This is a genomic window from Plantibacter sp. MMLR14_011, assembly GCF_001865025.1.
In the GTDB taxonomy this organism is placed as follows: domain Bacteria; phylum Actinomycetota; class Actinomycetes; order Actinomycetales; family Microbacteriaceae; genus Plantibacter; species Plantibacter flavus_A.
Genome location: NZ_MJGW01000017.1, coordinates 57,180 through 169,544, shown reverse-complemented (window position 1 = coordinate 169,544; position 112,365 = coordinate 57,180). Strand labels below are relative to the sequence as shown.

General features: G+C 69.3%; 98 protein-coding genes, 5 tRNA genes and 1 riboswitch. Of the genes, 64 read left to right on the top strand and 39 right to left on the bottom strand.

The window, feature by feature from the left end; translation table 11 throughout:
* Window positions 1–41: 41 nt before the first annotated feature.
* On the bottom strand, window positions 42–2,264 hold the full coding sequence (gene glgB / locus BIU99_RS09170) for a 1,4-alpha-glucan branching protein GlgB (protein WP_071260871.1): 2,223 nt from the start codon (window positions 2,262–2,264) through the stop codon (window positions 42–44).
* A 65-nt stretch (window positions 2,265–2,329) separates the two neighbouring features.
* Entirely contained in the window at window positions 2,330–4,384 is a 2,055-nt protein-coding gene (locus BIU99_RS09165; RefSeq protein WP_083397272.1) for an alpha-1,4-glucan--maltose-1-phosphate maltosyltransferase, read from the bottom strand.
* Between the two features lie 149 nt (window positions 4,385–4,533).
* On the opposite strand from BIU99_RS09165, the gene glgP reads away from it, so the two are divergent.
* Window positions 4,534–7,107 carry an alpha-glucan family phosphorylase gene (gene glgP, locus BIU99_RS09160; RefSeq protein WP_064295113.1) on the top strand — a complete coding sequence of 858 codons (2,574 nt, stop codon included), beginning with the start codon at window positions 4,534–4,536 and terminating at the stop codon, window positions 7,105–7,107.
* A 57-nt stretch (window positions 7,108–7,164) separates the two neighbouring features.
* Here the strand turns inward: glgP and ybaK are convergent, their stop codons facing one another.
* On the bottom strand, window positions 7,165–7,656 hold the full coding sequence (gene ybaK / locus BIU99_RS09155; protein ID WP_071260869.1) for a Cys-tRNA(Pro) deacylase: 492 nt from the start codon (window positions 7,654–7,656) through the stop codon (window positions 7,165–7,167).
* Between the two features lie 2 nt (window positions 7,657–7,658).
* Window positions 7,659–9,701: a glycogen debranching protein GlgX gene (gene glgX, locus BIU99_RS09150; protein WP_071260868.1), complete on the bottom strand. Its 2,043-nt coding sequence runs from the start codon at window positions 9,699–9,701 to the stop codon at window positions 7,659–7,661.
* A gap of 68 nt (window positions 9,702–9,769) precedes the next feature.
* Between glgX and BIU99_RS09145 the strand changes: the two genes are divergently transcribed.
* Window positions 9,770–10,993 carry a cysteine desulfurase family protein gene (locus BIU99_RS09145; protein ID WP_064295116.1) on the top strand — a complete coding sequence of 408 codons (1,224 nt, stop codon included), beginning with the start codon at window positions 9,770–9,772 and terminating at the stop codon, window positions 10,991–10,993.
* 60 nt (window positions 10,994–11,053) lie between these two features.
* Window positions 11,054–12,172, top strand: a complete 1,119-nt coding sequence (gene mnmA, locus BIU99_RS09140; RefSeq protein WP_231884327.1) for a tRNA 2-thiouridine(34) synthase MnmA — start codon at window positions 11,054–11,056, stop codon at window positions 12,170–12,172.
* Window positions 12,173–12,231: 59 nt separating this feature from the next.
* Here the strand turns inward: mnmA and BIU99_RS09135 are convergent, their stop codons facing one another.
* Complete coding sequence (locus tag BIU99_RS09135; RefSeq protein WP_064295118.1) at window positions 12,232–13,710, bottom strand: sugar porter family MFS transporter; 1,479 nt, start codon at window positions 13,708–13,710, stop codon at window positions 12,232–12,234.
* Between the two features lie 151 nt (window positions 13,711–13,861).
* Between BIU99_RS09135 and ligA the strand changes: the two genes are divergently transcribed.
* On the top strand, window positions 13,862–16,189 hold the full coding sequence (gene ligA / locus BIU99_RS09130; RefSeq protein WP_139205391.1) for an NAD-dependent DNA ligase LigA: 2,328 nt from the start codon (window positions 13,862–13,864) through the stop codon (window positions 16,187–16,189).
* Between the two features lie 2 nt (window positions 16,190–16,191).
* Here the strand turns inward: ligA and BIU99_RS09125 are convergent, their stop codons facing one another.
* Window positions 16,192–17,913, bottom strand: coding sequence for a long-chain-fatty-acid--CoA ligase (locus BIU99_RS09125; RefSeq protein WP_071260867.1), 1,722 nt, complete (start codon window positions 17,911–17,913; stop codon window positions 16,192–16,194).
* Between the two features lie 90 nt (window positions 17,914–18,003).
* Between BIU99_RS09125 and gatC the strand changes: the two genes are divergently transcribed.
* The 4 genes from gatC (at window position 18,004) to BIU99_RS09105 (ending at window position 22,026) form a co-directional block, all read left to right on the top strand.
* The gene (gatC, locus tag BIU99_RS09120) at window positions 18,004–18,303 is read left to right on the top strand and encodes an Asp-tRNA(Asn)/Glu-tRNA(Gln) amidotransferase subunit GatC (RefSeq protein ID WP_064295120.1); all 300 of its coding nucleotides are present in this window, start codon (window positions 18,004–18,006) and stop codon (window positions 18,301–18,303) included.
* Complete coding sequence (gene gatA, locus BIU99_RS09115; RefSeq protein WP_071260866.1) at window positions 18,300–19,811, top strand: Asp-tRNA(Asn)/Glu-tRNA(Gln) amidotransferase subunit GatA; 1,512 nt, start codon at window positions 18,300–18,302, stop codon at window positions 19,809–19,811. The genes gatC and gatA overlap by 4 nt, the downstream gene beginning before the upstream one ends.
* A gap of 3 nt (window positions 19,812–19,814) precedes the next feature.
* Window positions 19,815–21,314 (top strand): Asp-tRNA(Asn)/Glu-tRNA(Gln) amidotransferase subunit GatB, encoded by a 1,500-nt coding sequence (gene gatB, locus BIU99_RS09110; RefSeq protein ID WP_071260865.1) that lies wholly within the window; start codon window positions 19,815–19,817, stop codon window positions 21,312–21,314.
* Between the two features lie 115 nt (window positions 21,315–21,429).
* Window positions 21,430–22,026, top strand: a complete 597-nt coding sequence (locus tag BIU99_RS09105; protein ID WP_064295123.1) for a hypothetical protein — start codon at window positions 21,430–21,432, stop codon at window positions 22,024–22,026.
* Here the strand turns inward: BIU99_RS09105 and BIU99_RS09100 are convergent.
* Window positions 21,997–23,322, bottom strand: coding sequence for an acyltransferase (locus BIU99_RS09100; protein WP_071260864.1), 1,326 nt, complete (start codon window positions 23,320–23,322; stop codon window positions 21,997–21,999). The genes BIU99_RS09105 and BIU99_RS09100 overlap by 30 nt on opposite strands.
* Window positions 23,323–23,404: 82 nt before the next feature.
* On the opposite strand from BIU99_RS09100, the gene dinB reads away from it, so the two are divergent.
* The 6 genes from dinB (at window position 23,405) to BIU99_RS09070 (ending at window position 28,711) form a co-directional block, all read left to right on the top strand.
* The gene (gene dinB, locus BIU99_RS09095; RefSeq protein WP_071260863.1) at window positions 23,405–24,703 is read left to right on the top strand and encodes a DNA polymerase IV; all 1,299 of its coding nucleotides are present in this window, start codon (window positions 23,405–23,407) and stop codon (window positions 24,701–24,703) included.
* Between the two features lie 9 nt (window positions 24,704–24,712).
* Window positions 24,713–25,042 carry a hypothetical protein gene (locus BIU99_RS09090; protein ID WP_064295126.1) on the top strand — a complete coding sequence of 110 codons (330 nt, stop codon included), beginning with the start codon at window positions 24,713–24,715 and terminating at the stop codon, window positions 25,040–25,042.
* A gap of 50 nt (window positions 25,043–25,092) precedes the next feature.
* Window positions 25,093–25,201: riboswitch (TPP riboswitch) on the top strand.
* 75 nt (window positions 25,202–25,276) lie between these two features.
* A complete protein-coding gene (locus BIU99_RS20255; RefSeq protein ID WP_064295127.1) occupies window positions 25,277–25,867 on the top strand; it encodes an ECF transporter S component in 591 nt (196 codons plus the stop codon).
* 2 nt (window positions 25,868–25,869) lie between these two features.
* On the top strand, window positions 25,870–27,345 hold the full coding sequence (locus tag BIU99_RS09080) for an ABC transporter ATP-binding protein (protein ID WP_254773599.1): 1,476 nt from the start codon (window positions 25,870–25,872) through the stop codon (window positions 27,343–27,345).
* Window positions 27,342–28,142, top strand: a complete 801-nt coding sequence (locus tag BIU99_RS09075) for an energy-coupling factor transporter transmembrane protein EcfT (RefSeq protein WP_064295129.1) — start codon at window positions 27,342–27,344, stop codon at window positions 28,140–28,142. The genes BIU99_RS09080 and BIU99_RS09075 overlap by 4 nt, the downstream gene beginning before the upstream one ends.
* Before the next feature lie 104 nt (window positions 28,143–28,246).
* Window positions 28,247–28,711 carry a hypothetical protein gene (locus tag BIU99_RS09070; protein WP_175484371.1) on the top strand — a complete coding sequence of 155 codons (465 nt, stop codon included), beginning with the start codon at window positions 28,247–28,249 and terminating at the stop codon, window positions 28,709–28,711.
* A gap of 108 nt (window positions 28,712–28,819) precedes the next feature.
* On the opposite strand, the gene BIU99_RS09065 is transcribed toward BIU99_RS09070, so the two are convergent.
* Both BIU99_RS09065 and BIU99_RS09060 read right to left on the bottom strand, forming a co-directional pair.
* A tRNA-Arg gene (locus BIU99_RS09065) sits at window positions 28,820–28,892 on the bottom strand.
* A gap of 30 nt (window positions 28,893–28,922) precedes the next feature.
* Entirely contained in the window at window positions 28,923–29,147 is a 225-nt protein-coding gene (locus BIU99_RS09060; RefSeq protein WP_064295131.1) for an SCO4848 family membrane protein, read from the bottom strand.
* 52 nt (window positions 29,148–29,199) lie between these two features.
* Here BIU99_RS09060 and orn point away from each other — a divergent pair, with 52 nt between their 5' ends.
* The 4 genes from orn (at window position 29,200) to nadE (ending at window position 31,265) form a co-directional block, all read left to right on the top strand.
* Window positions 29,200–29,820: an oligoribonuclease gene (gene orn, locus BIU99_RS09055; RefSeq protein WP_064295132.1), complete on the top strand. Its 621-nt coding sequence runs from the start codon at window positions 29,200–29,202 to the stop codon at window positions 29,818–29,820.
* A 50-nt stretch (window positions 29,821–29,870) separates the two neighbouring features.
* Window positions 29,871–29,946, top strand: a tRNA-His gene (locus BIU99_RS09050).
* A 55-nt stretch (window positions 29,947–30,001) separates the two neighbouring features.
* Window positions 30,002–30,352: a metallopeptidase family protein gene (locus BIU99_RS09045; RefSeq protein WP_064295133.1), complete on the top strand. Its 351-nt coding sequence runs from the start codon at window positions 30,002–30,004 to the stop codon at window positions 30,350–30,352.
* A 91-nt stretch (window positions 30,353–30,443) separates the two neighbouring features.
* The gene (gene nadE / locus BIU99_RS09040; protein WP_071260860.1) at window positions 30,444–31,265 is read left to right on the top strand and encodes an ammonia-dependent NAD(+) synthetase; all 822 of its coding nucleotides are present in this window, start codon (window positions 30,444–30,446) and stop codon (window positions 31,263–31,265) included.
* A 69-nt stretch (window positions 31,266–31,334) separates the two neighbouring features.
* Here nadE and BIU99_RS09035 read toward each other — a convergent pair whose 3' ends face one another.
* Together BIU99_RS09035 and BIU99_RS09030 are read right to left on the bottom strand one after the other, a co-directional pair.
* A complete protein-coding gene (locus BIU99_RS09035) occupies window positions 31,335–31,997 on the bottom strand; it encodes a hypothetical protein (protein WP_064295135.1) in 663 nt (220 codons plus the stop codon).
* A 133-nt stretch (window positions 31,998–32,130) separates the two neighbouring features.
* On the bottom strand, window positions 32,131–32,331 hold the full coding sequence (locus BIU99_RS09030) for a hypothetical protein (protein ID WP_064295136.1): 201 nt from the start codon (window positions 32,329–32,331) through the stop codon (window positions 32,131–32,133).
* Between the two features lie 282 nt (window positions 32,332–32,613).
* Here BIU99_RS09030 and BIU99_RS09025 point away from each other — a divergent pair, with 282 nt between their 5' ends.
* From BIU99_RS09025 to BIU99_RS09005, 5 genes are all read left to right on the top strand, one after another.
* A complete protein-coding gene (locus tag BIU99_RS09025) occupies window positions 32,614–33,066 on the top strand; it encodes a single-stranded DNA-binding protein (protein WP_071261213.1) in 453 nt (150 codons plus the stop codon).
* 22 nt (window positions 33,067–33,088) lie between these two features.
* Entirely contained in the window at window positions 33,089–33,613 is a 525-nt protein-coding gene (locus BIU99_RS09020; protein ID WP_231884329.1) for a hypothetical protein, read from the top strand.
* 105 nt (window positions 33,614–33,718) lie between these two features.
* Window positions 33,719–35,164: an amino acid permease gene (locus BIU99_RS09015; RefSeq protein ID WP_083397270.1), complete on the top strand. Its 1,446-nt coding sequence runs from the start codon at window positions 33,719–33,721 to the stop codon at window positions 35,162–35,164.
* 13 nt (window positions 35,165–35,177) lie between these two features.
* Window positions 35,178–36,860: an energy-dependent translational throttle protein EttA gene (gene ettA / locus BIU99_RS09010; protein ID WP_064295137.1), complete on the top strand. Its 1,683-nt coding sequence runs from the start codon at window positions 35,178–35,180 to the stop codon at window positions 36,858–36,860.
* A gap of 87 nt (window positions 36,861–36,947) precedes the next feature.
* Window positions 36,948–37,421 carry a thioesterase family protein gene (locus BIU99_RS09005; protein WP_064295138.1) on the top strand — a complete coding sequence of 158 codons (474 nt, stop codon included), beginning with the start codon at window positions 36,948–36,950 and terminating at the stop codon, window positions 37,419–37,421.
* 10 nt (window positions 37,422–37,431) lie between these two features.
* Here the strand turns inward: BIU99_RS09005 and BIU99_RS09000 are convergent, their stop codons facing one another.
* Window positions 37,432–38,304: an acyl-CoA thioesterase II gene (locus BIU99_RS09000; RefSeq protein ID WP_071260859.1), complete on the bottom strand. Its 873-nt coding sequence runs from the start codon at window positions 38,302–38,304 to the stop codon at window positions 37,432–37,434.
* A gap of 126 nt (window positions 38,305–38,430) precedes the next feature.
* Between BIU99_RS09000 and BIU99_RS08995 the strand changes: the two genes are divergently transcribed.
* Window positions 38,431–39,111, top strand: a complete 681-nt coding sequence (locus BIU99_RS08995) for a hypothetical protein (protein ID WP_071260857.1) — start codon at window positions 38,431–38,433, stop codon at window positions 39,109–39,111.
* A 3-nt stretch (window positions 39,112–39,114) separates the two neighbouring features.
* On the opposite strand, the gene BIU99_RS08990 is transcribed toward BIU99_RS08995, so the two are convergent.
* From BIU99_RS08990 to pepN, 6 genes are all read right to left on the bottom strand, one after another.
* Window positions 39,115–40,797, bottom strand: coding sequence for an FAD-binding dehydrogenase (locus tag BIU99_RS08990; RefSeq protein ID WP_064295141.1), 1,683 nt, complete (start codon window positions 40,795–40,797; stop codon window positions 39,115–39,117).
* 55 nt (window positions 40,798–40,852) lie between these two features.
* Window positions 40,853–41,257: a globin gene (locus tag BIU99_RS08985; protein WP_071260856.1), complete on the bottom strand. Its 405-nt coding sequence runs from the start codon at window positions 41,255–41,257 to the stop codon at window positions 40,853–40,855.
* Window positions 41,258–41,277: 20 nt separating this feature from the next.
* Window positions 41,278–42,285: a mechanosensitive ion channel family protein gene (locus BIU99_RS08980; RefSeq protein ID WP_071260855.1), complete on the bottom strand. Its 1,008-nt coding sequence runs from the start codon at window positions 42,283–42,285 to the stop codon at window positions 41,278–41,280.
* 81 nt (window positions 42,286–42,366) lie between these two features.
* Window positions 42,367–43,041 carry a response regulator transcription factor gene (locus tag BIU99_RS08975; RefSeq protein ID WP_064295144.1) on the bottom strand — a complete coding sequence of 225 codons (675 nt, stop codon included), beginning with the start codon at window positions 43,039–43,041 and terminating at the stop codon, window positions 42,367–42,369.
* Complete coding sequence (locus BIU99_RS08970) at window positions 43,038–44,327, bottom strand: sensor histidine kinase (protein ID WP_139205390.1); 1,290 nt, start codon at window positions 44,325–44,327, stop codon at window positions 43,038–43,040. Before BIU99_RS08970 ends, BIU99_RS08975 begins: the two co-directional genes overlap by 4 nt.
* Before the next feature lie 144 nt (window positions 44,328–44,471).
* Entirely contained in the window at window positions 44,472–47,015 is a 2,544-nt protein-coding gene (pepN, locus tag BIU99_RS08965; RefSeq protein ID WP_071260854.1) for an aminopeptidase N, read from the bottom strand.
* Window positions 47,016–47,157: 142 nt separating this feature from the next.
* On the opposite strand from pepN, the gene BIU99_RS08960 reads away from it, so the two are divergent.
* The 6 genes from BIU99_RS08960 to BIU99_RS08935 all read left to right on the top strand — a co-directional run bounded on the left by BIU99_RS08960 (window position 47,158) and on the right by BIU99_RS08935 (window position 53,126).
* Window positions 47,158–47,781: a DsbA family protein gene (locus BIU99_RS08960; RefSeq protein ID WP_064295146.1), complete on the top strand. Its 624-nt coding sequence runs from the start codon at window positions 47,158–47,160 to the stop codon at window positions 47,779–47,781.
* Window positions 47,782–47,816: 35 nt separating this feature from the next.
* Window positions 47,817–48,305 carry a ribose-5-phosphate isomerase gene (locus tag BIU99_RS08955; protein ID WP_064295147.1) on the top strand — a complete coding sequence of 163 codons (489 nt, stop codon included), beginning with the start codon at window positions 47,817–47,819 and terminating at the stop codon, window positions 48,303–48,305.
* Window positions 48,306–48,367: 62 nt separating this feature from the next.
* A complete protein-coding gene (locus BIU99_RS08950; protein ID WP_064295148.1) occupies window positions 48,368–49,369 on the top strand; it encodes an Fpg/Nei family DNA glycosylase in 1,002 nt (333 codons plus the stop codon).
* Between the two features lie 37 nt (window positions 49,370–49,406).
* Window positions 49,407–50,960, top strand: a complete 1,554-nt coding sequence (locus tag BIU99_RS08945; RefSeq protein WP_083397268.1) for an amidohydrolase — start codon at window positions 49,407–49,409, stop codon at window positions 50,958–50,960.
* A 110-nt stretch (window positions 50,961–51,070) separates the two neighbouring features.
* A complete protein-coding gene (locus tag BIU99_RS08940; RefSeq protein ID WP_083397267.1) occupies window positions 51,071–52,444 on the top strand; it encodes a sensor domain-containing protein in 1,374 nt (457 codons plus the stop codon).
* Window positions 52,445–52,448: 4 nt separating this feature from the next.
* Window positions 52,449–53,126 (top strand): response regulator transcription factor, encoded by a 678-nt coding sequence (locus BIU99_RS08935; protein ID WP_256374745.1) that lies wholly within the window; start codon window positions 52,449–52,451, stop codon window positions 53,124–53,126.
* A gap of 74 nt (window positions 53,127–53,200) precedes the next feature.
* Here BIU99_RS08935 and BIU99_RS08930 read toward each other — a convergent pair whose 3' ends face one another.
* Window positions 53,201–53,689 (bottom strand): Dps family protein, encoded by a 489-nt coding sequence (locus tag BIU99_RS08930; RefSeq protein WP_064295149.1) that lies wholly within the window; start codon window positions 53,687–53,689, stop codon window positions 53,201–53,203.
* A 215-nt stretch (window positions 53,690–53,904) separates the two neighbouring features.
* Here BIU99_RS08930 and BIU99_RS08925 point away from each other — a divergent pair, with 215 nt between their 5' ends.
* Window positions 53,905–54,441 carry a gamma carbonic anhydrase family protein gene (locus tag BIU99_RS08925; protein ID WP_071260853.1) on the top strand — a complete coding sequence of 179 codons (537 nt, stop codon included), beginning with the start codon at window positions 53,905–53,907 and terminating at the stop codon, window positions 54,439–54,441.
* On the opposite strand, the gene BIU99_RS08920 is transcribed toward BIU99_RS08925, so the two are convergent.
* The gene (locus tag BIU99_RS08920) at window positions 54,438–54,629 is read right to left on the bottom strand and encodes a hypothetical protein (RefSeq protein WP_064295151.1); all 192 of its coding nucleotides are present in this window, start codon (window positions 54,627–54,629) and stop codon (window positions 54,438–54,440) included. The two genes, BIU99_RS08925 and BIU99_RS08920, sit on opposite strands and share 4 nt — an antisense overlap.
* Window positions 54,630–54,976: 347 nt before the next feature.
* On the opposite strand from BIU99_RS08920, the gene BIU99_RS08910 reads away from it, so the two are divergent.
* Window positions 54,977–56,248 carry an HNH endonuclease signature motif containing protein gene (locus BIU99_RS08910; RefSeq protein WP_071260851.1) on the top strand — a complete coding sequence of 424 codons (1,272 nt, stop codon included), beginning with the start codon at window positions 54,977–54,979 and terminating at the stop codon, window positions 56,246–56,248.
* A gap of 197 nt (window positions 56,249–56,445) precedes the next feature.
* On the opposite strand, the gene BIU99_RS08905 is transcribed toward BIU99_RS08910, so the two are convergent.
* A tRNA-Gly gene (locus BIU99_RS08905) sits at window positions 56,446–56,516 on the bottom strand.
* A 193-nt stretch (window positions 56,517–56,709) separates the two neighbouring features.
* On the opposite strand from BIU99_RS08905, the gene BIU99_RS08900 reads away from it, so the two are divergent.
* The 6 genes from BIU99_RS08900 to clpX all read left to right on the top strand — a co-directional run bounded on the left by BIU99_RS08900 (window position 56,710) and on the right by clpX (window position 61,723).
* Window positions 56,710–56,783, top strand: a tRNA-Pro gene (locus BIU99_RS08900).
* Between the two features lie 55 nt (window positions 56,784–56,838).
* On the top strand, window positions 56,839–58,305 hold the full coding sequence (tig, locus tag BIU99_RS08895) for a trigger factor (RefSeq protein WP_071260850.1): 1,467 nt from the start codon (window positions 56,839–56,841) through the stop codon (window positions 58,303–58,305).
* An 85-nt stretch (window positions 58,306–58,390) separates the two neighbouring features.
* Window positions 58,391–58,897 carry a tetratricopeptide repeat protein gene (locus BIU99_RS08890; RefSeq protein WP_071261203.1) on the top strand — a complete coding sequence of 169 codons (507 nt, stop codon included), beginning with the start codon at window positions 58,391–58,393 and terminating at the stop codon, window positions 58,895–58,897.
* A gap of 144 nt (window positions 58,898–59,041) precedes the next feature.
* Window positions 59,042–59,635, top strand: a complete 594-nt coding sequence (locus tag BIU99_RS08885; RefSeq protein ID WP_056006680.1) for an ATP-dependent Clp protease proteolytic subunit — start codon at window positions 59,042–59,044, stop codon at window positions 59,633–59,635.
* Window positions 59,636–59,665: 30 nt separating this feature from the next.
* Window positions 59,666–60,334, top strand: a complete 669-nt coding sequence (locus tag BIU99_RS08880; RefSeq protein WP_071260849.1) for an ATP-dependent Clp protease proteolytic subunit — start codon at window positions 59,666–59,668, stop codon at window positions 60,332–60,334.
* Between the two features lie 111 nt (window positions 60,335–60,445).
* Window positions 60,446–61,723 carry an ATP-dependent Clp protease ATP-binding subunit ClpX gene (gene clpX / locus BIU99_RS08875; RefSeq protein ID WP_064295154.1) on the top strand — a complete coding sequence of 426 codons (1,278 nt, stop codon included), beginning with the start codon at window positions 60,446–60,448 and terminating at the stop codon, window positions 61,721–61,723.
* A gap of 72 nt (window positions 61,724–61,795) precedes the next feature.
* Here clpX and BIU99_RS08870 read toward each other — a convergent pair whose 3' ends face one another.
* From BIU99_RS08870 to valS, 4 genes are read right to left on the bottom strand one after another with little or no spacing between them, the layout of a single operon-like run.
* Window positions 61,796–63,829 (bottom strand): M3 family metallopeptidase, encoded by a 2,034-nt coding sequence (locus BIU99_RS08870; RefSeq protein WP_071260848.1) that lies wholly within the window; start codon window positions 63,827–63,829, stop codon window positions 61,796–61,798.
* Between the two features lie 33 nt (window positions 63,830–63,862).
* Window positions 63,863–64,129: a hypothetical protein gene (locus tag BIU99_RS08865; protein ID WP_071260847.1), complete on the bottom strand. Its 267-nt coding sequence runs from the start codon at window positions 64,127–64,129 to the stop codon at window positions 63,863–63,865.
* A complete protein-coding gene (locus tag BIU99_RS08860; protein ID WP_064295157.1) occupies window positions 64,129–64,575 on the bottom strand; it encodes a GNAT family N-acetyltransferase in 447 nt (148 codons plus the stop codon). The genes BIU99_RS08865 and BIU99_RS08860 overlap by 1 nt, the downstream gene beginning before the upstream one ends.
* Window positions 64,572–67,169, bottom strand: coding sequence for a valine--tRNA ligase (valS, locus tag BIU99_RS08855; RefSeq protein ID WP_071260845.1), 2,598 nt, complete (start codon window positions 67,167–67,169; stop codon window positions 64,572–64,574). The genes BIU99_RS08860 and valS overlap by 4 nt, the downstream gene beginning before the upstream one ends.
* Window positions 67,170–67,301: 132 nt before the next feature.
* Here valS and BIU99_RS08850 point away from each other — a divergent pair, with 132 nt between their 5' ends.
* On the top strand, window positions 67,302–69,506 hold the full coding sequence (locus BIU99_RS08850; RefSeq protein WP_071260843.1) for an acyltransferase family protein: 2,205 nt from the start codon (window positions 67,302–67,304) through the stop codon (window positions 69,504–69,506).
* On the opposite strand, the gene BIU99_RS08845 is transcribed toward BIU99_RS08850, so the two are convergent.
* Genes BIU99_RS08845 through BIU99_RS08830 form a run of 4 tightly spaced genes read right to left on the bottom strand, consistent with a single transcriptional unit; the run spans window position 69,486 to window position 74,624 of the window.
* Window positions 69,486–71,159: an ABC transporter ATP-binding protein gene (locus BIU99_RS08845; protein ID WP_071260841.1), complete on the bottom strand. Its 1,674-nt coding sequence runs from the start codon at window positions 71,157–71,159 to the stop codon at window positions 69,486–69,488. The genes BIU99_RS08850 and BIU99_RS08845 overlap by 21 nt on opposite strands.
* Window positions 71,156–72,034, bottom strand: a complete 879-nt coding sequence (locus tag BIU99_RS08840) for an ABC transporter permease (RefSeq protein ID WP_071260839.1) — start codon at window positions 72,032–72,034, stop codon at window positions 71,156–71,158. The genes BIU99_RS08845 and BIU99_RS08840 overlap by 4 nt, the downstream gene beginning before the upstream one ends.
* Complete coding sequence (locus BIU99_RS08835; RefSeq protein WP_079002315.1) at window positions 72,031–73,008, bottom strand: ABC transporter permease; 978 nt, start codon at window positions 73,006–73,008, stop codon at window positions 72,031–72,033. The genes BIU99_RS08840 and BIU99_RS08835 overlap by 4 nt, the downstream gene beginning before the upstream one ends.
* Entirely contained in the window at window positions 73,005–74,624 is a 1,620-nt protein-coding gene (locus tag BIU99_RS08830) for an ABC transporter substrate-binding protein (RefSeq protein ID WP_071260837.1), read from the bottom strand. Before BIU99_RS08830 ends, BIU99_RS08835 begins: the two co-directional genes overlap by 4 nt.
* A gap of 208 nt (window positions 74,625–74,832) precedes the next feature.
* Here BIU99_RS08830 and BIU99_RS08825 point away from each other — a divergent pair, with 208 nt between their 5' ends.
* From BIU99_RS08825 to ndk, 5 genes are all read left to right on the top strand, one after another.
* The gene (locus BIU99_RS08825; protein WP_071260836.1) at window positions 74,833–75,483 is read left to right on the top strand and encodes a TetR/AcrR family transcriptional regulator; all 651 of its coding nucleotides are present in this window, start codon (window positions 74,833–74,835) and stop codon (window positions 75,481–75,483) included.
* Between the two features lie 240 nt (window positions 75,484–75,723).
* Window positions 75,724–79,092, top strand: a complete 3,369-nt coding sequence (ileS, locus tag BIU99_RS08820; protein WP_071260835.1) for an isoleucine--tRNA ligase — start codon at window positions 75,724–75,726, stop codon at window positions 79,090–79,092.
* Window positions 79,082–80,461 carry a folylpolyglutamate synthase/dihydrofolate synthase family protein gene (locus BIU99_RS08815; RefSeq protein ID WP_064295601.1) on the top strand — a complete coding sequence of 460 codons (1,380 nt, stop codon included), beginning with the start codon at window positions 79,082–79,084 and terminating at the stop codon, window positions 80,459–80,461. Before ileS ends, BIU99_RS08815 begins: the two co-directional genes overlap by 11 nt.
* Window positions 80,458–80,832, top strand: a complete 375-nt coding sequence (locus tag BIU99_RS08810; protein ID WP_064295611.1) for a DUF4233 domain-containing protein — start codon at window positions 80,458–80,460, stop codon at window positions 80,830–80,832. The genes BIU99_RS08815 and BIU99_RS08810 overlap by 4 nt, the downstream gene beginning before the upstream one ends.
* A 2-nt stretch (window positions 80,833–80,834) precedes the next feature.
* Window positions 80,835–81,251, top strand: a complete 417-nt coding sequence (gene ndk / locus BIU99_RS08805; protein WP_064295600.1) for a nucleoside-diphosphate kinase — start codon at window positions 80,835–80,837, stop codon at window positions 81,249–81,251.
* Between the two features lie 87 nt (window positions 81,252–81,338).
* Here the strand turns inward: ndk and BIU99_RS08800 are convergent, their stop codons facing one another.
* Window positions 81,339–81,938 carry a vitamin K epoxide reductase family protein gene (locus BIU99_RS08800; RefSeq protein ID WP_064295599.1) on the bottom strand — a complete coding sequence of 200 codons (600 nt, stop codon included), beginning with the start codon at window positions 81,936–81,938 and terminating at the stop codon, window positions 81,339–81,341.
* A 312-nt stretch (window positions 81,939–82,250) separates the two neighbouring features.
* On the opposite strand from BIU99_RS08800, the gene BIU99_RS08795 reads away from it, so the two are divergent.
* Window positions 82,251–84,665 carry an Rne/Rng family ribonuclease gene (locus tag BIU99_RS08795; protein WP_254773598.1) on the top strand — a complete coding sequence of 805 codons (2,415 nt, stop codon included), beginning with the start codon at window positions 82,251–82,253 and terminating at the stop codon, window positions 84,663–84,665.
* Window positions 84,666–84,675: 10 nt separating this feature from the next.
* On the opposite strand, the gene BIU99_RS08790 is transcribed toward BIU99_RS08795, so the two are convergent.
* Window positions 84,676–84,966 (bottom strand): DUF4031 domain-containing protein, encoded by a 291-nt coding sequence (locus tag BIU99_RS08790; protein ID WP_071260834.1) that lies wholly within the window; start codon window positions 84,964–84,966, stop codon window positions 84,676–84,678.
* 335 nt (window positions 84,967–85,301) lie between these two features.
* On the opposite strand from BIU99_RS08790, the gene rplU reads away from it, so the two are divergent.
* From rplU to BIU99_RS08740, 10 genes are all read left to right on the top strand, one after another.
* Window positions 85,302–85,610, top strand: a complete 309-nt coding sequence (gene rplU, locus BIU99_RS08785) for a 50S ribosomal protein L21 (RefSeq protein WP_079002324.1) — start codon at window positions 85,302–85,304, stop codon at window positions 85,608–85,610.
* A gap of 20 nt (window positions 85,611–85,630) precedes the next feature.
* On the top strand, window positions 85,631–85,888 hold the full coding sequence (rpmA, locus tag BIU99_RS08780) for a 50S ribosomal protein L27 (protein WP_056006626.1): 258 nt from the start codon (window positions 85,631–85,633) through the stop codon (window positions 85,886–85,888).
* Window positions 85,889–85,979: 91 nt separating this feature from the next.
* Window positions 85,980–87,554, top strand: coding sequence for a GTPase ObgE (gene obgE, locus BIU99_RS08775; RefSeq protein ID WP_071260832.1), 1,575 nt, complete (start codon window positions 85,980–85,982; stop codon window positions 87,552–87,554).
* The gene (gene proB / locus BIU99_RS08770) at window positions 87,551–88,330 is read left to right on the top strand and encodes a glutamate 5-kinase (RefSeq protein ID WP_071260830.1); all 780 of its coding nucleotides are present in this window, start codon (window positions 87,551–87,553) and stop codon (window positions 88,328–88,330) included. The genes obgE and proB overlap by 4 nt, the downstream gene beginning before the upstream one ends.
* Before the next feature lie 42 nt (window positions 88,331–88,372).
* Window positions 88,373–89,641 (top strand): glutamate-5-semialdehyde dehydrogenase, encoded by a 1,269-nt coding sequence (locus BIU99_RS08765; RefSeq protein ID WP_064295594.1) that lies wholly within the window; start codon window positions 88,373–88,375, stop codon window positions 89,639–89,641.
* A gap of 49 nt (window positions 89,642–89,690) precedes the next feature.
* Window positions 89,691–89,900, top strand: a complete 210-nt coding sequence (locus tag BIU99_RS08760) for a hypothetical protein (RefSeq protein WP_064295593.1) — start codon at window positions 89,691–89,693, stop codon at window positions 89,898–89,900.
* A 10-nt stretch (window positions 89,901–89,910) separates the two neighbouring features.
* Window positions 89,911–90,528 (top strand): nicotinate-nucleotide adenylyltransferase, encoded by a 618-nt coding sequence (gene nadD / locus BIU99_RS08755; RefSeq protein ID WP_255376693.1) that lies wholly within the window; start codon window positions 89,911–89,913, stop codon window positions 90,526–90,528.
* Complete coding sequence (locus BIU99_RS08750; protein ID WP_139205389.1) at window positions 90,525–91,817, top strand: hypothetical protein; 1,293 nt, start codon at window positions 90,525–90,527, stop codon at window positions 91,815–91,817. Before nadD ends, BIU99_RS08750 begins: the two co-directional genes overlap by 4 nt.
* 55 nt (window positions 91,818–91,872) lie before the next feature.
* Window positions 91,873–92,250, top strand: coding sequence for a ribosome silencing factor (gene rsfS / locus BIU99_RS08745; protein WP_064295591.1), 378 nt, complete (start codon window positions 91,873–91,875; stop codon window positions 92,248–92,250).
* Between the two features lie 107 nt (window positions 92,251–92,357).
* Window positions 92,358–92,430: transfer RNA gene (locus tag BIU99_RS08740), tRNA-Ala, on the top strand.
* 86 nt (window positions 92,431–92,516) lie between these two features.
* On the opposite strand, the gene BIU99_RS08735 is transcribed toward BIU99_RS08740, so the two are convergent.
* Window positions 92,517–93,344, bottom strand: a complete 828-nt coding sequence (locus BIU99_RS08735; protein WP_064295590.1) for an aldo/keto reductase — start codon at window positions 93,342–93,344, stop codon at window positions 92,517–92,519.
* Window positions 93,345–93,506: 162 nt separating this feature from the next.
* Here BIU99_RS08735 and BIU99_RS08730 point away from each other — a divergent pair, with 162 nt between their 5' ends.
* The gene (locus BIU99_RS08730; RefSeq protein ID WP_064295589.1) at window positions 93,507–94,997 is read left to right on the top strand and encodes a DHA2 family efflux MFS transporter permease subunit; all 1,491 of its coding nucleotides are present in this window, start codon (window positions 93,507–93,509) and stop codon (window positions 94,995–94,997) included.
* A gap of 21 nt (window positions 94,998–95,018) precedes the next feature.
* On the opposite strand, the gene BIU99_RS08725 is transcribed toward BIU99_RS08730, so the two are convergent.
* The 3 genes from BIU99_RS08725 to BIU99_RS08715 are packed head-to-tail and all read right to left on the bottom strand — an operon-like array spanning window position 95,019 to window position 98,016.
* Window positions 95,019–96,176, bottom strand: coding sequence for an NAD(P)/FAD-dependent oxidoreductase (locus tag BIU99_RS08725; RefSeq protein ID WP_071260826.1), 1,158 nt, complete (start codon window positions 96,174–96,176; stop codon window positions 95,019–95,021).
* The gene (locus BIU99_RS08720; RefSeq protein WP_064295587.1) at window positions 96,173–96,889 is read right to left on the bottom strand and encodes a methyltransferase domain-containing protein; all 717 of its coding nucleotides are present in this window, start codon (window positions 96,887–96,889) and stop codon (window positions 96,173–96,175) included. The genes BIU99_RS08725 and BIU99_RS08720 overlap by 4 nt, the downstream gene beginning before the upstream one ends.
* Window positions 96,889–98,016, bottom strand: a complete 1,128-nt coding sequence (locus BIU99_RS08715; protein ID WP_071260824.1) for a type III polyketide synthase — start codon at window positions 98,014–98,016, stop codon at window positions 96,889–96,891. Before BIU99_RS08715 ends, BIU99_RS08720 begins: the two co-directional genes overlap by 1 nt.
* Before the next feature lie 55 nt (window positions 98,017–98,071).
* Here BIU99_RS08715 and BIU99_RS08710 point away from each other — a divergent pair, with 55 nt between their 5' ends.
* Complete coding sequence (locus tag BIU99_RS08710; RefSeq protein ID WP_064295585.1) at window positions 98,072–98,929, top strand: UbiA family prenyltransferase; 858 nt, start codon at window positions 98,072–98,074, stop codon at window positions 98,927–98,929.
* Window positions 98,930–98,938: 9 nt separating this feature from the next.
* On the opposite strand, the gene BIU99_RS08705 is transcribed toward BIU99_RS08710, so the two are convergent.
* Window positions 98,939–100,108, bottom strand: coding sequence for a lytic transglycosylase domain-containing protein (locus BIU99_RS08705; protein ID WP_064295584.1), 1,170 nt, complete (start codon window positions 100,106–100,108; stop codon window positions 98,939–98,941).
* Window positions 100,109–100,224: 116 nt separating this feature from the next.
* On the opposite strand from BIU99_RS08705, the gene BIU99_RS08700 reads away from it, so the two are divergent.
* A complete protein-coding gene (locus tag BIU99_RS08700) occupies window positions 100,225–101,397 on the top strand; it encodes a glycoside hydrolase family 3 N-terminal domain-containing protein (protein WP_071260822.1) in 1,173 nt (390 codons plus the stop codon).
* Window positions 101,398–101,501: 104 nt separating this feature from the next.
* Window positions 101,502–102,056: a YceI family protein gene (locus BIU99_RS08695; protein WP_064295582.1), complete on the top strand. Its 555-nt coding sequence runs from the start codon at window positions 101,502–101,504 to the stop codon at window positions 102,054–102,056.
* Window positions 102,057–102,118: 62 nt separating this feature from the next.
* On the opposite strand, the gene BIU99_RS08690 is transcribed toward BIU99_RS08695, so the two are convergent.
* The 3 genes from BIU99_RS08690 to BIU99_RS08680 form a co-directional block, all read right to left on the bottom strand.
* Entirely contained in the window at window positions 102,119–103,159 is a 1,041-nt protein-coding gene (locus tag BIU99_RS08690; protein ID WP_064295581.1) for an aromatic acid exporter family protein, read from the bottom strand.
* Between the two features lie 8 nt (window positions 103,160–103,167).
* Window positions 103,168–104,133 (bottom strand): App1 family protein, encoded by a 966-nt coding sequence (locus BIU99_RS08685; protein WP_079003898.1) that lies wholly within the window; start codon window positions 104,131–104,133, stop codon window positions 103,168–103,170.
* Window positions 104,134–104,266: 133 nt separating this feature from the next.
* The gene (locus BIU99_RS08680) at window positions 104,267–104,947 is read right to left on the bottom strand and encodes a DedA family protein (RefSeq protein ID WP_064295579.1); all 681 of its coding nucleotides are present in this window, start codon (window positions 104,945–104,947) and stop codon (window positions 104,267–104,269) included.
* A 201-nt stretch (window positions 104,948–105,148) separates the two neighbouring features.
* On the opposite strand from BIU99_RS08680, the gene BIU99_RS08675 reads away from it, so the two are divergent.
* Genes BIU99_RS08675 through BIU99_RS08655 form a run of 5 tightly spaced genes read left to right on the top strand, consistent with a single transcriptional unit; the run spans window position 105,149 to window position 112,315 of the window.
* The gene (locus tag BIU99_RS08675; RefSeq protein ID WP_064295610.1) at window positions 105,149–106,570 is read left to right on the top strand and encodes a cytochrome ubiquinol oxidase subunit I; all 1,422 of its coding nucleotides are present in this window, start codon (window positions 105,149–105,151) and stop codon (window positions 106,568–106,570) included.
* A 9-nt stretch (window positions 106,571–106,579) separates the two neighbouring features.
* Window positions 106,580–107,584 (top strand): cytochrome d ubiquinol oxidase subunit II, encoded by a 1,005-nt coding sequence (gene cydB, locus BIU99_RS08670; protein WP_064295578.1) that lies wholly within the window; start codon window positions 106,580–106,582, stop codon window positions 107,582–107,584.
* A 9-nt stretch (window positions 107,585–107,593) separates the two neighbouring features.
* Complete coding sequence (gene cydD, locus BIU99_RS08665; RefSeq protein WP_071260820.1) at window positions 107,594–109,300, top strand: thiol reductant ABC exporter subunit CydD; 1,707 nt, start codon at window positions 107,594–107,596, stop codon at window positions 109,298–109,300.
* A complete protein-coding gene (gene cydC, locus BIU99_RS08660) occupies window positions 109,293–110,963 on the top strand; it encodes a thiol reductant ABC exporter subunit CydC (protein ID WP_064295576.1) in 1,671 nt (556 codons plus the stop codon). Before cydD ends, cydC begins: the two co-directional genes overlap by 8 nt.
* A complete protein-coding gene (locus BIU99_RS08655) occupies window positions 110,963–112,315 on the top strand; it encodes an anthranilate synthase component I family protein (protein WP_071260818.1) in 1,353 nt (450 codons plus the stop codon). Before cydC ends, BIU99_RS08655 begins: the two co-directional genes overlap by 1 nt.
* The last annotated feature ends 50 nt before the right edge of the window (window positions 112,316–112,365 follow it).

Below are 112,365 nucleotides of genomic sequence, written 5' to 3'. Positions count from 1 at the left end.
GGCGGGCCTTCGTCGTGCATCCGGGTGCTGCGGAAGCCTGATCAGCCGACGTGCTTGAGCCAGATCATGCCGAGCGGGGGGAGCGTGAGCTCGGCGGAAGCCGGGCGTCCTGCCCACGGTGACGCCGACGCCTCGATCGATCCGTAGTTGCCCACGCCGGATCCGCCGTACTCCACGGCGTCGGTGTTGAGGAGTTCCTCCCACCGACCGGCGCGAGGCAGACCGACCCGGTACGGGCCGACGGGGGCGCCGGAGAAGTTGACCAGTGCGGCGATCACGTTGCCGTCGTCGTCCCAGCGCAGGAATGAGAGCACGCTGTTCTGCGCGTCCCCGGCGTCGAGCCATTCGAAGCCGGCGGCGTCGTGGTCCAGGGCCCAGAGCGCCGGGTGCTCCGTGTACACGGCGTTGAGTCGGGACACGAGGCCGAGCAGCGCCCGGTGGCTCGGCTGGTCCAGGATCCACCAGTCGAGACCGCGTTCCTCAGACCATTCGGAGGGCTGACCGAACTCTTGGCCCATGAAGAGCAACTGCTTGCCGGGGTGGGCCCACATGAACGCGAGGTAGGCGCGCATGTTCGCGAGTTGCTGCCAGTGGTCACCGGGCATCTTCGCGAGGAGGGAGCCTTTGCCGTGGACGACCTCGTCGTGGCTGATCGGCAGGAGGAAGCTCTCGCTGAAGGCGTAGACCATCGAGAAGGTGATCTCGCCGTGGTGATGTGACCGGTAGAGCGGGTCGTGCTCGATGTACTGGAGCGAGTCGTGCATCCAGCCCATGTTCCACTTCAGACCGAACCCGAGACCGCCCGCGCTCGTCGGCGCCGTGACGCCGGGCCAACTCGTCGACTCCTCGGCGATCATGACGATCCCGGGGTTCCGCCGGTAGGCCGTCGCGTTCGCCTCCTGGAGGAGACTGATCGCTTCGAGGTTCTCGCGCCCGCCGTGGACGTTCGGCAGCCACTCGCCGTCCTTCCGCGAATAGTCGAGGTACAGCATCGAGGCGACGGCGTCGACGCGCAGGCCGTCGACGTGGAACTCCTCAAGCCAGTAGAGGGCGTTGGCCACCAGGAAGTTCTTGACCTGGGGCTGCCCGAAGTCGAAGACGAGGGTGCCCCAGTCCGGCTGTTCGCCACGTCGCGGGTCGGGGTGCTCGTAGAGGGGCTGACCGTCGAAGTTCGCGAGGGCCCACTCGTCCTTGGGGAAGTGGCCGGGCACCCAGTCCATGAGGACGCCGATCCCCGCGCCGTGGAGACGGTCGATCAGGTACTTGAGGTCGTCGCTCGAACCGAAGCGGCTCGTCGGCGCGTAGTAGCCGGTGACCTGGTAGCCCCAGGAGCCGCCGAAGGGGTGCTCGGCGAGCGGCATGAACTCGACGTGCGTGTAGCCGAGCTCCGCGATGTACTCGATGAGCTGGTCCGCGAGGTCCCGGTAGCCGAGCCCGGGACGCCACGAGCCGACGTGGAGCTCGTAGACGCTCATGGGTCCGTTGTGCGGATCACTCGCGGCTCGCCGATCGAGCCACGCCTCGTCGGTCCAGCGGTAGTCGCTGACACCGGTCACGGATGCGGTGGCGGGGGAGCGCTCGGTGAACCGGGCCATCGGGTCGGACCGACGGACCCAGTCGCCGCGCTGGGTCAGGATCTCGAAGCGGTACAGCTCGCCGGCGCCGATGGTGGGGATGAACAGCTCCCAGACACCCGTCGCACCCATGTTGCGCATGGCGTGCGCGGTGCCGTCCCAGGAGTTGAGGTCGCCGATGACCCGGACCGCGCGTGCGTGGGGTGCCCAGACGGAGAACGCGGTGCCGGCGACCGACTCGGTGACCCCACGCAGCTCGGTGACGTGTGCGCCGAGGGCGTCCCAGAGTCGTTCGTGGCGACCCTCGCCGATGAGGTGCAGGTCGAGTTCGCCGATCGACGGCGCGAACCGGTACGGGTCGTCGGCGTTCCAGATCGATCCGTCGCTGTAGCGGGCGTCGAGCGTGTAGTCGATGATGCCGTCGACGTGGAAGCCCTGCCAGATGCCGGCGCGGACGTGCGCGAGCTCGACGCGCGCACCGTTGGCGAGCACCGCCGTCACCTGCTCTGCCAGCGGGCGTCTGGCGCGGACGACCACGAGGGGGTCGCTCACCCCGCCGAGGTCGACCAGGTGCTGGCCGAGGATCTCGTGCGGATCGTGGTAGCGGCCCTCCGCGACGGCGTCGAGGATCCAGTCCTCGACGGAGGGGAGCGGGAGCTCCCGGGGCGCCGGTGTGGCGTCGACCGGCATCGGTGCGGCTCGACGGCCGGAGCGCTTCGGTGCAGCGGCTCCGTCTGGGGTCACAGGGCTGGTCGTCATGGTCGGATCCTCACGCTCAGGATGTGCACGGGCTCGGTGAAGGCGTCGAGGCGCACGAAGTTGCTGTCGGACCAGATCCACTCGGCTCCCGTGACGAGGTCGGTGACGTCGAAGCTGCCGCCCGGGACACCACCGAACACGGTCTGGTCGAGGTGCACCATGGTCTGTCGGACCGAGTGCGGATCGAGGTTGGCGACGACGAGCAGGGTGTCGTGCTCACCGGTCCCGGTGAACCGCTGGTCGAGATGCTTACTGAAGACGAGGATCTGGTCGTCGTCGCTCCAGTGGAAGCTGATGTTGCGCAACTGCCGGAGGGCGGGATGCGCACGCCGGATCCGGTTGAGCAGGGTGAGGTACGGCGACAGCGAGGTGCCGGCGGCTTCCGCAGCGGCCCAGTCCCGCGGACGGTACTCGAACTTCTCGCTGTCGATGTTCTCCTCGGCACCGGGACGGGCGACGTTCTCGATGAGCTCGTACCCGGCGTAGACCCCCCACGTCGGAGCGGCGGTCGCGGCGATCGCCGCACGCACCTTGTACGCCGCCCGGCCACCGAACTGGAGGTACTCGGTGAGGATGTCCGGCGTGTTGACGAACAGATTGGGCCGGAGGAAGTCGGCGGTCTCGGTCGCCGCCGCACCGAGGAACTCCTCGAGCTCCTCCTTCGTGTTGCGCCAGGTGAAGTAGGTGTAGCTCTGCTGGAACCCGACCTTCGCCAGACCCTGCAGCAGGGCCGGACGGGTGAAGGCCTCCGCGAGGAACACGACGTCGGGGTCCGTCCGGTTGACGGTCGCGAGCAACCACTCCCAGAAGTCGAGCGGCTTGGTGTGGGGGTTGTCGACGCGGAAGATGCGGACGCCGAGCGAGATCCAGTGGCGGACGATGCGCAACACCTCGGCCCGGATGCCCTCGGGGTCGTTGTCGAAGTTGACCGGGTAGATGTCCTGGTACTTCTTCGGCGGGTTCTCGGCGTACGCGATCGTGCCGTCGGGGAGGGTCGTGAACCACTCGGGGTGCTCGGTCACCCAGGGGTGGTCCGGCGACGCTTGCAGGGCGAGATCGAGGGCGACCTCCAGACCGACCTTCTTCGCCTGGCGGACGAAGGCGACGAAGTCCTTCTCCGTGCCGAGGTCGGGATGGATCGCGTCATGACCGCCCGCGGCACCACCGATCGCCCAGGGGGAGCCCGGGTCGTGCTCGCCGGGTGTGAGGGTGTTGTTCGGTCCCTTGCGGAACGTCACGCCGATGGGGTGGATTGGCGGCAGGTAGAGGACGTCGAACCCCATCGCGGCGACGGCCGGCAACCGACCGGCTGCGCTGCGGAAAGTGCCCGACGTCCAGGAGCCGTCCGGGTTCCGCTCGGCACCCTCCGACCGCGGGAAGAACTCGTACCAGGAACCGACGCCGGCCCGGGTGCGCTCGACGCGGACCACGCGCTCGTCGCTCGTGCTCGCGAGACCGGCGAACGGCCGACGGTCGGCGATGGCCAGGAGTTCTGGATCGTCGAGCACCGCGAACCGGGCTTCCGGCTCGGCCTCGGTGTCGCGGAGGAGCTTGGCGGCGGCGGTGAGGAAGCGGCGGTCCTTCGCCGGGCGGAGCTTGTCCGTAGCGGCGCGCTCGAGGAGTTCGGCGCCGATGAGGTACATGAGCTCGACGTCGACACCGGCCTCGATCTTGACCCGGGCGTTGTGCTCCCAGGTCGCGAACTCGTCGGCGAAGGCGCGGACCTGGTACCGCCAGGGGCCCTCCGTCGCGAGTTGGACCTCGACCTCGAATCGGTCCGTGCCCGGGGCGCCGGGGGACATCCGATGCGCGACCGTCTTCCCGCGCGGGTCGGTCAACAGGAGCTCGACGCCGATGAGGTCGTGCCCTTCGCGGAACGCGGTCGCGCCGAACGGCACCACCTCGCCCGAGAACGCCTTGGCCGGCCAACGGCCACCTTCGACCGAGGGCGTCGGATCCAGGATCGGGATGCGCCCGATGCTCGGGGACAGCGTGAGCGACACCGGTCCGGCGTCGTCGACGGTGGAGGACTGCGGTACTGACTTCGGCATAGTGCGTTCCATCTCCTTCGGTGCCACTGGTCCGACCGTACCGCGAAACGACCACCGATGAAGGGGCGCGCGGGGTGTCGCGCGTCATGCTAAGGCCTCGGGCGCGGCCGTGTCCTGAGCGGCCGCTGCGGTTGCCATAGAGTGAGCGCGTGAAGGCTATCCGCAGGTTTACCGTCCGCGCGCTCATCCCCGAGTCCCTGACCTCGCTCACGGCCCTCGCTGCGAACCTGCGGTGGTCGTGGCACGAGCCGACGCAGCGCCTGTTCGACGAGATCGCACCGGACGTCTGGCGCGAGTCCGACCACGATCCGATCAGCGGCCTCGGACTCGTGACACCGGAGCGACTGGCGGAACTCGCCGCCGATGCGGACTTCGTCGGCCGCGCCGACGCCTTGCACGCCGACCTCCGCCGGTACCTGGAGGAGCCGCGGTGGTACCAGGGTCTTCCGGACCCGAAACCGCAGACGATCGCCTACTTCTCGCCCGAGTTCGGTATCGCCGCGGCCCTGCCGCAGTATTCGGGCGGACTCGGCATCCTCGCCGGCGACCACCTGAAGAGCGCGTCCGACCTGGGGGTGCCGCTCGTCGGCGTGGGCCTCCTCTACCGCTCCGGATACTTCGCGCAGTCGATCACGAACGACGGCTGGCAGCAGGAGTCCTATCCCGTGCAGGACCCCGACGGACTCCCGGTCACGGTGCTCCGGGAGCCGGACGGGACACCGGTCACCGTCACCCTGGCGCTCCCGGACGACCGGAGCCTGTCGGCACGGGTCTGGATCGCCGAGGTCGGTCGGGTGCCACTGCTGCTGCTCGACACGGACATCCCGGAGAACGTCGCCGACCTGCGCGGCGTGACGGACCGGTTGTACGGCGGTGGCGGCGAGCACCGCCTCCTGCAGGAACTCCTCCTCGGCATCGGCGGCGTCCGAGCGATCAAGCAGTGGAGCGAGCTCACGGACCACGCGCTGCCGCAGGTCTACCACTCCAACGAAGGCCATGCCGGTTTCCTGGGACTCGAGCGGATCAGCGACCTCGTCGGCAACGGGCTCTCCTTCGACGAGGCGCTGCAGCTCGTGCGGGGCGGGACCGTCTTCACGACGCACACCCCCGTTCCGGCCGGGATCGACCGGTTCGACCGCGAGGTGATCACGCGGTACTTCAGCGGTGACCTGCTCCCGGGCGTCGCCGCACAGGACGCCCTCGCACTCGGCGACGAGACGGCGAACGGCGGCTCGGCCGACGTCTTCAACCTGGCGATCATGGGCCTGCGTCTGGCGCAGCGCGCGAACGGCGTCAGTCGGTTGCACGGTGAGGTGAGCCGCGCGATGTTCCGAGGGCTCTGGCCCGGCTTCGACGTCTCGGACGTGCCGATCACGTCCATCACGAACGGCGTCCACGCCCCGAGCTGGACGGATCCGTCGCTCGTCGACCTCGCCGTGGACCGGTGGGGGACGACCGACACGAGTCGGGCGGACTGGTCCGATCCGTCGCTCCCGGACGCCGAGCTCTGGTCGCGCAAGCACGGGATGCGGGAGCGCCTCGTCGCCGACGTGCGGCGCCGGATCGCCGACGGGTATCGGACCCAGAACCCGCAAGCGGTGCTCCCGTCCTGGATCGACGAACTGCTCGACCCCGAGGTGTTGACGATCGGGTTCGCCCGGCGGGTGCCGAGCTACAAGCGGCTCACCCTCATGCTGCGCGATCCCGACCGACTGCGCGCGATCCTGCTCCACCCCGAACGGCCCGTCCAGATCGTCGTCGCGGGCAAGGCACACCCGGCGGACGACGACGGCAAGCGGCTCATCCAGCGCCTCGTACAGTTCGCCCAGGATCCCGAGCTCCGATCGCGCATCGTCTTCCTACCGGACTACGGCATCGGGATGGCCAAGACGCTCTACCCCGGCTGTGACGTGTGGTTGAACAACCCGCTGCGTCCCCTCGAGGCCTGCGGGACCTCCGGTATGAAGGCCGCACTCAACGGAGCACTGAACCTGTCGATCCTCGACGGATGGTGGAACGAGTACGCGGACGGCGAGAACGGTTGGGTCATCCCGTCGGCGGACGGGGCGGCGGACGACGAGGAACGCGACGCCCTCGAGGCCACGGCACTGTACGAGATCCTCGAGCACCAGCTGGTACCGCGGTTCTACGAGCGCGAGGACGACGGGCTGCCGCAGCGCTGGATGCAGATGGTGCGACACACGATCTCGACGCTGTCCGAACCGCTCAGCGCCGACCGCATGGTCCGCGAGTACACGGAGCGCATGTACCTCCCGGCGGCGGCGATGGAGCGCGAGCTGAACGCGTCCGATCAGCAGCGGGCACGCGAGCTGGCAGCCTACAAGCAGCGGGTGCGCGAGGCCTGGCCACAGCTGGCGGTCGCCCATGTCGAGAGCGGCGGTGTCGACGCGGTCCCGCAGGTCGGTGACGTGCTGCGGCTGCGCGCCTACGTCCAACTGGGATCGCTGTCACCCGAGGACGTGACCGTCGAGGTGGTCTACGGGGTGCCCGGTGCCGGGGGTGAACTGCTCGACATCCGGACGCAGCCGCTCGAGCAGCAGCAGTCCCCGTCGACGAGTCGGCCGGAGCACACACTCGAGTACGCCGGGACGCTTCCCCTCGATCGGGCCGGCGGGTTCGGGTACACGGTGCGCATCGTGCCGAGACACGAGCTGCTCCTCACCCCCGCGGAACTCGGGCTCGTCGCCGTGGCGGACCAGTAGGGCGATCTCTCCCGACGCGCCGGTACGACCCCCGGACCGGCGCGCCGAGGGATCCGACTATCTGGCGATCCGCGCGACGACGGCGGACACGGCCGATCCGAGGTCTGATGGGGCGAGTTCGAGGTCGAACCCGCGCCGACCACCCGAGACCAACACCGTCTCGTGCTCGAAGGCGCTCTCGTCGAGCACCGTCGGGAGCGTGGTGCGTTGCCCGATCGGGCTGATGCCGCCGACCACGTAGCCCGTCTTGCGCTCGGCGACGGCGGGGTCCGCCATCGTCGCCCGCTTCCCGCCGAGGGCCGTCGCGAGCGCCTTGAGGTCGAGTTGGTCGGTGACCGGGACGATCGCGACGACGAGCGACCCGTCCACCTCCGCCAGCAGGGTCTTGAGCACCCTGGGCGGGTCGACCCCGAGCGCTGCGGCTGCTTCGAGCCCGAAGGCCGTCACCGACGGATCGTGTCGGTAGGAGCGCGGGGTGAACGGGATGCCCAGCGAGGTCAACGTCACCGTCGCCGGGGTGCCACCGCCCTCGGCCCTCCGTTTCGCCATCGTCAGACGGCTCGGAAGAGCTGCATCGACGTGGCCGAGACCGGGACCGTCTGGCCGGGGACGAACTGCTCCTCCTCGGACGTCGGTGCGTCGTCTGCGGAGTTCCAGATGCGCACGAACGCGGTCACGCCCTCGTGCTGGGGCAAGGTGACCTCGACCGGCTGCTCGACGCCGTGCACGATGAGCAGCACGCGGTCGAGCTCCTCGGACTCCGGCGTGCTCGTCGAGAAGAACTGCAACGTCCGGTTCCGTGGACTCGTCCAGTCCTCGGTGCTCATGGTCCCGCCAGACGCGTCGAACCAGTCCATGACGCTCGCGCCGGGCACCGTCGTCCCGGCGGCGGCGAAATGCTCCGGTCGGAGGGCGGGGTGTTCGCGGCGCAGTTCGAGGAGCCGGCGGCTGTGTGCGAGCAACTGGTCCTGCCAGGGCTCCCTCGTCCACCCGACCCACGTCAGTTCGGAGTCGTGACAGTAGGCGTTGTTGTTGCCGCGCTGACTCCGCCCGAACTCGTCGCCAGCCGTGAGCATCGGGACACCCGCCGACAGCAGGAGCGTGCCGAGCAGGTTCCGCATCGCCTTGCGACGAGCGGCGAGGATCGCGGGGTCGTCCGTCGGGCCCTCGGCACCGTGGTTGAAGGAACGGTTGTTGTCCGTCCCGTCGCGGTTGGATTCGCCGTTCCCGACGTTGTGCTTGACGTCGTACGAGACGAGGTCGGCCAGGGTGAACCCGTCGTGGGCCGTGATGAAGTTGACGGAGGCCAGCGGACCGCGCTCAGCGGAGAAGGTGTTGCTCGATCCGGCCAGACGGGTCGCGAACCCACCGATCCCGACAGGGGCGTCCGCGCGTCTCGCGTAGTCGATGTCGGAGAGCCAGAAGTTGCGGACGCGATCCCGGTACCGGTCGTTCCACTCGTGCCACCCGGCGGGGAAGTGCCCCGTCTGCCAGCCGCCCATCCCGACGTCCCAGGGCTCGGCGATCATCTTCGCGTCGACGAGCGACGGGTCGTGGACGATCGCCTCGAGCAGGGGGTGGTCGGGCGTGAACTCGACCGCCTCGTTCCGACCGAGCGTCGCAGCGAGGTCGAACCGGAAGCCGTCGATCTGCACCTCGTCCGCCCAGTACCGCAACGAGTCGAGCACGAGCTGTTGGGGGACCGGGTGGCCGAAGCCCACGGTGTTGCCGCAGCCCGTCACGTCGATGTAGGCGCCGGTGGCGTCCTGACGGTAGTAGGTCGCGTTGTCGATGCCGCGGAAGCTCGTGCGGGGGCCGCCGGGCCCCTCTTCGGCGGTGTGGTTGTAGACGACGTCGAGGATGACCTCGAGGCCGGCCTCGTGCAGCAGCTTCACCATGCCCTTGAACTCGCGGAGGACCTCGTCCGCGCCTCCCGCCTGCGCCGTCTTCGTCGCGTAGGAGGCGTGTGGACTGAAGAAGTTCTGGGTGTTGTAGCCCCAGTAGTTGACGAGGCCCTGCTTGATGAGACGCTGCTCAGAGGTGAACGCGTGCACCGGAAGCAGTTCGACGCTCGTCACCCCGAGGTCGTGCAGATGCGCGATCATCGCGGGGTGGGCGAGGCCCGCGTACGTGCCCCGCAGCTCCTCCGGCACGTCGGGGTGCAGCTTGCTCAGCCCCTTGACGTGCGCCTCGTACACGACGGTCCGGTCGAGCGGGACACGGGGTTTCTGCACACCGCCCCAGTCGAACGCGTCGTCGACGACGACGGACCGCCACTGCTCTGCCGACACCCGGGCGAGGCCGCGGGCGTAGGGGTCGAGCAGCAGGAGGCTCGGGTCGAAGGCGTTGTTCGGCGAGGACGGCCCGGAGGCGCGGACCGCATAGCGTCGGCCGAGCACCAGCTCCTCGGAACTCCCACTCCAGACACCGTCGTCGTCGCGGGTCATCTCGACCGAGTGGGTGATCCAGTTCAGATCCTTGTCGTCGAAGATCACGAGTTCGAGGGCATCCGCATGCTCGGACCACACACGGAGCTCACCACCGGACGGGCCGAGGCGGACGCCGAGATCGTGGAAGGGGTCACCAGCGTTCATGGGTTCTACAGTAGTGAGTGCGGGAGTGCGCGAAGATCCGCGGACAACGCGGCGAGGGGAGGAGCGGCATGGTGGTGTACCTGGACCACGCCGCGACGACCCCGGTGCGATCCGAGGTGATCGAGGCCTACGCGTCCGCGATGGCGACCGTCGGCAACCCGGCCTCCATCCACGGCCCCGGGCAACAGGCCCGCCGCCTCCTCGAAGAGGCACGTGAGCGGGTCGCGGCGACCCTCGGATGCGACCCCATCGAACTCGTCTTCACCTCCGGCGGCACCGAATCCATCAACCTCGCCCTCAAGGGTCTCTACTGGCACCGCCAGCAGGATCGACGCCGCGCCGCCGTGCTCGCACCCGCGGGGGAGCACCACGCCACGCTCGACACCGTCGAGTGGCTCGAGCGCCACGAGGGTGCATCCCCGCTCTGGATCCCGCTCGACGACCTCGGCCGGGTCTCACTCGACACGGCGGCCGCGCACTTCGCCGACCACGGCCCCGACATCGCCGTGGCGACGGCGCTCTGGGCGAACAACGAGGTCGGCACCATCCAGCCCGTCGTCCGGCTGGCGGCGCTCGCCGCAGCGTCCGAGGTGCCGTTCCACCTGGACGCGGTCTCGGCCTACGGACACCTCCCCATCGACCTCGCCGACCTTCGCGCCGCATCCGGATCCGTCGGTGCCGGTGGTCTCGTCGCGCTCAGCGTCTCCGCGCACAAGATCGGTGGTCCCGTGGGGATCGGAGCCCTGGTCGTGAGTCGCGCAGCCGTGGTCGAGCCCTTGCAGCACGGTGGCGGACAGCAACGCGGACTCCGCTCCGGCACGCAGGACGTCGCGGCAGCCGTCGGATTCGCCGTCGCCGCAGAGCTCATGGCGCTCGAGCGGACCGCGGAACAGGAGCGTCTCAGCGCCTTGCGCGACCGACTCGTGGCCGGCGTGCGGGCGACCGTTCCGGAGGCCGAGCTGACGGGTGATCCCAGCGAGCGACTCGCGTCGAACGCGAACTTCGTGTTCCCCGGCGCACAGGGGGACTCGATGCTCTTCCTGCTCGACCTCGCAGGGGTGGCGGTCTCGACGGGTTCCGCCTGCCAGGCCGGCGTCCCGGAACCGTCGCATGTCCTGCTCGCGATGGGACGCCCGGAGACCGAGGCCCGATCGGTCCTCCGGATCACGCTGGGCCGGACGACGACCGAGGGCGACGTGGACGACTTCCTCCAGGCGCTGCCGCGCGCGTACGCGCAGGCGAGTCGGGCCGGTTCCGCCGACCGCGACACGGCACTGGGCGCTCGTCCCTGAGCAGCCCTCCCGTCGCTGCTTGCGGGTGGCCGTCCGGCGGCTGGCGCATAGACTTGCCCGGTGAAAGTTCTGGCAGCGATGAGTGGCGGAGTCGACTCCGCCGTGGCAGCGGCACGCGCCGTCGACGCGGGCCATGAGGTGGTCGGCGTCCACCTGGCGCTCAGCCGGATGCCGGGTACGCTCCGGACCGGCAGTCGCGGGTGCTGCACCATCGAGGACTCGATGGACGCCCAGCGTGCGGCGAACCTGATCGGCATCCCGTACTACGTGTGGGACTTCTCGGAGCGCTTCAAGCTCGACGTGGTCGACGACTTCATCGCCGAGTACCGCGCCGGCCGGACCCCGAACCCGTGTATGCGATGCAACGAGAAGATCAAGTTCGCCGCATTGCTCGAGAAGGCGCTCGACCTCGGGTTCGACGCGGTCGTGACCGGCCATTACGCCACGATCGTCACGAGCCCCGAGGGTGATCGAGAACTGCACCGGGCGAGTGCCTGGGCGAAGGACCAGTCGTACGTCCTGGGCGTGCTCACCGCCGAACAGCTCGCGCACTCGATGTTCCCGCTCGGGGCGACGCCGTCGAAGGCCGAGGTCCGTGCCGAGGCCGCTGAGCGCGGCTTCACGGTGGCGAACAAGCCCGACAGCCACGACATCTGCTTCATCCCCGACGGCGACACGAAGGGCTGGCTGGGGGAGCGGGTCGGTACCGAGACCGGCCAGGTCCTCGACCGCGACGGAGCCGTCGTCGGTTCGCACGAGGGTGCCCACGCGTTCACCGTCGGCCAGCGCAAGGGCCTGCACCTCGGCGTGCCGGCGCCGGACGGACGTCCCCGCTTCGTCCTCGAGGTGCGTCCGAAGGACAACACGGTCGTCGTCGGGCCGAAGGAGGCGCTCGCCATCGGCGAGATCGCCGGCTCGCGCTTCACCTGGGCTGGGAGGGCTCCGGAGGTCGGTGCCGAACCGATCCCGTGCGACGTCCAGATCCGTGCGCACGCGGACCCGGTCCCCGCCGCGCTGACGCTCGTCGGTGGTGAACTCGTCGTCCACCCGGAGACGCCGCTCGACGGCGTCGCTCCCGGACAGACCGCCGTGCTGTACAGCGGGACGCGCGTCCTCGGTCAGTTCACGATCGACCGCACCGTCAGCGCGGTACCCGTCGGAGCCGCCGCCTCCGCCTGACGACCCCGGAACGACGGAACGCCCGACGAGCCAGGCTCGTCGGGCGTTCCGCGTCGGTCTCAGGATCGGGACGGTGCGCCCGCCTTGGACTTCTTGGGCTTCTTGACGAAGAGGGTCTCCGCCTCCTCGAGCGTCAGGCCGTTCGTCTCAGGGATCTTCGCGAGGACGAAGACGAACGAGAGGAGCGCGAACAGCGCGTACATGCCGTAGGTCACCGGCAGGGAGAACGCGGCGAGGGCCGGGAAGCTGACCGTGATGAGGAAGTTCGCGATCCACTGCGCCATCGCCGCGACACCGAGTGCCTTCGCGCGCAGGCGGTTCGGGAAGATCTCGCCGAGGAGCACCCAGACGAGCGGTCCCCACGACGCGCCGAACGCGACCACGAACACGTTGGCGGCCACGAGGGCGATCGTTCCCCACGGCTGGGGCAACGACACCTCGCCGGCGCTGTCGGTCACCGACTGTGTGAACGCGATCGCCATCGCACCGAGCGAGACCGTCATGCCGATGGAGCCCGCGAGGAGGATCGGCCGTCGACCGATGCGGTCCACGAGCAGGATGGCGACGATGGTGACCGCGACGTTCGTCACCGAGGTGATGACCGAGATGAGGAGCGAGTCGGACTCCTGGAACCCGACGGCCTTCCACAGCGTCGTCGAGTAGTAGAAGATCACGTTGATGCCGACGAACTGCTGGAAGATCGACAGGATGATGCCGATCCAGACGATCGGCAGGAGCCCGAAGCGTCCGCCCCAGAGGGTCGCCTTCTTCTGCTGCTCATCGTCCTTCACCGCCTGCTCGGCGAGCTTGACGGCGCGATCCACCTCTTCCTGCGGCCAGACGGTCGCGAAGATCCGACGGGCCTCGTCGGACTTGCCCTTGCGGACGAGGAACCGGGGCGACTCGGGGAGCCGCATCGCGAGCACGCCGTAGACCACGGCCGGGAGCGCGCAGGCGATGAACATCCAGCGCCAGGCCTCGACGCCGAACCACAGCGGGTTCGACGCGCCGCCGGCGGCGCCCGCCAGGACGGAGTCGGACAGGAGCGCGGCGAAGATGCCGAGCGTGATGGCGAGCTGCTGCAGCGAGGCGAGACGGCCGCGGATGGCGCTCGGCGCGATCTCGGCGATGTACGCCGGAGCCACGACCGAGGCGATGCCGATACCGAGCCCGCCGACGATGCGCCAGATGACGAGGTCCCAGGGGGAGAAGGCGAAGCCGGCTCCGAAGGAGGAGACGAAGAACAGGCCTGCACCGAGCAGCATCGTGAAGATGCGACCGCGGCTGTCGGCGATCCGGCCCGCGAGGTAGGCGCCGAGCGCGCAACCGAGCAGCGCTGACGCGACCGCGAAGCCGATGAGCGCCTCACTGAGTGCGAAGTGGTCCTGCATCGCGTCGACCGCGCCGTTCACCACGGATGAGTCGAATCCGAAGAGGAAGCCACCGACCGCGGCCGAGACGGAGATGCCGATGACGCGCGCGGTCAGCTGCTTGCTGGTGGGAGCCGCCCCCGTTCCCGGACTGCTGGACTGGGACATGGTTCCTCCGATTCCGCGCGCATGGTTCCTGCGGCACTGCGACACCCTACTCCTCGATGAGACCCGCCCCGACCCCGTTGCGCACATCTGGGAGGACGTGCCGGGTGTCAAGCGCCCGCCGGTGTCGGACGCCGCTCGTAGACTGGACGCCGTGGCGAACAGCACCGGACAGACCCTCCAGCAGGCATCGACCGAGGCCGAGGAACTCACCTCGCGCATCCTCGAGCTCCGCGACGCGTACTACGAGCGAGACGAGTCGCTCGCCTCCGACGAGGAGTACGACGCGATGCTCCGGCGGCTCGAGGAGCTCGAGCGTCTGTTCCCCGAGCTGCAGAGCCAGGACAGCCCCACCCAGACCGTCGGCGGGCGCGCCGAGACCACGCTGTTCGCCCCGGTAACGCACCTCGAGCGCATGCTCAGCCTCGACAACGTCTTCTCGATCGAGGAGTTCCTCGCTTGGGCCGCCAAGGTCGAGCGCGACGCCGGAGGGTCCGTCCAGTACCTCTGCGAACTGAAGATCGACGGCCTCGCCATCAACCTCCGGTACGAGCGCGGCCGCCTCGTGAGCGCGGCCACGCGCGGCGACGGTGTCGTCGGCGAGGACGTCACGGAGAACGTGCGGTACATCCGTTCCATCCCCGAGCGACTGACCTCGTCCGACCCCGAGGTCGAGTTCCCGGAGGTCGTCGAGGTCCGGGGCGAGATCTTCTTCCCGGTCGAGGCCTTCCGCGAACTGAACGCCAACCAGGCGGCGGCCGGTGAACGGGTCTTCGCCAACCCGCGCAACGCGGCGAGCGGTTCCCTGCGCCAGAAGGCGGAGGGCAAGAACCCGGCCCAGCTCGCACTCATGCACGACCGGCTCGGCCGCCTGCAGATGCTCGTCCACGGCATCGGCGCGTGGGAACAGCCACCAGTCGCTCGGCAGTCACAGGTCTACGAGCTCCTGCACAGCTGGGGTCTCCCGACGTCCTCGCACTACCGGGTCCACGACGAGGCGACCGGTGCGGCGGAGTTCATCGAGTACTTCGGCGCCCACCGCGACAGCGTCGAGCACGAGATCGACGGCGTCGTCGTGAAGGTCGACGATCTCGCGCTCCACGGCGAGCTCGGCGCGACGAGTCGTGCTCCGCGGTGGGCCATCGCCTACAAGTACCCGCCCGAGCAGGTGAACACGAAGCTCCTCGACATCGTCGTGAGCGTCGGGCGCACCGGTCGCGCCACCCCGTTCGCCGTCATGGAGAAGGTGCTCGTCGCCGGCAGCGAGGTGCGTCAGGCGACCCTGCACAACCAGGACGTCGTGAAGGCGAAGGGGGTGCTCATCGGCGACACCGTCGTCCTCCGGAAGGCCGGCGACGTCATCCCCGAGGTCCTCGGCCCGGTGGTCGAGCTCCGCGACGGTTCGGAGCGCGAGTTCGTCATGCCCGAGCACTGCCCCGAGTGCGGTACCACCCTCGCCCCCGCGAAGGAGGGCGACATCGACCTGCGCTGCCCGAACGCGCGGAGCTGCCCGGCGCAGGTGCGCGGACGCGTCGAGCACATCGGCTCCCGTGGCGCGCTCGACGTCGAGGCGCTCGGCGAGGTGGCGGCGGCGGCGCTCACCCAACCGGTGGAGCCCGCGGAACCACCGCTGACGACCGAGGCCGGACTCTTCTCGCTCACGATGTCCGACATCTTCCCGGTCACGGTGATCGTCCGCGACAACGAGACCGGGCTGCCCAAGCTCAACGAGGACGGATCCGAGAAGCGCGTCACGCCCTTCCGCCGCCGACGCGCCAAGAAGGACGGCGTGCACGATCCGGCCGCGGCCGAGTTCGACGGTGACCAGTCCTCGGTGCCGTCCAAGAACGCGATCGAACTCCTCGCCAACCTCGACGGCGCGAAGACCCGCCCGCTCGCACGGTTGCTCGTGGCACTCAACATCCGCCACGTCGGCCCGGTCGCCGCCCGGTCACTCGCGGAGTACTTCGGTTCGCTCGATGCCATCCGTGCGGCCACCCGCGACGAGCTCGCAGAGGTCGACGGCGTGGGCGGGATTATCGCCGATGCGCTCATCGCCTGGTTCGAGGTCGACTGGCATCGCGAGATCGTCGAGGAGTGGACTGCGGCGGGCGTGCAGTGGGCGACTCCCGGACACCCGGGGCCGGGCGCCGCTGTCGCGGCCGGCGGGGTGCTGTCGGGTGTCACCGTCGTCGCCACCGGTTCGCTCGAGGGCTTCACCCGGGAGGGTGCGCTGGAAGCCATCGTGCAGGCGGGAGGGAAGGCTGCGTCGAGCGTTTCGAAGAAGACCGACTTCGTCGCCGCCGGCCCGGGTGCCGGGTCGAAGCTCGCCAAGGCCGAAGCACTCGGTCTGCGGATCATCGACGCCGAGCAGTTCGCCCTGCTCGTCTCCGAGGGTCCGGCGGCGCTCGGCGAGCCGGACGTCCCGGCCGAGGACGAGGCCGAGGGCGCAGCGTCCGCCGACGAGGCGCCGACGGACTGAGCTCAGTCCTGGCCGGCCTGCAGCAGCTCGTCTCGGACCTGGCGCCGCAGCACCTTGCCGATGAGCGACTTGGGGAGTTCGTCGACGACGACGACCCGCTTCGGCACCTTGTACGGGGTGAGGATCTCCCGCGCCCAGGCTCTGAGCGCGTCCGCATCCACGGTGGCACCGGGACCCGCGACGACGGCCGCGACGACCTGCTCGCCGGAGTGGGGATCGGGGAGACCGACGACGGCGGCGTCGGCGACCGACGCGTGTCCGCGGAGCACCTGCTCGACCTCGCTCGGCGACACGTTGAACCCGCCGGTGATGATGAGCTCCTTGATCCGGTCGACGACGGTCATGAACCCCTCCTCGTCGATGGACACGATGTCGCCGGTGCGGAACCAGCCGCCTGGGAGCAGGACGGCGGCGGTCTCCTCGGGCTTGTTGTAGTAGCCGTGGAAGACCTGCGGGCCGCGGACGAGCAGCTCGCCCGCCTCGCCGGCCGGACGGTCGGTCTCCGGGTCGTCGGGGTCCACGACGCGCACCTCGGTGCTCGGCAGCGGGAGGCCGATGGTCCCGGGCTTCCGTGCGGTCGAGACCGGGTTCGCGGAGATGACCGGTGAGCACTCGGAGAGCCCGTAGCCCTCGACGAGGAAGCCGCCGGACGCGGCTTCGAACGGGACGACGAGGTCGTGCGGCAGCGGCATCGCGCCCGAGATGGCGATCTCGGTGCCCTGCAGCGACACGCCCTGCTCGGTCGCCGCGGTCAGGAGTCGGTCGGCGATGGGCGGGACGGCGGGCAGGAAGGTCGGCGGTCGCTTCTTCATGACCTTGAGGACGAGCGCCGGGTCGAACTTCGGGAAGAGGACGAGGCGCGAGCCCATGCTCATGGCGAAGGTCAGGCAGAGCGTCAGGCCGTAGGCGTGGAACATCGGGAGCACCGCGTAGACGACGGCCTCCCCGCGCCTCACCGTGGGCACCCAAGCTCGGGACTGCGCCGCGTTCGCGAGCAGGTTGCCGTGGGTGAGTGCGGCCCCCTTGGGCGAGCCGGTCGTCCCACTCGTGTACTGGATGAGCGCGAGGGCGTCGGTCGCGGGCTTCGGGTGGCTCGCCGGCAGCGGCGCCGAGGTCAGGAGCTGCTCCCACCGCACCGTGCCCGAGACCGGTGCGGTGAGCTGGGCCCGTGAGGCTCTCGCCTTCGGGATGGGCAGACGGAGAGCGGCGCGCATGTGGAGCGGCATCGCCCGGGTCACGTCGATCGTCACGAGCGAGTGCACCGCCAGGTCGGCCGGGAAGTCCTGCAGGTGCTCGGCGACCTTGTCCCAGACGATCGCGAACGTCGCGCGGTGGTCCTCGAACTGGTGGCGGAGCTCTTGGGGGGTGTAGAGCGGATTGTGCTCGATGACGACGGCACCCAGCCTGAGGACGGCGTAGAACGCGACGATGTGCTGCGGGCAGTTCGGGAGCATGAGGGCGACGGGGTCGCCCGCCCGGACACCGAGTGCACGCAGGCCCGCGGCGGCACGGGCGATCAGCGCCTCGAGCTCCGTGTAGGTGGTGGTGGACCCGAAGAACTCCAGCGCGACGGCGTCCGGGTAGCTCGCGGCGGAGGCTTCGACGAGATCGCCGAGGCTGCCGGTCTGCTCGGGGATGTCGTCCGGCACGTCGGCGGCGTAGCTCGCGAGCCACGGACGCTCGTGCGGGGGACGGGGACGGCTGCTCGAGTCGTTCTGGGTCACCGTTCCACTGTAGGGGCGGAGCCCGACGGACGACCACGTCCCTGGCGAATAGACTGGAGCGACCGCCACCGCTACACGTACGGGAGACGCATGTCGGAAATCACTACCGAGCAGGTCGCGCATCTCGCGAACCTCGCTCGAATCGCCCTGAGCCAGGACGAGATCGCCCACCTCACGACGGAGCTCGACTCCATCGTGGACAACATCCAGAAGGTGCAGCAGGTGGCCACGCCTGACGTCCCGGCGACGAGCCACCCGATCCCGCTCGAGAACGTGTACCGCGACGACGTCGTCGGCAACACGCTCACGCGCGAACAGGCGCTGCAGAACGCGCCGGAATCGGCCGACGGCCGCTTCAAGGTCTCGGCGATCCTGGGGGAGGAGCAGTGAGCGGGTTGATCGGTCTCACGGCAGCGGAGCTGTCGAGCAAGCTCCGCGCGGGCGAGGTCTCCAGCGTCGAAGCCACCCAGGCCCACCTCGACCGCATCGCGCAGGTCGACGGCGACGTCCACGCCTTCCTCCACGTGTCGGACCACGCGCTCGACGTCGCCGCCGACATCGACGCACGCCGTGCCGCTGGCGAGGACCTCGGCGAGCTGGCGGGCGTCCCGCTCGCCATCAAGGACGTCCTGGTCACGACCGACATGCCGTCCACCTCGGGGAGCAAGATCCTCGAGGGGTACCTGTCGCCCTTCGACGCGACCGTCGTCGCGCGGTCACGTGCCGCCGGTCTCGTGCCGCTCGGCAAGACGAACATGGACGAGTTCGCCATGGGCTCGAGCACGGAGCACTCGGCGTACGGCCCGACCCACAACCCGTGGGACCTCGACCGCATCCCCGGCGGTTCCGGCGGTGGCTCCGCTGCCGCGGTCGCCGCGTTCGAGGCGCCCATCGCCCTCGGCAGCGACACCGGTGGGTCCATCCGCCAGCCGGCGCACGTGACCGGCACGGTCGGCGTGAAGCCCACCTACGGCGCGGTCAGCCGCTACGGGGCGATCGCACTCGCCTCCTCGCTCGACCAGGTCGGACCGGTCAGCCGCACGGTCCTCGACTCGGGCCTCCTCCACGACGTCATCGCCGGGCACGACGCCCTCGACTCCACCTCGCTCCGCGACGCGTGGCCCTCGATGGCCGCTGCGGCCCGCGAGGGCGCGCGTGGCGACGTGCTGCGCGGCCTCCGGGTCGGCGTCGTCACCGAGCTCAACGGTGAAGGCTTCCAGGCCGGTGTGAAGAGCCGCTTCCAGGAGGCGCTCGCGGTGCTCGAGGCGAACGGTGCCGAGATCGTCGAGGTCTCCGCTCCGAACTTCGAATACGCCGTCGCCGCCTACTACCTCATCCTCCCCGCCGAAGCGTCGAGCAACCTCGCGAAGTTCGACTCGGTGCGCTTCGGCATGCGGGTCACGCCCGAGGGTGGCGGCACGGTCGAGCAGGTCATGTCCGCGACGCGCGAGGCCGGTTTCGGTCCCGAGGTGAAGCGACGGATCATCCTCGGCACGTACGCGCTCAGCGCGGGCTACTACGACGCCTACTACGGCAGTGCCCAGAAGGTCCGGACGCTCATCCAGCGCGACTTCGCGGCGGCGTTCGAACAGGTCGACGTCCTCGTGAGCCCGAGCGCCCCGACGACGGCGTTCAAGCTGGGCGAGCGCATCGACGACCCGCTGGCGATGTATCTGAACGACGTCACCACCATCCCGGCGAACCTCGCCGGTGTGCCCGGCATCAGCGTGCCGATCGGTCTCGCGCCCGAAGACGGTCTGCCCGTCGGCATCCAGTTCATGGCGCCAGCACGGGAGGACGCCAGGCTCTACCGGGTCGGCGCCGCCCTCGAGGCGCTCCTCGAATCGACGTGGGGGCACACCCTCATCTCGCAGGCACCCGCTCTCGGAGGTCGGTAACCCATGGCCAAGGACAAGCTCCTCTCCTACGAAGAAGCCCTCGAACTGTACGAGCCGGTGCTCGGCTTCGAGGTGCACGTCGAGCTGAACACCAAGACGAAGATGTTCTCTTCGGCACCGAACGGCTTCGGCGACGCTCCGAACACGAACATCTCGCCGGTCTGCCTCGGTCTGCCCGGGTCGCTCCCGGTCGTGAACGAGCAGGCGGTGCGGTACTCGATCAGCCTCGGGCTCGCCCTCGGCTGCTCGATCGCACCCTCGAGCCGGTTCGCACGGAAGAACTACTTCTACCCCGACCTCGCGAAGAACTACCAGATCTCGCAGTTCGACGAGCCGATCGCCTTCGAGGGCTCGGTCGACGTCGAGCTGGCCGACGGCTCCATCGTGACGGTGCCGATCGAGCGCGCGCACATGGAGGAGGACGCCGGCAAGCTCACGCACATCGGCGGTTCCACCGGCCGTATCCAGGGTGCCGAGTACTCGCTCGTCGATTACAACCGCGCCGGTGTGCCGCTCGTCGAGATCGTCACGAAGCCGATCTACGGCACCGAGCACCGGGCGCCCGAGATCGCCAAGGCCTACGTCTCCGCGATCCGCGACATCGTCGTGGCGCTCGGTATCTCCGACGCGAAGATGGAGCGTGGGAACCTCCGCTGCGACGCGAACATCTCGCTGCGCCCGCGCGGCCAGGAGAAGCTCGGTACGCGCACGGAGACGAAGAACGTCAACTCCCTGCGTTCGGTCGAGCGCGCCGTCCGCTACGAGATCCAGCGGCAGGCGGCGATCCTCAAGGACGGCGGGTCCATCGTCCAGGAGACGCGGCACTGGCACGAGGACACCGGGGCCACGTCCGCCGGCCGGCCGAAGAGTGACGCCGACGACTACCGGTACTTCCCGGAGCCCGACCTGCTCCCGGTCGTGCCGTCGCCCGAACTCATCGAGGAACTCCGAGCGGCCCTGCCCGAGCAGCCGGCGGTCCGCCGCCGTCGGCTGAAGAGCGAGTGGGGCTTCACCGACCTGGAGTTCCAGGACGTCGTGAACGGTGGTCTGCTGAACGAGATCACGGCCACCGTCGAGGCCGGCGCCGCTCCGGCAGCCGCACGGAAGTGGTGGACGGGTGAGATCTCGCGGATCGCGAACCAGCGCGACGTCGAGGCGACGAGCCTCGTGTCGCCCGAGCACGTCGCGGCACTCGCTGCGCTCGTCGAGGACGGAACGCTCAACGACAAGCTCGCGCGCCAGGTGCTCGAGGGCGTCATCGACGGGGAGGGCACTCCTCAGGAGGTCATCGACGCTCGCGGTCTCGCGCTCGTGTCCGACGACGGTCCGCTGATCGCCGCCATCGACGAGGCACTGGCCGCTCAGCCTGACGTCCTCGCCAAGATCCGCGACGGCAAGGTCCAGGCGGCCGGCGCGGTCATCGGCGCCGTGATGAAGGCGATGCGCGGACAGGCCGATGCGGCACGTGTGCGCGAACTCGTCCTGGAACGCGCCTCGCAGTAGCGGTCACTGCTGCACCATCGGGCCCGTGCCAGCGTCGACGACGGCGGCACGGGCCCGATGTCGTCGGCCAGGGGAAGCCCTGGTGCCGACTGCTGGCCCGGCATACACTTCCGCCATGCTGGTCGAAGGCACCATGCGGTGGCAGGTCACGGAAGACGCTCCGATGGCCCTCATGCTGGCGCTCGCGTTCCGCGACATGGCAGGGCTCGGGGAGCGATGCGTCGCGCAGCTTCCCGCCGTCACGCCGGGGCTGGAGCGGATCGACGTCGCCGGCCTCGACCTCGACGCGCTCGCGGTCCAGTTCGACGGCTGGTGGACCGGGATCGCTCGTCGCGACACGCGCCTCTTCATGGCCGAGGTCCGTCCACCACACTTCGAGGTGTTCGATCGAGCCCTCGACCTGCAGGAGCTCGCCTACCGGGCGTACGACGAGGCGCACCGATGGGCGTCGGCTCGTATCCGTGAGTACGAACGCGCGCTCGCAGGTCGATCGCCGAGCCGTCTCACCGACGTCTACGAACTCATCCGCGAGCGCCAGTTCGAGTTGCGTCGGCAATCCAGCTCGTTCCGGTTGGACCTCGAGGTGCTTCCGATCTGCCGACCGGGGGCCTGGGTGGTCGCGCCCGACACGATCGTGGTCAGTGAGTCGCTCCGGGACGACCGGGAGGCCTTCCGCGAATGGCTACGGCCGCTGGTCCACGGCCTGGTCTGATCCGCTCGCGACGCGCTCGACCGGCCGACGGGTCGGGTTCAGAAGCACGACCGCGATGATCGAGCCGACAGCGCCGGCAGCCGCCATCGCGGCGGTGAGCGGGTGGGAGATCTCCGCGAAGGGCATGATGAAGGCGCTCGCGAGCGCGATCCACACGGCGACGTGTGTCGGCTTGCGCTCCGGGTCGAGGCGCAGCTTGCGGGGGTGCTCGACGCGGCCGAGGAGTGTGCCGACGCCCGCGAGCAGGACCGCGACGACGAGCAGCACGACCGGCCGGGTCCACCACCACGCGGCGCTCAGCGGTTCCGCGAAGGGGATGCCGAGGGCGAGCTGGAGACCGGCGACCGCGATGATCAGGGGGAGATGCCAGAGGTACACCGTCATCAGCCGGGACCCGATGAGGAAGACGACGGCTCGCGCGGCGCGGGTCCGCATGATCGCCGTGAGCAGCGGGTGCACCAGGGCGAGCAGGGCGAGCTGCCCGATGCCGAGGACGACGAGGGGGAGGGTCGGTGGGTTGAGGTTGCCGAGCATGCTGGTCGAGTACGGCAGCCAGGTCGTGATCGGCACGAGCGCACCGTAGGAGACGAGCACCACGGCCACGAGGACGAGGCGAGGGACGGTGCGGAGACGACCATCGGCCAGGAAGAACCCGAACTGCTGCAGCAGTGGCCAGACGAACACCAGGTTGACGAGACCGATGCCGAGGAGGCCGGTCGAGTACCGGACGACGTCGACGAGGATCACACCGGCCAGCAGTGCCGCACAGGTCAGGACGGGGTGGCGGTCGTGCCAGGTGGCCAGGAAGGGCGCGACCGCCTGGCACAGCAGGTAGGCGGCCAGGAACCAGAGTGGGGACCCGACGCCTGCGGCGACGGCCTCGATGATGGCGGGGTCGACACCGAGCGCCCCGGCGAGCCAGAGTCCGACGGCGAGGAAGAGCAGGACCGGGATCGTCGGCAGGGCGAGTCGGAAGACCCGGGACCGGAGGAAGTCGCTGGTCCCGCCACCACGTCGGACGGTGCTGCGCCAGCCGGTGATCGTCGCGAAGCCGCCCACGATGAAGAACAGCGGCATGATCTGGCCGAACCAGGTGCCCGTGTCGAACCACGGCTGCTGCTCGAGCGCCCGGGAGATGCCGATCGCGCCGTCCGGCTCGATCGCCACGGCGACCATCAGGAGGTGGACGACGACCACCGTGACGACGCAGGCCACGCGCACGAGGTCGAGGGCGAGGTCCCGCCCGGAGAGGTCTGGGACCGCCGGGGCCGACCCGGTCCGCGTTCGCGTGCTCATCGCCGGACAGCCTAGCGTCGCCGGGCGCTCCCGCCTCGGCCCTTGTGGAGAGCGTGTCGGAGGCGACTGCGACAATGGAGGTATGAGTCGGCAGGATGGAGCGTCTCGTCGCGTCTCGGCGCACGATGCCGACGACAGCGGTACCCCCATCCTCCATGTCGACATGGACGCGTTCTTCGTCTCGGTCGAGCTCTTGGAACGGCCCGAGCTGCGCGGTCTGCCGATCATCGTGGGCAACAAGGAGGGGCGGTCGGTCGTCACCTCCGCCAGCTACGAGGCACGCCGGTACGGCGTGCGCGCGGCGATGCCGGTGTCCCAGGCGATGCGGCTCTGTCCGAGCGCCGTCGTGCTGCCGCCCCACCACGGCAGGTACCGCGAGTACTCCGACCGGGTGATGGAGGTGTTCGAGTCGGTCACGCCGCTCGTCGAACCCCTGAGCATCGACGAGGCCTTCCTCGACGTCTCCGGCGCGGTCCGGTTGCTCGGGAGCCCGCGGACGATCGCCGCGCTCGTGAAGCAACGGGTCCTCGACGCGACCGGCTTGCCGTGCTCGGTGGGCCTGGCGGCGACGAAGTACGTCGCGAAGCTCGCCTCCGGCCTGTCCAAGCCCGACGGTCTGCTGGTCGTGCCGGCCGACGAGACCCTGGCGTTCCTCCACCCGTTGCCGGTCGGTGCACTGTGGGGCGTCGGTGGTCGGACGGAGGAGCAGCTGACGAACCGGGGCATCCGGACCATCGGTCAGCTCGCCTCCACCCCGCTTCCGATGCTCCAGCGCGCGGTCGGCGAAGCCTCCGGTCGCCGACTCCTCGAGCTCGCGAACGGGATCGATCCGCGCGGCATCGAGCTGGCACGACGCGAGAAGAGCGTCAGCCACGAGGTGACCTTCCCGACCGACGTCTCCGACCCGACCATCCTCAAGCGCGAACTGCTGAACCTCGCCGGCCTCGTCGCGATCCGACTCCGGAAGGGCGGCTACGCCGGCCGGACGATCAGCATCCGCGTGCGCTATGCGGACTTCAGCGTCGTCACCCGGTCGCGCACCATCGGCGAGGCCACGAACGTGGGCCGGCGGGTGTACGACGAAGCGGCCTCGCTGTTCGACGACCTCGATCGAGGCGGACGCCTCGTGCGCCTCGTGGGGGTGAAGGTCGACCAGCTCGTCCCGGCCGATGAGGCCGGTGCCGGGCTCTGGGACCCGGACGAGGAGTGGCGTGAAGCCGAGCAGACGATCGACCGGGTCGCAAGCCGGTTCGGCGATCTCGCGATCGCCCCCGCCTCCCTCCTCGGCAAGCCGAGGCGTCGCGGACTCGGCAGTCGCGGAGACTCGCAGGGTGCTGGGAGCACGGATCAACCCCTTGGACCGGGAGATGCCGAGCGATAGCCTCGCCGTATGACGAATCTCGTGGAGAAGCTGGCAGAACAGGCGAAGGGGCTCGGCGTGACCGCGGCCTATGGGGAGCAGCAGGACATCGACGGGACGAAGCTCGTGCCCGTCGCGCTGACGTACTACGGCTTCGGCGGCGGCTCCGAGGGCGACGGCGACGACGCCCCGAGCGGCGGTGGCGGCGGTGGCGTCTCCATCCCCGTCGGTGCCTACATCAAGACCGACGAGGGTCTCCGTTTCGACCCGAACCTCATCTCGCTGATCGCCGTCGCGATCCCGTTCATCTGGGTGAGCGGCAAGGCGCTCGCCGGCCTCATCAAGGCCCTCAAGAAGTAGCCCCCTCCGTCCAACCCCTGTCGTGCGACCGCGCACGGCAGGGGTTAGACTCGTGCCACCACGGGAGTCCGGTGAACCGGGCTGAGAGGAAGGTATTCGCCTTCGACCGTCGAACCTGATCTGGATCATGCCAGCGCAGGGAGACCATTTCTCGCTATCCCGTGCTCTTTTCCGTCTACAGGAAGGGCACGTATCGTGTCAGCATCGACCAAGATCTCACCCTCTGAACGCGCTGTGTCGCGGACCTTGCGCTGGAGGGTCGTCGACATCGTCGTGGTCGCCGTACTCGGCGTCGCGACCGGCCTCATCTTCTGGGCGTGGAACACGATCGGATCACTCTGGTACGCGGGTGCCAGCGCCGTCACGCCCGGTTTCGGCGGGATCGCCGTCGGGATCTGGCTCCTCGGCGGGGTGCTCGGCGGACTCATCATCCGGAAGCCCGGCGCTGCCCTCCTCGTCGAGACCATCGGGGCGATCGTCTCCGCCCTCATCGGCAACGCATGGGGCATCACGACGGTGTACTCCGGGCTCGCTCAGGGCCTCGGTGCCGAGCTGGTGTTCGCGGCGTTCGCGTACAAGCGCTTCGGCCTCGTTCCGGCGATCCTCGCCGGGGCGGGTGCCGGGGCCGGCGCGTGGCTCCTCGAACTCGTCATGTCGGGCAACCTCGAGAAGGGTGTCGAGTTCAACGCGATCTACCTCGGTTCGCTGCTCGTCTCGGGCGCGATCCTCGCCGGTGTCGTCGGCTGGGCCCTCGTCAGGGCACTCGCGTCGACCGGAGCGCTCAGTCGGTTCGCGTCGGGGCGGGACGCTCGGCGCGAGGTTTGATCGTGCCGGGAGCTACCGGTCCGGCGCGCGTCGTCGCGCGGGACTGGGGGTGGCGTCATGCCGGTCGGAAGGCCTGGGCGGTGTGCGACCTCGACCTCGTGATCGAACCGGGCGAACGGGTCCTCCTCCTGGGGGGGTCCGGTGCCGGCAAGTCGACGCTGATCCACGCACTCGCCGGCGTCCTCGGCGGTGCGGACGAGGGGGAGTCCCACGGCACGCTCCTCGTGGACGGCGTTCCGCCTGAACGAGCGAGGGGTCGCATCGGGCTCGTGCTGCAGGATCCCGACTCGCAGGTGATCCTGTCCAAGGTCGGCGACGACGTCGCCTTCGGCTGCGAGAACCTCGGCGTCGAGCGCGAGGAGATCTGGCGCCGCGTGGACGCCTCGCTGGAGGCCGTCGGACTGGACCTGCCGCTGGACCACTCGACCTCGGCGCTGTCCGGTGGTCAGAAACAGCGGCTGGCCCTCGCCGGCGTACTCGCCATGCACCCCTCGCTCCTCCTGCTCGACGAACCGACCGCGAACCTCGACCCGGCCGGGGTGGCCGAGGTGCGGGACGCCGTCGCTCGGCTGGTCGATGACGGTTCGTCCACCCTGGTCGTCATCGAACACCGCGTCGACGTCTGGCGCGAGCTGATGACCAGGGTCGTCGTGCTCGACGCCGACGGCGGTGTCCTCGCCGACGGGCCACCCGACCTCGTCCTCGACGACGTCGGGCAGCGCCTGGCCGATGCGGGCGTCTGGGTGCCGGGCATCCCGCTGGGGTTGGCCCCTCGTCCGGTGTCCGGCCCATCAGCGGCGGTCATCACGACCGACGACCTGGCGATCGGTCGAACGCGGAAGCAGCCGGTACAGGAGCACCTGGGGCTCGCGGTGCCCGAAGGCGCGGGGACCGTCATCGTCGGCCCCAACGGCGCGGGGAAGTCCACGCTCGCGCTCACGCTGGCGGGACTGCTGCCGGAGATCACGGGGACGGTGACCGCCGCTCCGCAGCTCGCCGGCAGGCTGGGATCCCGGCCGATCCGCTGGAAGTCGACCGAGTTGCTCACGCGCATCGGGACGGTCTTCCAGGATCCCGAGCACCAGTTCGTCTCATCGACCGTGCGGAACGAGCTCGGTGTCGGCCTGCAGGCCCTCCGCTGGTCCCGGACCGCCATCGACGAGCGGGTCTCCGAGATCCTCGATGCGCTCGGTCTCGGTCGTCTCGCCGAGGCGAACCCGTTCAGTCTCTCGGGGGGTCAGAAGCGCCGGTTGTCGGTGGCCACCGTCCTCGCCGCCCGGCCGGCGGTCATGGTCCTCGACGAACCGACGTTCGGGCAGGATCGACGCACGTGGTTGTCACTCGTCCGCCTGCTGCAGCACGAGCTCGAACGCGGCGCGACGATCGTCTCCGTCACGCATGACGCGGGGGTCGTCGAGCATCTGGGCGACCATCGCATCCTCCTCGAACCGCCGGAGCTCCGGAGGCGGGCCGCATGACGAGCCTCACGGCAGCGGAGCGCTCGACGGTGCTGCACCATCGACCGCCGCTCGATCGGGTGAATCCGGTGACGAAGGTGCTGGCCGTCCTGATCCTGTCCGTCCCGTTGCTGCTGACGATCGACTGGGTGAGTGCGAGCACGGCGGTCCTGCTCGAAGTGATGCTGTTCCCGCTCTCCGGCCTGCGGTTCACCGCGTTGCTGAAGCGGGCCCTGCCGGTGCTCGTCTTCGCGCCCATCGGCGGGATCAGCATGCTGTTGTACGCGAAGCCGGGAGGGACGGAGTACCTGTCGCTCGGGTTCGTCCGCGTGACGGACAACTCGATCGAGCTGGCGGTCGCCGTGACGATCCGCGTGTTGGCGCTCGGTCTCCCGACGATCCTGCTCTTCGCGCGGGTGGACCCGACCGATCTGGCCGACGGCCTGTCCCAGATCGCGAAGCTGCCGTCGAGGTTCGTGCTCGGGATCCTCGCTGGAGCGCGGATGCTCGGACTCTTCATCGACGACTGGCGCAGTCTCGCGCTCGCCCGTCGTGCCCGTGGCTTGGGGGACCGGGGAGTGGTCCGCCGGTTCGCCTCCATGGCCTTCGTCCTGCTGGTGTTCGCAATACGACGGGGGAGCAAACTCGCGACGGCGATGGAGGCGCGGGGGTTCGGGGCACCGATCGAACGCACCTGGGCCAGACCGTCCCGCCTGGGCCGGGCCGATCTCATTGCCGTCCTGGTGACGATCGTGATCATGGCCCTCGCGCTGTCCACGGCGGTCCTCGCCGGTACGTTCCGGGTCGTGGGCCAGTGAGCGCGGTCCCGCCGGTCCTGCTCGTCGACGGTCGCTCGGGCACGGGGAAGACGACGCTCGCCTCTTCGGTGGCGTCCGCGTTGACCGACAGTACGGTCATCCACATGGACGACCTGTATCCGGGGTGGGAAGGGCTCGAGGAAGGTGCTCGACTCCTCGTCGAGTGGATCCTCAGACCGTTCGCCGAGCGACGCGCGGGGGAGTGGCGGCGCTGGGACTGGGAACGGTCCGCCCGTGCGGAGGTGCACCTCGTGCCGAGCGACCGTCCACTCGTCGTCGAGGGTTGCGGGTCGTCGTCGCGGTCGTCGCGGGTGCTCGCCGACACGGTGCTGTGGCTCGACGCGCCGGTGGTGCAGCGCACGGACCGCCTCATCGGGCGCGGTGACGGTGTGGACTGGCTCGCGGGGTGGACCCTCCAGGAGGACGCGTTCATCGAGCGGGAGCGGCCCGACCTCGATGCCGGGCTCCGCATCGAGGCGACCGGCGCGGCGGACCGGGTCTCCGCACTCGTCCTCGACGCCCTGAGGCGCGACGAAGTGGGCCGCTGGAACTCCTGGCTCCGCGCCTGACGACCGACCGCGATCTCGGTCCCTGAACTTGTCGAAGGGTGGGTGTGCCCCCGGCAGGATTCGAACCTGCGACCAAGAGATGAGAAGGGTCCGCGATGTCGTGTGAGGTGCCCCCGGCAGGATTCGAACCTGCGACCAAGAGATTAGAAGGCTCCTGCTCTATCCCCTGAGCTACGGAGGCGGGCGTCGTCCAGGATACCGCAGCGGTGTCTCAGGCGCCGACGCCGAGGAGGCCGAGGACACCGAAGACCAGCGACAGGGCTGCGAGGACGAGGGCGATGCTGATGAGGATGACGTGCACGCGCAGGAACGTCGTCGCACGTCCCTGATCGTCGCGGGCACGCGGGTCGGCGACGATCCGCTTGAGGAAGCGGGGCCAGACGACGACGTTGTAGACACCGTTGACGAGCAGCAGGACGGAGATGGCGATGATCACTGCTCGAGTCTACGGAACCGGCGGCGTCGGTCGTGCTGAGTAGACTCGACCCATGAGCACAGCTGGGGACCGTCTGGTCTGGATCGACTGCGAGATGACCGGACTCGAGCTGGAGGTCGACGAACTCGTCGAGATCGCCGTCGTGATCACCGACTTCGAACTGAACATCCTCGACCCGGGTTACTCCGTCGTGATCAAGCCCGATCAGTCGGCCCTCGACAACATGGGTGAGTTCGTGACGAACATGCACCGCACGTCGGGGCTGCTCGAGGAGATCCCGAACGGTGTGAGCGTCGCGGACGCCGAGTTCCAGGTCATCGAGTACATCCAGCGCTTCGTCCCCGACGAGTCGAAGGCGCCGCTGGCCGGGAACACCATCGGGACCGACCGCGGATTCCTCGCGCGGTACATGCCGCGGCTCGACGCCCACCTGCACTACCGCAACGTCGACGTCTCCTCCATCAAGGAACTGGCCCGTCGGTGGTACCCGCGGGTGTACTTCAACGCCCCGTCGAAGCACGGCGGACACCGTGCGCTGGCGGACATCCTCGAGTCGATCCGTGAGCTCGCCTACTACCGCGGAGCGTTGTTCGTCGACCTCCCCGGCCCGTCGTCCGACGACGCGAAGCAGGTTTCGGAAGCCGTCGTGTCACGGTACGCCCCAAACATGTAATAGACTCGTCCAGTCGCTTGTGACGCGGTCTCCGCGGAGCAGGTCGCATGGTGGGTATAGCTCAGTTGGCAGAGCGCCTGGTTGTGGTCCAGGAGGTCGCGGGTTCAAGCCCCGTTACTCACCCCATGTCGTACAGAAGCCGGAGGATCCCTCCGGCTTCTGTCGTATCCGGGGAGCGGGCATGTTGGAGCTGGACACCGAGGCGTTCGAAGCGCTCGTGGTGGACGAACTCGACCGCTTGCCCGACGAGATGGTCGACGGCCTCGACAACGTCGTCTTCGTCGTCGAGGACCGCCCTGAGAACGGCACGCTCGACACACTCGGGCTGTACGACGGCGTCGCCCTGACGGAGCGCGACCGCTACGGCTTCGGTGAGATGCCCGACCGGATCATCGTCTACCGCGAGCCGCATCTGGCGGCGTGCGAGACACTCGACGAGCTCGCCGACGAGATCCACACCACCCTGGTCCACGAGATCGCGCACTTCTACGGCATCGACGACGAGCGGCTGCACGAGCTCGGCTGGGCCTGAGACCCGCCTCGCCCACCGAGCCGTGTTTCCGGTGTGTTGCAAGTGCCTCGGAGTTCCGGGTGCGCTTCCGGCGAGCGAGTAGCCTGGGGACATGCGCGAGATCCAGGCCCGCATCATTGCGGAACTCCATGTCAGCCCCACGATCGACCCGGCGGCCGAGGTCCGTTCCCGGATCGACTTCCTGAAGTCGTACCTGCGGGCGACGCACACGAAGGGGTTCGTGCTCGGGATCAGCGGGGGACAGGACTCGTCGCTCGCCGGGCGCCTGTGCCAGCTCGCGGCGGAAGAGGTCCGAGCCGAGGGTGGGGAGGCCCGGTTCGTCGCCGTCCGTCTGCCGTACGCCGTGCAGCACGACGAGGACGACGCCCAGTTGGCGCTGTCGTTCATCCGCCCGGACGATTCCGTCGTGTTCAACATCCAGCGCGCGGTCGACGGGTTCGAAGCCGAGTACGCGGATGCGACCGGCGAACCCCTCAGCGATTTCGTCAAGGGCAATGCGAAGGCCCGGGCACGGATGGTCGCCCAGTACGCGATCGCCGGTCAGCAGGGGCTCCTGGTCGTCGGGACGGACCACGCGGCCGAGGCGGTCACCGGCTTCTTCACGAAGTTCGGCGACGGCGGAGCCGACGTGCTCCCGCTCAGCGGCCTGACGAAGCGTCAGGGGCGAGCCCTCCTGGAGTCGCTCGACGCTCCGGAACGGCTCTACCTGAAGGCACCGACCGCCGATCTCCTCGACGGCACTCCCGGCCAGACCGATGAGGAGAACCTCGGACTCAGCTACCAGCAGATCGACGACTTCCTCGAGGGGAGCGAGATCGATCCGGTGGCCGCCGAAGCGATCGAGGCCCGATATGCGGCGACGGAGCACAAGCGCCAGGTCCCGGTCAGCAAGTTCGACACCTGGTGGCACTGACCACGAACCCCTGACATGCAGACGGCGGCCCGATCGGATGATCGGACCGCCGTCTGTCAGTCGCGGTGGTCAGCTGACGCTGGACTGCTTGCGTTCGGCTTCCAGGACCGCGACGTCGTCGATGATGCGCTGCGTCGTACTCGTGTTGATCGTGCCGCCCGTCGAGCGGGTGATGTCGCCGGGCCGTGAAGCCGGCGCGGTGGATGCGGGCTTCACCTCGGCGTACTGCTCGTGGTGCTGCTTGGCGACCCAGGACTCCTGCTCAGCGACGAGCGCCTGTTCCGATCCGCTGGACTCGGCGCGCCAGCGACGGAGGTCGCCGTCGAAGTCCTTCCGGGCCCGTGCCGGCTTCTTCGACCACTCGACGAGACGGTCGCGGAAGTCCTCGACCACCGGGTCCAACTCGTACCCGAACGTCGCGGAGTTGCGCTTCATCTCGTGGAGCTGGTGATTCGCCCAGTCCGCGGCGACGGCCGCACCCTTGATCGGGCTGAGTCGCACGAGCGTGTCGGCCTGGGCGACCGCCCGATCACTGAGCACCTGCTCCTGAGGGGTGAGCGAGTTCCAAACGCTGGCCTCGGTGGCGGCGTCGACGAGCGCCAGGATCGCGACGTTCTTCTGCTCTCGATCGCGTTGGTCCACGATGGCCCGAAGCGCGCGACGGCTTGCGCCGGCGGCGACGAGGGAGGACACCACGACGGCCACGATGAAGAGGGCCGCAGCGAACAGCATGGGGCGGACCTCAGCTGAGGTCACCCACTCTACGAAGTCATTCCACCACTGCATGGGCCGCAGACTACCCCTCGTTCGGGCGTGAACACGGGCGACGCACCGGGTTCGACGGGAACGGCGGGAGGGTCGCCGCTCAGTTGCGGAAGGCGTCGATGGCGACCGCGAGATCGCTGAAGCTGCCCAATGGGGCGTACCCGAGGACCGCCGGTCGGAACCGGTTGGCCCGGTACTCCGGAACGCCGTCCGCTCCGACGGCCTCGATGTTTCCGAGCACGCGGCCGTCGGGGGTCGTCACGCGCCAGTAGCCGGGACGGATGCTCAGGGCGTTGGGCATGGGACTCCTCCTGCGCTGGTGGGGTGATGCCGGACGGGGACTGCCGGCTGGTACTCGTCAGCGTATGCGGGGCCACCGACATCAGCCCTGGTCGGGGCGGAACGAGGGTCCTCCACAGCGAGGTGCGCGGTTGTGGACATCGACGAGGGTTGCCCGGCTCGACACAGGGCCTACGGGATCGGTGAGGCTGGCAGTGCGTCCGGGGTGGCGATCGGCACGGACCCGCCCCGGACGCTTCGGCGATCCACCGCCAGGATCGACGAACCGACAGGAGAGGAACCCATGAACGACCAGATCACCGTCTGCGGACACGTCGCGACAGACCCCAAGCACCATCGCACGACATCCGGGCTGGACATCACCAGTTTCCGCCTGGCGTCGCAGCAACGTCGGTACGACCAGAAGCAGGGCTCCTGGGTGGCGCAGGAGACGAACTGGTACACGGTGAGCGCCTTCCGTGGATTGGCGACCGCCTCCGCCACATCGATCGTCAAAGGACAACGTGTGATCGTGCTCGGTCGGTTGCGGATCCGCGACTGGGAGCAGGGTGAGCGACGAGGGACGTCGGTCGACATCGAAGCCGATCACATCGGGCCCGACATCGGCTGGCAGCCGAAGGGGGCCGTCGAGTCACCGGTCGGAGCTGGGGCGAGTCCGGCGTCCGCCGCATCCGGGTCGACCGGATCCGGAACCGGGGAGTGGGCGTCGGCGCCGCCGCAGGACACGCCGTTCTGACGCGCCACGTAGACTGCTCGACGTGCAGAAGAGCCTCCGCGACCGCCCCGCCTCAGCCGTCACCTCGATCCGTCGCCGCTCGTCGATCGCCGGCGTACGGGCCGGCGTGGTGCTCGGCCTGCTCGGCATCGTCGTGACGGGTTGCACCCAGCCCGCTCCCGAGCCGACGGCCACGCCGAGCCAGACGCCGACCGCCACTGAGACGACTCCGGCGGCGCCGGTGCTGCTCCCCGAGGGCACCGCCACCGACAACTTGCCGTTCTTCGACGCGGTCAACGCCGCCACGCTCGCCGCAAACCCCGCCGCTGGCGGCCAGGCGATCATCGACGGTCTCGTCGCCGCCGGCTTCCCGAAGGCGGAGATGGAGGTCTCCTCGGACACGACGAGCATCGGCGAGCCGGCCGACTCGATCCAGTTCGCCATCCGGTGGCAAGGACAATGCATCCTCGGGCAGAACGGGCCGGCGACGGGATACCACTCGTCGGTGGTGTCGCAGCTCGACACCGGGCGATGCCTCGTCGGGGTCACCCGCGCGATCGACTGGTAGAGCCGCTGACCACTCCCGGGCTGGTGCGAGCTGTGAGCATGCCATAACCTGACATTTCAGATATCGCCACCTCCTGGGTGGCTCGATCCGGAATCGAGGGCCCGCATGACCGCCAACCCATCACCGGGCGGGGAACCTGCCACCGAGGCCGTCTTCCTGGCCGACGCACGTCTCGCCGTCGCTCCTGCGGCGCTGGCGCACACACTCAAGCCTCGTCACCTGGCGCTGATCGCCCTCGGTGGCATGATCGGCGCCGGGCTCCTCGTGGCGTCGAGCACGGCGATCCTCGCAGCGGGGCCCGGCGTGATCCTCGCGTATGCCCTGGCCGGCGTGGTCGTGGTGCTCGTCATGCGCATGCTGGGGGAGATGGCCTCCGCGTCGCCCGAGACCGGGTCGTTCTCCGCCTACGCCTCGCGATTCATCGGACCCTGGGCCGGTCTCGCGATCGGATGGCTCTACTGGTGGTTCTGGGTCGTGGTCGTCGGCATCGAGGCGACCGCCGCAGCGCAGATCGTGAGCCAGTGGGTGCCCGGTCTCCCGCAATGGATCCCGGCGCTCGTCATCACCGTCGCGTTCCTCGCCGCCAACCTCGTCTCGGTGAAGTCCTTCGGTGAGTTCGAGTTCTGGTTCTCGTCGATCAAGATCGCGGCCGTGATCCTGTTCATCGCGCTCGGATCGCTCATCATCGTCGGCGTCGTCCCGACCGAGACGGCGACCGTCGCCAACCTCGCTCCGACCGACGGGGGCTTCCTGCCGTTCGGCATCGGCGGCGTCCTGGCGGCCCTGCTGCCGATCATCTTCTCGATGTTCGGTGCCGAGGTCGCCACGATCGCGGCAGGAGAATCGGTGGACCCGAAGGGTGCCGTCCGGCGAGCGGTGAACTCGGTCGTCTGGCGGATCCTGCTGTTCTACATCGGCTCGATCCTGGTCGTCCTCATCGTGGTGCCATGGACGGAGATCACGCCGGGGATCAGCCCCTTCGTCACCATGCTGCACGCCGCCGGGATCCCCGGTGCCGGGGTGGCGATGGACATCATCGTCTTCACAGCCCTGCTGTCGACGCTCAACGCGTCGCTGTACACGGCGTCGCGCATGCTGTTCTCGCTCGGGGGCCGCGGGGAGGCCCCGCGAGCGGTCCGCGCGACGACGCGACGCGGCACGCCGGCGTTCGCGATCCTGTGCTCGGCCGTCGTCGGGCTCGTGTGCGTCCTGTTGAACTACCTCGCACCGGACGAGGTCTTCACGTTCCTCGTCAACTCCACCGGCGCGATCGCGATCTTCGTGTGGATCGTGATCGCCGTCGCCCAACTGCGCAGTCGACGGTTCGACCAGGTCTCGGCGTCGGAGAGCAGCGACCGCGTCGGCGGGATCCGCATGTGGGGACACCCGTGGCTCACGGTCATGGTCGTCGTCGCGCTCGTCGCGCTGCTGGTGTCGATGTTCTTCGGCGGACCCGCCCGGCTCCTCGAGGTGACGACGAGTTGCGCGATCGCGGCGGCGGCCGTCGTCGCGGGCGTCGTCGTGCAGCGCAAACGACGGGTCCGGCCGTAGACTGGACGGCGACATGGCTGAATACATTTACTCGATGGTCCGCGCCCGCAAGGCGGTCGGCGACAAGCTCATCCTCGACGACGTGACGATGGCGTTCCTGCCCGGAGCGAAGATCGGCGTCGTCGGCCCGAACGGTGCCGGTAAGTCCACGATCCTGAAGATCATGGCGGGGATCGACACCCCCTCGAACGGCGAGGCGAAGCTCACGCCGGGCTTCAGCGTCGGCATCCTCATGCAGGAGCCGGAACTCGACGAGGACAAGACGGTGCTCGAGAACGTCCAGGAGGGCGTCGGCGAGATCAAGGGCAAGATCGACCGCTTCAACGAGATCTCGCTCGCGATGGCCGAGCCCGACGCCGACTTCGACGCCCTGCTCGCCGAGATGGGCGTGCTGCAGGAGGCGATCGACGCCGCTGACGCCTGGGACCTCGACTCGCAGCTGGAGCAGGCGATGGACGCCCTGCGCTGCCCGCCGTCCGACGCCACGGTCGCCCACCTCTCCGGTGGTGAGAAGCGTCGCGTCGCACTCTGCAAGCTCCTCCTGCAGAAGCCCGACCTCCTGCTCCTCGACGAGCCCACCAACCACCTCGACGCCGAGAGCGTGCTCTGGCTCGAACAGCACCTCGCCCAGTACGCGGGCGCCGTGCTCGCCGTCACTCACGACCGGTACTTCCTCGACCACGTCGCGGAGTGGATCTGTGAGGTGGACCGCGGTCGCCTGTACCCCTACGAGGGCAACTACTCCACCTACCTCGAGAAGAAGGGCGAGCGCCTCAACGTCCAGGGCAAGAAGGACGCGAAGCTCGCCAAGCGCCTCGCGAGCGAACTCGAGTGGGTCCGCAGCAACGCGAAGGGCCGCCAGGCGAAGTCGAAGGCGCGTCTCGCTCGCTACGAGGAGATGGCGACGGAGGCCGAGCGCACCAGGAAGCTCGACTTCGAAGAGATCCAGATCCCCGCCGGTCCGCGACTCGGCTCGACGGTCCTCGAGGCCAAGAAGCTCGAGAAGGGCTTCGACGGACGCGTCCTCATCAACGACCTCTCCTTCAGCCTCCCGCGCAACGGCATCGTCGGCATCATCGGCCCCAACGGTGTCGGTAAGACCACGCTGTTTAAGACCATCGTCGGCATCGAGCCGCTCGACGCCGGCGAGCTCAAGGTCGGCGAGACCGTGAAGCTCTCCTATGTCGACCAGTCCCGCGGGGGCATCGACCCCAACAAGACGCTCTGGGAGGTCGTGTCCGAGGGGCTCGACTACATCCAGGTCGGCAACCAGGAGATCCCGTCCCGCGCCTACGTGTCGACGTTCGGATTCAAGGGCCCGGACCAGCAGAAGAAGGCGGGTGTCCTCTCCGGTGGTGAGCGCAACCGCCTGAACCTCGCGCTGACGCTCAAGCAGGGCGGCAACCTCCTGCTGCTCGACGAACCGACCAACGACCTCGACGTCGAGACGCTCTCGAGCCTCGAGAACGCACTCCTCGAGTTCCCGGGTTGTGCCGTGGTCATCACCCACGACCGGTGGTTCCTCGACCGCATCGCGACGCACATCCTGGCGTACGAGGGTACCGAGGAGAACCCGTCGAACTGGCACTGGTTCGAGGGCAACTTCGAGTCCTACGAAGAAGACAAGATCAAGCGCCTCGGACCGGACGCGGCCAAGCCGCACCGCTCCGCGTACCGCAAGCTCACGCGCGACTAGGACTCGTGCGAACGGCCCATCGGCTTCTGCCGGTGGGCCGTCGTCCGTTCACGACCCGTACGTCCCCGACCCACGGAGGGCCCAGCAATGACCAGACTCCACGTGCCGATCCCACTGCGGTGGGGCGACCTCGACGCCTTCAACCACGTCAACAACGCTTCGATGCTCAAGCTGCTGGAGGAGGCGCGTGTCCGCGTCTTCTGGATCCCGACGTTGGCGTCGGAGGACGTGCCGCCGACCGCGGTCATCGACGCGAGCCTCGAGGCCGAGACGCTGACGCTCGTGGCGCACCAGGAGATCGAGTACCTGGCCCCGATCCCATACCAGCGCGATCCGCTCGACGTCCAGCTCTGGATGGGCAAGATCGGCGGGGCCAGCCTGCAGGTCGCGTACGAGGTGTACTCGCCGCTGGGCGGGGCATCGCAGACGCTGTACGCCCGAGCCTCGACGACGGTCGTCATGGTGGACGCCAAGACCCTCAAGCCGCGCCGGATCTCGGACGTCGAACGTGCCGCATGGGAGCCGTTCCTCGAGGATCCGATCGAGTTCTCGCGACGCTGAGCGACCCCGGTCACCGAGGCTTCGGGAATCGCACCATGCCCTCCTGGGCGACGCTCGCGACGAGGCGACCCGCCCGATCGTAGATGCGCCCGAGGGACAGACCTCTTCCGCCGGTGGCGCTCGGGGAATCCTGCAGGTAGAGCAGCCATTCGTCCACGCGCGCGGGACGGTGCCACCACATGGCGTGGTCGAGACTGGCGATCTTGATGCCCGGGGTGGCCCACGGAACGCCGTGACGACGGAGCACCGGCTCCAGGATCGTGTAGTCACTCGCGTAGGCGAGCGCGGCACGGTGCAGCGCCGGGTCGTCGGGCAGGTCTTCGATCGTCTTGAACCACACCGCTTGCTGGGTGGTCCGCTCGCCCTCCACCCGGAGGTAGACGGGGGAGCCGATGTGTCGGAGGTCGAAGGGGCGTCCCGTCGCCCACGCCTCGGCCGCCGGGTGGTCGATCCCGCTGAGGAGCTCGGCGGCTGACGGGAGCGTCTCCGGGTCCGGGATCCCGTCGGGCAGCTCGATCTGATGCTCCGGACCCTCGTCCTGGGTCTGGAAGGACGCGATCATCGAGAGGATCGGCACCCCGTTCTGGTAGGCCTGGGTGCGCCTGGTGGCGAACGAGCGTCCATCGTGGATGCGGTCGACCGCGAACGTGATCGGCAGGTCGACGTCGCCCGGTCGGAGGAAGTAGCCGTGCATCGAGTGGATGATGCGCTCGGCGTCGACGGTCCGGGTCGCGGCGACGACGGACTGGGCGAGCACCTGACCACCGAAGACCCGCCCCTGTGGCATCCATTGCGACGGACCGGTGAAGATGTCCTCGTCGGTCCGGACACCGGGAGCACTGAGGTCCAGCGCGGTCAGCAGGGAGTGGATCGGTTCCTTCACGCGAACACGCCTTTCATCCGGGGGTCGAGGCTCGGTCGTCGATGCCCGACCCGACCCGCCGAGTCTATCCAGGCCCCGGCGGCGCGGTGCCGAAGCGCACGCGGCGGTGGCGTAGATTGAGAGGAGATGTCCACCACCTTGCAGCTCCTCGACGCCACCTCGCTCGCCGACCTCCGCACCTTCCTCGCACGCGCCGCCCGGATCGACGACTCCGGCGTGCGACTCCTGGCCGCCGGGGACGTCTTGGCGGTCTCCGCTCCGGTGCTACACCCGCAGGGTCTGCTCGACCGGAGTCCGACGATCATCGGGATGCGTACCTTCGCACTCGCCGAACCCGCCACGGCCGACGTCCTCGCGACCCCGCGTGAACTCATCGACCGCATCGTCCGTACGCTCGGCGGCGTCGCTGTCGAGGACCTGGTCGCGGATGACCGCGAGACCGTACCGCTCGAGCTGCCGCCGTCAACGAGGACGGCTCCGTGGGTCGGACAGGCACCGCCGCGTGGCGGCTGGGAACGTTCGGGCGACGTGGACACCATCGAGCTCGAACTCGTCGCCAGGACGGGGGCCTCGGAGATCGCCGAGACGCTCCCCACTGCGGTGGGCGATCAGATCGTCCAGAAGGTGCGGTCGCAGGTCTGGTCCCGGCCCCTCGGCGACGGCTACGGACTCCCGACCGGTGCCGCGTTCGCCGCAGTGGGCCTCGGCTTCATCGCCGAGCCCGAGCGCGCGGCCGTCTTCCGCTCAGGCGGATGGGTCCGCATGAGCACCCGACGCGGGCATGTGCTCGCGGGTGCCGTGTCCTGATCCTCAGCCGGCGGCCATCGCGCGGCCGGCGGTCCGACCGCTGAACAGACAGCCGCCGAGGAAGGTCCCCTCGAGCGCGCGATAGCCGTGGATCCCTCCACCGCCGAAGCCGGCCGCCTCACCGGCGGCGTAGAGACCGGGCACCGGGTTCCCGTCGGGACCGAGGACCCGGCTCGCGAGGTCGGTCTCGAGCCCACCGAGGCTCTTGCGGGTCAGCACATGCAGCTTCACCGCGATGAGCGGTCCGGCCTTCGGATCGAGGAGCCGGTGCGGTGCGGCGACGCGGATGAGTTTGTCGCCCCGGTAGGAGCGGGCACCGCGGAGCGCCGTGATCTGCAGGTCCTTCGTGAACGGGTTGTCGATCTCGCGATCGCGGGCCTCCACCTCGGCGATGACGTTCGCCGCATCGATGGGCGTCTCCGGGCTCAGCTCCTGCATGCCGGCGACCAGCTCGGTGAGCGTGTCTGCGACGACGAAGTCAGCGCCGTGTTCCTTGAACGCCTCGACGGGGCCGGGCGCTCCCGGACCGATGCGCTTCGCGAGCAGCCCGAGGTCCTTCCCGGTGAGGTCGGGGTTCTGCTCGCTCCCCGACAGCGCGAACTCCTTCTCGATGATCCGCTGGGTCAGCACGAACCAGCTGTGGTCGTGGCCGGTGGCACGCAGGTGCGCGAGGGTACCGAGCGTGTCGAAGCCCGGGAAGAGCGGCACCGGGAGCCGCTTCCCGGTCGCGTCGAACCAGAGCGACGACGGCCCCGGCAGGATCCTGATGCCGTGCTGCGGCCAGATCGGATCCCAGTTGGTGATGCCTTCGACGTAGTGCCACATCCGGTCGCCGTTGATAAGATGCCCGCCCGCGCGCTCGCTGATCGCCAGCATGCGTCCGTCGACGTGCGCGGGGACACCGGAGAGCATGGTCGTCGGCGGCGTCCCGAGCCGGGCCGGCCACTGTTCGCGGACGAGGTCGTGGTTCCCTCCGATGCCACCGCTCGCGACGAGCACCGCGGGCGCCCTGCACGAGAACTCGCCGACGACCTCACGCGTGCTCGGAGCACCGCGCTCGGCATGCGACGGGGCGAGCACGGAGCCGCGCACGCCGACGACCGCGCCGTCCTCGGTGAGCAGCTCGTCCACGCGGTGCCGGAAATGCGCCGACACCGTGCCGTCCTCGACGCCGGCGCCCACCCGTCGGACGAAGGGCGCGACGACACCGGGTCCGGTGCCCCAGGTGATGTGGAAGCGGGGAACGGAGTTGCCGTGGCCGATGGCGCCGTAACCGCCCCGTTCCGCCCAGCCGACGACCGGGAAGAACCGCACGCCCTGGTCGTGGAGCCAGGCGCGCTTCTCGCCCGCGGCGAAATCGAGGTACGCCTCTGCCCAGCGCTTGGGCCAGTGGTCCTCGGGACGGTCGAACGCTGCTGCGCCGAACCAGTCCTGGGTCGCGAGCTCGAGTGAATCACGGACGCCGAGGTGGCGCTGCTCGGGGGAGTCGACCAGGAACAGGCCGCCGAACGACCAGTGCGCCTGGCCACCGAGGTTCGACTCCGGCTCCTGTTCGAGCAGGATGACCCGCTTGCCGGCATCGATGAGCTCTGCGGCGGCGACGAGCCCGGCCAGCCCGCTGCCGATCACGATCGCGTCGGCCTCGGTTCGATCGGCGGACGGATTGGGAGGGACGGCTGCTGGCATCTGTTGACTCCTTCGGCACGGACGTGCGTCCGATCCTACGACCGCGCGGCCGGAATCAGAGGAGACTGCGGCGCGGTGCCCCTGGATCCTCGTCGAAGGTGTTGACCATGGCGTGGGCTGCCCGCTCGAGGTAGTCCCAGAGCGTCGCCTCGTGCACCGGCGCGAGGTCGAGGCTGTCGACGGCGGCGCGCATGTGCAGCAGCCAGCGGTCGCGAGCGTCGGGGTTCACGTGGAAGGGCTGGTGCCGCAACCGGAGACGCGGATGGCCGCGTTTGGCACTGTAGGTGCCGGGCCCACCCCAGTACTGCTCGAGGAAGAGCATCAGCCGGTCGGCCGCCGGACCGAGGTCCTCTTCGGGGTACATCGGTTTCAGGACGGGGTCGCCGGCCACACCGCGGTAGAACTCGTCCACGAGGGCCTTGAAGGTGGCGTGTCCGCCGACCTGCTCGTAGAAGGACATGCCTGGTGCCTGGGAGTCGGTCACTGCTGCCCTCTCGGGGGTCGCTTGGTCTTCGGCGCCCGTGGCGGGACCACCGTGGTCGGGTGGGTGCGCGGGGGACGCGAACCGGTCACGCTTGCGGCACCCTCAAAACCCGAGAGGACGATGCTGTTGAGCGACGGCAGTTTGACGTCCATCTCGTCGACGGCCCGCTTCAACCGCATCCGCAGTTCGCGAGCCACATCGTCCTTGGCACTCGTGCGCGTCTTGATGACGAGGCGGATGACGAGGGCGTCGCCCGAGATCGACTCGAGACCCCACAGTTCGGGCTTCTCAAGGATGCGGGAGCGCCACTTGGAGTCGTGGGCGAGTTCGTTCGCCGTGTCGAGCATGCGCTCCTGGACGGCCTCGACGTCGGTGTCGTACGGGATCGCCAGGTCGATGATGACCCGCGACCAGCCCTGCGACATGTTGCCGACCCGCAGGATCTCGCCGTTGCGGACGAACCAGAGCGTGCCGTTGACGTCGCGTACCTGGGTGATCCGGATGCCGACGGTCTCGACGACGCCGGTGGCGGGCCCGAGGTCGACCACGTCGCCCACGCCCAGTTGGTCCTCGACCACCATGAACAGGCCGTTGAGGATGTCCTTGACGATGTTCTGCGCGCCGAAACCGAGACCGGCGCCGACCGCTGCCGTCAGCAGGGCGAAGGAGCCGATGATGCTCGAGTCGATGACGTTGACGACGAGGATGGCCGCGACGATGACGATGGTGACGTTGACGATGTTGCTGAGCACGGTACCGAGGGTCCGTGTGCGTTGGACGAGTCGGACGGCGGCCAGCGGCGAGGCGAGCAGCGATTGCGTGTCGGTGACATCGGCGCTCTTCTTGACGCCACTCACGATGCGGCCGACGACGCGTCGGATGACGAATCGGAGCACCCATGCGGCGGCGAACGCCAGGCCGATCACGATCACCACGCCGATGATCTTCCACCCCGCCGTCCAGAGGAAGGCGGTCACGTCAGGCCAGATCTCATCCCAGTTCATATGGGCCCCAGTGTATCGAGCGACCCGGAGTGAACCGTGTGAGCCGCCCGAGTGCGAGCCGGACGGTGCCTGCGTGGACGGTCATGGACGCACGAGTCCGTGCTTGTAGGCGAAGATGACGGCCTGCACGCGGTCGCGCAGCTGCAGCTTCATGAGCACGCGACCGACGTGTGTCTTCACCGTCGACTCGGAGAGGACGAAGTGGGCGGCGATCTCCGCGTTGCTCAGCCCCTCCGCCATGGCGACGAGGATGTCGTGCTCCCGCGGTGTCAGCTCGGCGAGTTCTGCGGCCGAGCCGTCCTCGGCGGCCGCGGGCGTGCCGGGGAGGGCCGTCGCGAAGAGTTCGAGCATCCGCTTCGTGATGCGGGTCGAGACGGCGGCGTCGCCGGCGTGGACCGCACGGATCGCGGACGTCAGCTCGTTCGGCAGGGCGTCCTTCAGCAGGAAGCCGCTCGCGCCGGCCCGCAGCGCTCCGAAGGCGTACTCGTCGAGGTCGAAGGTCGTCAGGATGATGATGCGACTGTCCGGGTTCGCGGCGACGATCCTCCTGGTCGCCTCGATCCCGTCGAGTCCCGGCATCCGGACGTCCATGAGTATCACGTCCGGCCGCAGGGTGGCGGCGAGGAGGATCGCCTCGGCGCCGTTCGAAGCCTCACCGACCACGTCCAGATCGTCCTCCGCGCCGAGCACGAGACCGAATCCGAGCCGGATGAGCTGTTGGTCGTCGACGAGCAGGATGCGGACGGGATCGGTCATGGTGTGGTTCCTCGTGGTTCGGTGGTCGGCGGAGCCGTTCTCGTCGGACGTGGTTCCAGTGGCAGGACGGCATGGACGCGCCACAGTCGATCGCCGACGGCTCCGGCGGTGACCTGACCCCCTTGGAACGCGACGCGTTCGCGGAGGCCCAGCAAGCCCTGGCCGGCGCCGAGCGACGGCGCGTCCGGAATGGACCCGTCGTTCTCGACGATGAGCTCGAGGTGCTCGTCGTCGGTGGTGATGACGACGTCGACGCGCTTCGGCCGCTCCGAGTACCGCAGCGCGTTCGTGAGGGCCTCCTGCGTGATGCGGTGCACGGCGAGCAGGATCGACGGGTCGTCCGTCGACGGTCCGGAGGCGGTGAGGGCGACCGGCAGACCGAGTCCGCGGAAGGTCTCGACGAGCGCGGGGATCGACGCGGCGTCGGGTTGCGGAGCGAGGGGCGCGCTGCCCGTCTCACGGAGGACCCCCAGCATGCGTCGCATGTCGACGAGGGAGCTCCGGGCGGCGTCGGTGACAGCGGTCATGGCGGATCGGGACGCCGTCGGGTCCTTCGTCGCCAGGGCCCCCTCGCTCAGTGCGACGATGACGGTGAGACTGTGGGAGACGATGTCGTGCATCTCGCGGGCGATGCGGGTCCGCTCGGCGACGGCGGCGAGCTGGGCCTGCTGGTCGCGCTCGCGGGCCAGCTGCGCCGCCCGATCGACGAGGGCTTCGACGTACCGTTTGCGATTGCCGACGTTGATCCCGATCAGCAGCCCGAAGAGCGCGAAGAGGACGACCGAGATGATGGTCTGCTGCGGCTCTCCCGGTGCGTGTGGCGCGGCCCAGGGCAGGAAGGGTGCGAGGACGGCGACGATCGCGGCGGCGGCGAAGGCCTGCCAGCCCAGTGCGACGGTCCGGTACACGGCCACGGAGTACAGCAGGATCGGCACCGCGAACGCGTCGACGCCCACCGTCTGCGCGACCGAGACGAGCCCGACGACGATGACGAGCACGGCCATCGCGAGCGGACGCCGTCGCCTGAGCAGGACGGCGAGCGTCGTGACGCCCACGATCGCGACGGCGAGGGCGATGCGACCGGGCTGGGCCGCCAGGTCGACGTCGAACCACTCGACGGTGCTGACCGAGAGCGCGACGAGCAGGTACCCGGCGGCGATGAGCGAGTCGGCGGTCCACGGATGCCTCGACCACCAGCGTCGGACGACCCCGGGCGGGCGCGGGAGCATCAGCGCGGCCTCCGTCGCGGCCCGGTCCGGGGCGGAGGAGGGCTTCCGAGCGGTCACGACGAGGACGACCCTGAGGGTCGGTCGTCGTTCACTGGTCGGCGCATCCCTCCAGGATACGGAGAACCCCTCCACAGCGGGTCGTGCCGTGGAGGGGTTCTCGCCAGAGGATCCTGGTACCGGAGTGCTATCCGGCCGAGTGGATCATGCGGCGTCCCGTGCCTGTGCCGCGAGTGCCCGCTCGACCCCGGCGAGGGCTTCGACGAGCATGCGTCGGAGTGCCGGGACATCGGCATTGGCGTCCAACCACGCGCGGGTGCGGTCGCGGAGCTCGGTGGAGGCGAGCGCCGCCGGGTAGAGCCCCTCGACGATGTACTCGGCGATCTTGTAGCTGCGCGACTCCCAGACCGAGGTGAGCGCGGCGAAGTACGGCTCGACGAGCGGCTGCAGGACGGCCGGGTCGATGACATGCCCGAACCCGAGACCGACGTTCCGGACGATCGCGTTCGGCTGGTCGTCGTGCTCGACGACCGAGTCGAACGCTGCACGCTTGCCCTCGACGGTGGGGATCGTCGCCCGTGCGCGAGCGGCCGCCTGCGCACCGTTCGCCGTGTTGTCCTCGGCGAGCGCCGCATCGATGTCCGAACCGTCCGCGAGACCGAGGAGGACCAGGCCCTCGAGGAGCTCCCAGCGGAGGTCCGTGTCGATCTCCAGGCCCGGGAGTGCCGCGGAGCCGTCGCGCAGCGCACGCAGGTGCTCGCCGTGCTCGGGGGTCGAGGCGAGGGCGGCGAAGAACTTCACGAACTGGAACTGCGCGTCCGAGCCGGCCTCAGCCTCCTGGGCGAGCGTCCAGAGCGCGTCGCCGACCCGGGAGACGGTCGCCAGGCGGCGTTCCGGAGCGACGTAGTTGCGCGCGGCCAGACCGAGCTGGCCGAGCGTCGTGCGCAGGGTCGTCGACTCTGTCTCCGTGGCGATGTTCCCGAGGACGAGCTCCACGTAGTTGGAGGCGCTCGACTCGGCGTCGCGGGTCGCGTCCCAGGCGGCGCCCCAGACCAGCGAGCGTGCGAGCGGGTCCTCGATCGAGGCGAGGTGGCCGATCGCCGTCGCGAGCGACCGCTCGTCGAGGCGGATCTTCGCGTAGGCGAGGTCGTCGTCGTTCAGCAGCACCAGGTCGGGCTGCGTCTCACCGAGGAGCTCCGGCACCTCGGTGAGCGCCCCGTCGACGTCGAGTTCGACGCGTCGGGTGCGGACGAGCTTGCCGTCCTGCAGCCGGTACAGGCCGATGGCGAGGCGGTGCGGACGCAGCGTGTCGTAGTCCGCGGGGACCGTCTGACGGACGGCGAACGCGGTGAACGCGCCGTCGGCGTCGACGGTGAACTCCGGGCTCAACGTCCCGACCCCGGCGGTCTCGAGCCACAGCTTCGACCACTCGCGGAGGTCACGGCCGCTCGTCGCCTCGAGCTCGACGAGCAGGTCGTCGAGCACCGTGTTGCCGAACTCGTGCTTGCGGAAGTAGTTGCCCACGCCGGCGAAGAACGCCTCGATGCCCACCCAGGCGGCGAGCTGCTTCAGGACGGAGCCGCCCTTGGCGTAGGTGATGCCGTCGAAGTTGACCTGGACGTCCTCGAGGTCGTTGATGGTCGCGACGATGGGGTGCGTCGACGGCAGCTGGTCCTGGCGGTAGGCCCAGGTCTTCTCCATCGCGTTGAACGTCGTCCACGCCTCGGTCCACTCGGTGGCCTCTGCGGTGGCGATCGTCGAAGCCCATTCGGCGAACGACTCGTTCAACCACAGGTCGTTCCACCACTTCATGGTGACGAGGTCGCCGAACCACATGTGGGCGAGCTCGTGCAGGATCGTGACGACCCGGCGCTCCTTGATCGCGTCGGTCACCTTCGAGCGGAACACGTAGGTCTCGGTGAAGGTCACCGCGCCGGCGTTCTCCATCGCGCCCGCGTTGAACTCGGGGACGAAGAGCTGGTCGTACTTCTCGAACGGGTAGGGGTACGCGAACTTCTCCTCGTAGTACGCGAAGCCCTGACGCGTCTTCTCGAAGATGTAGTCGGCGTCGAGGTACTCCGCCAGGCTCTTCCGCGCGAAGACACCCAGCGGGATGGTCCGGCCGTCGCTCGAGGTGAGCTCGCTGCGCACCACGTCGTACGGGCCGGCCACGATCGCGGTGATGTAGGAGGAGATGCGCTGCGTGGGTGCGAAGCTCCAGGTCGCCGCGCCGTCGTGCGCCGGTGCCGGCTCGGGCGTGGGCGAGTTGCTGACGACCTGCCAGGCCGCGGGCGCCGTGATCGTGAAGGTGAACGTCGCCTTCAGATCGGGCTGCTCGAACACCGCGAACACCCGACGGGAGTCCGGCACCTCGAACTGGCTGTACAGGTACACCTCGCCGTCGACGGGGTCGACGAATCGGTGGAGGCCCTCACCGGTGTTGGTGTACTCGGCGTCCGCGTCGACGACGAGCACGTTCTCCGCAGCGAGGCCGTCGAGCTGGATGCGCACGCCGTCGGAGACGGTCGACGGGTCGAGCTCGACGCCGTTCAGCGTGACGGAGTGGACGGTGCGCGTCATGGCGTCGATGAAGGTCGAAGCGCCCGGTTCACCGGTGAAGCGGACCGTCGTGGTGCTGCGGAACACCTCGGGACCGGTCGTGAGGTCGAGCACGACCTCGTAGCTCGACGTGTCGACGAGCGCCCTGCGCTCCTGGGCTTCGACTCGGGTGAGGTTCTCTCCTGGCACAACTGCTCCCTGGTGTTGATGGACACGTGACGTGTGAACTGCACGTGGTCGCTCGTGACGACCGCGGCACGATCAACCAGCCTAGACCCGCCGTCCATCGGTTTCGGGGGAGTCGACGGGGATCGGCGCGTAGGGTGACGGCATGACGACTTCCGCTGCAGACAACACCCGCGTCGACTTCTGGTTCGACCCCTCTTGCCCGTGGGCCTGGATGACCTCGCGCTGGGTCGACGAGGTCACCGAAGCCCGGAACCTCGACGTCCACTGGCACATCATGAGCCTCGCCGTCCTCAACGAGGACCAGGACGTCAGCGACGACTACCGGGCCTTCTTCCCCCGGGCGCTCCGATACACGCGGCTCGTCGCCGCTGCGGCAGCCGAACACGGACACGCGGTCGTCAAGCCGCTCTACGACGCGCTCGGGACGCGGATCCACCCCGGCGGACGCGCGGAGGACGTCGACGCCGTGATCGCCGAAGCCCTCGCCGAGACCGGGCTCCCGGCGGCGCTCGCCGAAGCGTCGACGACGGACGCCTACGACGGGCCCATGCGCGAGAGCCACTTCGACGGCATCGGACGGGTCGGCCAGGACGTCGGCACCCCCGTCATCGCGATCGACGACGTGGCGTTCTTCGGACCCGTCATCTCGCCGGCGCCGAAGGGCGAGCAGGCGCTCGCGCTGTGGGACGGTGTCGTCGCCGCTGCCGCCTACCCGGGCTTCTTCGAGCTGAAGCGCAGCCGCACGGCGGACCCGATCTTCGACTGACGCGACGCCGGCGCCCGGAACCCTAGACTTTCCACATGCGCATCCACATCGCCACCGATCACGCCGGTCTCGAGCTCAGTCAGTTCCTGCAGGACCACCTGCGCGCAGCCGGTCACGACGTCGTCGACCACGGCCCGGCCGAGTACGACGCGTTGGACGACTACCCGGCGTTCTGCATCAACGCGGCGAAGGGCGTCGTGCGCGACCAGCAGGCCGGTGTTGACGCCCTCGGCGTGGTGTTCGGCGGCTCGGGCAACGGCGAGCAGATCGCCGCGAACAAGGTCGTCGGTGTCCGCGCGGCGCTCGTCTGGAACCTCAGCACGGCGCAGCTGGCTCGGCAGCACAACGACGCCAACGTCATCTCGATCGGTGCGCGTCAGCACAGCACCGACGAGGCGGTGTCCTTCATCGACGCGTTCATCGCCGAGCCGTTCAGCCTCGAGGAACGTCACGCCCGTCGGATCGCCCAGCTCGCCGAGTTCGAGGCGACCGGCACCATCGCCGGCAAGCACGTCGACGCCTGACGCGTCCTCCACCGCCACCGCGCGGCGCGCCGGATCGCGCCCCCACCGAGTGAGGAGTCACCATGCCCGAGGGGCACTCCGTCCATCGCATCGCCCGACAGTTCGCTCAGAACTTCGTCGGACACCGGGTCGCCGTGTCGTCTCCCCAGGGGCGCTTCGCCGAGGGTGCCGCCGTGCTCGACGGCCGGACGGTCACCGACGCCAAGGCCGTGGGCAAGCAGATGTTCCTCGAGTTCGACGACGGACTGTGGTTGCGGGTGCACCTCGGTCTGTACGGCGCGTGGGACTTCGCCGGTGAGATCCGGTCGGACCCGACCATCGCCGCCTCGAACGGCCGCATGGGGCAGACGAACCAGCGCGGCACGGTGCTCGACGACGACGATGCGCCGATCCACGATGCGGACGGGGAGAACTCCCTGCACAGCATCGGTGCACCGCGCCGGGCCAGGGTCCGGATGTCCGAGCAGTCGAGTCCACTCGCCGAGATCGACGAGCGGTTCCCACCCGAACCGGTGGGTCAGGTGCGCGTGCGGCTGTTGACCGAGGCGACCGTGGCGGACCTCCGCGGGCCGACCGCCTGCGAGGTGATCGACGCCGCCGGGGTGCAGGCCGTCATCGATCGGCTCGGACCGGATCCACTGCTCGACCCGAGCGCGGAGGCGGGGGAGCGGTTCGTGTCGCGTGCGCACCGCAAGGGTTCCCCGATCGGTCTGCTCCTCATGGATCAGCAGATCATCAGCGGGATCGGCAACGTCTACCGCGCCGAACTGCTGTTCCGCGCCCGTCTCGATCCGCACCGCACCGGGAAGACGGTCCCCGTCGAGACGCTTCGCGAGATCTGGCTCGACTGGACGCGGTTGCTCGCGATCGGGGTCGAGACCGGACAGATGATGACGATGGACGACCTGTCGGCGGCCGACTACCGCCTCGCGATGGCCAACCGCGCTGATCGCCACTGGGTCTACAAGCGGGAGGGACTGCCGTGCCGGGTCTGCGGGACGAACATCCTCCTCGAGGAGATGGGCGCCCGCAAGCTGTACTGGTGCCCGAACTGTCAGCGCTGAACCGAACCCGCCTGCCGAACCGACGAGGACCGATGTGATGACCGAGCACCGCCCTGGATCCGTCGGCGACCTCGTCACGACGATCGCCGACGTCCACTTGTCCGGACCGCGCCGCGGAGGCTCGTCCGATGCCGAACGGGTCGACGTCCTGCTGGAGGGCGGCTCGATCGTGGCGATCCGACCCGCCGATCCCGAGGTCCTGCTCAGCTCCGACCCCGGGGTGTTCGACGGTGGTGGTGGCTTCCTCCTGCCGGGGCTCTGGGACCACCACGTGCACTTCACCCAGTGGGCGCGCACGGCCAGGCGCGTCGACCTGTCCTCGGCCGCATCCGCCGCCGAGGCGGTCGAGTTGGTCGCTGAGCGGATCGCTCAGGAGGCCGATGGTGACGGCTGGGTCGAGGGCGCGAGGTTCCGGGACGCCCTCTGGCCGGACACGCCGACGTTCGCACTGCTCGACGCGATCGCCCCGGACCGCGAGGTCGTGCTGGTCAGTGCCGACTTGCACTGCTGCTGGCTGAACAGCGCGGCGCTCCGGGCCACGGGCTTCGCCGACCACCCCACCGGCCTGTTGCGGGAGGAGGAGTCGTTCGCCGTCCTCAAACAGCTCGACCAGGTCGCCGACGAGCTCTCCGACCGCTGGGTCGACGCCGCAGCCGATCAGGCGGCATCCCGCGGCGTCGTCGGTGTCGTCGACCTGGAGATGCGCTGGAACGCCGCGGACTGGATCCGTCGGGTCGGGAACGGGACTCGCGCGCTCCGCATCTCCTTCGGTGTGTACGCCGAGCACCTCGAGCGCGCGATCGACGCCGGGCTCGTGACCGGGGGAGTGCTCGCCGGAACGGACGGCCTGGTGCAGGTCGGGCCGTTCAAGGTCATCACCGACGGATCCCTCAACACCCGGACGGCCTGCTGCGACGCGCCCTATCCGGGTTCGGCCCCCGGAACCGACGCGCACGGGATGCTCAACGTCCCGCCGGAGCGACTCACCGCATTGCTCACCCTGGCGACCGCCAACGGCCTCCACTGCGCGGTGCACGCCATCGGCGATCGAGCCAACACCCTCGCGCTCGACGCGATCGAGACGACCGGCGCGAGGGGCACGATCGAGCACGCGCAGCTGCTCCGGGCCTCGGACCTGGAGCGGTTCGCGCGGACCGGGACGGCTGCGAGCGTCCAGCCGGAACACGCGATGGACGATCGGGACATCGCCGAGGTCCACTGGGCCGGTCGCACCGACCGTGCCTTCGTGCTCCGCAGCCTCCTCGACGCCGGCGCCACGCTCCGACTCGGTTCCGACGCCCCGGTCGCTCCGCTCGACCCGTGGGTCTCCATCGCCGCCGCCGTGACGCGCAGCCGCGATGGACGCGAGGCCTGGCACGGGGAGCAGGCCATCACGGTCGAGGAGGCACTGGCGGCGTCGACCAGAGGAGACGATGATGTGGTGGCCGTCGGCCGCCCCGCCGACCTCGTCATCGTGGGGTTCGACCCGTTCTCCTGCGCACCGGAGGCCCTGCGCACCATGCCGGTCCGTGCGACGATGCTGGGTGGGCGGCTGACGGCGACTCCATCCGTCCACCCGGCCGGGGGATAACCCCCGATCGGAACGGGGCGTCCACCGGATGCCGTTCGTGGGCGGAGCCGAACAGACTGAGGTGAGCCCGGTGTGAGAGCCGGGACCGCTCCGTCGAAAGGACCTCCTTCATGACCACCGCCATCGGCCGGCAGCTCGACGCGTCGGCGAAGCCTGATCCCTCCACCCGAGGCGCATGGCGATACGGTCGGCTCTGGCTGGACGTCCCCGGATCGCTCCTGTTCCTGTTGCCCAACCTGCCGATCGTCATCGCCGGCGGCGTCGTGGCCGTGGTGATTCTCTCCCTCGGCTTCGGGCTCGCGATCCTGGGGGTCGGTCTCCTGATCGTCGTCGGAGCCCTCTGGGTCTCGCGGGCGTTCGTGGAGCTCGAGGTCGCGCGTCTCCGCACGACGGGGCTCCCGCCGATCCGACGAGGAGCCTGGCGGTCGTCCATCGGGACCGAGACGACACTGGGTGCCGTGCTCGCGCCACTCGCCGGACCGCGTTGGTGGCTGGCGGCCCTGCACACGGTCCTCGTGAACCCGATCGTCGGGGGCATCACCTGGGGACTGACCATCACCTGGACCGTGGGTGCCGTCGCCGGCACGACCTACTGGATCTGGGCGGACAGGCTCTCGGCTGGTTCCTCCTCGGGCTTCGCGGAGCTGCTGGCTCCCACGCTGGACCCGTCGGACGCGTTGCTCGCCGACAAGCTCTGGAATCTCGCGCTCGGTGTCGTGTTCCTCGTGACGCTCCCGCTGGTCCTCCGGGTGCTGGTGCTGCTCCACCATGCCATCGCCTCCGGGCTGTTCGGTGCGCGGCCACAGGAGGAACTGCGAGCCGAGCTCTTGGCGGAGCGGCGTGCACGCGGTGCCGCCGTCTCGGCTGAGGCGGGCGCGGTTCGGCGGCTCGAACGGGACATCCACGATGGTCCGCAGCAGCGACTCGTCCGGCTGCAGATGGATCTCGCGGCCGCCGAACGACGCCTCGACACGGACCCCGCTTCCGCACGCTCCCTCCTGGGTGAGGCGCGCGCCCAGGCCGCCGAGACGCTCGACGAACTCCGCGCGCTCTCGAAGGGCCTGATGCCGCCACTGCTGCAGGACCGCGGTCTCGTCGCGGCACTCGACGACCTCGCCGCGCGGTGTCCGGTGCCGACCAGGACGGAGCTGGCGGTCGTCTCATCGGTGGCGCTGCCTCGTGAGACGGAACGTGGGGTCTACTTCATCGTCGCCGAACTCCTGACCAACGTCTCGAAGCATGCGGATGCGCGGCGCGCCGGCGTCGCGGCCCACGTGACGGTGGACCAGCAGCTGGGTTCGCGGCTCACCCTCCGCGTGACGGATGACGGTCGGGGCGGCGCGCACCTGGAACCGGGCCACGGTCTCGAAGGCCTGACCGAACGGGCGCAGGGCCTCGGCGGAAGACTGGTGATCGAGCCGGCCCCGGTGTGGGACGGCGTCGTACGCGGCAGCGCCGTGTCGATCTCGCTCCCCGTAGGCTGAACGCGTGATCAGCCCTGACCGTGCCGGTGGTGGACCGCTCCGCATCGTGATCGCCGAGGATTCGACACTCCTCCGCGAGGGCTTGATGCGGCTGTTCGACGAGGCCGGTTTCATCACGGTCGCCGCGTACGCCGATGCGGAAGCGCTCCAGCGCGGGCTCGCGGCGGACCGACCGGACCTCATCGTCATGGACGTCCGCATGCCGCCCACGTTCCAGGACGAAGGGGTCCGCGCAGCGATAGCGCTGCGTGCCGAGCATCCCGACCTCCCCGTCCTGCTGCTCAGCCAGTACGTCGAGACCGTCTACGCCCGGGAGCTGCTCGCGGACGGCGGGCGTGGGATCGGCTACCTGCTCAAGGACCGGGTCGCCTCGTTGGAGGAGGTGCAGGACGCGATCCACCGGTTGGTGGAGGGAGGGACCGTCCTCGACCCCGACGTGGTCCGCACCCTGTTCGCAGCACAGCGCGACCCGTTGGCCGGCCTGACCCCACGTGAGACGGAGGTGCTCTCCGCCATGGCGGAGGGGCGCACGAACACGGCGATCGCCGAACGCCTGCGGGTCGGTGTCGGTGCGGTCGAGAAGCACATCTCGGCCATCTTCCAGAAGCTCGGTCTCGAGGACTCCGGGAGTGACCACCGACGCGTCCTCGCGGTCCTCGCCCTGCTCCAGCGGAACGGTTGACACGCGCTACGAAGGGGCAGTCACGGATGACTGCCCCTTCGTGGGTGATGCTGGCGGGTCGCCCCGCCGGGGTGCTACCGGCTGAGGTGGGCGAAGAGGAACCAGCGGTCCTTGTCGAGGCCGCGGGCGATCTCGATCGCGATGTCCTGGCTGGTCTGGTCGAGCTCGTCGAGCTCGTCGACCGCGGTGTTGACCGAGGCGGACGCTGCGTCGATGAGGGCGATGACCTCGGCGATGGTGCGGTCGGACTGCTGGAAGCCCTCGCTCAGCTCGGGCGTGCTGGTCTTCGCGGCGACGGTGCTGAGGCGTGCGTCGACCGGGAGGCCGAGGGCGACGATGCGCTCCGCGGCGAGGTCGGCCCACTCCTGCGCGTGGTCGACGATGTCGTCGAGCAGTTCGTGGACCCCGATGAAGTTCGCACCACGCACGTGCCAGTGGGCCTGCTTGCCGTTGACGACGATGGCGGTGAGGTCGACGACGACGGGGCTGAGGAACTGCGCGGTGCCTGCTGCGACGTCCGGGTTGGCGACGGCCTGCGGAATGGAGGTGGTGATGTCGGTCATGGTGTTTCCCCTTCGTTGACGAGTGAGGCCCTGGTCGGACGGATTCGTCGGTCTGCTTGAATGCAACGGTACTCAGCCGCAGACATTCCGCAAGGAAGTCGAGGCTCGGCTTACGAAGGGTGCACTCAGCAAGGAAAGCCTGACCGTACCGGCGATTCACCCCGGAACGACGCGGGTTCCCGTCCGTCGGGGCCGCCTGCGATAGCGTGGCCGGTATGACGCTGCACGGTACGGTCAGGAAACTCTCAGACGGACGCTCGCCCCGCATCGATCCGAGCGCCTACACGGCGCCGGGATCCGTGCTGGTGGGAGCCGTCACGCTCGCCGCGGATTCGAGCGTCTGGTACAACGCCGTCCTGCGTGCGGACTCCGACTCGATCACGCTCGGCGCCGGGTCCAACATCCAGGACGGGGTCGCCGTGCACACGGACAGCGGCCACCCGACGGTCATCGGGCGCAACGTCTCCGTCGGACACAACGCGGTCGTCCACGGCTGCACCGTCGAGGACGACTGCCTCATCGGTATGGGTTCCGTGGTCCTGAGCGGAGCCGTGATCGGTGCCGGGTCGCTCGTCGCCGGGGGAGCCGTGGTCCTCGAGGGCATGATCGTGCCGCCCGGTTCGCTCGTCGCGGGGGTCCCGGCCAAGGTGCGGCGAGAGTTGACGGCCGACGAGCAGGAGGCGATCCGGCAGAACGCCGCGCACTACGTCGCGCTCAGAGCGGTCCACTCCGCAGCGGTCGACGAGGATTAGCGGCGGCGTGCGTCGCGCTTCTTGAGGCGACGCTGCGCGGCGAGCGAGCCGGACAGGCAGACGACGCAGCCGATCATGCAGATGAGGCCGACGCCGAGTCGTCCGGTCGCGAGCGCGTACACCCCGACGAAGAAGACGAGCGCGCCGGCCACCGTCCAGATGTGGGGCCAGATCGCGTCGAGTCGCATGCGCTCAGCCTAGGCCGTCGCGCATCCCGTGCTCCGTCCTCCCCGCGCTTCGACCCCTCGAACGGCACACGAGCGACCTCCCCGCTCCGGTGGTCTCCCTCCCGACCCCGATGACCACCTCCGGTTCCTTGGGGGACCTCCTCCGGTCCCTGAGCCTGTCGAAGGGCATGCGGAGAACCTCACGAATCCGGCGCTCCTCTTCCCGGTCCCTGAGCTTGTCGAAGGGCACGCGGAGAACCGGCGCTCCTCTTCCCGGTCCCTGAGCTTGTCGAAGGGCACACGAGCAACTTCCACAGTCACCCTCACTCGGCATCTGGAATGTCAGTGGTTCATGGTGGACTTGTCCCATGACCGAGACCACCCTCACCGCGACCCGCGTCGGCGACGAGTACGCCGCGCAGCTCGCGGAGTTCTCGGAGGAGTGGGCGGACCTCCACCGTCAGCAGGCCGTCTTGGACGCACGAAAGGCGCGCCTCCTGGCCCGTTCCGCCGCCTATGCTGACGCGTTTGCCGACGCCACGGTCCCTGCGGTCTTCCCGCCGGCCGAACGCAAGGCTCTGTCTCGTCGGTCGACGTGTGCGGCCCTCGCGATGGCGACCCGGATCCCGGAGCGGACGGTCCAGTGTGCGACCAACGACGCCGAACGGCTCGTCAACGAAGCGCCGGCCGTGCTGGCGTCGCTCGAGGCAGGCCGCATCTCGGCGAGGCATGCGCAGGTGATCACCGACCAGCTCTGCGACGTCCCTGCCGCCGGGCGGGCGGTGTTCCTCGACAAGGTCCTGCTTGAAGCGGAGCGCATGACCGCTGCGGGTCTCAAGAGCCGTGCCCGTGTGCTCCGCGAGCGCCTCCACCCGGAATCGATCACGGCACGAGCCGTCCGCTCCGAGGCCGACCGCCGGGTTGAGTTCGACCCGGCAGCCGACGGCATGGCTTGGGTGCACCTCTTCACCACGGCACCCATCGCGCAAGGCGTCCTCGAGCGCGTCGAAGCCGCCGCAGCGGAGTCACGCTCAGCCGGCGACACCCGCACCTGCGCACAACTGCAGGCGGACGCCCTCGCGGCCGTCGCCCTGACCGGCGTCACGCCCGAGGACGTCATGTCGAGCCCGGTGCTCCCGCACCCGATCGAGGTCCAGGAACACATCACACCGATCGTGCAGATCTCCGTCCCGGCGCTCAGCATGGCCGGTGTCTCCGACACCCCGGCAACCCTCGATGGGTACGGTCCCATCGACCCGGAGACCGCGGCACGGATCGCGGTGAACGCACCAAGCTTCACCCGGATCCTCGTCCAGGCAGAAACGAGTGCGGTCCTCTCCGTCTGCCGGAACCGGTACCGCGTTCCGGCAGATCTCCAACGCGCGGTCCGGCTGCGGGACGGCACCTGTCGGGCACCCGGTTGCGGGAGGCGGGCCCGGGCTTGCGACCTCGATCATTCGATCGCGTGGGAGGACGGCGGGACGACGGATGTCGGGAATCTCGCCTGTCTCTGTCGACATCACCATCGGATGAAGCACCTCCCTGGGTGGAACCTCGACCACGGACCGGGCGGAGTCCTCGAGTGGACGACGCCCGACGGAAAGCACCACCGCACAGAACCGGACCCTGCTCCGTTCTGACCTCGGAACGACAAGGCGTCCTCGTGGGCACTTCGACAGGCTCAGCGACCGGGAGAGGTTCGCTCGGGACGCTTCGCCCCCGGAGCCTGTCGAAGAGTGGACGAGCCTGTCGAAGGGTGTGATGTCAGGAAGGCCCTGTGCGATGACCGAACCGTCGCGCCTGCTTTCGCGCCGCCGCCTGGTTCTGATGTATTGAGAGGGGATGACGGGAATCGAACCCGCGTAATCAGTTTGGAAGACTGAGGCTCTACCATTGAGCTACATCCCCGAGGCGCCGCACTGCGACGAACTCACCCGGTAATGCTACTGCATCCCGAGGGCCCATCCGTGCAGCCACGTGTGCCGAGGCCGGTTCCGCCCCGGAAACCGCACAGGGGCCGCACAGATTCTGGGCTAGACTGACCGAGGCCATTTCGCCCACCGCTCGTCGGTCGGGCCGGCTGGCCGGATTGTCGCCGATCCGGGGCGTAGCTCAGCTTGGTAGAGCGCCCGGTTTGGGACCGGGAGGTCGCAGGTTCGAATCCTGTCGCCCCGACTCCGTTTTGCGTCCTCAACTGAGGCAGAATCCCCGACACAGGAGAAGTAATCACGTGAAGACCACGGTCGAGAAGCTGAGCCCCACTCGCGTCAAGCTCGCCATCGCGGTGACGCCCGAGGAGCTCAAGCCGAGCATCACCCACGCCTACGGACACATCGCCGAGGACATCAACGTCCCCGGCTTCCGTAAGGGCAAGGTGCCACCGGCGATCATCGACCAGCGCGTCGGCAAGGGCGCCGTGATCGAGCACGCCGTCAACGAGGGCCTCGACGGCTTCTTCCGCAAGGCACTCGAGGAGAACGAACTCCGTCCGCTCGGCCGCCCGCAGGCCGACATCGTCGAGTGGCCGAACGAGAAGGACTTCTCCGGCGACCTGCTCGTGAACATCGAGGTCGACGTCCGTCCCGAGATCACGCTTCCCGACTACGAGGGCCTCAAGCTCACCGTCGACGCCCAGGAAGCCGGCGAAGCCGACGTCCAGGACGAGCTCGACCGCATCCGCGCGCGCTTCGGCACGCTCGTGACCGTCGACCGCCCGGCCAAGACGGGCGACTTCGCCCAGCTCGACCTGGTCGCCAAGATCAACGACGCCGAGGTCGACCGCGCGAGCGGCGTCTCCTACGAGATCGGTTCGGGCGAGCTGCTCACCGGCATCGACGAGGCACTCGACTCCCTCACCGCCGGTGAGACCACCACCTTCACCTCGCCGCTGCTCGGTGGCGAGCACGAGGGCGAGGACGCCGAGGTCACCGTCACCCTGACCGCCGTCAAGGAGCGCGAGCTCCCCGAGGCCGACGACGACTTCGCTCAGATCGCGAGCGAGTTCGACACCATCGACGAGTTCAAGGCGCAGCTGCGTGAGGTCGTCGAGCGCCAGCAGGTCATCACCCAGGGCCGCGACGCACGCACCGCGCTCGTCGACGCCATGCTCGAGGCCGCGCAGATCCCCGTGCCCGAGAGCGTCATCGAGGACGAGGTGCACCGTCACCTCGAGGGCGAGAACCGCCTCGAGGACGACGAGCACCGCGCCGAGGTCACCGAGTCCAGCGAGAAGGCACTGCGCACGCAGCTCCTCCTCGACGCCCTCGCCGAGTCGCTCAACGTCCAGGTGAACCAGAACGAGCTCACCGAATACCTCATCCAGAGCGCGTCGCAGTACGGCATGGAACCCGGTGAATTCATCGAGGCACTCGGCCAGCAGGGTCAGATCCCAGCCATGGTCGGCGAGGTCGCCCGCAACAAGGCCATCGCCATCGCGCTCGGCAAGGCCGAGGTCGTCGACTCCAACGGCAAGCCCGTCGACCTGAGCGACTTCGTCGCCGTGGTCGAGGACGAGGACGCCGCCACCGAGACTGCAGCCGACGAGACGACCGAGGCTCCGGCCGAGGACGCCGCCGACGAGGCTCCGGTCGAGGCCGAGCCGAAGAAGGCCGCCGCCAAGAAGGCACCTGCGAAGAAGGCGCCCGCCAAGAAGGCACCGGCCAAGAAGGCCGCTGCCGACGAGGCCGCTGCCGAGTAGGACAGCAACCAGCAGTGACGACAGGGGCGGAAGCGATTCCGCCCCTGTCGTCGTCTCCGGACACATCAGCCGAATGGGAGCAATGATGACGACGATCGAACCAACCGGCTGGGACGAACGGGTCGCAGCCGTCTGGGCCGACGAGACCATCGACGACGAGCAGCGCATCGCTGCCATCGACGCCCTGGTCACCGAGCGTCCGGCGGGTGACGCCCGTGCCGCGTTCGAGGCTGCCGGTGCGCGCGACTCCGCTGGCCACGAGGTCGAGGCAGAGGTCTTCTACCGTGCCGCCCTCGAAGCCGGGCTCGACGAGGAGCACCGTCCGCAGGCGATCATCCAACTGGCCAGCACGCTCCGTAACCTCGGCCGGACCGCTGAGAGCGTCGATCTGCTCGAACAGCAGCTCGCGGACGATCCGACCGGTCCGTACGCGGACGCGACCGCGGCCTTCCTGGCACTGGCGCTCGCCAGCTCGGGGGACCCGCGCCGAGCGACCGCGGTCGCCCTCCGTGCCCTTGTGCCGCACCTCCCGCGCTACCACCGGTCCGTCCGCGCCTACGCCGACGAACTCGAGACGGATCCGCTCCGCTGAGCCCCGGCGGTCGCGCGGTCCGTCCGCTCGCCGTCCGCCTCCGGCGAACCCCGCCGCCCGGGAGTCTGCCGAGGGCGAACAGGGCGTTGGTGGTGCGTCGCCTCCGATAGATTCGAACCACTGCACAACCGAAACGGAGCGATAATGGCCGAACCACAGTTCTCGCCCAGTGTCTTTGACCGCCTGCTGAAGGACCGGATCATCTGGCTGGGCGCCGAGGTCCGCGACGAGAACGCGAACGAGATCGCGGCCAAGCTGCTGCTGCTCGCCGCGGACGACCCGAAGCGCGACATCTACCTCTACATCAACTCGCCCGGTGGCTCCATCACGGCCGGCATGGCCATCTACGACACCATGCAGTTCGTGCCGAACGACATCGTCACGGTCGGTATCGGTATGGCCGCGTCGATGGGTCAGCTCCTCCTCACGGCCGGCACCAAGGGCAAGCGCTACATCACCCCGAACGCCCGCGTGCTCCTCCACCAGCCGCACGGCGGATTCGGCGGAACGTCGAGCGACATCCAGACCCAGGCGCAGCTCATCCTCGACATGAAGCGCCGTCTCGCCGAGATCACCGCGGCACAGACCGGCAAGAGCGTCGAGCAGATCAACGCCGATGGCGACCGCGACCGTTGGTTCAACGCCGAAGAGGCGCTCGAATACGGTTTCGTCGACCACCTCCGTGAGTCCGCGCTCGACGTGGCCGGCGGCGGCGGAACCGTCGACAGCGACAAGTAACCCGGCTTCGACCAGACAGGAATGCAACACATGGAGACTCCAACGTTCAGTGCGGCGGGCCGCTCGCTGCAGATGCCGGGTGCTCGCTACATCCTCCCGAGCTTCGAAGAGCGCACGGCCTACGGCTACAAGCGCCAGGACCCGTACGCGAAGCTCTTCGAGGACCGCATCATCTTCCTCGGCGTGCAGGTCGACGACGCATCGGCCGACGACATCATGGCCCAGCTGCTCGTGCTCGAGAGCATGGACCCCGACCGCGACATCGTCATGTACATCAACTCGCCCGGTGGCTCGTTCACCGCGATGACGGCGATCTACGACACGATGCAGTACATCCGTCCGCACGTCATGACGGTGGTCCTCGGACAGGCGGCCTCCGCCGCTGCCGTGCTCACCGCCGCCGGTACGCCGGGTAAGCGCCTGGCGCTCCCGAACGCCCGCATCCTGATCCACCAGCCCGCCGTCGGCGAGGCCGGCCACGGACAGGCTTCGGACATCGAGATCCAGGCGGCCGAGATCCTCCGCATGCGCGGCTGGCTCGAGTCGACCCTGGCCCACCACTCCAACCGTTCGGTGGAGCAGGTCAATAAGGACATCGACCGCGACAAGATCCTCTCGGCCGCCGAGGCGCTCGAGTACGGTCTCATCGACCAGGTGCTCACCTCACGGAAGAACCCGATCGCGGCCATCACGGCCTGACCCGGTTCCCGTGCTCACGACTCGGCGCGTCATCCCAGCGGGGTGGCGCGCCGAGTTGTCGCACGGACAGGTTAGGCTCGGAGCACCGAATCTCCAGGGAGAGGGAAAGACATGGCACGGATAGGCGAAAGCGCCGATCTGCTCAAGTGCTCGTTCTGCGGCAAGAGCCAGAAGCAGGTCCAGCAGCTGATCGCTGGTCCCGGCGTGTACATCTGCGACGAGTGCGTCGAGTTGTGCAACGAGATCATCGCCGAGCGACTCGCCGAAGCGAGCGAGGAGACGGTGAGCGAGTTCGACCTCCCGAAGCCGAAGGAGATCTTCGCCTTCCTCGAGGAGTACGTCATCGGCCAGGAGGCCGCGAAGAAGGCGCTCTCGGTCGCGGTGTACAACCACTACAAGCGCGTCCGCTCCCGTGCCACGCTCGCTCCCGCCGAGACGGTGCACGACGACATCGAGATCGCGAAGAGCAACATCCTCCTCATCGGCCCGACGGGCTGCGGCAAGACCTATCTCGCGCAGACCCTCGCGAAGCGACTCAACGTCCCCTTCGCCGTCGCCGATGCGACCGCATTGACCGAGGCCGGCTACGTCGGCGAGGACGTCGAGAACATCCTCCTCAAGCTCATCCAGGCCGCCGACTACGACGTCAAGCGCGCGGAGACCGGCATCATCTACATCGACGAGGTCGACAAGATCGCCCGTAAGGCGGAGAACCCCTCCATCACGCGCGACGTCTCCGGTGAGGGCGTCCAGCAGGCGCTCCTCAAGATTCTCGAGGGCACCGTCGCCTCGGTACCCCCGCAGGGCGGCCGGAAGCACCCGCACCAGGAGTTCATCCAGATCGACACGACGAACGTCCTGTTCATCGTGGCAGGCGCCTTCGCCGGGCTGGAGGAGATCATCTCCTCCCGCGCGGGCAAGAAGGGCATCGGTTTCGGTGCACCCCTGCACAGCAAGGGCGATGACGTGAACCTCTTCGGCGAGGTCCTGCCGGAAGACCTCCACAAGTTCGGCCTCATCCCCGAGTTCATCGGTCGCCTGCCGGTCGTCACGACGGTCACACCGCTCGACCAGCACGCGCTCATGGAGATCCTCACGGTCCCGAAGAACGCGCTCGTGCGTCAGTACCAGCGCATGTTCGAGATCGACGGCGTCGAGCTGGAGTTCGACCAGGCGGCACTCGAAGCGATCGCCGACCTCGCCGTCCTCCGCAAGACCGGTGCCCGAGGGCTCCGAGCCATCATGGAAGAGGTGCTCGGGCCGATCATGTTCGAGGTGCCCTCCACCGACGAGGTCGCTCGCGTGGTCATCACCCGGGAGTCCGTCGTCGAGAACGCGGCCCCGACGATCGTCCCTCGTGCGGCTCGCCGCCAGGAGAAGTCGGCCTAGACGACACCCAGCGGTGGACAGCCCGCCGCAGCGCCCCGGATCCTCCGGAGTAGCTGCGGCGGGCTTCGTCGTTCAGTCCTCGAGCCCGCGGCGTCGGAGGAGCGGCTCGATGACCGCGTCGCGCCCACGGAAGTCGCGGTAGGCCTCCAGCGGATCCTTCGAACCGCCGACCCCGAGGAGCTTGGTGCGGAAGCGGTCGCCGTTCTCCCTCGTCAGTCCGCCGTTCTCCGTGAACCAGTCGACGGTGTCGGCGTCGAGCACCTCGCTCCAGATGTAGGAGTAGTAGCCGGCGTCGTATCCACCCGAGAAGGTGTGGGCGAAGTACGTGCTCGCGTACCGGGGCGGGACGGCCGGATTGTCGAGTCCGGCGGATCGGAGCGCCGCCGCCTCGAAGGCCTCCACATCGTCGACGCGGTCATCCGTACCGATGCTGTACCAGGCCTGGTCGAGCATCGCCGCAGCGAGGTACTCGCTCGTCGAGAAGCCCTCGTTGAATCCCTCGGACGCCTGGAGCTTCGCCACCAGTTCCTGCGGCATCGGCTCACCGGTCTCGACGTGCCTGGCGTAGCCGGCGAGCACCTCGGGCCACAGCATCCACATCTCGTTCACCTGGCTCGGGAACTCGACGAAGTCCCGGAAGACGTTCGTACCGGAGAACCGCGGGTACTCGACCTCCGCGAAGAGACCGTGCAGCGCGTGGCCGAACTCGTGGAAGAAGGTCGTGACCTCGTCGAGGCTCAGCAGGGTGGGTTCGCCCTCGGCCGGCTTCGGGACGTTCAGGTTGTTGACCACGACGGTGGGCTGGTCGAGCAGGCGGTTCTGGGAGATGAGCGCGTTCATCCAGGCGCCGCCGCGCTTGCTGTCGCGGGTGTACAGGTCGAGGAGGTACAGGCCGAGGCCGGAGCCGTCCTCGTTCCAGACCTCGAAGACACGGACGTCGGGGTGGTAGCCCTGGAGGTCGGTCCGTTCGGCGAAGGTGATGCCGTAGAGCTTGGTCGCTGCGGCGAACACCCCGTCGAACAGGACCCGCTCCGCTTCGAAGTACGGGCGCATCACGCTGGTGTCGACGTCGAACCGGTCGATCCTGACCTGTTCGGTCGCGAACGGCCAATCCCATGCTTCGACGGTCTCGAGGCCGGTGACCCGCTCGAGTTCGCGCTGTTCCCGATCCGCGTTGCGGGCGGCGGGGATCGCCAGACGGGAGAGGAGCGCTGCGACGGCCTCCGGGGTCCCCGCGGTCTGGTCCGCGGTGACCACCGCCGCGTGCGACGGGAACCCCAGGAGTGCGGCGCGCTCGGCTCGGAGGCGGGTGATCTCGAGCACGAGGTCACGGTTGTCGTTCGGTCCGCCGTGCGTGCCGCGGGCACGGGAGGCCGTCATGATCCGCTCGCGGACGCCGCGGTGCGTCAACGACGACAGCGCCGGATGGCCGGTCGGGAGGACGAGGGTGATGAGCCATCCGTCGAGACCTCGTTCGGCGGCCGCCTGGGCCGCGGCGGAGATCTCGCCCGCACTCAGCCCGTCGAGCTCAGCGGCATCGGTGAGGTGGACGGCGAGGTCGTTGGTGTCGGCCAGGAGCTGCTTCTCGAACCGGGTGGTCAGCGTCGAGAGGCGGAGATTGAGGTCGGAGAGCCGCTGCTTCTCCTCGGCGTCGAGACCGGCGCCCGCGAGCGTGTGTTCGCTGTACACGCGTCGGACCAGGTAGGCCGCCTCGGCCGACAGCTGGAGGTCGTCGAGACGTGCGTGGACCGCCGCGATCCGCGCGTACAGCGCGGGGTCGAGCCTGATCGCGTCCTCGTGGGCGGCCAGCTGCGGCGCGAGCTCCTCCTCGAGTGCATTGGTGAACGCGGAGCTGTCCGCCGAACTCTGATTGAAGAAGACCGCTGCGACCCGCCTGAGGATCGCGCCGCTCCGTTCGAGCGGTATCAGCGTGTTCTCGAAGGTCGGCGCGTCGTCCTGCGCGGTGATCGCCGCGATCTCGTCGAGTTGCTGCGCGAACCCGGCTGTGAAGGCGGGGCGGAAGTGCTCCTCGCGGATCTCGCCGAACGGCGGCAGCTGATAGGGGAGTGTGCTCGGCTGGAGGAACGGATTCGTGTGTGATTCCATACCTCACCCTATCCAGCGTGCCGGGGAGGAGGCTCAGTCGTCTTCGTCTTCGTCGTCGTCGTGGTCGTCGTCCGGCCGGGTGAGGCTGACGGATCCGTCCGCGTGCTGACGGATGGTCGTACCGTCGTCGAGCTCGACGACGGGTCGGCGTTCGAGCCAGGTGAGGGTCCAGCGCCACGAGGATGCGTCCACGCCCTGCGCGAGCAACTCCTGCTCCTCGGCGGCGATGACCGTCTGCACCGGCGTCGGCACGTTCTCCGGCGGCTTGGCGCCGACGGCCCAGCGGGTCCCGAGTTGCATCACGGCTCCAGGTCGTAGGTGACCCAGCTCGTGCGGGTCGCCAGCTTGTCGTACACGGCCTGGGCGCGCTCGTTGTCGGCGGCGGTGATCCACCGGACGACGCTGTGGCCGTCCGCCTTCGCGAGGTCGCGGACGTGCTCGATCAGCGCGGTCCCGACTCCTCCGGTGCGGGCGTCCTCGGCGACGAAGAGGTCGTCGAGGTAGAGCCCGGTCCCGCCGGCGAGGGCACGGGGGAACACCCGATAGTGAGCGAGGCCGACGAGGGCGCCCTGTGCGTCCTCCGCGACGAGCGCGGTCAACGGGTGGGTCGGGTCGCTGAGCCAGCCCCACACGAGGACGGCCTTCTCGTCGGTCAGGGGGTTGCCGTAGAACTCCCCGTAGCCGGAGTACAGCGCGTGCCACGCGAACAGGTCGCTCTCGACGGCGGGACGGATGGTGACGCTCATGCGCGTGCCTCCTCGGCGTCGGCCGCCGGGGCGAAGACGATGTCGCCGACCGACAGGACATCGGCGGTGCGGAACTCGAGGGACTCGATGCGTCCGACGGCGCGGAGGTCGTCTGCGACGAGCGCGAGCAGCTCGATCGATGCGGCGGGTCCGGCGATGACCGCGGAGTCCACCGGGGTCTTCTGGGACGCCTTGGCGTCGGTCTTCGCGCGCCGGATGCCCGTGAGTGCCTCGCTCGCGAGCTGCAACACCTGCGGTTCGCCCGCTGCGAGTCCTGCGAACTCCTCGTCGGTGGGCCAGCTGGCACGGTGCACGGAGCCGTCGTGCGTCCAGGACCAGGCTTCCTCGGCCGCGAACGGGATGAACGGGGCGAACAGGCGGAGCAGGGTCGAGAGCGCGATCCGCAGCGCGGCCACCGCCGAAGCCTGCTCAGGGCTCTCCTCGCCGTAGGCCCGCTCCTTGACGAGCTCGAGGTAGTCGTCGCAGAACGTCCAGAAGAACGCTTCGGTGAGCTCGAGCGCGCGCGCGTGGTCGTAACCGGCCAGCGCACTGCTGGCGTCGGCGACGGTCTTGCGGAGGACGCTCAGCATGGCGAGGTCGACGGCCTCCGTCACCGGGGCGTCTTCACGACCGGTGAACCCGAGGATGAACTTCGAGGCGTTGAGCACCTTGATCGCCAGGCGTCGGCCGATCTTGATCTGCGTCGGATTCTGCGGGTCGAAGGCGGCGTCGGTGCCGAGACGGCTCGAGGCCGCCCAGTACCGGACGGCGTCCGAACCGTGCTGTTCGAGCATGGCCGCCGGCGTGACGACGTTGCCCTTCGACTTCGACATCTTCTTGCGGTCGGGGTCGACGATGAAGCCGGACACGGAGGCGTGCTCCCACGGCTTCCGGTCGTACTCGAGGACGCTGCGGAGCATGGTGGAGAACAGCCAGGTGCGGATGATGTCCTGACCCTGCGGGCGCAGCGAGTACGGGAACACGAGATCCCAGAGCTCTGGGTCGCGCTCCCAGCCGCCGGCGAGCTGCGGGGTGAGGCTCGACGTGGCCCAGGTGTCCATGACGTCGACCTCGCCCATGAACCCACCGGGGACGCCGCGCTGCGACTCGTCGTAACCGGGTGCGGCATCGCTGGAGGGATCGACGGGCAGAGCGGCGTGGTCTGGCGCGATCGGCTGGTCGTAGACCGGGTTGCCGTCGGCGTCGAGCGGGTACCAGAGGGGGATCGGCACACCGAAGAAGCGCTGGCGGGAGATCAGCCAGTCGCCGGACAGACCACCGACCCAGTTCTCGTAGCGCACGCGCATGAAGTCGGGGTGCCACTCGAGCTCCGAGCCGAGTTCGAGGAGGCGGCCGCGGAGCTGTTCGTCGCGGGCGCCGTTGCGGATGTACCACTGGCGGGTCGAGACGATTTCCAGCGGCTTGTCGCCCTTCTCGAAGAACTTCACCGGGTGGGTGATCTGCTTCGGCTCGCCGATCAGGTCGCCCGAGGCGGCGAGGAGGTCGACGACGGTCTGCTTGGCGCTGAAGACGGTCTTCCCGGCGAGCTGCGCGTACGCCTCGAGACCGGCTTCGGAGGTGATCGCCTCAGGGGCCTCCGAGATGACGCGGCCGTCGAAGCCGAGGATCGCGCGGTTGGGGAGGTCGAGTTCGCGCCACCACACGATGTCGGTGATGTCACCGAAGGTGCACACCATCGCGATGCCGGCGCCCTTGTCGGGCTGGGCGAGGTGGTGGGCGAGCACGGGTACCTCGACACCGAACACCGGCGTGGTCACGGTCGTACCGAACAGCGGCTTGAAGCGCTCGTCGTCTGGGTGGGCGACGAGGGCGACGCAGGCGGGGAGGAGCTCCGGCCGTGTGGTCTCGATCTCGATGGTGCCGCCGTCCAGGCGGTGGAAGGACAGCCGACGGTAGGTGCCCGGCTGCTCCTTGTCCTCGAGCTCCGCCTGGGCGACCGCCGTTCGGAAGGTGATGTCCCAGAGGGTCGGCGCCATCGCCTGGTAGGCCTCGCCGCGGTCCAGGTTGCGCAGGAACGCGAGCTGGCTCGCCGTGATCGACTCGTCGCCGATGGTGCGGTAGCTCTGCGTCCAGTCCACGGAGAGGCCGAGCGCACGCCAGACGGCCTCGAACTGCTGCTCGTCCTCGACGGTGAGGCGCTCGCACAGCTCGATGAAGTTGCGACGCGAGATCGGGATCTGATCGGCGGCCTTCGTGCTCTTGTTGTCGCCACCCTCGAACGGCGGGGTGAAGTCCGCGTCGTAGGGGAGTGTCGGGTCGCACCGGACGCCGTAGTAGTTCTGGACGCGGCGTTCGGTCGGGAGGCCGTTGTCGTCCCAGCCCATGGGGTAGAAGACGCGCTTGCCGGTCATCCGCTGGTAGCGGGCGATCACGTCGGTGTGCGTGTAGCTGAAGACGTGACCGATGTGCAGGGAGCCGGATGCGGTCGGCGGCGGGGTGTCGATCGAGTAGATGCACTCACGCGTGGCGCCGTCGCGCTCGAACCGGTAGGTCCCCGCGGACTCCCAGGAGGAGCCCCACTTCTGCTCGAGACCTTCGAGGGCCGGCTTGTCCGGGATGCTGGCAGCGGTCATGAGGCGATCTCCTGCTGATATGTGCGGCACCGTGTCTGCGTGCCTGAGTGTGTGGGAACATCCCATGCTATCGCAGGGGACCGGGAGGTCGCCGGACCGCCGACCGCCATCCTCCGCCGATAGCATCGGACCGTGTCGACCAGAGCCGTCACCGGACCCGTCAGAGCCGACCTCCAGGGCCTTCGTGCCGTGGCGGTCTCGCTCGTCGTGGTGTTCCATCTCTGGCCGGGGCTCATACCGGGCGGGTTCGTCGGCGTCGACGTGTTCTTCGCGATCTCCGGTTTCCTCATCACGGCGCACCTCCTCGACGAGGTCGAGCGATCCGGTTCGGTCCGACTCGGGCGGTTCTGGGCCCGGCGCGCACGACGGCTGCTCCCCGCCGCACTCACCGTCCTCACCGCGACCTTCGTCGCGAGCTGGTACCTCGCGCCGCTCGGGGACCTGCCCCGGTTCCTGCGCGAGATCGCATGGTCGGCCCTGTACATCGAGAACTGGGCGCTCGCCGGATCCGCGATCGACTACCTCGCGGCGGAGGACGCTCCGTCGCCGGTGCAGCACTTCTGGTCGCTGTCGGTCGAGGAGCAGTTCTACCTCGTCTGGCCGATCCTGGTCCTCGGCGCCGGCTGGCTCGCCGTGCGGGTCGCCCGTCGCTCGGCTGCGCCGACGGTGCGGCGTCGGGGCGTCGCGATCGCGATCGGACTCGTCTGCATCGCGTCGGCCGCCTGGTCGGTCGTCTTCACCGTGCAGGACCCGTCTCCGGCCTACTTCGCGACGACGACGAGGGCCTGGGAGTTCGCCGCCGGGGGACTGACGGCGATCATGGTCGCCGAGGGGGCCCGGCGTGGCTGGGGGCTGCGGGCGGGTGGGCGCACGGTCGTCGCCTGGCTCGGGTTCGCCGCAATCGGGGCGGCTGCCGTCTGGTTTTCGGGGGAGACGCCCTTCCCGGCGTTGACCGCTGCGCTGCCGGTGGGCGGGACGATCGCCGTGATGGCGGCCTGGGCCCCGGACGTCCGGTGGTCGCCGACCACGCTGCTCGCCCGGGCGCCGATCCAGTGGCTCGGCGACCGCTCTTACGCGGTCTACCTCTGGCACTGGCCCCTCATCGTGTTCGGCGGGATCGTGCTCGCTCGGTCGACCACTTTCCCCGAACAGCTCGTCGTCCTCGTCATCACCGGCGTCCTCGCGGAGGTGACGACGCGGTTCGTGGAGCGCCCGATCCGGTTCCGGCGGATGGCCGGTTGGCGGCCACGACGGGTCATCGGCGCGACCGCCCTCGCGATGAGCGTCCTGTCGATCGCCTCGATCGGGATGCTCCCCGGTGCCGAGGCGCGCATCGCCGCCGAACAGCAACGCATCGAGACCTTGGTCGCGACCCCGTCGAACTGCCTCGGTGCCGCGGAGCTCGTCGATGCTGCAGCGTGTCCGCGGGACGAGGGAGCGTCATCGGACGGCACGGAGGGCTCTGGTGGTGAGACCTCGCTCGACGGTTCCTCGGCGTCCTCCGGGGATGAGACCAGCGGGGTCGTCATTCCCGACGCGTCGCTCGCCGACCTGCCGCCGGACCGCTGCATCACCGATATCCGAGCCGCCGCGTTCGAGGTCTGCGCTTACGGCGCCGGCGCGGAGCAGGCGACGAGGACGGTGGCGCTCATCGGGGACTCGCACGCCGAGCAGTGGTTGCCGGCGTTCGCGACGGCTGCCGAGACGAACGGGTGGCGGCTCCTCGTCGCGGCGAAGAGCTCCTGCCCGTTCAGCGACGCCGAGCGCACGGAGCCCGGGACGAGCGCGGCGGTGCTCGCCGAGATGCGCGCCGGGTGCCTGAGCTGGAACCGCGACGCCCTCGAGCTGCTGCGGCACGAGCCGGGGATCGACACGCTCGTCGTCTCGGCGCGCGCCCGGAACCCGGTCGTCGCCGAGGGGGACCGCGACTGGCGGGAGGTGGCTGCGGAAGCCTATGCGGAGCGCTGGGCGCTCGTGCCCGAGACGATCGAGCAGATCGTCGTCCTGCGCGACACCCCGACGATGGCGGACGACGTGCTGGAGTGCGTCCGCGACGACGCTGCTCCGGAGGACGGGTGCGCCCGGGACCGGAGCGACGCGCTCACGGAGGATCCGCAGTACGAGGCCGCCCTCGCGAGCACCGACCCACGGGTCCGTGCTGTCGACCTCTCGGACGCCCTGTGCGCGTCCGATCGGTGCTCGCCGGTGATCGGCGGTGTCCTCGCGTACCGCGATCACCACCACCTGAGCTGGGTGTACGCCGAGACCCTCGCGCCCGTCGTCCAGGCGGTGCTCGACCGGATCCCGACGCCGGACTCAGACCGCGTCGCTCCCTGATGCCGCACCCGGTGCGATGAGGCGCGGAGCGTCGGCTGCCAGTCGGGCGGTGTAGGGGTGGGCCGGGGCGGTGAAGACCTGCTCGGCGTCGCCATGCTCGACGACCCGCCCGTGCTGCATCACGGCGACGCGGTCGCTCATGTGGCGGATGACGCCGAGGTCGTGGGAGATCAGCAGGTAGCTGAGGCCGTGGCGTCGCTGCAGCTCGTCGAGGAGGTCCAGGATCCTGGCCTGGACGGTGACGTCGAGCGCGGAGACGGGTTCGTCGAGGATGAGCGTCGACGGTCGACTCGCGAGTGCCCGGGCGATCGCCACGCGTTGCCGTTGCCCGCCGGAGAGCGTCCGCGGGCGAGCGCGGGCCAGCGAGGGATCGAGGCCGACGTCCGCGAGGAGACGGCTGATGTCGCGAGGTGCGGCCGCGCGTCCACGAACGGCGTCGGCGAGGATGGCGTCGACGCGCCAGCGTGGGTCGAACGAGCTCAGCGGATCCTGCGAGACCCAGCCCAGACGGTTCCGTCGTGGACGACGCGCTCGCTCGGGGAGCTCCGACCACGGTTCGCCCTCGAAGAGCACGGCTCCCGACTGCGGTGCGGTGAGACCGAGTGCGATGCGGGCGAGGGTGGTCTTGCCCGAACCGGACTCGCCGACCACGCCCAGGGTCGTCCCCGGTTCCAGGCGGAGCGAGACCTCGTCGACCGCCACGATCGGCGAGGCGCTCCGGCCACGCTCGAAGCTCCGGGTGACGGATCGGAACTCCAGCGCTGGTGCATCCGATCCGGTCTGCGTCGTCGGACGGGTGCGCGTCGTCGGCTGTTCGGCCACCGGGGCCGCGTCGACCGGCTGGTCTGCGCTGAGGCGCGTCCCTCGAGCGCGGTCGGTGGGGACCGCGGCGATGAGGGCTCGGGTGTACGGGTGTGTCGGCCTGGTCAGCACCTGTTCGGCCGGCCCCTGCTCGACGACGACACCGTCCTGCATCACGACGAGGTGGTCGGCGATCGACGAGACGACGGCGAGGTCGTGGCTGATCAGCAGGAGGCCCGCGCCGCGCCGCTTGACGTCGTCGAGGAGGCCGATGACACGTGCTTGGACGGTGACGTCGAGTGCGGTCGTCGGTTCGTCGGCGATGAGGAGGTCGGGGTCCAGTGCGATCGCCGACGCGATGAGCGCGCGCTGACGGAGCCCGCCGGAGAGTTCACCGGAACGTTGGCCGATGCGGGAAGCCGGGTCGGGCATGCCAACGGATTCGAGGAGTTCGAGCACTCGCCGGGTGCGGGCGGTCCGGTCGAGGTCGGTGCCGAGTCGGAGTGCGTCGTCGATCTCTCGGCCGATCGGTCGCAGGGGGTCGAGCGACACCAGCGCGTCCTGGAGGACGAGTCCGATGCGACGCCCGCGAAGGCGTCGCCAGGCCGATGCTCCGAGTCCGCGGAGATCGGTGCCGTCGAAGTCGAGTCGAGCGGCCGCCACCCGCGCCGACGCGCCGGCGAGGCCCAGGAGCGATCTGGCGGTCACGCTCTTGCCGGAGCCCGACTCGCCGACGATCGCGACGCAGGTGCCGCGCTCGACCTGGAAGGAGACGTCGGAGACGACGGCGTCCCCACTGCCGAATCCGACCGTCAGTGCTTCCACCTGGAGCAGTGGAGTGGAGTCGCTCATCGGCCGTCCTCCCGAGATCGGCGCTGGAGACCCCGGCCGAGGACCGTGGTGGACAGGGCGGTCGCGACGATCATCAGACCCGGGAACGCCGTGAGCCACCACGCCGTCGCGAGGTAGGTGCGTGCTGCGGCGAGCATGGCACCCCACTCCGGCGCGGGTGGTTGCGCCCCGAGCCCGAGGTAGCTCAGGGCGGACGCCCAGACGACCGCCTGTCCGATGCCGAGGGTCGCGAGGACGAACAGCGGGGCGACGGCGTTCGGGAGGATGTGTCGGAACAGGATCCGGGCCGGCCCGTGCCCGAGCACTCGCGCGGCCTCGACGAAGTCGGAGGAGCGGACCTGGAGCAGTTGACCGCGGATGAGGCGCGCGTAGCCCGGCGCAGTCGACAGGCCGACCGCGATCGTCGCCGTGACCGGACCGGGCCCCGCGATGACGATCACGAGGAGCGCGAGCAACAGGCCGGGGAACGCGAAGAGCACCTCGAGGACGCGTCCCACGGCGAAGTCCGCGATCCGGCCGCCGACTGCCGCGATCGTCGCGAGGACCGCTCCGAGGATCAGTCCGATGGCCGTCGCGGCGACGCCGATGAGGAGCGAGGTCCCCGCACCGTGCACGACCCGGCTCCAGACGTCGCGACCGGACTCGTCCGTGCCGAACCAGTGCGCGAGGGAGGGCGGCGAGAACGCGGCCCGCGGGTCGACCGCCGTCGGTGATGCTGTCGCGAACAGCTGGGGGGCGAGCGCACAGCCGAGCAGGAACAGCACCACCACGGCCGCGACGATCTCGGGTGCGCCGAACCCCGACGAGCGGCGCCGTCCGCGGCGGACCCGGGCGTCGGGGCTTCCGGATGTCGGGGTGATCGCGAGCCCGCTCATGAACCGGACCGCCGGATCCGGTCGCGTGGGTCGAGCAGCTCCGCCGCGAGGTCCGCGACGAACATGACGACGACGTAGGCCACCGCCGAGCTCAACACCACGCCGGTGACCACCGGGACATCACGGACGGTCACCGCTTGGAGCAGTGTCCGTCCGAGACCGGGCCGGGCGAAGATGGTCTCCACCACCACCGCGCCGCTGATGAGGTACCCGAAGGCCCATCCCGACAGGTTCACCGCGGGCACGGCGGCGTGGCGTAGGCCGTGCCTCAGCAGGAGGCCGGTGGTCGATTCACCACGGGCGGCTGCGGAGACGGCGAACGGTGCGCTCCCCGCGTCGAGCAACGGTTCCCGCATCACCTGGGCCAGGAACCCGGCGACCGGGATGGCCAGGGTCAGCACCGGGAGGATGAGACCGACCGCATCACCCGTGCTCACCGGAGGGAGCCATCCGAGCCAGGTGCTGAAGAGTGTGATGAGGACGGTCGCGAGCCAGAACTGGGGGAGCGACGCCGCCACGAGCTCGACGGCCGATCCGAGGGCCGCGGACACCCGCCCACCCCGGGTCGACCAGACCGCGAGGCCGAGCGCCAGGAGCCAGGCGACGGCGAGCGACGCCGTCGCCAGCACCAGGGTCCCGCCGAGCTGTTCGGCGAGCACCTGGGCCACCGGTGTGCGGAGCGACGCCGACTCGCCGAGATCCCCCTGGACCAGTCGGACCAGTTGCGCCAGGTACTGCACGAGGAGCGGCTGGTCCAGGCCGTACTGCTCGCGCACCCGCTCGAGCGCTTCAGCCGAGGCCTGGGAGCCGGGGCCACCGAGATAGGCCTGCGCCGGATCGCCGGGGATCAGCCGGACGGCGAAGAAGGTGACCGTCGCGACCGCCCAGAGCACGAACACCGCACCGGCCAGACGCGCCCCGATCCGCCCGGCCAGGCGGCGGAGGTCGCGTCCCGAGCGGCCGATGGAGCTCACTCCACGAGCCAGGCGTCCCCGAAGACCGGCGTCGACACCGTCGGCAGTGCGCGGACGCCCTGCAGCGAGGTGCTCAGCAGGAAGTGGTTCTGCTGGTCGTAGAGCGGCAGGATGTAGTAGCCGTCGAGGATGATCTGCTGCGCCTGCTCGTAGAGGAACGCCCGCTCCTCGGGATCGAGGGTGTCGCTCGCCTGCTTCAGGATCTCGTCGAGCGCGGGGTCGTCCAGCTGGGCGTGGTTCGCGAAGTAGCCGCTCGGCGCCGGAACGATGCCCGAGGAGTCGTAGAGCACGCGGAGCACGTCCGGTCCCACCTTCGTGTACGGAGCGCTGACGGCCTCGTAGGCGTTGGAGCCGAGCGCCTCGTACCAGCTCGACAGGTCGAGCAGCTCCAGCTGCACGTCGAAGCCGGCGTCACCGGCTCCGGCCTGGATCTGCTCGAAGAGCGACTGTTCGGCCGGGATCGACTGGTTCGTGCTGACCGGGAACCGCACGGTCAGCCGGACGCCGTCCTTCGTCCGCACGCCGTCCTCGTCCTTCTCGGTCCAGCCGGCCTCGTCCAGGAGCTTGTTGGCCGCATCGAGGTCGTAGCCGAACAGGCTCTCGTCAGAGTAGGCGGTCGCCTCCGCACTCGACAGCGGCGAGTAGGAACGCTTCGCCGTGCCGAAGAACAGGGACTCGATGCCGGCGTTCACGTCCGTCGACCGCACGAAGGCCTCACGCACGCGCTGGTCGTCGAACGGCGCCTGTCCCGCGTTGAGCTCGATGCGGTTCGAGGCGCCAGGACGTGGTGCGTCCAGATCGACGATCGTCTTCGAGTCCTTCGCCTGCGCGATCGTGTCGGGCTGCGCGTTGTCGATGATGTCGACGTCGCCGCTCTGCAGCGCCGCGAAGCGCGACGCGGAGTCGGGGATGAAGCGCCACGTGATGCCGTCGAGGTACGCCGGACCGTCGTTCGCGGCATCACCCGGTGCCGAGTCGTAGGCGTCGTTCCGGACGAGCGAGACGTGGTCCTGCTTCACCCACTCGTCGACGACGAACGGCCCGGTACCGACCGGAGCGTCGCAGTTCGCCGCTTCACCGCGGGCGATCCCCGTCGGGGACTCCATCGCCGTCCACGGCTGCGACAACGACTCCAGGAGCGCGCTGTCGGGAGCGGAGAGCGTGAACCGGGCCGTCGTGGCGTCGACCGCCTCGACCGTCGCGACCTTACCGACCGCGAGGTAGCCCGTGGACGACTTCGTCGCCGGGTCCTGCAGGTGCTCGATGTTCGCCTTGACCGCCGCCGCGTCGAACGGGGTGCCGTCGGTGAACGTCACGTCCGACCGCAGGGTGAACTCCCAGGTCAGACCGTCCTCCGACGTCGTCCAGGACTCGGCGAGCCACGGGATGATCTCACCCTTGGCGTCTCGCGAGACGAGCGGCTCGAGGAACTGCGCACTCAACAGGGCCTGTGGGTAGTTGCCGCCGACATGCGGATCGAGACACGTGGGCTCGGCGTCCCCGCTGGCGTACACGAGGGTCCCACCGGCCTTCGGTGTGCTCGACGCGGCCGGCGTCCCCGGTGCACAGGCCGCGAGCAGGACCGCGAGCGGAACGAGCGCCGCGGCGATGCGCAACGGACGACGCGAGGACGCAGGGCGCCGACGGGCAGGGGAGGGGGATGCGGGCACAGGGACTCCAGAAGGCGATCGACCGGGTGCTGAGGGCCCGGTGGCGGCGTCGGACGAATTATTGGACGCCGTCTCGGAACCAGCATAGAGCCTCAGCACCACGCCCCGACCCCTCGCACGACGGCTAGGCTCACAGGCGGCGGAAGGAGCCCCCATGGCACGACCACCAGCACGGAACGCCGTCGGCAGACCCCGACGATCCTCCCGACGCGTCCTCGAGGAGGCGGCCGCCGAACTCTTCCTCGAACAGGGATACCCCGGCACCACCGTCGACCAGATCGCGAGCCGCGCCGGCGTCAGCCGCAACACCTTCTTCAACTACTTCGGCTCCAAGAGCGACGTCCTCTGGGTCGACGTCGACGCCGCGCTCGCCGGACTCGAACGGGCGCTCGCCGCAGGCGGGGAAACCCCCGCGACGGATGTCGCCGACGCCATGCCGTCACTGCAGGCCGCCCTCCTGGGCATCGCCGAGGAGCGCTCGAACGGCGCCGTGCCCTGGGCGCTGACGCAGATCGAACTGATGGACACCGCCTGGGAGCTGCAGGCGTCCGGCCTCGAACGGCTCCTGCGTCTCCAAGCCGTGCTCCGGGTCTCGCTCGCGCGCCTCGCCGTCCGCGCCGACGAGCTGACGATCCGGTCCGCCGCAGCGGCGCTCGCCGGCGCGATCGTCGCCGGAGCCGGGGCCTGGGCGGCCGCAGGCGTCGGCCGGGGCGAGCTCGGCGACTACCTCCGCCGCGCGATCGCTCCGGTGGTGGACGGGTACGGCCGCGCCCTCGCCCGGATCGACGGGCCGAGTTCCTCGTAGCCGACCCTCCTCGGAGCCGCTCCGCAGGCTGTACGATGGGACCCAACGACATCGATCCGGCCATCACCGGGGAGTCCTCGGCAGAACAGCGACCGCTCAGCGGGAGCCCAGTAGAACCGAGCGGGTCAGGCCCGTCACAGCCGATGCAGAGCGGCCGTTCCAGTGGAGCGGCAAGCGGGGTGGTACCGCGTCGGCAACGCCGGCGTCCTCGCAGGACCCACGAGACCTGCCAGGAGAACGATGAGCTACCCGAAGTCCCAGGAACCGACCCCAACCGAGTCGGCGTCGAACGGCGCGGCGTTCGGCGTGACGCCGTCGCCCAGCTTTCCCTCGATCGAGGAGGGGGTGCTCGCCCGTTGGGCCGCCGACGGCACCTTCCAGGCCTCCATCGACCAGCGCGAGGGCGCTCCGGAATGGGTGTTCTACGACGGCCCACCCTTCGCGAACGGTCTCCCGCACTACGGTCACCTCCTCACGGGCTACGCCAAGGACCTCTTCCCCCGGTTCCAGACGATGCGCGGCAAGCAGGTGCACCGCCGGTTCGGCTGGGACACCCACGGCCTCCCCGCCGAGCTCGAGGCGGAGCGACAGCTCGGCATCACCGACAAGCGCCAGATCGACGAGATGGGGCTCGCCGCCTTCAACCAGGTCGCACGCGACTCCGTCCTCCGCTACACGGAGGAGTGGCAGGACTACGTGACACGCCAGGCGCGCTGGGTCGACTTCGAGCACGACTACAAGACCCTCGACGTGACCTACATGGAGTCGGTCATCTGGGCCTTCAAGCAGCTCCACGACAAGGGCCTCGCCTACGAGGGCTACCGGGTGCTGCCCTACTGCTGGCGCGACCAGACGCCGCTCTCCAACCACGAGCTGCGGATGGACGACGACGTCTACCGCTCCCGCCAGGACCAGACCGTCACCGTCACCTTCCCGCTGGTCGGTCCGAAGGCCGAGAGCCTCGGCCTGACCGCCGTCCGCGCGCTCGCCTGGACGACCACGCCCTGGACCCTGCCGACGAACGCCGCGCTCGCCGTCGGGCCCGACATCGAGTACGCGGTCGTCCCGGCCGGCCCGAACGGCACCCCCGACGCAACGGTGCTCCGCGAAGAGGGCTCCGCCCACGCCGACACCGAGGTGCTCGGCGGCGAGTACCTCATCGCCTCGGCGCTGCTCGGCAACTACGCGAAGGACCTCGGCTACGACTCCGCGGCCGAGGCGCAGGCCGCCGTCTCTCGGACGGTCGTCGGGCGCGAGCTCGAAGGCGTCTCCTACGACCGCCTCTGGGACTACTACGCCGACGCCGAGTGGGGCATGGAGCAGGCCTGGCGCATCCTCGTCGCCGACTACGTGTCGACCGAGGACGGCACCGGCATCGTGCACCAGGCCCCCGCCTACGGTGAAGAGGACCAGAAGGTGTGCGAGGCCGCCGGCATCCCGGTGATCGTCTCCGTCGACGACGGCGGGAAGTTCCTCCCCGAGGTGTCCGACGTCGCCGGTCTCCAGGTCTTCGACGCCAACAAGCCGCTCACCCAGCTGTTGAAGGCACAGGGACGCCTCCTGCGTCAGGCGAGCTACGAGCACTCCTACCCGCACTGCTGGCGCTGCAAGCAGCCGCTCATCTACAAGGCGGTGTCGAGCTGGTTCGTCCGCGTGCCCGAGTTCCGCGACCGCATGGAGGAACTCAACCAGGAGATCACCTGGGTGCCGGAGAACGTCAAGGACGGGCAGTTCGGCAAGTGGCTCGCGGGTGCACGCGACTGGTCGATCAGCCGCAACCGGTACTGGGGTTCGCCGATCCCGGTGTGGAAGAGCGACGACCCGGCCTACCCGCGCATCGACGTGTACGGCTCGCTGGACGAGCTCGAGGCCGACTTCGGCGTACGCCCCACCGATCTGCACCGCCCGTACATCGACGAGCTCACGCGGCCGAACCCCGACGACCCCACCGGCCGGTCGACGATGCGCCGCATCACCGACGTCCTCGACGTCTGGTTCGACTCCGGATCGATGCCGTTCGCCCAGGTGCACTACCCGTTCGAGAACCGCGAGTGGTTCGACTCGCACAGCCCGGCGGACTTCATCGTCGAGTACATCGGCCAGACGCGCGGGTGGTTCTACCTCCTGCACGTGCTGTCGACCGCGCTGTTCGACCGGCCGGCGTTCACGAGCGTCGTGAGCCACGGCATCGTCCTCGGCAGCGACGGCCAGAAGATGTCGAAGTCGCTGCGCAACTACCCGGACGTCAACGAGGTCTTCGACCGCGACGGTTCCGACGCCATGCGCTGGTTCCTCATGTCGAGCTCGGTGCTGCGCGGCGGCAACCTCGTCGTCACGGAGGAAGGCATCCGTGAGGGCGTCCGACAGGTGATGTTGCCGTTGTGGAACACCTGGTACTTCTTCTCGCTGTACGCCAACACGGCGGTGCCTGGTGGCTACGACGCCGTGTGGCGCACGGACTCCACCGACGTCCTCGACCGCTACATCCTCGCCAAGACGCGTGAGCTCGTCGTCACCGTGACCGACCACCTCGAGGCGTTCGACGCGACCCTCGCAGCGGCCTCGCTGCGGGACTTCGCGGACGTCCTGACCAACTGGTACGTCCGTCGCTCCCGTGACCGTTTCTGGTCGACCGACGGTGGCGCCTTCGACCGCGACGCCTTCGACACGCTCTACACCGTCCTCGAGGCGTACTGCCGGGTCGCCGCTCCGCTCCTGCCACTCATCACGGAGCAGGTCTGGACCGGCCTGACGGGCGACCGCAGCGTGCACCTCACCGACTGGCCGGAGCCCGAGGCGTTCCCGGAGGACGCGGCACTCGTCGAGGCGATGGACCGGGTCCGCGAGGTCTCCGGCGTCACCCTCGCCCTCCGCAAGCAGGCCGGTCTCCGTGTCCGGTTGCCCCTGGCATCGCTCACGGTGGTCACACCCGACCCCGCGTCGCTCGCACCGTTCGAGGCGATCCTCCGCGAGGAACTCAACCTCAAGGCCGTCTCCTTCGCCGAGCTGACCGACACCAGCGGCACCGAGTTCGGTGTCACCTCGCGCCTCTCGATCAACGCCCGCGCGGCGGGTCCGCGCCTCGGCAAGACGGTGCAGCAGGCGATCAAGGGCGCTCGGAGCGGCGACTGGTCGGAGGTCGACGGCACGGTCACGGCCGGCGGCATCGAGCTCGTCGACGGTGAGTACGAACTCGTCATGGAGGCCTCCTCGGGCGCCGCCGGTGGTGTCGCACTCGCGCTCCTGCCCTCGGGTGGATTCGCCCTGCTCGAGACCACGCTGACGCCCGAACTCGAAGCGGAGGGACTCGCCCGCGACGTCATCCGCGCCGTGCAGGACACCCGGAAGGCGGCGGATCTGCAGGTGAGCGACCGGATCCGGCTCCAGCTCCGATTCGAGGACGACGCCGACGAACGTGCGGTGCGCAGCGCCCTCGACGTGGTCGACCTCGCCGGCGACACCCTGGCGACGTCCCTGACCTGGTCGGACGTCGAGGCGCAAGCTGGGGCGTCGGGCTTCGCCCAGTCGTTCGCTGCCGGGAAGTTCGGCAACGCCGGAGCCTTCACCGTGACCGTCGCGCGTGCAGAGGAGACCACCGATGTCCGATGACCTGATCCCCGGAGACGAGCTGTCCGCGGCCGATGCCGCCGACGCCGTGTACCGCGAACTCCTGGAGCGGCTGGGGGAGGCCCAGCCGCAGCCGCGGCTCGGTGCGACCAAGCGGGCGCTCGAGCTCCTCGGCAACCCTGAGTCGTCCTTCGCGATCATCCAGATCGCCGGGACGAACGGCAAGACGAGTACGGCGCGCATGATCGAGAGCATCCTCCGTGCCCACGGGCTCCGCACCGGTCTCTTCACGAGTCCGCACCTCGTCCGGTTCACCGAGCGCATCGGGATCGACGGCGAGCGGATCTCGGACGAGGCCGTCGCCAGGAACTGGGACGACATCAAGCCGTATCTCGCGATGGTCGACGCCGAGCTCACGGCGGCCGGTGAGCCCGCGCTGACCTTCTTCGAGGCGCTCACCGTGCTGGGCTTCGCCTGCTTCGGCGACGCCCCCGTCGACGTCGCCGTCGTCGAGGTGGGGATGGGCGGTGCCTGGGACTCGACGAACGCCGCCGATGCCGAGGTCGCCGTCTTCACGCCCATCGACCTCGACCACGTGCAGCGGCTCGGCAAGACGATCGCCGAGATCGCGCGCACCAAGGCCGGCATCATCAAGCCCGGAGCGCAGGTGGTCTCGGCCGCTCAGCACCCCGACGCGCGTCAGGCGATCATCGACGCCGCCGCCGCGGTCGACGACCCGGCCGTGTTCGAGGGTGAGGAGTTCGCCCTCGTGCAGGACGCCGTGGCGGTGGGCGGACAGCTCATCACCGTCCGAGGGCGCGCCGGCACCTACCCGGAGCTGTACCTCCCGCTCTACGGGGACCACCAGGGACGGAACGCGACGCTCGCGATCGCCGCGGTCGAGGCGTTCCTCGGCGGAGCGACCCAGCCGGTCGCGGAGGACGTCCTCGCGGAGGGCCTCACCGAGGTCGCCTCCCCGGGCCGTCTGCAGCTGATCGGCACCGAACCGACCGTGCTCGTCGACGCGGCGCACAACCCGCACGGTGCCGCGTCCCTGGTCGCCGCGCTCGGCAGCTACTTCGACGTCGACGAGATCGCCTTCGTGGTCGGCATCCTCCAGGACAAGGACGCCGCCGGCATCCTGACGACCCTGGCGCCCGCCGCATCCGGCTTCTTCTTCACCCAGTCCGAGTCGGAGCGGGCGATCCCCGCCGAGGAGCTCTCGCGCCTCGCGGCGTCGCTCGACCTGCCGGCGTCGACCTTCGCCGACACCCTCGACGAGGCCGCGGAGGACGCACGGCGCTGGGCCGAGGAGGCGCCGCGCCGCCTGGTCGTGATCACCGGCTCGATCACCCTCGTGGGCGAGGCGATCGAGATCGCCGACGATCGGGAATGGAAGGCGACCGCATGAGCGGCATGGCACGGAGCCGGGCTCCACGGAGCATCAAGCAGACTCTCGGATCGATCATCCTGGGCTTCGAGATGATCGTCATGTTCCTCGGTGCGCTCGTCATCTTCGGGCTGAAGGCCCTCCCGGCCCCGGTCGCGTTGATCGGCGGAGCGGTGCTGTGCCTGATCATCGTCGCGACGATCCCGCTCCTGCGATTCCGCTGGGGGTATTGGCTGGGCTGGGCGGTGCAAGCCGCTATCGTGGCTACCGGCCTGCTCGTGCCGATGATGTTCCTCGTCGGCGGAATGGCCGCAGCCGTCTGGACCTATGCGATGGTCCAAGGCGACAAGATCGAGCGTCAGCAGGCGCTCTACCGAGAAGCGAAGGATTGACCGTGGCTGTTGAAGAAACCCTGGTACTCGTGAAGCCTGACGGCGTCGCACGCAACCTGACCGGCGAGATCCTCCGTCGGATCGAGGCGAAGGGCTATTCGCTCGTGGACCTGCGCATGGTCGAGCCGGACCGCGAGCTGCTGGCCGCCCACTACGCCGAGCACGAGGGCAAGCCGTTCTACGAGCCCCTCGTCGAGTTCATGCTGAGCGGTCCCGTCGTCGCGATCCGCGTCGCCGGCAACCGCGTCATCGAGGGCTTCCGCTCGCTCGCCGGCACGACCGACCCGACCACCGCCGCGCCCGGGACCATCCGCGGCGACTTCGGCCGCGACTGGGGCCTCAAGGTCCAGCAGAACCTCGTGCACGGTTCGGACAGCCCCGAGTCCGCCTCCCGCGAGCTCGCGCTCTGGTTCGCCTGACGCACCGACTCCGCACGACGAAGCCCGCCTCCGATTCCGGGGCGGGCTTCGTCGTGTGCGTGAGGCGGCCGTCCGGGCCGCCACCGGCTACAGGTAGGACAGGACGTCGAGGCGGAGCTGGGCGATGACCGCCACGACGAGGTAGCACCCGAGCGTCACCACCACGATCCAGGAGGACACGACCCCGGCGACGCGGCGGACGGCGGGGGACGCCGGGATGATGCCGTTCCGCAGGGTGAACGCGGTGACCGCGATGAAGGAGGGGATCGTCACCGACCAGGTGACCATGCACCACGGGCACAGCGTGCCGAGGACGAAGATGCTCTGCGAGATCAGCCAGATGACGAATCCCAGCGCGCCGAGGAACCCGATGTTGAAGGCGATCCAGAACCACCGCGCGAACTGCGCACCGGCGAGGACCGCGACGCCGACGGCGATCGGGGCGATCCAGGCGGCGAGACCGATGATCGGATTCGGGAACCCGAGGATGGCACCCTGCCAGGAGTTCAGGTTGACCCCGCACTGCACGAGGATGCTCAGATTGCAGCCGAGCTGGGCGTTCGGATCCTGCAGGAGCTGGAACTTGTCGAGGGTGAGCGCGAACGCCGCGATCCACCCGATGACGCCTGCGACGATGAGGAAGATCGCGAGGCCCCTGGGGCGCGCGTCGATGACCGGAGTTGACACGCCCTGATTCTCGCACGCCCGCCTGAACGGCGGCGGGACATGCCCGGGTGGTCCGTACTCAGGACCGTCGGCCCTGTTCGTGCGATAATCGTGGGGTGGTGCCCGAGCCGCGCTCGACCGCACGACACAACAGGCTTGTTGGGCAATGAGAGCCCAGGACCCGCCGGCACGTGCCGGCACGATCGTGAGAGCTCCGAGAGCCAGCGATCACACAGGATTTGCGAACGGCTGCACCCGCGGCCGCACGCACGAGACGAAGAACCGGAGGGTGGCGCGGCCACCGACCCGGCATAGGGGAGTACACCAGGAATGGTGAAAGAGCACACCGAGGATCCGGCCACGCCGGGCACCGAGCACGAACCGACCGAACAGCACCTCACGACGCCCGAGACGGCGGACGAGTCGACCAGCACCGAGACGGACGCCCAGGCGGCCGGGCCCGACGAGCAGTCGGCACCTGCGGCACCGGTGCGTCCACCGACCACCATGCTGCTGTTCCAGGCACCCGACCTGCCGCCGATCGTCCACCGCGACGACGAACCGCTCGAGGCCGAGCTCAGCTCGTCGAGGCGTCGCACGCGTCGTCGTGCCGGCGAGGACGGACCGGAGCAGGGCGAGCGGGGTGGCGACTCGCGCTCCGACACCCGCAACGTGGTCAAGGTCCGCACGCCGCGTGAGCCGGAACTCATCACCGAACCGCAGAAGGTGCGCGGCTCGACGAGGCTCGAGGCCAAGAAGCAGCGTCGCCGTGACGGACGCGACGCGGGTCGTCGTCGTCCGGTCGTCACCGAGGCCGAGTTCCTCGCCCGCCGCGAATCGGTCGACCGTGTCATGGTCGTCCGCTCCAAGAACGGCAAGACGCAGATCGGCGTGCTGGAGGACGGCGTGCTCGTGGAGCACTACGTCGCCAGGAGCCAGGAGGCGTCGCTCATCGGCAACGTCTACCTCGGTCGCGTGCAGAACGTCCTGCCCAGCATGGAGGCGGCGTTCGTCGACATCGGTCGCGGACGCAACGCAGTGCTCTACTCCGGCGAGGTCGACTGGGACTCCGTGGAGACGGGCAATCAGCCCCGCCGGATCGAGCTCGCGCTCAAGGGCGGCGACAAGGTCCTCGTCCAGGTCACGAAGGACCCGGTCGGACACAAGGGCGCGCGCCTGACGAGTCAGGTCTCGCTCCCCGGTCGGTACCTCGTCTACGTCCCGAACGGCTCGATGAACGGCATCTCGCGCAAGCTGCCCGACACGGAGCGCGCCCGCCTGAAGAAGATCCTCAAGGAGGTCCTTCCGGAGAACGTCGGCGTCATCGTCCGCACGGCCGCCGAGGGAGCGACCGAGGAGCAGCTCACGCTCGACGTCACGCGGCTGAAGTCGCAGTGGTCGGAGATCTCCCGTCAGATCGAGACGGTCCAGTCGCCGGCACTGCTGCACAGCGAGCCCGACCTGCTCATCAAGATCATCCGCGACGTCTTCAACGAGGACTTCCACAAGCTCGTCATCCAGGGCTCGGACGCGCTGCAGGACATCCAGAGCTACCTTCGCGGCGTCGCCCCCGACCTGCTCGAGCGGGTCGAGCCGTACGACGGCACGGGCGACTCCTTCGTCGATTACCGCATCGCCGAGCAGATCGAGAAGGCGCTCGACCGCAAGGTCTGGCTGCCGTCCGGCGGATCCCTCGTGATCGACCGCACCGAGGCCATGACGGTCGTCGACGTCAACACGGGGAAGTTCGTCGGTTCCGGCGGCAACCTCGAGGAGACGGTCACCAAGAACAACCTCGAGGCCGCTGAGGAGGTCGTGCGTCAGCTGCGGCTGCGCGACATCGGCGGGATCATCGTCGTCGACTTCATCGACATGGTGCTCGAATCGAACCGCGACCTCGTGCTGCGCCGCCTCGTGGAGTGCCTCAGCCGCGACCGCACGAAGCACCAGGTCGCCGAGGTCACCTCGCTCGGTCTCGTGCAGATGACGCGCAAGAAGCTCGGTCTCGGCCTGCTCGAGACGTTCAGCGAGCCCTGCGAGGTCTGCGCCGGACGCGGCGTCGTCGTGCACCACGACCCCGTCGTGAAGCACCGCCAGACGCCGCAGCCGGAGCAGCAGCGCCGTCGCGGCAAGGGTGGGTCACAGGGCGGCCAGCCGTCCTCGAACGGCCAGGGCGCCCAGCAGAAGCCGGCCGGACAGACGCACGGGATCACCGACGACGCGAAGAACGCGCTCGCCCTGATCGCGGCGCGCACGCTACACCACGAGGAGCTCGCCGCCGCCGAGGCCGTGGCCGACGCCGTCGTGGCCGAGGCGCAGCACACGCAGTCCCAGCACACCGAGGCGCAGGGTTCCGAGGGGCCGGTCGCGGACGAGTCCACGACGTCACCGGAGGATCAGTCCGGGTCGCACGACGGTCGTCGGAGCCGGCGCGAGAAGCGTGAACCGCGTCGTCGTGGCGGTGACGGATCCCGCCGGGGTTCTTCGGAGGAACGCCCCACCGAGGCGCCGAGCGAATCCGCGGCCCCGACGTTGGCCTTGCTCGACCTGCCGATCGCACCGGTCGCCGACAAGCCGCGTCGCGCAGCCGTCGCGGACCCCGAGCACCTGCTCGAATCCGTCCTCGACGCGCTCCCCGAGCCGAAGCAGCCTGGCCAGGGTCGCGGCCGCAGCCGTCGGGTGTCCACCGCTTCTCTCGCGGGCGGACAGGCCGTCGGGTCGGACGGCGCGCAGCGTCAGACCGAATAGTCCGGTCGTATCAGGACGGCGCGTCTCCTCGGGAGGCGCGCCGTTCGCGTGCGGTGATGCGCAAGCCGCTGGCGATGAGTCGACGGACGAGTTCGCCGCCGGTCACCGGGACGGCGCCGGCCGCCACGAGCGAGGTGTGGCGCTCGGCGGGGACGTCGTAGTGGTCGAGGTCGAACGATCGCGGCGGGAGCCCGGTGCGTCCGGCGAAGGCGTGCAACTCCTCCAGGGAGCTGTCACTCACCACGTGGGACCAGAGCGTGCCGTGCGCCGGCCACAGCGGGGGATCGATGAGCACCGTCATGCCACCATCCAACCATCGAGCGTCCATCGCGATTCCCGTCCGCGCTCGGACGCGCCGGGCACCCGGCCGGCGTTCAGGAGCCCCCGGGGTACACTTGTCGAGTGCGTCCGGTGTGGGAGCCGTGAGGAACAGCCTCGGTCACGAGGTTCTGTGCCCGCTGGTTTGACCTGGACTGCACGATGAAGTAAACTCGACCGTTGGTGTGCATTGAGTTTTCATTGCCACGCCCAACGGTTTTCTGCCATCAAGGTGTCCCACGTGTTCGAGCCTTTCCGAGCAGTAACTTCCAGCAACAGTCAGTCGGAGCGTTTCGCTCCCCAAAGAACGGGTACGTAGTGGTTTACGCAGTTGTGCGCGCCGGAGGACGGCAGGAGAAGGTCGAGATCGGAACCATCGTCACGATGGACCGGGTCAAGGCCGACAAGGATGGCAACATCGAGCTTCCCGCGGTGCTCCACGTCGACGGTGAGAAGATCATCTCCGACGCGAAGTCGCTCGCGAAGATCACGGTGACGGCCGAGGTGCTCGAGAACCTCCGCGGTCCGAAGATCATCATCCAGAAGTTCAAGAACAAGACCGGTTACAAGAAGCGTCAGGGGCACCGTCAGGAGCTCACGCGCGTCAAGATCACCGGCATCAAGTAAGGCATCGAGGAGAAGAAGAGATGGCACACAAGAAGGGTGCGAGTTCCACTCGCAACGGTCGTGACTCCAACGCACAGCGTCTCGGTGTGAAGCGCTTCGGCGGCCAGGTCGTCCTCGCGGGCGAGATCCTCGTCCGTCAGCGCGGCACGCACTTCCACCCCGGCGCCAACGTCGGTCGTGGCGGCGACGACACGCTGTTCGCCCTCGAGGCCGGCTCCGTGCAGTTCGGCAACAAGGGCGGCCGCAAGGTCGTCAACATCGTCGCTGCTGCAGAGTAGCAACAACGTCTTTCCAGCAGGGGGCGGGCTTCGGCCCGCCCCCTGCTGTCGTACAACCGAGTTCCATGATCCAGAGAGGGGCTGAGCGTCCATGGTCACATTCGTCGACCGGGTCACACTGCACCTGCGAGCGGGCGGCGGCGGCAACGGCTGCGTCTCCGTGAAGCGCGAGAAGTTCAAGCCGCTGGCCGGCCCCGATGGCGGCAACGGCGGACACGGTGGTGACATCGTGCTCGTGTCCGATCCTCAGATCACGACGCTGCTCGGGTACCACCGGTCACCGCACCGGAGCTCCGACACCGGCGGCTTCGGCATGGGCGACCACCGCAACGGGTTCCAGGGCGAGACGCTGATCCTGCCCGTCCCCGTCGGGACGGTCGTCAAGGACGTCGACGGCGTCGAACTCGTCGACTTCGTCGAGCCCGGCATGGAGTTCGTCGTCGCTCCCGGCGGCCAGGGCGGCCTCGGGAACGCGGCACTGTCCTCGACCAAGCGCAAGGCCCCCGGGTTCGCGCTGCTCGGCACGCCCGGCTGGGAAGGTGACGTCCTCCTCGAGCTGAAGACCGTCGCAGACGTCGCGCTCGTCGGGTACCCCTCCGCCGGCAAGTCCAGCCTCATCGCGGCGATGTCCGCTGCAAAGCCCAAGATCGCGGACTACCCGTTCACCACCCTGCACCCGAACCTCGGCGTCGTCGAGGCCGGCGAGGTCCGCTACACCATGGCGGACGTCCCCGGGCTCATCGAGGGCGCCAGTGAGGGCAAGGGCCTCGGTCTCGAGTTCCTGCGTCACGTCGAGCGCTGCTCCGCGCTCCTGCACGTGCTGGACTGCGCGACGCTCGAACCGGGACGCGACCCGATCAGCGACCTCGACATCATCCTGGCCGAGCTCGCCGCCTACCCGGTACCGGAGGGGCAGACGCCGCTGGTCGAGCGCCCGCAGCTCATCGCCCTCAACAAGATCGACGTCCCGGAGGCGAGGGAGCTCGCCGAGTTCCTGCGTCCCGACCTCGAGGCGCGCGGCTACAAGGTCTTCGAGATCTCGACGGTCTCGCGCGAGGGCCTCCGACAGCTTTCGTTCGCGTTGAGCGAGCTCGTCGAGGAGAGCCGCGCCCGCGCAGCCCTCGAGGCCGCCAAGCCCCGGATCGTGCTGCGCCCGAAGCCGGTCGACGACTCCAAGTTCACCGTCACGGTCGAGGGTGGCACCTACGGCAACCTCTACCGCATCATCGGCGCGAAGCCGGAACGCTGGGTGCAGCAGACGGACTTCAACAACGAGGAGGCCGTCGGGTTCCTCGCGGACCGCCTGGCGAAGCTCGGCGTCGAAGAGGCGCTCTTCAAGGCCGGTGCCGTCGCCGGCGCGACCGTGATGATCGGTGCGGGTGGCGGTGTGGTCTTCGACTGGGAGCCCACGCTCACGAGCACCGCGGAACTGCTGACGCAGCCGCGTGGAACGGACCCGCGTCTCGACGCGAGCCACCGCCCGACGCGCAACCAGCGTCGCGACGAGTACTTCGAGCGCATGGATGCCAAGGCCGAGGCTCGTGCCGAGCTGCTCCGTGAACGTGCGGCCGGTCTCTGGAACGACGACGAGGGCTTCGAGGTTGGCTCCGTGCCGGCCGACGCACCGCAGGACGAGGGTGTCACGACGGAGGACGACGACCGGTGACCATCCACCAGCGCAGTGGCATCCCCTCGGCGCGACGCATCGTCGTGAAGGTCGGGTCCTCCTCGATCAGTGGCGACAACGCCGGGCAGATCACTGCGCTGGTCGAGGCGCTGGCCGAGGCGCACGCCCGAGGCACCGAGGTCATCCTCGTGTCCTCGGGCGCCATCGCGACCGGGATGCCCTACCTCCGCCTCGACGCCCGTCCGAGCGACCTGGCGACGCAGCAGGCGGCTGCCGCCGTCGGGCAGAACGTGCTGATCTACCGGTACCAGGACAGCCTCGACCGGTTCGGCATCGTCGCGGGCCAGGTGCTGCTCACTGCCGGTGATCTCGAGAACCCCAGTCACCGGAGCAATGCCCAGCGGGCGATGGAACGGCTCCTCGGGTTGCGCATCCTGCCGATCGTCAACGAGAACGACACCGTCGCCACGCACGAGATCCGGTTCGGCGACAACGACCGCCTGGCCGCCCTCGTGTCGGTCCTCGTCGCGGCCGACGTCCTCGTCCTCCTGAGCGACGTCGACGCGCTGTACACCCGCCCTCCGCACGAAGCGGGTGCCGAGCGCATCGAGGAGGTCCCGTTCGGAGACACCCTCTCGGGCGTCACCTTCGGCGACATCGGCTCCGCGGGCATCGGTACCGGGGGAGCGGGCACGAAGGTGTCGGCCGCCCGGTTGGCCGCCGAGGCGGGGACGTCCGTCCTCGTGACGTCGACCACGAACGTCGCGTCAGCCCTCCGCGGTGAGCACCTCGGCACCTGGTTCCAACCGGCGTGACGCGGAGAGCGTCCACCGGACGCCGCTGAGTAGAATCGACGCATGTCGTCGCCAACCACCACCGTGCTGCCACTCGCGGATCGTCTCACCGCTGCGAAGCGTGCCTCCCGGGTCCTCGCCCAGGCGACCACCGCGCAGAAGAACCGGGCCCTCGAGGCCATCGCCGTCGCGATCGTCGAGGGTGCGGATGCGGTCATCGCCGCCAACGAGCGCGACCTCGTCGCGGGACGCGAGCAGGGCATCAGTGTCGGCCTGCAAGACCGTCTCCGCCTCGACCGGGGCCGCATCGACGGGCTCGCGGTGGCGGTCCGCGACGTCATCGCGATCGTCGACCCGGTCGGCCAGGTGGTCCGCGGAAGCAACACTCCGGACGGGGTGAAGCTCGAGCAGGTACGCGTCCCGTTCGGCGTGGTCGGCGCGATCTACGAGGCGCGCCCGAACGTCACGGTCGACATCGCCGCCCTCGCGATCAAGAGCGGCAACGCCGTGGTGCTCCGCGGCGGGTCGGCGGCGGAACACTCGAACGCGGTCCTCGTGGGGCTGCTGCGATCGGCACTCGAGTCCGTCGGCCTTCCCGGGGATGCGGTACAGACCATCGACGAGTTCGGTCGCGACGGTGCGAAGCAGCTCATGAACGCCAGAGGCCTGATCGACGTCCTCATCCCGCGGGGGAGCGCGTCACTCATCGAGACGGTCGTCCGGGAGTCGACGGTCCCCGTGATCGAGACCGGCGCCGGCGTCGTCCACGTGTTCCTCGACGAGAGTGCCGAACTCGACTGGGCGGTGGACATCGTCCGCAACGCCAAGGTGCAGCGCCCATCGGTCTGCAACGCGCTCGAGACGATCCTCGTCCACCGTGCTGCGGCCGCGCGCGTGCTGCCCGCCGTGCTCGGCGACCTGCGCGAGCACGGGGTGCTGATCCACGCGGACGAACGCGCCAGGGAGGTCTTCGCCGACGTCGTGCCCGCCGTGGAGGAGGACTGGTCCACCGAGCACATGTCGCTCGAGCTCTCGGTGCGCGTGGTCGACGACCTCGACGCCGCGCTCGAGCACATCGACCGATACTCCACCGGACACACCGACGCGATCATCACGAACGACGTGGTGAACGCCGATCGGTTCCTCGCCGAGGTCGATTCGGCCGTCGTCATGGTCAACGCCTCGACCCGCTTCACCGACGGCGCCGAGTTCGGATTCGGCGCGGAGGTCGGCATTTCGACGCAGAAACTCCATGCCCGCGGTCCGATGGGACTGCCGGAACTCACGAGCACGAAGTGGCTCGTGCGTGGTTCGGGCCACACCCGTCGGTAGTCGCTAGACTGGTACGGGCGTCACCAGGCGTCGCACAGAAGGAGAGATCATGTCGATTGCCGCGTCCGTCTTGGCCACCGCCGTCCTGGCTGAATCGGAGCACGCCGTCGAACTCGCCGCACCGACCTGGGTGTTCGGTGCGGTCGCCCTCGTGCTGTTCGCCATCCTCGGCGCTGTGACCTTCAGCTACCGCGACGTCGCCAACCGTCACGCCGACAAGGGCGAGTCGGCCTCCGCTCACGGCGAGCACGGCCACTAGGCTGTCCGGCGTGAGCGCGCCCGTCACCGAGACGACGACCCGTCGTCCTCGGATCGGGGTCATGGGTGGGACGTTCGATCCGATCCACCACGGGCACCTCGTCGCCGCCTCGGAGGTCGCGCAGCACTTCGATCTCGATGAGGTCGTCTTCGTCCCGACCGGCATGCCGTACCGGAAGTCGGGCGTGAGCGACAGCGAGCACCGCTACCTCATGACCGTGATCGCCACCGCAGCGAACCCCCGCTTCACCGTCAGCCGGGTCGACATCGATCGAGCCGGACCGACGTACACGATCGACACGCTGCGCGATCTGCGCCGCAAACGTCCCGATGCCGAGCTGTTCTTCATCACGGGTGCCGACGCGATCGCCCAGATCCTCAGTTGGAAAGACGTCAGGGAGGTCTGGGACCTCGCTCACTTCGTCGCTGTGAGTAGACCGGGACACGATTTGAACGTTTCCGGATTACCACAGCACGACGTAAGCTTGTTGGAAGTTCCGGCCCTAGCGATATCGTCGACGGATTGCCGGAGCCGGGTGAGCAAAGGCTTTCCGGTCTGGTATCTGGTTCCCGACGGTGTCGTGCAGTACATCACCAAGCACCACCTGTATCGGAGTGAAGCCACATGACCGCGTTGCCAGAGGATGCGCCCCTGACCAGGCGACAGGCTCGAGCGAGCCAGCAGCCGTCGACGTCCGCTGACGAAGCGACGCCCGACACTGCTGCGCCACGGACACGACGCGCGTCGACATCCGAACCCGTCGCCGGGGGAGCGATCCCCGGGCAGACCACGTCGCGCGACGAGAGCGCTCCAGCACCAGCGTCCACGTCACCCGCGCCGTCGTCGAGCGCTCCGGCATCCGGTGCGCCGGCTCCGGCCCCGACCGGTGGACTCACGCGTCGTCAGTTGCGAGAACTCGAGCGCACCGGCTCGATCGAGCAGGTGGGCTCCCCGGCAGCGCCGGTCGCTCCTCCGGTCGAGCAGCCGGTCCCCTCGGTCGCCCTGCCGCCGCGGACGCCCGATCAGGTGGTCGCTCCGCCTCAGAAGCAGAACAAGGCGGCCCGTCAGCAGGCAGCGAAGCTCGCGCAGCAGGAAGCGGGCGCCAAGGCTGCCGCTGCTGCTGAGCAGGAACGTCGCGAAGCCGAGGCCACCAAGCAGGCCGAGCAGCGCCAGGCCGCCGCGCGCAAGGCCGAAGAACAGCAGGCTGCAGAACGCAAGGCCGCCGAACGCAAGGCGGCAGAACGCAAGGCCGCTGAGCGGGCCGCCGCCGACGAGCGCGCGGCCAAGGCCCGGTCGGCCGAGGCGCCGACGCCTTCCGTGACCCCCGCCGCTGCGGCGCCGGTGGCCACCGGTTCACTCTTCGACGTCTCGGATCGCGACGACATCTCCGAGGACCCCGCGTCGACCCTGTCCAAGGGGTTCGGGCGCGACTCCATGCTCGTCGCGGCACTCGAAGCCGAGAAGGCTTCGCAGGCGGACAACGAGGTCGCGTTCGAGGACCTCCTCGGAAGCGGCATGACGAGCACGGGGCAGATCACCACGAGTTCGCTCATCATCCCCGTCGCTCCGGCCCAGGCTGAAGCGGGAGCCACGTCCAACTCCACGGGCGAGATCCTCATCACCGGAACCATCGATCTGCCCCGCGGACTGGGTTCCGCCGGTCAGGACCCGAACCATTTCGACGGTGCAGGGATCGACCGACTCATCGAGGGCGATGAGCTGCCGGCCTCGGTCACCGCGGCATCTCCGGTCGCGGCCAGCCGTGCGGTCAGCAGCCACGGTTCCACCCGCGACGTCGTCCCGGCCACCACCAACCAGAGCAACAAACTGTTGATGACGCTCGCGATCGCCGCCGCGGTGCTCGCCGCCGGCGTGATCGCGGTGCTCATCATCGGTTTCTTCGGCGGAGCGTTCTAGCCCTGCCGGCATTCACCCGATCGCGTTCCATGCGATCGTCAGAGGAGTACACCACATGACCCTGTCCGACACCACACTGGAAGCCGTCCAGCTCGCAGCGACCGCAGCCGAGTCCAAGGGCGGCGAGGATCTCGTCGCGCTCGACGTCTCCGGTCCGTTGCCGTTCGTCGACGCCTTCCTCCTCGTCACCGGCCGGAGCGAGCGCAACGTCGTCGCCATCGCCGGCGAGGTCGAGGACCGCTTGAACGCGAGCGGCGTGAAGACGCTGCGGCGCGAAGGCAAGTCCGAGGGGCGGTGGATCCTGCTCGACTTCGGCGAGGTCGTCGTCCACGTCTTCCACGAGGAGGAGCGGATGTATTACTCGCTGGAGCGTCTGTGGAAGGACTGCCCGGTGATTCCGCTGGTCTCGTCCGCACCGCAGCCCGCGAACTGACCATCCCGTCGGTGCCGAGCACCGAAAGTGGTCACAACCGCTCTCAAGATGTAGTAACCTATTCAAGTTGCTTCCGCTGAAACAGCAGGGGCAAGCAAGTTGAATACGGGTCTGTGGCGCAGCTGGTAGCGCACCTGCATGGCATGCAGGGGGTCAGGGGTTCGAGTCCCCTCAGATCCACCCGAACACCGAGAAGTCCCCGTCAGCGGAACAGCTGACGGGGACTTCTGCGTTGGTCAGACCCTGGGTTTGGCGGGACCCTGAGGTCAGTTCACCTCGTCGGGGTGGCTGCCGACGCGCTTGCCCGAGTCGAGGGCGTCGATGGACGCGATCTCGTCGGCGGACAGCTCGAAGCCGAAGACGTCGAAGTTCTGGGCGATGCGCTCGCGCGAGTTCGACTTCGGGAAGACGATGAGCCCGTTCTGCAGGTGCCACCGGATGACGACCTGCGCCGGCGTGACGCCGTGCGCCTCTGCTGCAGCGGAGACGGCCTGCTCGCCGAAGAGGTCGTACTTGCCCTGACCGAGCGGGCCCCAGGACTCGATGTGGATGCCGTGCTCGGCACCGAAGGCGCGCAACTCACGCTGGGCGAACGCCGGGTGGAGTTCGATCTGGTTGACCGCCGGGACCGTCTCGGAACCGGCGATCAGCTTCTCGAGGTGCTCGACCTGGTGGTTCGACACGCCGATCGAACGTGCCTTGCCGGCCGCCTTGATCTCCTCGAGGGCGAGCCACGCTTCGAGGTAGTCGTCCTTGGCCGGGGTCGGCCAGTGGGTCAGGTACAGGTCGACGTGGTCGAGCCCGAGCTTCTCGAGACTCTCGTCGATGGCGGCGTGAGCGGACGCCTTCTGGTGACGGTCGTTCCAGAGCTTCGTGGTGATGAAGAGTTCGTCGCGGGGGATGCCCGACTTCGCGATGGCGGCGCCGACGCCCTCCTCGTTCTTGTAGATGGCCGCGGTGTCGATGTGGCGGTAGCCGACCTCGAGCGCGTCCGAGACGATGCGCTCAGCCTCCTGCGGGTCGACGAGGAAGACGCCGAAGCCGAGCTGAGGGATGGTGTGGCCGTCGTTCAGGGTGATGGTGGGAACTGTCATGTCCTCATGCTGGCACCGGAACCGTCCGGGCGGAACAGGTCTTCGCCCTGCGCGTAACCGGTCGACACGCATGGGAATACCCGCGACGACACGGCGCTTGTCTTTCGAGAGGGCAGGCGTCTGCCCGCACGACGGCCGAGGCCTGAGAAGGATGACACCGCTATGACGACTGAAACCGTGCCGAATCCGACCGGTTCCGTCCCGACGACCGGGAAGCCCTCGGACGATCGCCTCCCACCCGGGTCCAAGCTCCTGATCGGGCTGCTCCTCGTGTCGGCGTTCGTCGTCATCCTCAACGAGACGATCATGAGCGTCGCCCTGCCGCGGCTCATGCAGGACCTCGACATCACGGCGAGTTCCGCACAGTGGCTGACCACCGGCTTCATGCTCACCATGGCCGTCGTGATCCCCGCGACCGGGTTCCTCCTCGAGCGGTTCTCCCTGCGGACGATGTTCATCACCGCGATGGTGCTGTTCAGCCTCGGTACGCTCATCGCCGCGCTGTCCCCGGGATTCGGCACGCTCCTGCTCGGTCGTGTCGTCCAGGCCAGCGGTACCGCCATCATGATGCCGCTGCTCATGACGACCGTGCTCAACGTCGTGCCGGTGTCGGCACGCGGCCGGACGATGGGGGCGATCTCGATCGTCATCTCGGTCGCGCCGGCCGTCGGGCCCACCGTCTCCGGCCTCATCCTCAGCGTGCTCGACTGGCGCTGGATGTTCTGGATCGTCCTCCCGATCGCCGTCGCCTCGCTGGTCCTCGGTGCCGTCCTCGTGCGGAACGTGACGGAGCCGCGTCGGGTCCGCTTCGACGTGCTGTCGCTCGTCCTCTCCGCGTTCGCGTTCGGCGGTCTCATCTTCGGGCTGAGCAGCATCGGCGAGTCCGCCGAGGGACACGCGCTCATGCCCGTCTGGATCCCCCTCACGGTCGGTGTCCTCGCCCTCCTGGGCTTCGTGCTCCGCCAGCGTGCCCTCGCCCGCGACGACCGGGCGTTCATGGACCTCCGCACCTTCGCGAACCGCTCGTTCTCCGTCTCGATCATCCTGGTCGTCATCGTCATGATGGCGTTGTTCGGCTCGCTGATCATCCTGCCGATCTACCTGCAGACCGTGCTCCAGGTCGACACCCTGACCACGGGCCTCATGTTGCTGCCGGGCGGCTTGACGATGGCCGCTCTCGCGCCGCTGGTCGGGTCGCTGTTCGACCGGTTCGGTCCGCGTCCACTCGTGATCCCCGGGGCATTCGCCGTGAGTGCCGCGCTCTGGCTGTTGACGATGCTCGGCGTCGGCAGCGCCATCGTCATGATCATCGCCGTCCACGTGCTGCTGAGCGCCGGCCTCGCGTTCATGTTCACACCGCTCCTCACCTCGGCGCTCGGTTCCCTGCGGCCCGAGCTCTACCCACACGGCAGTGCCATCGTCGGCACGGTCCAGCAACTCGCCGGAGCGGCGGGGACGGCGTTGTTCATCACCATGATGTCGACCACGGCGGCGGCTCGTGCGGCGGCCGGGAGTGCCGTGGTCGACGCGACGGCGGCCGGTGTGCAGGCTGCGTTCATGTGCGGGGCCGTGCTCTCGCTGCTCGCGATCGGTGCGTCGTTCCTCATCCGGCGAACGGACCAGGCTTCCGCGGGCGTGCACGTCGGTCACTGAACCGGAAGACCTCGGACGGCGTCAGCGCAGCCAGCGCATCGTGTAGGCGTCGGCGAGGATCGGCATCGCGGGACCGTTGAGCGCGGTTCGCAGCGCGAGGTCCCGCACCCCGACGAGCGGGCCCGGCAGCGGACGCCCCAAGCGCATGTTGATCTCCGCCTGCCAGGAGGCCCGACGGATCGCGCGCTGTTGGCGGGAGACGGCCGCGGCCACGTCGTGCTGTGTCGAGCGATGCCCGGCGGTCATGCGGGCGATCAGTGGCGCGAAGACCCGTGCGTCGGACCAGCCCAGGTTCATGCCCTGGCCGCCGATCGGGCTGATCTCGTGGGCGGCGTCGCCCAGATAGACGACCCGATCGTCGACGACGCGCTTCCGTCGTCGACGGAGCACGCCGAACGCGCTGAGCATGGTGTTCGTCGCCGGGTCGACGTCGTCGCCGGTGCGGTCGGCGACGAGGGACGCGAGGTCGGACGCGGTGGGTTCCGGGCGGGCCGCGTCCTGACCGTCCGAGTACCCGGTGTGTACGACGTATCGTCGCATGCCATGGGGGAGCGGGAAGGACTCGACGACCCCTCGGTGGTGCAGGTGCACCCTGGCGATGGAACCTGCCCCACTCCGATCCGCGACGTCCCCCATGAGGTACCGGTCCCGATACCGGTGCACGGGGCCTGGAGCCTGCATCCCGGCGACGGTGGCGCGTCCTCCCGCTGCGACGACCACGACGGCTGCGTGGGTGCTCACCGTTCCATCGGCGTCACTGCCGGACACGAGGACGCCGTCCTCTGCCGGGGCCAACCGCGTACAGCTCGTCCCGATCCGAAGCGATCCCGGTGCGACGGCCTCAAGTCGAGCACGGAGGACCCGTTCGGTCCGCCATTGCTCGAGCGCGGCGACGTAGGGGTGCGGTACGGGCCGATCACGGAACACGACCGCCCCGAGGCGTCGTCCGGCGTTCCAGGCTTCGCCCTGGTCGATCCGGACCGCGTCGCGGCGGATCTCGTCGAGGACGCCGAGCTCCTCGAACAGGTCGAGCGACGGCGGGTGGATCCCGATCGCCCGGGTGCCGGAGGGGGAGTCCGACCGTCGTTCCCAGACGGTCACGTTGACGCCGGCCTGAGCGAGGAGGATCGCGGACACGAGGCCGACCGGTCCGCCACCGATGACCAGCACCTCGGTCATCGGGGCTCGTCCGCTACTGACGGGACGCTCTGCGACAGCAGGAGTCGCATGGGGAACCGACGCTCGACGATCCAGTCGTTCGGCACGACGCGCTGCAGCTCCCCCTGGCGATAGCTGCGACGGATCGAGCGCAGCCCGTCGACGTGGAGGAAGGAGCGCCGTCGTCCTGCACGGGTGGCGAGCCCGTAGACCGCGTACGCGAGTCGGTTGCGCTCGAGGTCGCTGTGCAGGACGAGACGTCGGGCGATCTGCGAGCTGTCCGCGAGCAGGCTCGACAGTCCCGCGGGATCGAGGTGGTGGAGCACATGGTTGGAGAGGACGATGTCGGCCTCCTCGCCAGCGGCGACGAGGTCGCTGCTGTGCGCCGGACGGAAGGCGACGGGGCCATCGGGGTACCGGCGACGGGCGAAGGCCACGGACCGCTCGTCGGGATCGATCCCCACCACCTGCACGGGGAGGTGGTCGGCCCTCGCCCAGTCGGCGATGGCCACGGCGACATCGCCACCACCGAAGCCGATGTCGAGGATCGTCGTGGTCCGGGACGGGTGGAGGAGCGGACGGATGCGCGACCGGTACAGGCCACGCCAGCCCGAGACGAGCCGGTTCACCGTCGCGAACCTGGCGTAGGTGGCGTCCAGCAGTGCGGGATCGCAGTCGGGGTCGTCCATCAGTTCGAGGAGATCCGTCGCACGGCGGCCGAGGTCGGGCAGCATCAGACTCGGCCGGCGCGGAGCCGGAGCAGCGCGCTCTCGATCGTCAGTCCCGGACCGAAGGCGAGCGCGCACACCCGTTCATCGGCGTCGGCCGGCGCGCCGTCGAGCAGACGCTGGAGGATGAAGAGCACGGTGGCGCTCGACATGTTGCCGTACTCACGGAGCACCGTGCGTGATGGAGCCAGCAGTTCGTCGTCGAGCCCGAACCCGCGCTGGACCCGGTCGAGGATGCTCCGGCCACCGGGATGGATCGCCCAGCGGTCGATCGATGAGACCGGGGCGTCGTCGGCTGCGGCGAGGAGTGGGCGGAGGGCGATCTCGAGGTGCTCGCCGATCAGCTTGGGCACCGCGCCGCTCAGGACCATCTCGAACCCGTGATCGCCGATCGTCCAGGCCATCTCCGTCTCGCCGTCCGGCACGAGCGCGGTGGACCAGCCGTCGAACTCGAGCACGGGCGCGGAGGATCCGGTGTCCCGACCGGTCACGACGGCGGCCGCAGCACCGTCGGCGAACACCGAGGAACCGAGGATCACGTCGGGGTCGTCGGAGGAACGGAGGTGGATGGAGCAGAGCTCGATGCAGACCACGAGGACGACGGCGTCGGGGTCTGCTGTACAGAACGCCTCTGCGGCGCGAAGGGCGGGGAACGCGGCGAAACACCCCTGGAACCCCAGGTGGTAGCGCTCCGTGCTCGGGTCGAGCCCGAGGTCGCGCACGAGGAGGTATTCCGGGCCGGGCGCGAAGAACCCGGTGCAGGACGCGGTCACGACGTGGGTGACGTCCGCCGCCGACAGACCGGGGGCGGCGTCCAATGCCCGCCGTGCGGCCTCCAGGAGCAGCGGGGGAGCGTGCTCGATGTAGGCGTCGTTCCGCACGCCGGTGGGCGGGGAGAGCACCTGCCGCTGAGCCGCGTCGTAGAAGGCGGCCGTGTTCGTCTCGACGTCGTGGTCGAAGGCGTCGATGACGGTGTGCCTGGTGTCGATCGCGGACGCGTCGAACGCCGCGCCGATGAGACGCTGGGCGAGCCGGGTCCGCCCGGGTTGGTCGCGGAACACATCCCTGATCTCGTCTTGATGAAGGATGGTCTGAGGAACGGCCACGCCGATCGCCCTCACGGAGACGGTCATGCTGCAGTGTACCGCCGTGGCATGGGTGTCACCCTAAGCTGAGGCGGTGTTCTCCATGGTCCGTCGTCTGTTCGCGTCCTCCCATCCCGGACCGACCGTCGCGGTGACTGTCCTCGCCGTCGTGCTCGGATCGGCCGTCGGGCTACCACCCCTTCGGACGGCCCTGCTCGCCGTGGTGGTGTTCGTCGGACAACTCTCGATCGGCTGGTCCAACGACTGGCTCGACGCCAGACGCGATCGTCGCTCGGGACGACAGGACAAACCGGTCGCACGCGGCGACCTCAGCGTCTCGGCAGTCCGGGCGGCGGCGCTGCTGGCCGGTGCGGCGAGCATTCCGCTCTCGGCATCCCTCGGCTGGGCGTCGGCTGCCTCGCACCTGCTCTTCCTGGTCTGCGGGTGGGCGTACAACCTGGGCCTCAAGTCGACGGCCTGGTCGGTCGTCCCGTTCATCGTGGGGTTCGGCGCACTGCCCGCCGTGGTCACCTTCGCTGCGGTCCCGCCGATCGTGCCGGCCGCGTGGACGCTCGCGGTCGGTGGACTGTTCGGTGTGGCGATCCACTTCACGAACGCCCTGCCCGATCTCGAAGACGACCTGCGGACCGGGGTCCGCGGTCTGCCGCACCGGCTCGGCGCGCGGACCGCCGGTCGGACGGCCTTCATCGCCCTCGGCGTCTCAGGTCTGGTCGCCGTCCTCGGACAGAGCGGGATCTTCGTCGGCAGGCCCATCGCACCGCCGATCGTCGGGGCGCTGGGCGCGGTCGGCGTCCTCGCGCTCGTCGTGTGGGGGCTCGTGCTCGTCGGAACCCGAGCGCCGGACCGTCTGCTGTTCCGACTGATCATCGGGGCCGCTCTGCTCGTCACCGTGGTGCTGGCAGTGGCCGGGACGAATCTCGGCGCGGCCCAGAACGGTTGAGACGGGGCGTCAGTACCAGTTGGTCGCTTCGGAGTGCGCCCACGCGCCGCAGGGGGAACCGTACCGGCTGTCGATGTAGTTCAGGCCCCAGTTGATCTGCGTCGCCGCATTGGTGCGCCAGTCGTCGCCGGAGCTGGCCATCTTGCTCCCGGGCAGGGACTGCGGGATGCCGTAGGCGCCACTGGACTCGTTGTAGGCGTTGACGCGCCAGCTCGACTCCCGGGTCCAGAGCTGCAGGAGGCACTGGAATTCTCCGCTACCCCAGCCGTAGGCGCCGATCGCGGACTGCGCGTACGCCTTCGCGCCGGCCGGGTCGGCTGCCAGGTCCGGCGGCGGAGCGCTCGTGGAGCCCTCGCCACCGGTCGCCTCGTTGCGTCGCTGCTCTTCCGCCGCGATCGCCTCCTGGCTCTGCGCGTAGGCCTGTTCGACCGCCGCCGTGGTGTTCTTGAGGACGGCGAGCTGCTGGTACAACCGGTCGCGATTGGCCTGCTGCTCGGCGACCGCCGCATCTGCGGCGTCGCTCGCGGACTGCGCCGTCTCGTAGCTGGCATCAGCCGCCTCCGAGAGTCGCTGACGTTCGGTCTCCGCCGCCGTCGCCTGCTCAGCGAGCGCGGTCGCCGTGTTGCTCGCGGCGGTCGCGGACGCGAGGTCTTGCGCCGAGGTCTCGCTCAGCTTGCTGATCGCACTGAGTTTGGAGAGGAGGTCGTCGTCGGCCGCACCGGAGAGGACGAGGGAGAGCGTCGGATCGACGCCTCCGGTGCGGGTCATCTGGGCGATGACCGCGCCGGCCTGACGCTTGCTCGATGCCGCTGCCGACGCCGCGGCCGTCGCCTGCGCACTGATGGTGTCCGCGACGGCGGCTTGCGCCTCGAACGCCGCCTTCGCTTCACCTGCCGCCGCACCCTGGCGGACGGCTTCGTCGCCGAGCCGGGCGGATTCATCGCGCAGACCGTCGAGGAGGGAGACGATCCGGTCGGCCTCAGCCTGAGCGGTCGATTCGTTCGCTTTGGCCGCCTGGACGTCGTCCCAGCTCGGGTAGTCGGCGGTCCGGAACGAGGTGGGGGTCACGGCGGCCGCCGGGCTCGCTACCGACACCGCGATGACGAGCGCAGCTCCGAGGGCTGCGGCTCGCGAGACGCCCCTCGAGCGGGGCGAGAGGGCTGTCAGCGGCTTGCGCATGCGTCCATCCTGGCGGTCACCCACGCAAGTGTAGCCGTCGATGTCACATTCGTCACTCCTGCCACACCGGGAGCGACGCCCAGCCTGCATGGAAGATCCGAGCCTAGAGTGGGCCGGTGCAGCTGGGACGACGAGGGTTTCTCGCAGTCGGCGCCTCGATGGCGGCGGGTGCCGTCCTCGGCCTGTCCGGGTGCACGGGGCCCGGTTCCTCGAAGCCGACGAACCGTTTCACGAGCACGACTCCGGCTGCAGCCGACCAGCGTGCGGCCGCCGAACTCGCAGCGATGACCCTGGAACAGCGGATCGCGTCCATGCTGATGCTCCACGCTCCAGGAACCGACCCGGGCACGCTCCGGGCGTTCGTCGAGCGGTATCAGCCGGGCGGCTTCATCATCATGGGCGACAACGTGCCGGGCCTCGCGGGGCTGCCTGCGGTGACGAGTGCCCTCAGCCCCGACCCGACCATGCCGCTGCTCATCGGCATCGACCAGGAGGGCGGCGATGTCCGGCGGATCGACGAGGACGTCTTCGCCGCAGCCGATACCCTGAAGTCGCAACCGCCCGCTGCGAGCGGGGAGGCGTTCCGCCAGCGAGCGGCCATGCTCGCCGGTACGGGTTGCTCCGTCAACTTCGGCATCGTCGCGGACGAGACCGCCGATCCGAGCTCCTTCATCTTCGACCGTGCCCTCGGGACGACGCCGGATGCCTCGGCGGAGCGGGTGGCCGCGGCCGTCCGTGGTGAGCGGGGCGCGGTGCTCAGCACGTTGAAGCACTTCCCCGGCCACGGGCAGGCGCCGGGGGACTCGCACTCGACGGTCCCGACGACGGCCATCGGTGCCGCGGATTGGGCTGCGACCGACGCCCTGCCGTTCGTCGCCGGTATCGAGGCCGGGGCCGAGGTCGTGATGTTCGGCCATCTGGTCTACTCGGCGGTCGACGCCGCACCGGCGACGCTGTCGGCGGCGTGGCACGAGCGCCTTCGGAACGACCTCGGCTTCACCGGCATCACGATCACCGACGACATGCTCATGCTGCAGCACACGGGCCTGGCGGATTACCGGAACCCCTCGGAGAACGCGATCCGCGCCGTGGCCGCCGGGAACACGATGCTGCTGTTCGTCCTCGGGGCCGACCCGTCGTCGACCGGTGTCGACCCGGCCGTACTCGTGGCCGACATCGCCGCCGCGGTCCGGTCCGGCAGGATTCCGGAGTCGACGGTCGCCGATGCGGCGCACCGACTGCTCCGCGTCCGGCTCGGCCTCCCGTCGCTCCGGCCGATGTCGCGCTGATGTCGGTGAGGAGAATTTCTCGGGGATGTGGGAATAGCTCCCAGGTCCGTGCGTTTGAATAGAACGTGGCGCGAGCGCGCCGACATCGACGCAAGGAGTACCGCATGACCGACACCCTGACGATTCCCGGCTACAAGGTTGGCACCTGGGAGGTCGACACCACGCACAGCGAGGTCGGCTTCAGCATCCGCCACATCATGGTCTCGAAGGTCAAGGGCAAGTTCGAGCGCTTCAACGCGACGTTCGTCACGCCGGAGAACCCCCTCGAGACGAAGGTCACCGCGTCCGCCGAGGTCGCATCGATCAACACGAACCAGCCCGACCGCGACGGTCACCTCCGCACCGGTGACTTCTTCGACGCCGAGACCTACCCGACGATCGACTTCGTCTCGACCGGCGCCCGCGCCAAGGGCGACGACTTCCTCGTGGACGGCGACCTCACGATCAAGGGCGTGACCAAGCCCGTCACCTTCACCGTCGAGTTCGGCGGCTTCGCGACCGACCCCTACGGCAACTACAAGTTCGGCGCCACGGCGACCACCAAGATCAACCGCGAGGACTTCGGCCTCACCTACAACGCGGCGCTCGAGACCGGCGGCGTGCTGCTCGGCAACGACGTCACGATCACCATCGAACTGCAGGCCGCGCACCAGGCGTAGTCCCAGGACGTCGAAGGGCCGGTGGAGCTTCGCTCCGCCGGCCCTTCGTGCATCCGGCCGACTCAGGTCGGTTCGCCGACGATCTCGTCGCGTACGCGGCGGAGGTCCTCCATGAGCGATCCGATCAGGATCCAGTGCTGGGGGTGCGGGCGGGCGATCACGAGGGGAGCGGTCAGCGCCGGGATCTCCGCGGTCTCGGTCGGTGGCTCGTCGGACGTGGCACGATCGTTGACGAGCAGCCGGAGATCGTGGGCCGCTCGCGTCAGCTCGACGGCGATGTCCGCCACCGTCGGCTCCTCGTGCAGGGTCGGGTCGTCGTGGTCGTGCACCGATCGCGCCATGCCGAGGGTCCTCGTGACCACAGGTTCCAGTCGACGCAGGAGCAGGCGCTGACGGTCGAGCTCGTCACGGTGCCTCGATCGACGAGGGTTGAGCAGCAGGCTGTCATCGCCTTCCTTCACCGCGGCGATCGCCTGGTCTCGCAGGGGCTTCAGCGCGCGGGCCTCCTGGAGCAGCGCCACCAGCTCCGCGTCTGAGTTCGCACGCGTGAGTGAGGTGGCGAGATGGTCCAGGGTGTCGGCGCACGCGAGCGCGAGGGTGGTCACCGCCGCCTTCGCGGGAGCGAGGAGGACCGGTGCGACGAGGACGACGTTGACGAGGAGCCCGATGCCCGCACCGAGCACGGTCTCGACGATCCGCGCGACCGCGTAGTCCGGGGTCGCAGCGCCGATCGACAGCACGAGCATCGCGCTGATCGGGATCTGGTTCGCGGATCCGGGCCCGAGGCGGAGGACCCATCCGAGCAGGATGGAGATGACGATGGCCAGGAGCACGATCCAGGCGGAGTGTCCGAAGACGATCCCGATGGCCGTCGCGAGGATGACGCCGGTGATGACCCCGAGGCTGCGCTCGAGCGCCTTCCCGAACGACTGGTTGACGCTCGGCTGCACCACGAGGATGGCTGCGATGGCGGCGAAGACCGGGAGCTGGCCCGGGATGATCGTGATCGCGACGATCCAGGACGCGATGGCGGCCAGCGCCGTCTTCAGCACCTGGAGCAGGGGCAGGCGCGATCTGGTGCGCAGGACGGGGACGACGGACATCGGTGCCGTCAGAGCTTGTCGTGGAGCTGGTCGAGCAGTTCTGCGCCGTTCCCCGCGTAGACCCAGGGGGCGCCCGCGTGCTGGGTGCCGACCTTCGAGCGTCCACCGGCGAGCACCGCTTCACCGGGGGAGAGCTGACGGATCGCCACGGCGGCGACGCGGTCGGGGTGGCGTTCCTCGAAGCTCCGGTAGAGGGCCTCGTCGTGCTGTCCGTCGTCGCCCACGAGCAGCCACCGCAGCCGAGGGAAGTCCTCGGCGAACCGGTCGAGGTTGTTGCGCTTGTGCTCGCGACCGCTGCGGAAGAACCGGTCGTGCGTCGGGCCCCAGTCGGTGAGGAGGAGGGCGCCGGCCGGGTAGAGGTTGCGGGAGAGGAACCGGGTGAGCGTCGGCGCGACGTTCCAGGCGCCGGTGGAGAGGTAGATGATCGGCGAACCGGGGTGCTCACGCGCCGTGCGCTCGAGGAAGACCGCCATACCTGGTACCGGTGTCCTGGCGTGCTCGTCGAGGACGAAGGTGTTCCAGGCCGCGACGAGCGGGCGGGGGAGCGCCGTCACCATCACCGTGTCGTCGATGTCGGAAACGATGCCGAACTCGATGTCGTCGGCGACGATGAAGACCGGCGCTTCGACCGGGTCGCTGCCCTCCGAGCTCAGTCTCAGGGTGTGCCAGCCGGGGGTGAGCGAGACCTGGACCACCGCGTCGACCACGCCGCCTCGGTCGCCCGTGACCGTGTGACGCTGCCCGTCGACCTCCACCTCGACCGTCGGGTCGGCGATGCTCAGCGCGAAGAAGCTCTTCCAGCCGCGCACCTTCTGCTGCGGTTGGACGGTGGTCTTACCCGGTTCCGCCAGGACGACCCTGGCCAGGACACGGATCCAAGACGTCGATCCGTAGCCGGTGAAGGGGATGACCGCCGCCTCGCGTCCGTGCCGCCTCGCACGACGCTGGCGGCGCAACTGGACGGCGTCCTCCATCCGTGCGGCGAAGTGCCGGATCTGCTCGGCGGCGTCGGAGGAGGCCGTTGGACGATCGTCGGATGCCTTCACCCGTTCAGTCTGTCATGCCGGTGCGTCCGGCCCGCCGTCTCGCGGCGATGACGGTCGTCTGCTACTGGGGCGTCGAGCCGTCGTCGGGTGGTGTCGCGTCCTCCTGGGCCAGCATGTGTCGCTCCTCGCTCCGCTGGAGGAGTCGCTTCACGACGAGGACCACGACGGCGAAGACGACGATGATGCCGACGAAGACGTAGCCCGCCCAATGGAGTCGGTCCGACAGCTCGCGATAGCTGCCCGCAGCCAGTGCGCCGACGGAGACGTAGGCCGAGGACCAGATGACGCAGGCGGGCAGCGTCCAGGAGATGAAGCGTCGGTAGCTCATCGTGCTCATCCCGACCGTGAGAGGGATCAGCGAGTGCAGGACCGGGAGGAACCGCGAGATGAAGACGGCGATGCCACCCCGCCGGTCGAGGTAGCGCTCGGCACGGGCCCAGTGCCGCTCGCCGATCCGTCGGCCGAGTCTGCTGGCACGGATGCGCGGGCCGAACCAGCGGCCGAGCGCGAAGCCAACCGACTCACCGATGAGCGCGCCGGTGATGACGACGAGGATCATCGAGATCCACTGGAAGGGTCCGGCGACGGCGGTGCTCGCGACGATGACGACCGTGTCGCCCGGGACGACGAGGCCGACGAGGACCGAGGTCTCGAGCATGATGCCGACGCCGGCGAGGATCGTGCGCGTCACGGGGTCGACGCTCTGCACCAGGTCGAGCAGCCAGCCGAGCACGTCGTTCACGGCTCAGAGCCTACTGCCGCGGGTGTGTGAGTGGCTCGGAAACGCCTGTTAGGACACCCTTGGATGTGTGGTCTGACCACAGGCGTGAAGTCCTGTACGATTGGTCTCGACGACATGGATCGAAGCCACGGGGATGACCACCCCGATCGGGCCGCACCTGCGCCGCCTTCCCTGGATGCCGCGAAAAATGGAGTGTTCATCGTGAACGACCTTCTCGACCCGCTACTGCTGTCCCGATGGCAGTTCGGCCTCACCACCGTCTACCACTTCATCTTCGTGCCGCTCACCATCGGCATGGCGGTGACGGTCGCCGGGTTCCAGACCGCCTGGGTCCGGACCGGCAGGCTGCACTACCTGCAACTCACCCGATTCTTCGGGAAGATCTTCCTCATCAACTTCGCGATGGGCGTCGTGACGGGCATCGTCCAGGAGTTCCAGTTCGGCATGAACTGGTCCACCTACTCCAGGTTCGTCGGCGACGTCTTCGGCGCCCCGCTCGCACTCGAGGGCTTGCTCGCGTTCTTCCTCGAGGCGACGTTCATCGGACTCTGGATCTTCGGCTGGGACAAGCTGTCACCGAAGCTCCACCTCGCCACCATCTGGATCGTGGCGCTCGGCACCGTGCTGTCGGCCTACTTCATCATCGCGGCGAACGCCTTCATGCAGAACCCGGTCGCCTTCCGGATCAACGAGGAGCGCGGCCGCGCCGAGCTCACGAACATCTGGGAGCTGCTGACCAACAAGGTCGCCCTGGCCGCCTTCCCGCACACGATCTTCGCGTGCTTCATGGTCTCCGCAGCCGTCATCATCACCGCTGCGGCCTGGCACCTCGCCCGGGGCCAGCACGTCGAGGCGATGCGCCCGGCGCTCAAGGTCGGTGCGTGGAGCATGCTCCTCGCGGGCGGTGCCACCATGCTCGCCGGCGACCAGCTCAGCCTCGCCATGGTCGAGACCCAGCCGATGAAGATGGCGGCTGCGGAGGCGATGTACAACACGGCGAGCGGTGCCGACGCCTCGTTCTCGATCTTCACCCTCGGAACACCCGACGGCGTCCACGAGCTCTTCTCGATCCGCATCCCGTACCTCCTGTCGTTCCTCTCGACCCACACCTTCGACGGCACGGTGGAGGGCATCAACGACCTGCAGGCGCAGTACACCCAGCTCTACGGTCCGGGCGACTACTCGCCCGTCATCTGGGTCACCTACTGGGCGTTCCGCTGGATGATCGGCCTCGGCCTCGCCTCGATGCTCGTCGCGGCCGCCGGTCTCTGGTTCACCCGCAAGGGCCGCGAGCCGAAGCGCTGGATGTGGCGCGTCGCGGTCTGGGCCGTCCCGATGCCGTTCCTCGCCATGACCATGGGTTGGGTCTTCACCGAGATGGGCCGCCAGCCGTGGATCGTCTTCAGCCTCTTGAAGACGGAGGACGCGGTCTCACCGAACACCACCGGCCTCGACGTCCTGATCTCGTTGATCGCCTTCACCGTCGTCTACGGATCGCTGCTGGTCGTCGAGTTCGGTCTCCTGAAGAAGACGATCAAGGCCGGGCCCGACCCGATCGAGCTGTCCGAACCCGACGAGGACGGCGTGCAGAAGCCCGCCGCCCCCGCGACCACGGTCTACTAGGAGCGCATCATGGACCTCACGATTCTCTGGTTCTGGATCATCGCCGCACTGTTCGTCGGCTACTTCGTCCTCGACGGATTCGACTTCGGCGTCGGCATGACCATCCCCTTCCTCGGGAAGGACGAGACCGACCGCCGGATGCTCATCAACACCATCGGGCCGGTCTGGGACCTCAACGAGACCTGGCTCATCGTCGCCGGTGCGAGCCTCTTCGCCGCCTTCCCCGAGTGGTACGCGACCCTGTTCAGCGGCTTCTACCTCCCGCTGCTGTTCATCCTGCTCGCGCTCATCATCAGAGGGGTGTCGTTCGAGTACCGGCACCAGCGGCCGGAAGCCTCATGGAAACGGCGCTTCGACCTCATGATCATCGTCGGCTCGGCCCTGCCGGCCTTCCTCTGGGGCGTCGCCTTCGCGAACATCGTCCAGGGCGTCCCGCTCGATGCCGACCACAACTTCACGGGCACGCTCTTCACCCTGCTCAACCCGTACGGCATCCTCGGTGGTCTCACGACGCTCGTGCTCTTCTTCGCCCACGGAGCCGTGTTCGCCTCGCTGAAGACCGAGGGCGACATCCGCGAGCGCGCCCGCCGCCTCGCGAGCCGTGCCGGGCTCGTCGCGATCCTCCTCGCGGCGTCGTTCCTCGGCTGGACCGTCCTCGCGCACTTCTCGCTCCCGGTGCTGATCCTCGCCGCCATCGCCGCGGTCTCGCTCATCAGCGCCTGGTTCGCGAACAGCCGAGGGCTGGAGGGCCGTGCGTTCGCGCTCATGGCCGTGACCGTCGCGGCGGCCGTGCTCACCCTGTTCACCGCGCTCTTCCCAGCGGTGATGCCGGCGAGCAACGACCCGGCGAACAGCCTGACGATCGCGAACGCCTCCTCGACCGAGTACACCCTCACGGTGATGTCGTGGACCGCCCTGATCTTCCTGCCGCTGATCCTCGCCTACCAGGGATGGACGTACTGGGTGTTCCGCAAGCGCATCACGCGGAAGCACATCGAAGCCGCCGCGCACTAACCTGTCATCGTGCGCCCCCTCGATCCGCGACTGCTCCGCTATGCCCGCGGAGCCCGGTCGGTCCTCGGACTCGGCGCGGTCATCGCGCTCGTCCAGACCGCCTGCACGCTCGGGTTCGCCTGGTTCGTCGCCCAGCTCGTGTCCCGGTCGATCGCGGGGGATCCGGTCGAGGAGCTCCTGCCGTCGCTCTGGCTGCTGATCGGCATCGTGGTGCTGCGTGCCGGGACCGTCCTGGCATCCGACTCGGTGAACGCCCGTGGCTCCGCGATCGTCCGCAGTCAGTTGCGGCGGGCACTCGCGGGCGCGTTCGAGGCGCTCGGGCCGGGTTGGGTCTCGCGTCGGAACTCCGCCGCTCTGACGACCGTGGCGGGCCGCGGGCTCGACGCCCTGGACGCGTACTTCGGTCGCTATGTCCCGCAGCTCATCCTCACGGCGATCGCCATGCCGATCATCGCGGCGGTGATCTTCATCCAGGACCCGCTCAGCGGCATCACGGTGATCGTGACGCTCCCGCTCATCCCCGTCTTCATGATCCTCATCGGATTCGCGACCCAGGCGGTGCAGCGGCGCCAGTGGGAGACCCTGGCCCACCTGTCGCGCGGGTTCCTGGAGCTCGTCGCGGGCATGGCGACCCTCAAGCTGTTCGGGCGGCAGCACCGGCAGGTGCAGCGGATCCGGACCGTCACCGAGGAGTACCGCGTCGAGACCATGAAGGTCCTGCGGTTCTCGTTCGTGAGCGGCTTCGCCCTCGAGCTGCTGTCGAGTCTCGCGGTCGCCGTGGTAGCGGTCGGCATCGGCCTGCGGCTCCTCGACGGCTCGCTCCTCCTCGGAACCGGGCTCTTCGTGCTGATCCTGGCCCCGGAGGCCTTCCTGCCACTGCGGAACGTCGGTGCGAACTACCACGCGGCCGCGGAGGGCGTCACCGCCGCCGACGAGGTCTTCGAGATCCTCGACGAAGCGAAGGCCGTGCGCGAATCGCCGTCGGCTCCTGATCAGATCGGCGATTCTGCAACGGTCGGCGACTCCGCTCGCCCGACGTCTGGCCTGGTACTCGACGGTCTCGGCGTGCAGTACGACGAGCTGCGGGTGCTGGACGGCCTCGACGCGACGTTCCCGGCCGGCGTGTTGACGGCTGTCGTCGGCGCCAGCGGAGCCGGGAAGACGAGCATGGCGTCGGCGATCCTCGGATTCGTGGACGCCACCGGATCGATCCTGCACGACGGCGGACGCGTGCCGCCCACGCCCGGCGGACGACGCTGGCTGTCGTGGGCGCCGCAGCGTCCGGTCCTCATCGCCGGGACGGTCGGGAGCAACGTCGCGCTGGGCGACGGCGCCCCTGACGAGGCGCTCATCGTCGAGGCGTTGTCGGCACTCGGGCTGTCCGCGCTGCCGCTCGGACACCCCATCGGCGCGGTCGGCGACGGCGTGAGCGGTGGGCAGGCGCAACGGATCGCGATCGCGAGGGCCCTCTACCGGCTGCGGCGCACCCCGGCGGATGCCGGAACGCCGGTGCTGCTGCTCGACGAACCGAGTTCGGCGCTCGACGCCGCGTCCGAGGCGCTCGTCATCGAGGCCGCGCGCGACGCCGCTCGGGGCGGGGCGGCCGTGATCGTCATCACCCACCGACCGTCGATCGTCGAACACGCGGATGCCGTGCTCGAGATCCGCGTGCGGTCGGAACGCGTCCAGGACGACGAGGTGATGCTCCATGGATGAGCGCGTCCGACAGATCATCCGACTGGCGCAGCCACCGGCTCGCCGCTTCGTCCCTGGACTCCTGGCCGGCATCCTCTCCGCGGGGGCCGCCGTAGCCCTCCTCGCTTCGAGCGCGTTCCTCATCACGAAGGCCGCCGAGCAGCCCTCGATCGTCGAGCTGGGTGTCGCCGTCGTCGGGGTGCGCGCGTTCGCGCTGGCCCGGGCGTCCTTCCGGTACCTCGAACGCCTGCTGAGCCACGATGCCGCATTCCGTCAGTTGGCGCAGCTGCGCGCCGGCATCATCGAACGCGTCATCCCGGTGGCTCCCGACGGACTGCAGCTCACCGGGCGGGGCGACCTCCTCACCCGCCTGGTGACCGATGTGGACGAGCTGCAGAACGTGCCGTTGCGGGTCGTCCAACCACTGGTGGTGTCGGGTGTCGTCGCCGGAGCCTCCGTCATCCTCACGACCGCGCTGCTCCCGGCCGCCGGGATCGCGCTCGCGGTCTGCCTCGTCGCGGCATTCCTCGTCTCGTGGTTGCTCGTGAGTCGGGTGGCGGCGCGCGCCGAACGCGAACTCGCGCCGCTGCGCGGTGCGCTGTCGGAAGCCCTGCTCGAGCTCGTGACCGGTCTCGACGTGCTGACCGCCTACGGCGCGGTCGATGCCGCGCGGGCACGGATCGAACATGCCGACGCGGCACTCACGCGCGCGATGGTGCGGCGGGCCGCGGGCGCCGGGGTGGCCGGCGCCGTCCTCTCCCTGGCTTCCGGGGCGTCCGTCGTCGCGGCGCTCTGGGCAGGCATGCCTGCACTGGGAACGATCGGCGGCCCGGCGCTCACCGTGATCGTCCTCGTCCCGCTCGCCGTGTTCGAGGTCTGCGCGATGGTGCCGCTCGCGTTCGGGGCCTGGCGGGAAGCGGTCGCGAGTGCCGAGCGCGTGGCGGACGCGGTCCCGAGCGAGCGCCCACGCGAGATCCCGGACGAGGACTCCGGCAGCATCCTCACGCCGACCTTCGACGGCGTCATGCTCGAGGCGGAGAACCTCAGCGCACGGTGGCCCGGGAGTACGGCGGCGGCGCTCGCACCGATCAGCTTCCGACTGTCGGCCGGCGACCGACTGCTCGTCGAAGGCGACAGCGGAGCCGGGAAGACCACGCTGGCGCACACCCTCGTCCGCTTCCTCGAGTACGAGGGTGGGTACCGCGTCGGCGGTGTCGAGGCACGCGACCTCCGTCCGGACACGCTGCGCGAGTCGATCGGGCTCGTCGAGCAGCGTCCGTTCCTCTTCGACGCAGACATCCGCCAGAACCTCCTCTTCGCGAGGGACACGGCCGACGACGCGGAGCTCGAGGCCGTGCTGGAGCGCGTCGGGCTCTCGTCCTGGCTCGCCGAGCGCGGCGGACTCGACCGCCCGGTGGGGGAGCACGGCGCGCTCGTCTCCGGGGGGCAGGCGCAGCGCATCGCCCTCGCCCGTGCGCTCCTCCGCGAGTTCCCCGTGCTCGTGCTCGACGAGCCGACGGCCAACGTCGATCCCGAGCGCGCGACCGCCCTCCTCGAGGACCTGCTCGGTGTCGCGGGATCCGAGGGTCGTGCGGTCATCGTGATCTCGCACACGCCGGTTCCCGACGACCTCGTGACCGGTCGCCTCCGGATCGTCGCGCCGCCGATCGCGGCCGTCGGCTGATGCGATCCACCGGAGCACGCCGGCAGGTCGTCCTCCCGGCCTGGTCCGAGCCGGAGGACGTCTACCGACGCGTGTTCGCTGACGAGCCCTGTGCGGCCTGGTTGGATTCTGGCCAGGGCGCCCGGACCGGCGTCAGTCTCATCGGACGCGGGACCGAACGCCTCGTCGCGGACGTCCGGCTCGGCACGGTGGAGCGCGTCAGCCAGGTGTCCGCCTCGGTCGACCGGACGACGATCCTCGACGCCCTCCGTACCGTGCGTGCGGACGCCGACCCGGGCGATTGGGTCGGGTGGTTCGGCTACGAGTCGGGGGCAGGGCTCGTCGGGGTTCCTGCACACGCGGCCGCCACCCCGGACGCGCTCTTCCTGCGCCTCGACGATCAGGTGCGGTTCGACCATGCGGCGCGGACGGTGACGATCTCGTCGGACGATCCCGACTGGATCGCGACGACCGTCGAGCGGCTCAGCACGGCGGCCGAGCCTCCTCCCGTGGCCGAGGCTGCCGGCGGGGTCTGCGCGCCCCGCCACAGCGACGCCGCATACGTGCGGCTCGTCGAGCGGTGCCAGGAACACATCACCCGTGGTGACGCCTACCAGTTGTGCTTGACGAACCTCCTGCGCGTCGACGGCGTCCACGACCCGCTCGCGACCTATCTGCGGCTGCGCAGGACGAGCCCCACGCACCACGGCGGCTTCCTCCGGTTCGGTTCGATCAGTCTCGCGAGCGCGTCGCCGGAGCAGTTCCTCGAGGTCTCGGCCGACGGCCGCGTCCGGACGAAGCCGATCAAGGGAACCCGGCCGAGAGGCGACGATCCCGAGGAGGACGCCCGTCAGCGCGCCGATCTGCTCGCGAGTCCCAAGGAGCGCGCTGAGAACCTCATGATCGTCGATCTGATGCGGAACGACCTCTCCAGAGTCTGCGAGCTGGGTTCCGTGTGGGTGACGGCGCTCCACCACGTCGAGAGCTACCCGCAGGTGCACCAACTCGTCAGCACCGTCGAAGGACGGTTGCGCACAGGACTGGACGCGCTCGACGTCGTCGAGGTCGCGTTCCCGGCCGGATCGATGACCGGGGCCCCGAAACGCCGGGCGATGGAGCTGCTGTACGACCTCGAAGCGGGGCCGCGCGGGGTGTACGCCGGTGCCTTCGGCCTGCTGTCCGCGGACGGATCGATGGACCTCGCCATGGTCATCCGCTCGATCGTGATCGATCCGCAGGGTGCGTCGATCGGCACGGGTGGTGGGATCACGGCGCTGTCCGACGCCCGGGAGGAGCTCGAGGAGACGTGGACCAAGGCGGCGGCCCCGCTGGCCGCACTCGGCGTCGGACGTCCGCCTGCCGAATCCCGGTAGGCTTGACCGTTGGACGGAGCGCCGTCGTGCGCTCCAGCCCGTCCATCCTG

What these genes read in the sequence shown, in the direction of transcription:
- BIU99_RS09005 (WP_064295138.1), top strand. Translation starts at nt 36,948, where the DNA reads ATGACCAGACTCCACGTGCCGATCCCACTGCGGTGGGGCGACCTCGAC.
- obgE (WP_071260832.1), top strand. Translation starts at nt 85,980, where the DNA reads ATGGTCACATTCGTCGACCGGGTCACACTGCACCTGCGAGCGGGCGGC.
- BIU99_RS08710 (WP_064295585.1), top strand. Translation starts at nt 98,072, where the DNA reads ATGGTCCGTCGTCTGTTCGCGTCCTCCCATCCCGGACCGACCGTCGCG.
- BIU99_RS08890 (WP_071261203.1), top strand. Translation starts at nt 58,391, where the DNA reads ATGACGACGATCGAACCAACCGGCTGGGACGAACGGGTCGCAGCCGTC.
- BIU99_RS08815 (WP_064295601.1), top strand. Translation starts at nt 79,082, where the DNA reads ATGTCCGATGACCTGATCCCCGGAGACGAGCTGTCCGCGGCCGATGCC.
- BIU99_RS08845 (WP_071260841.1), bottom strand. Translation starts at nt 71,159, where the DNA reads ATGAGCGACTCCACTCCACTGCTCCAGGTGGAAGCACTGACGGTCGGA.
- BIU99_RS08750 (WP_139205389.1), top strand. Translation starts at nt 90,525, where the DNA reads ATGACCGCGTTGCCAGAGGATGCGCCCCTGACCAGGCGACAGGCTCGA.
- BIU99_RS08720 (WP_064295587.1), bottom strand. Translation starts at nt 96,889, where the DNA reads ATGCTGCCCGACCTCGGCCGCCGTGCGACGGATCTCCTCGAACTGATG.
- BIU99_RS08885 (WP_056006680.1), top strand. Translation starts at nt 59,042, where the DNA reads ATGGCCGAACCACAGTTCTCGCCCAGTGTCTTTGACCGCCTGCTGAAG.
- BIU99_RS09165 (WP_083397272.1), bottom strand. Translation starts at nt 4,384, where the DNA reads ATGCCGAAGTCAGTACCGCAGTCCTCCACCGTCGACGACGCCGGACCG.
- cydC (WP_064295576.1), top strand. Translation starts at nt 109,293, where the DNA reads ATGGATGAGCGCGTCCGACAGATCATCCGACTGGCGCAGCCACCGGCT.
- BIU99_RS08925 (WP_071260853.1), top strand. Translation starts at nt 53,905, where the DNA reads ATGACGCTGCACGGTACGGTCAGGAAACTCTCAGACGGACGCTCGCCC.
- BIU99_RS08735 (WP_064295590.1), bottom strand. Translation starts at nt 93,344, where the DNA reads ATGACAGTTCCCACCATCACCCTGAACGACGGCCACACCATCCCTCAG.
- BIU99_RS08975 (WP_064295144.1), bottom strand. Translation starts at nt 43,041, where the DNA reads ATGACCGATCCCGTCCGCATCCTGCTCGTCGACGACCAACAGCTCATC.
- BIU99_RS08950 (WP_064295148.1), top strand. Translation starts at nt 48,368, where the DNA reads ATGCCCGAGGGGCACTCCGTCCATCGCATCGCCCGACAGTTCGCTCAG.
- BIU99_RS08840 (WP_071260839.1), bottom strand. Translation starts at nt 72,034, where the DNA reads ATGAGCGGGCTCGCGATCACCCCGACATCCGGAAGCCCCGACGCCCGG.
- BIU99_RS09030 (WP_064295136.1), bottom strand. Translation starts at nt 32,331, where the DNA reads ATGCCCAACGCCCTGAGCATCCGTCCCGGCTACTGGCGCGTGACGACC.
- ettA (WP_064295137.1), top strand. Translation starts at nt 35,178, where the DNA reads ATGGCTGAATACATTTACTCGATGGTCCGCGCCCGCAAGGCGGTCGGC.
- BIU99_RS09075 (WP_064295129.1), top strand. Translation starts at nt 27,342, where the DNA reads ATGACGAGCCTCACGGCAGCGGAGCGCTCGACGGTGCTGCACCATCGA.
- ybaK (WP_071260869.1), bottom strand. Translation starts at nt 7,656, where the DNA reads ATGGCGAAACGGAGGGCCGAGGGCGGTGGCACCCCGGCGACGGTGACG.
- BIU99_RS08725 (WP_071260826.1), bottom strand. Translation starts at nt 96,176, where the DNA reads ATGACCGAGGTGCTGGTCATCGGTGGCGGACCGGTCGGCCTCGTGTCC.
- BIU99_RS08865 (WP_071260847.1), bottom strand. Translation starts at nt 64,129, where the DNA reads ATGCAACTCGGGACCCGCTGGGCCGTCGGCGCCAAGCCGCCGGAGAAC.
- BIU99_RS09105 (WP_064295123.1), top strand. Translation starts at nt 21,430, where the DNA reads ATGCTGGTCGAAGGCACCATGCGGTGGCAGGTCACGGAAGACGCTCCG.
- orn (WP_064295132.1), top strand. Translation starts at nt 29,200, where the DNA reads ATGAGCACAGCTGGGGACCGTCTGGTCTGGATCGACTGCGAGATGACC.
- BIU99_RS08870 (WP_071260848.1), bottom strand. Translation starts at nt 63,829, where the DNA reads ATGGAATCACACACGAATCCGTTCCTCCAGCCGAGCACACTCCCCTAT.
- BIU99_RS09090 (WP_064295126.1), top strand. Translation starts at nt 24,713, where the DNA reads ATGACGAATCTCGTGGAGAAGCTGGCAGAACAGGCGAAGGGGCTCGGC.
- BIU99_RS08685 (WP_079003898.1), bottom strand. Translation starts at nt 104,133, where the DNA reads ATGGAGGACGCCGTCCAGTTGCGCCGCCAGCGTCGTGCGAGGCGGCAC.
- BIU99_RS08730 (WP_064295589.1), top strand. Translation starts at nt 93,507, where the DNA reads ATGACGACTGAAACCGTGCCGAATCCGACCGGTTCCGTCCCGACGACC.
- BIU99_RS08960 (WP_064295146.1), top strand. Translation starts at nt 47,158, where the DNA reads ATGACGACTTCCGCTGCAGACAACACCCGCGTCGACTTCTGGTTCGAC.
- BIU99_RS08695 (WP_064295582.1), top strand. Translation starts at nt 101,502, where the DNA reads ATGACCGACACCCTGACGATTCCCGGCTACAAGGTTGGCACCTGGGAG.
- rpmA (WP_056006626.1), top strand. Translation starts at nt 85,631, where the DNA reads ATGGCACACAAGAAGGGTGCGAGTTCCACTCGCAACGGTCGTGACTCC.
- BIU99_RS09135 (WP_064295118.1), bottom strand. Translation starts at nt 13,710, where the DNA reads ATGTCCCAGTCCAGCAGTCCGGGAACGGGGGCGGCTCCCACCAGCAAG.
- cydB (WP_064295578.1), top strand. Translation starts at nt 106,580, where the DNA reads ATGGACCTCACGATTCTCTGGTTCTGGATCATCGCCGCACTGTTCGTC.
- ileS (WP_071260835.1), top strand. Translation starts at nt 75,724, where the DNA reads ATGAGCTACCCGAAGTCCCAGGAACCGACCCCAACCGAGTCGGCGTCG.
- BIU99_RS08945 (WP_083397268.1), top strand. Translation starts at nt 49,407, where the DNA reads ATGACCGAGCACCGCCCTGGATCCGTCGGCGACCTCGTCACGACGATC.
- BIU99_RS08790 (WP_071260834.1), bottom strand. Translation starts at nt 84,966, where the DNA reads ATGACGGTGCTCATCGATCCCCCGCTGTGGCCGGCGCACGGCACGCTC.
- gatB (WP_071260865.1), top strand. Translation starts at nt 19,815, where the DNA reads ATGGCCAAGGACAAGCTCCTCTCCTACGAAGAAGCCCTCGAACTGTAC.
- BIU99_RS08930 (WP_064295149.1), bottom strand. Translation starts at nt 53,689, where the DNA reads ATGACCGACATCACCACCTCCATTCCGCAGGCCGTCGCCAACCCGGAC.
- glgB (WP_071260871.1), bottom strand. Translation starts at nt 2,264, where the DNA reads ATGCCGGTCGACGCCACACCGGCGCCCCGGGAGCTCCCGCTCCCCTCC.
- BIU99_RS09035 (WP_064295135.1), bottom strand. Translation starts at nt 31,997, where the DNA reads ATGCTGTTCGCTGCGGCCCTCTTCATCGTGGCCGTCGTGGTGTCCTCC.
- BIU99_RS09015 (WP_083397270.1), top strand. Translation starts at nt 33,719, where the DNA reads ATGACCGCCAACCCATCACCGGGCGGGGAACCTGCCACCGAGGCCGTC.
- BIU99_RS08765 (WP_064295594.1), top strand. Translation starts at nt 88,373, where the DNA reads ATGTCGTCGCCAACCACCACCGTGCTGCCACTCGCGGATCGTCTCACC.
- clpX (WP_064295154.1), top strand. Translation starts at nt 60,446, where the DNA reads ATGGCACGGATAGGCGAAAGCGCCGATCTGCTCAAGTGCTCGTTCTGC.
- BIU99_RS08985 (WP_071260856.1), bottom strand. Translation starts at nt 41,257, where the DNA reads ATGTCCTTCTACGAGCAGGTCGGCGGACACGCCACCTTCAAGGCCCTC.
- BIU99_RS09025 (WP_071261213.1), top strand. Translation starts at nt 32,614, where the DNA reads ATGAACGACCAGATCACCGTCTGCGGACACGTCGCGACAGACCCCAAG.
- valS (WP_071260845.1), bottom strand. Translation starts at nt 67,169, where the DNA reads ATGACCGCTGCCAGCATCCCGGACAAGCCGGCCCTCGAAGGTCTCGAG.
- glgX (WP_071260868.1), bottom strand. Translation starts at nt 9,701, where the DNA reads ATGAACGCTGGTGACCCCTTCCACGATCTCGGCGTCCGCCTCGGCCCG.
- BIU99_RS08980 (WP_071260855.1), bottom strand. Translation starts at nt 42,285, where the DNA reads ATGAACTGGGATGAGATCTGGCCTGACGTGACCGCCTTCCTCTGGACG.
- BIU99_RS08995 (WP_071260857.1), top strand. Translation starts at nt 38,431, where the DNA reads ATGTCCACCACCTTGCAGCTCCTCGACGCCACCTCGCTCGCCGACCTC.
- BIU99_RS08880 (WP_071260849.1), top strand. Translation starts at nt 59,666, where the DNA reads ATGGAGACTCCAACGTTCAGTGCGGCGGGCCGCTCGCTGCAGATGCCG.
- BIU99_RS09145 (WP_064295116.1), top strand. Translation starts at nt 9,770, where the DNA reads ATGGTGGTGTACCTGGACCACGCCGCGACGACCCCGGTGCGATCCGAG.
- BIU99_RS08655 (WP_071260818.1), top strand. Translation starts at nt 110,963, where the DNA reads ATGCGATCCACCGGAGCACGCCGGCAGGTCGTCCTCCCGGCCTGGTCC.
- BIU99_RS08760 (WP_064295593.1), top strand. Translation starts at nt 89,691, where the DNA reads ATGTCGATTGCCGCGTCCGTCTTGGCCACCGCCGTCCTGGCTGAATCG.
- BIU99_RS08990 (WP_064295141.1), bottom strand. Translation starts at nt 40,797, where the DNA reads ATGCCAGCAGCCGTCCCTCCCAATCCGTCCGCCGATCGAACCGAGGCC.
- nadE (WP_071260860.1), top strand. Translation starts at nt 30,444, where the DNA reads ATGCGCGAGATCCAGGCCCGCATCATTGCGGAACTCCATGTCAGCCCC.
- BIU99_RS08920 (WP_064295151.1), bottom strand. Translation starts at nt 54,629, where the DNA reads ATGCGACTCGACGCGATCTGGCCCCACATCTGGACGGTGGCCGGCGCG.
- rsfS (WP_064295591.1), top strand. Translation starts at nt 91,873, where the DNA reads ATGACCCTGTCCGACACCACACTGGAAGCCGTCCAGCTCGCAGCGACC.
- BIU99_RS08705 (WP_064295584.1), bottom strand. Translation starts at nt 100,108, where the DNA reads ATGCGCAAGCCGCTGACAGCCCTCTCGCCCCGCTCGAGGGGCGTCTCG.
- BIU99_RS09045 (WP_064295133.1), top strand. Translation starts at nt 30,002, where the DNA reads ATGTTGGAGCTGGACACCGAGGCGTTCGAAGCGCTCGTGGTGGACGAA.
- BIU99_RS08860 (WP_064295157.1), bottom strand. Translation starts at nt 64,575, where the DNA reads ATGAGCGTCACCATCCGTCCCGCCGTCGAGAGCGACCTGTTCGCGTGG.
- BIU99_RS08955 (WP_064295147.1), top strand. Translation starts at nt 47,817, where the DNA reads ATGCGCATCCACATCGCCACCGATCACGCCGGTCTCGAGCTCAGTCAG.
- BIU99_RS08825 (WP_071260836.1), top strand. Translation starts at nt 74,833, where the DNA reads ATGGCACGACCACCAGCACGGAACGCCGTCGGCAGACCCCGACGATCC.
- BIU99_RS09100 (WP_071260864.1), bottom strand. Translation starts at nt 23,322, where the DNA reads ATGAGCACGCGAACGCGGACCGGGTCGGCCCCGGCGGTCCCAGACCTC.
- BIU99_RS09070 (WP_175484371.1), top strand. Translation starts at nt 28,247, where the DNA reads ATGGACGACCTGTATCCGGGGTGGGAAGGGCTCGAGGAAGGTGCTCGA.
- gatC (WP_064295120.1), top strand. Translation starts at nt 18,004, where the DNA reads ATGTCGGAAATCACTACCGAGCAGGTCGCGCATCTCGCGAACCTCGCT.
- BIU99_RS08715 (WP_071260824.1), bottom strand. Translation starts at nt 98,016, where the DNA reads ATGACCGTCTCCGTGAGGGCGATCGGCGTGGCCGTTCCTCAGACCATC.
- BIU99_RS08910 (WP_071260851.1), top strand. Translation starts at nt 54,977, where the DNA reads ATGACCGAGACCACCCTCACCGCGACCCGCGTCGGCGACGAGTACGCC.
- dinB (WP_071260863.1), top strand. Translation starts at nt 23,405, where the DNA reads ATGAGTCGGCAGGATGGAGCGTCTCGTCGCGTCTCGGCGCACGATGCC.
- BIU99_RS08810 (WP_064295611.1), top strand. Translation starts at nt 80,458, where the DNA reads ATGAGCGGCATGGCACGGAGCCGGGCTCCACGGAGCATCAAGCAGACT.
- BIU99_RS08690 (WP_064295581.1), bottom strand. Translation starts at nt 103,159, where the DNA reads ATGTCCGTCGTCCCCGTCCTGCGCACCAGATCGCGCCTGCCCCTGCTC.
- BIU99_RS08940 (WP_083397267.1), top strand. Translation starts at nt 51,071, where the DNA reads ATGACCACCGCCATCGGCCGGCAGCTCGACGCGTCGGCGAAGCCTGAT.